The organism is Parvimonas parva (assembly GCF_045866535.1).
In the GTDB taxonomy this organism is placed as follows: domain Bacteria; phylum Bacillota; class Clostridia; order Tissierellales; family Peptoniphilaceae; genus Parvimonas; species Parvimonas parva.
Genome location: NZ_AP038371.1, coordinates 634,385 through 749,727, shown reverse-complemented (window position 1 = coordinate 749,727; position 115,343 = coordinate 634,385). Strand labels below are relative to the sequence as shown.

Below are 115,343 nucleotides of genomic sequence, written 5' to 3'. Positions count from 1 at the left end.
AATGAAAAAAGTAAAAAATGATTTATTTGAAATTTTATCTGATTGCGAATTTAAAGAAAACGAATTAGAAAAAATTGAAAAAATAGAATTTGAAAATGTTAGCTTTGCATATAATGAAAGTAAAAATGTAATTACCCATTTTTCAAATATATTTGAAAAAAATAAAAAGTATTTAATAAAAGGACAAAATGGCTCTGGAAAAAGTACAATTTTAAAATTATTATTTGGAGATTTTGAAAACTATACAGGAAATATAAAAATAAACGGAAAAAATATAAAAGAATATCCGAATATTTCAAAGAACATTGTATATGTTGAGCAAAATTCATTTTTATTTAACGAAAATATCGTTTCAAACATAACATTATTTAAAAAATTTGATGATAGTCAGATTTGCGATATATTAAATAAAGTTAATTTAGATAAAAAACTTATAGAAAATAGAAACGAAAACCTAAACGAATTAAATCTTTCAATATCCAGAGGGGAAAAACAAAAAATCATAATTGCAAGAGCATTGCTAAGAGATAGTAACTTTATTGTATTTGACGAGGCAATGAGTAATGTAGATAAAAATTCTATTTCAATCATTGAAAATATGATTTTAAGCAATAAAAATTTAGGATTTATAAATATTTCCCACAATTATTCAGAAGAAAATTTACAAATGTATGACTATATCCTAGACTTTGAAAACGGAAAAGTAAATATAATGAAAAAATCCAATGTTTAAAATCATTGGATTTTTTTGTTCTCATTCAATGCGAAGTTCTGTGTAATGGTGAGGTTCTTCTTACATAATTTCTATTAATTTTCTATTTAGTTTTGAGATAGGGAGTCCTACTATATTAAAATAATCACCTTTTATGTATTTTATTAGTAGATTTCCTTTGTCTTGTATTCCGTAGCTACCGGCTTTGTCAAATGGGTTTTCTGATTTAATATAATCTTCAATTAATTCTTTTTGTGTAGAATCTAGGTCATAAAAAGTTACAAAACTCTTTTCTGAAAATGTATGAAATTGTCCTTTAAAATATATTGTAACAGATGTTTGTACGAGATGTTCTTTTCCAGATAAATATTCCAAAATAGATTTTGCATCATTATAGTCAAGCGGTTTTCCAAATAGTTTTTTATCGTCATAAACAATTGTATCTGCCGATATAATTAATGAATCTTTATGTTTTAGACTTATATCTTTACATTTTTCAAAGGATAAAATATCACATAGATTACTAAATTTTTCTAAATTATTTTTATAAGTTTTACTTAAAATTTCTTTTTCTAATTTTCTTTCATCGATATTGGAAGGAATTATCTTAAAATCTTCAAATATATATTTTAGAAGTTCTTTTCTTCTTTGTGAGTTGCTGGCTAGTATAATATCATAATTTTTCATAAAAATCTCCTAATGTTATTTGCTTGAATTATATCAAAATTATAAAATTTAGGCAATGGGTCAAATTTGTGGCTAAAGGGTAATAAAGTACCATGTATGAAGATACTTCGACTACGCTAACGCTACGATAAGTATGACGTATTAGGAGCTTTAAATGTCAAATTACTATTACGTTAATATTTCCTATCTACATCATTTCGACTGAAACGAACAAAGTGAGTGAAATGGAGAAATCTTCGAACATGGATTATTACTTAACGTTAGTTACTTTCTTGTCCAAATCATAGATTTGTATAATCTTTGCATCATACCTACTTTTATTCACAAGCGAATAAAGTTAGGGCTAGATTGACAAAATTAGAAATAACAATAAAAAAACATCTCAACATTTCTTAATGTCAAGATGTATTTTTTAATCCAATATTGCTCAACTGCCTTTGTAAAATAAGTTTTAAATTATATTAAATCAACTTTCCAGTTACTCCATACATTATCATAAAAAAGCATGATAATGTAAAAGTTGTGAAAGTTAATAGTAATTTTAATATTTCTAGTGTTTCTATTTCTGGATTTTTATTTTTTCTTTTTTGCATAATAATTACCTCCAATTTAAAATAACTTTTTAAGTTACTAATATTATACAACTAAAAAAATAACTTGTCAAGATACTTTTTAAAGAAATTTGAAAAATTTTTTAAATAAATTGCTTTTTAAGTTATTTTGTTATATAATATATTTAGAATAGTAGAGGTGATAGTATGACTACTGGTGATAGATTAAAAGAACTTAGACAAAAAGCTAATCTTACTTTATTGGAGGCAGGTGAGCTTATTGGTACAAGTAAACAAAATTTATTCAAGTATGAGAATGATATAATAACAAATATTCCGATAGATAGATTGGTGAAGTTGGCTGAGATTTATAATTCAACGCCTATTGAAATTTTGGGTTGGGAAAATTATACAAATACTCCTAATTCAACTAAGGCATCTTTATATAATTATTTGCCTTATGGGGTTTCTGCGGGTGCTCCTGATGGTCCGAATTACGAAGTTGAACTTGAAAAAATAGAAATAAGTGATTCTGTTATGGGTCCTTATGCAAATGATGATGATATTTTAATAATGCATGTAAATGGGGAAAGTATGAATAAGGTAATTCCAAATGGAAGTTATATTGCTGTTAAATTGAACTATCCTATTTATAATTTAGAAGATGAAGATATTGTTGTATTTTCTAATAATGGAGAATATAGTTTGAAATTATTTTTTAGAGATGGGGAAGATATTATTTTTAGACCTTCTTCAACTTATCATTCATTTACGGATTTTAAATTTTCAAAAGATGAAGAATTTTCTATTTTAGGAAAAGTGGTTATGTATTGTGTTAATTTGTAATAAATTTAATTAAAAATCTAGTGCGTTTTTGCACTAGATTTTTTAAATTTTTAGTATTGCTATTGCTAAGATAAAATATATTATTAAACTTGTTGCATCTACAATAGTTGTTATGAGTGGAGCTGCAGCACTTGCAGGGTCCATTTTTAATTTTTTTGCAATTAATGGAAGTATTCCTCCAGCAATATTTGCAGAAATTAAAGATATTGTTATTGTAAGACTAACTACAAAACTTATAGCAAAGGTTATATTTTTTGAGCCAAAAATATATAATCTGACAAAATTTGTAACAAATAATATCGCTCCACAAATCAAGCCTACTGCTAATTCTTTTTTAAAAACTATAAAAATATCTTTTATATTCAAATCATCAACTGCAATTCCACGAATAACCATAGTTGAACTTTGTCCACCGGCGTTACCTGCTGTTGACATTATGATTGGAATTGATGCAGAAAGTATTGCAACAGCGCTAAGTTTATCTTCAAAGTATTGTAAAATATATCCTGTAAATGTTGCTGAAATCATTAAGATTAAGAGCCAAGATATTCTTGATTTTACCATTTCTTTTGTATCTGTTTTTAAGTATGAACCGTCAGTTGGTGTGATACCACTCATTTTATGAATATCTTCTGTTGCCTCTTCGTTCAAAATATCCAAAACGTCATCGGCAGTAACAATACCTATTAAACTGTTATGGTCATTTAAAACACAAATAGTCGTTAAGTCGTATTTACTTAGTATAGATGCAACCTCTTCTTGGTCGGTGTTTGTATGGACATAGTGAATATTTTTATCCATTATATCCGAAATCAATTTATCATTTTTAGAAACAATTATATCTCTTAAATTTACAATTCCAACTAAAACTCTTTTTTTATCTATTACAAAACATACGTTTACAGTTTCGGCAATTTTGGCTTGTTTTTTTATTTTTGTAATAGCCTCTGCAACAGTATCTTCTTCTAAAAGTTCTACAAAGTCGGTACTCATAACAGAGCCGGCAGTATTTTCTTCATAACTTAAAAGATGATTTATTTCTTTTCTATGTTCAGGAGAAACATTATCCAAAATATGTTTAATTACATTTGATGGCATTTCTTCAAGGAAATCTATAATATCATCACTAAACATATTATCAAAAATACTTTTTAATTCAACAGAAGATAGAGCTGACGCTAAACTTTCTTGATATTCAGGCTCTAAGTAGCTGAATAATTCTGCTGAAATATCTTTTGGCAATATTTTAAAAACGAATAACGCTTGGTCCAATTCTAATTCAATAAATATTTCACTTAAGTCAACAATATTGTATTCATCAAAAATTTCTCTTATTAATAATACCTTTTTTTCTTTTATAAGTTCAGGAAGTAGGGAAGATAATTGCTCTTTACTGTATTCTAAAAAATTATACTCCATAGATTCCACCTCCTAAAAACATTGATGCTAACGCAAAATAAATTGTTAATGAAATTGCATCACAAACAGTTGTTAAAATCGGTCCACTCATTGATGCAGGGTCTTGCTTTAATGTACTTGCAAATAAAGGTAAAATACCACCGATTAAATTTGCAATGGTTATAATTATATAAATAGTTGCAGAAATTAAAATTGCGATAGAGAGGGATATTTTAGGCATAAATATTAAAATTCTTAAAATATTTACCGTAAATAATATTGCTCCTAAAATTAGGGAATTTAAAAGTTCTGTTTTTATTACATATTTAAAATCACTTATACTTAAATTATCTATTGCTATTCCTCTTACTACCATTGCACTTGATTGGCTTCCAGCATTTCCGGCTGTATCCATTAGCATTGGAATGAATATAACAAGTGATGGAATTTTTAAAGTTAAATCACTATTTTTTGTTAAAATCATTCCGGAAACAGTAGCAGAAACCATCAAAATTAAAAGCCAAGTTATTCTACTTTTTACCATTTCAATTATTGGCATATTTATATAAGAACCTTCTATTGGAGTGATACCACCCATTTTTTGTAAGTCCTCAGTAACTTCGTCTTGAATGATATCATAAACATCATCGATTGTTATAATACCGATAAGACGGTGTTGGTCATTTACAACAGGAAGTACAATTAAATCGTATTTTGTAAATATTTTTGAAACTTCTTCTTGGTCTTCATCACATTCAACAGAAATAACATCGGTTTCCATAATATCAGAAATTAATGTATTTGCAGGGGATAATAATATACTTCTCATCGAAACAAATCCTAAAAGAATGTGTTGGTCATTAGTTATATAGCAGTAAGAAATGGTTTCAGCAAGTCTTTCCTTATCTTTAATCATTTCTAAAGCCTCATCAGTTGTTAGTTCGGGGTCTAACTCAACGTAGTCGGTACTCATAACAGAACCGGCGCTATTTTCTTTAAAGTTTAAAATCATATTGATTTCACTTCTTCTTTGATTAGATGCAGAATTTAAAACCCTTTTTACAATATTTGCAGGAAGTTCTTCTAAAAATTCACTAATATCATCTGTAAACATATAGTCCAACATTATTTTTATTTCATGGTCTTGTAGTCCATTTATTACTTCTTGTTTCATATTTTGAGGTAAATAAGCAAAAATTTCAGCAGTTTTTTCTTTTTTAATAACTTTAAACATGAATAAAATTTCTTTTATTTCAAAATATTCTTCAAATATATTTGCAAGAGTTACTTCGTTTGTATCGTAAATTATATCTCTTAAATGAAAAATATTTTTTTCTTCTAAAGAAACTTTTAATTCGTTAGCAATGATTTTACTTTTTTCTAAAGAATTTTCTTTTAAATCCATAAAACACCTCCTATAAAAATTTTTAGAAATATATATTAATATTATATCATATTTCCATTTTAATAAATTTAAAAAGGTAAATATGATGAAATAAATATTCTTTTACACAAGAATCGTAAATTCATATTTATTATAACATATTTCCAATTTAGATAATCTTTAAATGGTAAATATGATGAAATAAATATTCTTTTACATAAGAATCGTAAATTCATATTTATTATATCATATTTTTTGATTTGGATAAATTTATTTTGATTTAAAAAATATTTAAATAAAATTTATAAAAATTATATTATCAAATTTTAATGTTTTTATAAATTTTTTGCTTGAAAAATTTTTACTAAAATGTTGAAAATTTAATCTTTTTGTGTTATAATTCAATGTGAATATATTTGTTTAAATCAAAATTTTACTTTTGTTTAGTTACAAAAATAAAATATATTGAAATTAAGGTGAGAAGATGAGAATAATATCTGGAAAAAAAAGGGGATTGAGTTTATTATCTCCTACAGATTATAATGTTAGACCTACTACCGATAAGGTAAAAGAATCTATTTTTAATATTCTATTTGATATAGATTCAAAATCAATTGTGTTAGACCTGTTTTGTGGTAGTGGTGCTATGGGTATTGAATTTTTAAGTAGAGGAGCTGAGAGGGTTTATTTTTGTGATTTATCTACGGATAGTTTAAAAATCACAAAACAAAATCTTGAAAAAGCTAATTTTTTAGAAAATTCAATAATTATAAATAAAGATTATATGGATTCTTTAAATTATTTTTATGATAATAATTTAAAGTTCGATTATATATTTTTAGATCCACCGTACAAAGAAGAATATATTAAAAAATCATTAGATTTTATTTGGAATAACAATATTTTAAATGATGATGCTGTAATTATTGTTGAAACGGATAAAGATATTGTTATAGAAAATTTTGAAATTATAAAAGAAAAAAAATATTCTAAAACTAAGGTAATATTTTTAGAAAGGAAAATCTAAATATGAAAGTAGTTTTTCCAGGAAGTTTTGACCCTATAACCATTGGTCATAAGAGTATTATTTTGAAAATACTAGATATTTTTAAATCAGTAGATGTCGTTGTTTTAAATAATATAAATAAAAATCATCTTTTTTCTATTGAAGAAAGAAAAGATATTATTTTAAATATATTTAAAAATTATGAAAATGTTAGAGTAAATACTTATAACGGACTTTTAGCTAATTATGTTAAAGAAAATGATGTTAATCTTTTAGTTAGAGGTGTTAGAAATTCTTTAGATTTTGAATCTGAAAAGATTAATGCTAAAGTTAATAAAGAACTTTGTGGAGTAGAAACATTATTATTGTTTTCAGAGAGTTCTGATGAGTGTATTAGTTCTAGTGTTGTTAAAGATGTATTTTTAAATGGTGGCAATGTTGATTTATATGTAGATAAAATTGTTTTAGATATGTTATATAGAAAATTTAGGAGGAATGGATAATGGAAATTTTAGAATTAATTGACCGTATTGAAGATTTAGTAGAAGAAAGCTCAAGTTTACCTTTTTCAAAGAAAGTTATGGTAGATTCTGAGGCGTTATTTTTTATTTTAAAAGAAATGAGAGAAAGTATTCCGGAAGAAATTAAACAAGCTGAATGGATTCAAGAAGAAAAAGATAGAATATTAAACGATGCATCTAAAGATGCTAACCAAATTTTAGAACAAGCAAATAATGAATCTTATAGAATTAAAGCTGATGCTGAAGCTAGATATGAAAAGATGATTAACGAAAGTGATGTTGTTGTTGCTGCCGAAAGTAAAGCAAATGAAATTTTATTAAAGGCTGAACAAAATGCCAAAACTATCAGAATACAAACTAATACTTATGTAGATGATGTTTTATCAAAAACTCAAGAAAAATTAAGAGATTTAATTACTGTTTTAGATACTAACAGAAGTGAATTGAGAAAATAATCGGAGATAGAATGAATAAAGTTACTGAAAATTTAACTTTAGAAATTGATGATATTAAAAATTTATTTGGAAACTTAGATTCTAATATTGATTTAATTTCTAAAGAATTTGATGTATTTATAAAAAATAATGATATTGGTTTATCTATTACCGGAGATGAAAAAATGGTTTTATTATGTATAAAAACCATTGAGTTTTTAGTTAAAGATGGTATGTCTGAAAGTATAGATAAACAAAAAATTTCTTATGTAATTGAGAAAGTAAAGGAAGAAAACAAAGAAATATTAAATGATTGGTTAGACTATACTATTTGTTTAAATTCAAAATTAAAACCTATAAAACCAAAAACATTAGGTCAAAGAAAATATATTTCTGCAATAGAGGATAATGTAATTACTTTTGGTATTGGTCCGGCAGGAACCGGAAAAACTTTTTTGGCTATTGCTATGGCTGCAAAAGCATTAAAAAATAATTCGGTATCAAAGATAATTTTGACTAGACCAGCAGTTGAGGCAGGAGAAAATTTAGGATTTTTACCTGGAGATTTACAAGAAAAGATAGACCCTTATTTAAGACCTTTATATGATGCTTTATATAATATATTGGGATATGATAATTTTCTTAGATTAAAAGAAAAGGGGATTATTGAAGTTGCTCCTTTAGCATATATGAGAGGAAGAACTCTGGATAATGCTTTTATAATTCTTGATGAGGCACAAAATGCTACTAATGAACAAATGAAGATGTTTTTAACAAGAATAGGATTTGAATCTAAAGCTGTTATAACCGGAGATATTACTCAAATAGATTTAGGAAAGAGAAAAAGTTCCGGTCTTGTTTCAGTTAGTAAAATTTTGAAAAATATAAAGGGTATTAACTTTAATTATTTTGATAGCTCTGATGTTGTAAGACATAGTATAGTTATGAAAATAATAGAAGCATATACTAAATATGAAGATAGTCTAATGGAGAAAAAATAACTATGAATATTCTTTTTGATAATAGACAAGATTTTTTTGTTATCTCAGAAGAACTTAAAGAAAAAATTGAAAAATGTATTAAAACAGCTTTAAATATTGAAAATCACATAATAGATAATGTTGAAGTATCTGTTTCTTTTGTTACCAATGAGGAAATAAAGAATATAAATTCTGAATTCAGAAATATTGACAGGGAAACAGATGTTTTGTCTTTTCCTATGGATTTTGAATTTTTTGAAGAAGGAATGCCTTTTATTTTAGGTGATATTATAATTTCAACAGAAAAGGCTGTTGAACAGGCAAAAGAATTTGGACATAGTATTGATAGAGAAATTTTATATTTAGTTTGTCATTCTGTATTTCATTTGTTAGGATATGACCATATGGAAGAAAATGAAAAAATAATTATGAGAAGTAAAGAAAAAGAAACCATGAAGTTAATGGAAGTTTTTAAAGATGAAGAAAAATTCTAATTTTTTAGAAAGTTTTGTTTGCGCTTTCAAAGGGATAGTTTATGTATTTAAAAATGAGAGAAATTTTAAATTTCATATATTATTTTCCGCTTTAGTATTACTTTGTTCTTTATTTTTTAAATTATCTTATATAGAATTGTCTATAATATTAATTATGATAGCTATTGTTTTAACTTTAGAAATTATTAATACTATTATTGAAAATATTATGGATTTTTTATGTAAAGATTATAATGTAAATATAAAAATAATTAAAGATATGGCATCTGGTGCAGTCTTGGTTTCAGCTTTTATATCAATAATTGTTGGACTTTTGATATTTGTACCAAAGATAATCATTATGTTGGGTGATTAAATGAATATTTATGAAAAATTGGTAGAATGTGCTTTAGATAGTCAAAAAATGGCATATACTCCTTATTCTAATTTTAAAGTAGGAGCATCTGTGTTGACAGACTCAGATAAAATATATGGAGGCTGTAACATAGAAAATGCATCATATACTCCGACTGTTTGCGCAGAACGTGTAGCTATATTTAAAGCTATATATGATGGAGAAAAGAAAATAAAAAAAATTGCAGTTGTTGGAAAAGAAAATTCTTTTACTTATCCTTGTGGTGTTTGCAGACAAGTTATAAGAGAATTTTGTACAAATGATTGTGAAATTATTATAGTTAAAAATAGAGAAGAATATAAGGTAATAAAATTTTCTGAACTTTTACCTTATAGTTTTGGACCAGAGGATTTATAATATGGAAAGTATAAAGTCAGGATTTGTTAGTATTATTGGCAGGTCAAATGTTGGAAAATCAACTTTATTAAATAGAATTATTGGTGAAAAAATCTCAATTATTTCAAATAAACCCCAAACTACAAGAACAAATTTAAAATTGATATATAATTCCTTGGATTCTCAAATAATATTTGTTGATACTCCGGGGGTACAAAATCCAAAAAATAAATTAGGAGAGTTTATGTTAAAAGAGGCAAGAACCTCTCTTAAAGATGTTGATTTGATTTTGTATATGGTAGATGCTAATTTTGAAATTGGAGAATTAGATAGTTCTATAATTGAAATGCTTAAGAAAATAAATCTTCCAAAACTTTGTATTGTAAATAAAATAGATACATTAAACGCCGAAGAATTATCTAAACTTATTACAAAATATAAGGATATGAAATTATTTGATAATATTGTCCCTATATCAGCATCTGAAGGAACAAATGTTTATAACTTAATAAATGAAATAAAATCTTTTTTACCTTATGGTCCTAAATATTATTCTGATGATATGATTACAGACCAAACTGAAAGAGAAATTGTTGGAGAAATAATTAGGGAAAAGACACTTAATTTATTGAGAGATGAAATTCCTCACGGTATAAATATTTTAATTGAAAAATTTTCTATTAGAAAAAATAAACCTATTATAGATATTGACGCAACAATTTGTGTCGAAAAAAAATCACATAAAGGAATGGTAATAGGTAAAAATGGAGCTATGATTTTAAAAATTGGAAAATCTGCTAGAATAGATATTGAAAAATTTTTAGATTCAAAAGTTAATTTAAAATTATTTGTTAAAATAGACGACGACTGGAGAAATAAGTCATTCAAGGTGAAAGAATTTGGATATTTTAAAAAATAATATTTATAATAATGTAAATGGTTTTATTATTTCAGAAAATACTTATTTAAATAAAGGAAAAATATTTAGAGTTTATACAGATAAATTTGGACTTATTTCTATTTATAGTAAAAATACTGAAATGTATTTATCTATGTATTCTAATTACAATTTCAATTTAACATATGGAAATGAATTTTTTTACTGTAATGAATATGAAATGGTAGAATTTGTATCTTTTAAATCGAAAGAACATATTTTATTTTTGAATATTCTTACAGAAATAATTTTAAAAACTAATGTTCAAGAATTAAAAAATTTAGAAGTTTATAATTTAATTAAGGATATACTGAATGTAGAAAAAGTAGATTACAAAATAATTTTAACATATTTTTCAATTAAGTATTTAGCATTTAATGGTTATCATATATTATTTGAAAATATAAAAAATTTTGAAAAATTTAATTTTGATATATCTGAATTGGTTATAAATTCTAACTCAATTTTTAATTATAAATACAATTACATAATAAATAAATATGAGTATAATTATATTTATTTTCTATATAATTTAGAATCCTTTGAAAATTTTGATTCAATCAATTTTGAAGTTAATTATTCTAGGATTCTCGGCATAATGCTTAACGCTTTATGTTTAAATTTTAATATTTATAAATTAAATAGTTTTAACTTAAGGTGATTGATATGGCTTATATAAAGAAAGAAAAAATTGAAGAAATTAAAGAAAAATCAGATATTGTTTCTGTTGTAAGTGATTATTTGCCTGTTAAAAAAAGTGGAAGATATTATATGGGAAATTGTCCTTTTCATCATGAAAAGACTCCTTCTTTTTTTCTTTATCCGGAAACTAATACATTTCATTGTTTTGGTTGTGGTAAACATGGAGATAGTATTTCATTTTTAATGGAATTAGAATCTTTAGATTATGTTACTACATTAAAAAAATTAGCCGAAAAATTTGGCATAGAATTAGAGTATGAAAATAATTTTGATTCATTTAATAAAAAAAACTTTGATAAGTATTATGAGATTAATGCATTTGTTGCAAAATTTTATTATAGAAAAATGTTAGAAAATTCTGTTCCAAAACAATATTTAGCTAAAAGAGGAATTAATCCTAAATCAATTAATATTTTTTTGATTGGTTATGCTGATGAAAATTGGAAATCTCTATATAATGAATTAAAAGCAAAAAACTTTGATATAAAAATTGCCGAAGAACTTGGACTTATAATAAAAATTAAAACCGGCGATTATATTGATAGATTTAGAAATAGAATTATGTTTCCTATTTTAAATAAGGATAAAAAAATAATAGGTTTTGGTGGAAGAACTATTGTAAATGACAATGCAAAATATCTTAATTCACCAGAAAGTGTTATTTTTAAAAAAGGAGATAATGTCTATGCTATTGATAAAATTGTAGAAAATAATATTAGAGATAAAATATTGATTGTTGAAGGATATATGGACGTTATTTCTTTATATCAAAGTGGAATAAATTATGTTGTTGCAGGACTTGGAACTGCATTTACCGAAAATCAAGCAAGGTTAGTAAAAAGATATTCAAGAGAGAATGTATATTTGTGTTATGATGGAGATAATGCAGGAATAAACGCAACTAATAAAACTAATTCTGTTTTTAATGAAATTTCAATTAAACCAAATATTATAGTTCTTCCGGATAAATTAGACCCGGATGATTATATAAAAAAATATGGACTCGATGGATTTAATAAACTTTTAGAAAGTCCATATGATATTAATGGTTTTAATTATGAAAATTTGAAAAAAAACAAAAAAAATACCAATTCTATAACAGAAAATACAATTTTTTATGAAAGTGTTTTAAGTTTTTTAACTAAAATAGATACAAATATATTAAGAGATTTATATATAAATAAAATTTCAAGTGATTTTGGTTTAGATGTAAACTCATTAAAAGAAGATTTTAATAAATTTGATAAAAAAGAAGAAAATTATAAAGAAACTGAAGAGAATAAAGAGTTTCAAATAGATTATAAAAGTGAAAATTTGTTATTGAACTCTGACAAAAAAGTTTTAATAATGGGTATTATATTATTAATGAAGTGTGAAGAGAATATTTCAGATATTCTTCCTAAATTAGGAGAAATGTCTAAATATTCCGGTTTATATGATATTTTTTCTTATGTTGAAAATAATGTGAAAAATAATACTATAACTATTCCGTCCATGCTAATTGATAAATTTAAAAATAGTGTAGAAAAGTTAAAGATTGTAGATTATATAATAAAATGTTATAAAGAAAAAATTAATCTATCAACTTTAGATTATGTTAAATTATTAGATATATCTATTATAAATTTTGAAATTAGAAGAGTTACCAAAAATATTGAGAAACTAAGAGAAATGGACAAAAATAATGATGACGTAGTTTCCAATTTGAATTTCAACATTGAAAAATTAATGGAATTAAATAGGAATCTTAAGAGTATGGAGAAAGGGGCTCATCGTGGATAATAAATTGAATGATATTGAATATGATGAAGTAAAAATTTTAATTATAGAAGAACTTACAAAATATGCTAATGAACATAATGGTTTTGTTAATAATAAGTATCTTGAATCTTTAGATTTATTTAATTTGGTAGATATTGATGATATTGAAGAGATAAAATCTAAATTAGCTGAAAATCAAATTGAATTTATTGATGAATCTGAAAATTTAGAAGATATTGAAATTGATGATGATTTAATAGATTTAGAAGATGAAAAAGAAGATAATGAAGATGAAGAAATAAAATTAGAGGATTTTTCTGATTTAAAAGGTTTTAACATTGATGACCCCGTAAAAATGTATTTAAAAGAAATAGGAAAAATTCCACTACTTAGTGCTGATGAAGAAAGAATTTTGGCTGAAGATATGGAATCTGGAAGTGTTGAGGCTAAGAAAAAACTTGCTGAAACGAATTTAAGACTTGTAGTTAGTATAGCTAAAAGATATGTTGGTAGAGGAATGCAATTTTTGGACTTAATACAAGAAGGTAATATGGGTCTTATGAAAGCTGTTGAAAAATTTGATTTCAGAAGAGGCTTTAAGTTTAGTACTTATGCTACTTGGTGGATAAGACAAGCTATTACTAGGTCAATAGCAGACCAAGCTAGAACTATAAGAATTCCTGTTCATATGGTTGAAACTATAAACAAATTAGTTAGAATTGAAAGACAATTAGTTCAAGAGTTAGGTAGGGAACCAACTAATGAAGAAATTTCTGAACATATGGGAATTGAAGTTGATAAAGTAAATGAAATTAGGAAAATTGCTCAAGAACCTGTAAGTTTAGAAACTCCTATCGGTGAAGAAGATGATAGCCATTTAGGAGATTTCATTGAAGATGAAACAGCTATAGCTCCAGATGAAGCGGCTAATTTTTCAATGTTAAAGGAACAATTAAATCAAGTTTTAAGTACGCTTTCAGAAAGAGAAAAGAAAGTTTTAGAACTTAGATTTGGTCTTAATGATGGAACTCCTAGAACTTTAGAAGAAGTAGGTAAAGAATTTGAAGTTACTAGAGAAAGAATTAGACAAATCGAAGCTAAAGCTCTTAGAAAATTAAAACACCCTAGTAGAAGTCAAAAATTAAAAGACTTTTTGGAATAGAATTATGATTAGTTTAAGGTTAAATGAGATTTGCAATTTAGTTGATAAAAATTCAATTGTTGCAGATATAGGGACTGACCACGGTATAATTCCTATGATGCTATCAAAAAATTGCATATCAAAAAAAATAATCGCAACAGATATTAGTAAAAATTCTTTAGAAAAATTAGAAAAGAAATTGATATTAAATGATAATATAACAAATATTGAAACCAGAGTATCAGACGGCTTAGACTGTTTAGATGAATTTGAAGTTGATACTATAATTATATCAGGTATGGGTGGAATTCTAATTAAAGAAATTTTAGAAAGAAACTTAAATATTGCTAAAAGTGCCAACTATTTAATTTTATCTCCAAATAATTCTTTAGATGTTTTAAGAAAATTTTTATATGAAAATAATTTTTTTATAGAAAAAGAAAAAGATGTTTTTGAAAATCAAAAATATTACCAAATTTTGAAGGTAAAAAGAGGTAAAGATTTCTATAAAAATGAATACGAATATTTATATGGAAAATTACTTATAAAGAATAAATCTGAAAATTTGAAATTATTTTTAGAAAATGAAATAAAAAAATATGAAAGCATTTTAGAAAAAATAAATATTGAAAGCAAAGATAATGAGAGAATATTAGAATTAAATGGTTTAATTGATGAAATTAGAGGTATCTTAAGTGAATTTTAAAATAAAAGATTTGATTGAATTATTGGACAGAGAATATTCATTTGATTTACAAGAAGATTGGGACAACTCTGGTTTTCAAATTGGAAATTTAGAAGATGAACTGACAGGGATATTATTAGCTATGGATATTTCAGTAAATTCCATTAATTATGCAATAGAAAATAATATAAATTGTATTTTAACTCATCATCCATTATTTTTTGAAAAAATCAAAAATTTAGAGGCGAAATCCGGTAGTTACAAAAAATTAGAATTATTGATAAAAAATAGTATCAATGTAATATCTATACATACTCCTTTAGATTTACACCAAAATGGAATTAGTAAATTTTTAGCAGATAAATGTTTTTTAAATAATCAAGAAATTTTTATTAATTATAAAAACTCGGCAGGTTATGGTATAGTAGGGATTATTGAAAATCAAAAGTTTATAGATTATATTTCTAAGTTGAAAAATAATTTTGAAAATCCTATAATATATTTTGGAGATATCGACAAACACATTTCTAAAATTGCAGTATTAGGTGGTTCAGGAGCTTTTTCAATAAAAGATGCTATTAATAAAAATATTGATTTATTAATAAGTGCTGATTTTAAATATCACGATATCCAATTTGCATTGGAGAATAATCTTAATATAATTGATTTAGGACACTATGAATCAGAGATTTTTGGATTATTTTCATTAAAAAATTTCTTAATGAAAGAAAATTGTGATTTTAAAATATTAATTTATGAAAATAATATATTTAAAAGAAATATATTTTAATTTAATTAAGTAAGACAGACAATCGCGTGAATTTTCACGAGGAAAGTCCGTGCACCACAGAGCAGGATGCTGGATAACGTCCAGTGGGGGCGACCCTAAGGCTAGTGCAACAGAGATATACCGCCATTTTTATGGTAAGGGTGGAAAGGTGAGGTAAGAGCTTACCAGCATATAGGAGACTATGTGGCTATGTAAACCCCATTCGGTGCAAGATCAAGATTGGACTTTTGTAGTTGCTCGCTACGTCCATAGGTAGATTGCTTGAACAAATTGGTAACAATTTGTCTAGATAGATGATTGTCAAATACAGAACACGGCTTATAGTTTTGCTTAATATTTATAATAATTAAATATAAGGTATTGCCTTATATTTTTTTATTATGAAATAACAAGGTTCTCAGATATACATAGAATGTAGAGCATCGTTGAAAGATGAGGGGCTTATTATATAACAAATTTCAAAAAAATTTACAAGATATTTATATCTTGTGATTATAGATTATACTTTTATATAGGAGGAAGTTTTAATGAATTTTAAAAGAAAAATATTAAATTTTATAAAAAAAGAAAATTATATTCCATTAACAAATAAAGAACTAGCAGTTGCTTTAGATATTCCGTTTAATGATTTAAAGAAATTTTTCAAAATATTAGATTCTCTTGTTGAAAGTAAAATCTTATCAATAAATGATAATAAATACAATATTTATGAAAAAATGAAAACTTTAAAAGGTAAAGTAACTTTTACTCCAAAAGGTAATGCCTTTTTTATTTCAGAAGGTATGGAGGATATTTTTATTCCTAAAAATGAATTAAATAATGCTAACCATAATGATGAAGTTGAAATAGAAATTATAAAAGAAAAAAGTTTGAAATCAAAAGCTGAAGGTAGAGTTGTTAATGTATTAAATAGAAATTCAAATTTAATTGTTGGTACTTTTACTGAAAATAAAAATTTTGGATTTGTAGTTCCTGATGATAATAAATGTAATTATGATGTTTTTATCAAAAAAGGTGATAAAAATGGTGCTAAAACTAATGATAAAGTTGTTTGTAAATTAATTGAATTTCCAGATAAAAGAAGAAATCCTGAAGGAGTTATAATTGAAGTTCTTGGAAACAAAGAAGATAAGAATGTTCAAATAATATCTTTGCTTAAAGATATGGAAATTCCTTATAAATTTTCAAATAAAATAAATAAAGAGCTTGAAGAAATTTCACAGCTTGATATAAAAAAGGAAATAAAAAACAGAGTTGATTTTAGAGATTTATTTACTGTAACCATTGATGGAGCAGATTCCAAAGATTTTGATGATGCAATTTCTATTGATAAAAAAGGAAATGATTATATACTATATGTTCACATAGCAGATGTATCTTATTATGTAAAAAAAGATAGTAAAATAGATAAAGAGGCGTACAAGAGGGGAAATAGTGTATATTTATTTGATTTTGTTGTGCCTATGTTACCCGAAATATTATCAAATGGATTATGCTCATTAAATCCTAATACTGATAGATTAGCTATGACTGTAAAAATGGTTATAGCTAAAAATGGAAATGTTAAAGAATATAAATTTTATGAATCCGTTATAAACAGTAATTATAGATTAGTTTATGATGATGTAACTAATTTTTTAGAAGGTAAAAAGCATTTTTATTCCGATGAAATATTAAAAGAAAAATTGTTAATTATGCAAGAATTAGATGATATCTTAACAACTAAGAGAAAAAATAGAGGAACGATAGACTTTAATTTCCCGGAAGTTGCGATAACTTTTAATAAAGATGGAAGTGTTAAAAATATATCTAAAAAAGAACTAGGTATAGCAAATAGAATAATAGAATCATTTATGATATGTACAAATGAAGTAGTTGGAAAGCATTTCGCAGATTTTGATATTCCTATAATATATAGAATTCATTCAAAGCCGACTGAAGAAAAATTAGAAACATTAAGAAATTATTTTAAACGTTTAAATATAGAAATGAAACCTATAGATATGATTTCTTCTAAATATTTAAGTGAATTAGTTGAACAATTTAAAGATACTAATAAATCAAGTTTTGTAAATTATTCTATTTTGAGGTCTATGAGTAAAGCACAATATTCTTCAAATATTGATATACATTTTGGTTTATCAACATTTTTATATTGTCATTTTACTTCTCCTATAAGAAGATATGCTGATTTAACTGTTCATAGAAGTTTAAAAAATTATTTACATTCCAATAATGATTTACCTAAAAATTATTTGAGCTACTTAAATATAACAGCAAATCATATAAATGATACTGAAGTATTATCTGTTGATGCTGAAAGAAAACTTGAAGATATTAAAAAAGTTGAATTTATGAAAAACAAAGTAGGAAAAGTATTTGAAGGTATTATTGTTTCTGTTACTTCTTTTGGACTTTTTGTTCAATTAGAAAATACAGTAGAAGGACTTATTAGATATGAAGATATGACTGATGATTATTATATATTTGATGAAGAAAGTTTGACTGCTGTTGGCAAAAGAGGAAATAATATTTTTGATATAGGTATGAATGTAGAAGTTGTTGTTGCAAAAGTTAACGAATTAACTAATGAAATAGACTTTTATTTGAATAGGTGATATTATGAGAGATAAAACTAGTATAAAAATAATAGCAAATAATAAAAAAGCAAGACATGATTATTTTATAGAAAATACTTATGAAGTCGGAATTTCTCTTGCAGGAACTGAAGTTAAAAGTATTAGGCAAGGAAAAGTTTCAATTAAAGAAAGCTATTGTCAAATAAAAAATGGAGAAATTTTTATTATGGGTATGAATATCACTCCTTATGACCATGGAAATATATTTAATTTAGAACCTACAAGAGAAAGAAAACTACTTTTAAATAAAAAAGAAATAAATAAACTTATTGGGCAAACAAAAGAAAAGGGATATGCATTAATTCCTTTAAATATTCATCTAAAAAACGGATGGATAAAATTGGATATAGCACTTGCTCGTGGTAAGAAAAATTATGATAAAAGAGATAGTATGCTCGAAAAAGAACACGAAAGAAAAATCCAATATGCCTTAAAAAATAAATATAAATAGAGGTGAAATTTTTGAATAAAAAATATACAATTATAACTTATGGTTGTCAAATGAATCATCACGATTCAGAAAAAATAGCTTATCTGTTAGAATCTTTAGGTTATACAAAAGAAAATGATATTGAAAAATCAGATTTTATAATTTATAATACATGTTTAGTTAGAGAAAATGCAGAACTTAAAGTTTACGGACAACTAGGAGCATTGAAAAATTTAAAAAGAAAGAAACCAGAAATGATTATAGCTGTTTGTGGTTGTATGATGCAAACAGGAGATGCAAGAGCAACTATAATTTCAAAATATAAACATGTTGATATAATTTTTGGAACTAAGAACATTTCAAGGCTACCATCCCTTGTTGCAAGACACAGAAGTACTGGAGAAGTTATTGTTGACATAGAGGAAGAAGATATTATAGATGATGAAACTCCAATAAACAGAGAGCATCCATTTATTGCTTATGTAAATATAATGACCGGTTGTAATAACTATTGTACTTTCTGCATAGTTCCTTATGCCAGAGGAAAAGAAATTAGTAGAACTCCGGAAAGTATAATTAATGAAATAAAAGAATTGGCAAAAAAAGGATATAAAGAAATAACTTTATTAGGACAAAATGTTAACTCTTATGGAAAAACTTTAAGACCAAGAGTTACTTTCCCAGAATTGTTAAAGATGGTTAATGAAATTGAAGGGATAGAAAGAATAAGATTTTTAACAAGTCATCCTAAAGATTGTTCAGATGAGCTAATCGATGCAATAGCAAATTTAGATAAAGTATGCGAAAATATTCATCTACCTTTCCAATCAGGTAGTAATAGAATATTAAAAAATATGCATAGAATTTATACAAGAGAACATTATCTAGAACTTATTAGAAAACTTAAAGAAAAAGTACCAAATATTACACTTTCAACAGATATAATTGTTGGATTCCCAGGAGAAACAGAAGAAGATTTTCAAGATACTTTAAGTTTAGTTGAAGAAGTTGGATATGACCAAGGTTTTACTTTCTTATATTCTATAAGAAAAGGTACAAAAGCTGCTGAAATGCAAGACCAAATACCTCATGATGTAAAACAAGAAAGATTCCAAAGATTAGTTGACTCAATGTATAAAATATTTTATGAAAAAAATAAAGAGTGCTTAGGACAAACTCTCGAAGTGCTTGTTGAAGGTCCTAGTAAAAATAATCCTGAAATTTTAACAGGAAGAACTAGAGGATATAAATTAGTACATTTTAAAGGTGGTTCAAGAAATATTGGACAGCTGGTAAATGTTAAAATAACTGGACATAATTCATTTGCACTTGAAGGAGAAATGCTTTAATAAGGAGTTAATATGAGTAATTTTACACCAATGATGAAACAATATTTAGAAGTTAAGTCTAATTATAGTGATTGTATTATTTTTTATAGATTAGGTGATTTTTATGAAATGTTTTTTGATGATGCGAAAATTGTTTCAAAAATATTAGATTTAGCACTAACAAAAAGAGATTGTGGTGGTGGAGAAAGAGCACCAATGTGTGGAATTCCACATCATGTAGTAAATCAATATTTATATAAATTAGTTTCTCAAGGTTTTAAAGTTGCTATATGTGAACAAGTTCAAGACCCTAAACTTGCAAAAGGAATTGTAAAAAGAGAAGTTATTAAATTAGTTACTCCGGGAACTATTGATGAATTTGATGAATTAGCTACTAATAAAAATAATTATATTATGAGTGTGTATATGGATTCTACGAATTTAAGTATTACATATTCTGATATTTCTACAAGTGAAATATTTTGCACTAATATTTTTGAAATGAATAGAGATAATTTAATTAGTGTATTAGAAGAAGAAGTAATTCGTACAAATCCTTCTGAAATTATAATAAATTCAAATATATTAAAATCTTTAGAAAAAAGTGTTATTAAATTATTTAAAAATTTGAGAATTATTTATACTAAAGTAGATATTGACCATAATTTTAAATCTTTGAAGGAAAATAATGAACAATTTTACTTAGATAATCTAAATAATAAGATATTACTCTTTTCAATAGATAATTTTTATAGTTATGTATGTAGATTCAATGTAAAATTAAATGATTTCAAAAATGTAAACATATATGAATTAAGTGATTATTTAAGAATAGATGCAAATTCAAGGATTAATTTAGAATTAAAGAAAAATAATTTCAGTAATGATATTAAAGGTTCTTTACTTTCTGTTATAAACTATACAAAAACTCCTATGGGATTTAGATTATTAAATAAGTGGTTAGACCAACCTCTTCTTGAAATTGATAAAATAGTTAGAAGACAATCTTTAGTTGAAGAATTGGTTTTAAATTCTAATTTTAGAAATGAATTAGAAGAATTGTTGAGTAATATTTCAGATATTGAAAGAATTAATTCAAAAATTTCTTTTGGAAATTGTAATGGTAGAGATTTAATTCATCTAAAAAATTCTTTATCTAGTATTCCAAAAATGAAAAATTTATTTTTAAATAGTAATACTTTATTTTCAAATATTGTTTCAAATATTCCGGAAACTAAAGATATTTATAATCTCATAGATTCATCAATACTTGAAGATGTTGGAATGCTAATAAAAGATGGTAATCTTATTAAAGTAGGATATGATGAAGAATTAGATTTAATTAGAAATAATAAGATTGTTGGAAAAGAAAGATTAATTCAATATGAAGTAGAACAAAGAAATATTACTGGTATAAAAAATTTAAGACTAGTATTTAATAAAAAAACAGGTTATTTTTTTGAAGTTACTAAATCTTATCAAAATCTAGTTCCAGATTATTTTGAATTAAAGCAAACTTTAACTAATGCAAATAGATATAAAACAAATGAACTTACTATTATAGAAAATATGATTTTCGGTTCAGAAGGCGATGTTGTAGAAAAGGAATATGAATTATTTGTCGCTATAAGAAATACTATAAAATTGAATATAAAAAGGCTACAAAAATTATCGGATATGATTTCTTTTATAGATTCTATTTTTTCTTTATCTGTTGTTGCATTTAAAAATAATTATTGCAAACCAACATTGAACAACGAAGGAATATTAGATATAAAAGATGGAAGACACCCTGTTATAGAAAGCTTTTTAAGTTCGATAAATGAATTTATTCCAAATGATACGAATATAGGACAAAAAGATAATTTGATTCAAATTATAACAGGTCCAAATATGAGTGGCAAATCTACTTATATTAGACAAGTCGCTCTCATAGTTATACTTGCTCAGATAGGTTCATTCGTGCCTGCAAGTAGTGCAAATATTTCTATTGTAGATAAAATATTTACTCGTATAGGGGCATCAGATAATCTATATAAAGGTGAAAGTACATTTATGGTAGAAATGAAAGAAGTTAATAATATTTTAAGATATGCAACTAAAAATAGCTTACTTATCCTTGATGAAGTTGGTAGGGGAACTTCTACTTTTGATGGATTGAGTTTAGCTTGGGCTATTGTTGAATACATTTCAAAAAATATAAAATCTAAAACATTATTTGCTACGCATTATCACGAATTAATTGACTTAGAAAATATTTTTCCGAATATAAAAAATAAGCATATAGAAGTTATTGAAGATAAAGAAAATGATGATATAGTCTTTTTAAGAAAAATAATGAATGGGGGAGCGAATAAAAGCTATGGTATTGAAGTTGCAAAACTTGCAGGACTACCTATTGATGTTATAAATCGTTCAAAAAATATTTTAGATAGTATTGAAAAGAAAGAAGTTGAAATAGAAAAAGATATTCTTAAATCATCAAATGAAACGACTTCTAAAGTAAATAATACTATAATTACTAATTTGAGTAATATAAATATAGAAAAGATAAGCCCGATAGAAGCTTTTGGAATATTAAATGATTTAATAAATATGGCTAAAAAAGATGAAAATTAGTTAGGAGATTTATATGTCTATAAAATTATTATCAGAAGATACAATTCAAAAAATTGCAGCCGGTGAGGTTGTAGAAAATCCATACTCTGTAATAAAAGAGTTAGTTGAAAATTCAATAGATTCCGGAGCTACTTTCATTAAAGTTGAAATTAAAAATGCTGGAAAAAAAGAAATTATGATTTCTGATAATGGCTGTGGCATAGAGGAAGATGATATAGAACTTGCTTTTACAAAACACGCAACTTCTAAATTGAATAATTTTGAAGATATATATTCAATTCTTTCTTATGGTTTTAGAGGAGAAGCGTTAGCCAGTATTTCTGCTGTTTCTAAGGTAGATATAAATACTAGAACAAAAAATAGTGAATTTGGAATACATTGTTATCTTGAAAATAATAAAATCATTAGAAAAAATAAAATTGGAATGAATCTAGGAACGACAATTTATATTAGAGATTTATTTTATAATGTTCCAATTAGAAAAAAGTTTTTAAAATCTGATGCTTATGAAAATTCAATAATAACAACTTTAATGTATTCTTTTGCGCTTGCAAATCAAAAAATATCTTTTAAATATATTAAAGATTCTAAAGTTGTTTTTGAAACCAATGAAAAAAACACATTAAAAGACAATATAAAGTATATCTTTAAAGATGAACTTTATAAAAATTTGATTCCTATTGATATTAATGATTCAGATTACAAAATTTATGGATATATTTCAAATAATCATTTTTATAAAGGTACTAGAAGTTCACAATTTTTATTTGTAAATGGAAGATATATTTTTGATGAAAAAATAAGAAATATAATTGAAAAATCTATTTCTTCTTTAATACCGAAGGGAAAATTTCCAGCATTTATAATATTTATTGAAGTCAATCCAAATTTAATAGATATAAATGTTCACCCTAATAAACGAAAAATAAAATTTGTTTTTGAAGATAAATTATTGAATTTATTAAATAATAATATTACTGATATAGTGATAGAAAATACTACAAGTGATTTTATTTCTTCTAAGGAAGAACAAAAGGAAAAAATTTTATATAATGAAGAAAAAAATACTAAAAATGATAATTCAACAGATGAAGATATTGTTGAAACGATAATTTACGATGAGGATTATAGTGTAAAAAATATTATAAATAAATTTTCTTACGATGATTTGTTCAAAGTTAATCAAGATGACATACAAACTATAAATGAAGATGATAATATAGAAAATTATATCATAGAAGAAGAAAAAGTAGAAATAGATCCTATTTTAACTCAAATACAGTTAGACCAAAAAGAAAATATATCAAAAAATATTCTAGATTATAATTTATTAGGAATGATTTTTTCAAAATATATTTTATTATCAGATAAAGATGAATTAATAATTTTGGATATTTTAAATGCAAAATACAGGATATTATATGAAAATTTATTGAATGAATACAATAACCATACTGTAACAAAACAAATACTTCTATTTCCTATAATTTTAGAATTAAATGAGTATGAAATGAATGTGTTTAATGATATAAAGACTAATTTAGATGATTTAGGTATAGAGGCTGATATTTTTGATGAAGATTCTATTGCAATAAGAACAATGCCTAATTTGTTAAATAATAATTTAGATAAAGAAGATATAAGAGCAATGTTTAATGAAATATTGTTAAAAAATAACGATACTTTTGAAAATTCTTTGTATAAAATGATTTGTAAAAAAAGAATAAATGTTAATTTAACAGATTTTGAAATAAATGAGTTACTAGTACAACTTTCTAAAATTAATTTAGATATAAATTTCTATGATAAAAAAATATTAAGAAAAATATCTAAAGAAGATTTTGAAAAGTTATTTTTTAAGGATTAAATATGAAAAAGAAATTAATATTTATTGTTGGGCCAACATCTGTTGGAAAAACAAAATTAGGTGTAGATATAGCTAAAGAGTTTTCAGGAGAAATTATTTCTTGTGATTCTATGCAAATATATAAAGAATTTAATATTGGAACAGCAAAAGTTACTAATGAAGAAACTGATGGAATTAATCATTATATGATTGATATTTTAGATGGAAATCAAAATTTTAATGTTTCTGAATATAAAAATATGGCTGAAGAATGTATTGGAAAAATATATTCAAATAAAAATATTCCAATATTTGTTGGTGGAACAGGACTTTATGTAAATTCTATTATATATGATTTAAAATTTACAGATTCCGAACAATCAACTGAACTAAGAGATAAAATAGTTGAATTTTACGAAAAAAACGGTAAAGATTTGCTTTATGATTTGTTGTTATACTTAGACTATTCTTGTAAAGAAAAAATTCATAAAAACAATGTAAAAAGAGTAATTAGGGCAATAGAAGTCTGCTTGAATACAAAAAAAGAATTTTCTAAACAATGTAATGACTACGAAAATAATACCAAAAAATATGATTCATTAGTAATTGGTTTAACTTTAGACAGAAAAATATTATATGATAGAATAAATTCTCGTGTTGATATAATGATTGATAATGGTTTAGTAGAAGAAGTTACAGAATTATATAAAAAATATGGAGAAAATTCTCAACCATTTACTGCAATAGGATATAAAGAGTTTATTCCTTACTTAAAAAATGAAATCACCATTGAAGAATGTATTGAAAATATAAAACAAAATTCCAGAAAATATGCAAAAAGGCAATTCACTTGGTTTAATAAAAATGAAAATATAAATTGGATTGATGTAGAAAATGGATATGATTATGTTTTAAGTAATTCAAAAGAATTGATAAGTAAGTTTTTATCAGAAGGAGATTTATAAATTGGAAAAATATTTAGATACTGATTTTAGCTTTAACTCTAAAATCATTGAATTTGTAAATAATTGTGTTAAAGATATAGAAAAAGATTTTGAAAATTTAAAAGAGATTGAAGAATATAATCAGCTAAAAGTTTTAAATGCTTTTAAAAAACAAAAATTATCTGCTACTGATTTTTCGTGGACAACAGGATATGGTTACGGTGATTTTGGCAGAGAAAAACTAGAAAGAATTTATTGCGATATTTTTAAAGCTAAAGATGCCATTGTTAGACAAGAAATCACTTGTGGCACTCATGCAATAGCTTTAGCTTTGCAAGGTACTTTATTACCTAATGATGAGTTTATTTATATAACCGGAACTCCTTATGATACACTTCTAAAAGTTATAGGTATTTCTGGAGAAGAAAAAGGAACGCTTTTAGACTATGGAATAAAATATAATAAAGTTGATTTGGTAGATAATAAAATTGATATAGAAACTGTATTATCAAAAATAAATGAAAATACTAAATTATTGGCTATTCAAAGGTCTGCCGGATATAGTAGTAGAAGATGTATTTCTATTAGTGAATTAGAGTTTGCAATAAAAAAAATAAAAGAAAAATATCCAAATATATTAATAATGATAGATAATTGTTACTGCGAATTCGTTGAAAAGAAAGAACCAATAGAAGTTGGGGCAGATATAGTTGTTGGCTCATTGTTAAAAAATTTAGGAGCAGGAATTACTTTAAATGGGGGATATGTTGTATCAAATTCAACAGAAATTATAGATTCTATTTCAAATAGACTAACTTCTCCAGGTCTTGGAAAGCATGTAGGTGTTAGTTTTGGAACTACTAGAGCCATTGTTCAAGGCTTATACTTTGCTCCTCATATAGTTTTAGAGGCAGTAAAAAGTGCTAAACTCTTAGCCTATGTTTTTGAAAAATCAGGATATGAAACAATACCTAAATTTAATGAAGATAGAAGTGATATTATCCAAGTAATAACTTTAAAAGACAAAAATAAAGTTATAGACTTTTGTAGAGCAATACAAGAGTTTTGTTGTGTAGATAGTCATGTTATACCTTATCCTTGGGATATGCCGGGTTATTCTGATAAAATTATTATGGCTTCAGGTAGCTTTATAGATGGTTCAAGTATAGAATTAAGTGCTGATGGCCCACTAAGAGAACCTTTTAATGTATATTATCAAGGTGGGCTTAGTTTTTATCAAACAAAAATAGCTCTAATGAATGTATTAAATATTTTTTATGATAAAAAATATTTAGATATATAAAATCAATTTAAAAAATTTTTACTTTTTTTATTAAAAATTTTTTAAAATATGATATAATAAAACAAAGCAGGTGATTATTTGAAATCTTTATCAAAAGATAAGATAAATATTGTAATGAAAAAACTTGAAACATTGTATCCGGATGCAAAACCGGAACTTAATTTTTCTAATAGTTTTGAACTGTTAATAGCAACCATACTATCAGCTCAATGTACTGATGTTAGAGTAAATAAAGTTACTGAAAAATTATTTAAAGATTTTAAAACTCCTAAGGAATTTTTAACTCTAGATATAGACGGTTTATCAAAATATATACACAGTTGTGGTTTTTATAATTCAAAAAGTAAAAATATTTTAGAAACTTGTAAAATCTTGGTGGAAAAATATAACTCAGAAGTTCCAACGAATATGGAAGATTTAACAACTTTACCAGGTGTTGGAAGAAAAACAGCAAATGTTGTTAGGTCTTGTGCTTTTAATATTCCATCTCTTGCAGTTGATACACATGTTTTTAGAGTAACTAATAGGATTGGGATAGTAAATGAAGATAATGTTTTAGATACTGAATTATCACTTATGAAAAAATTAAAAAAATCTACTTGGAATAAGGCGCATCATTTATTTATTTTTCATGGCAGAAGATTATGTAAATCTAGAAAGCCAGATTGTGAAAATTGTATGATAAATTCTGAATGCTTATATTTCAAAAATTTATAGGCCGGGAGGTTTTATGAAAAAATATTTAAAAATATTTATTATATTCGGAATATTGCTTATTGTGGCAGGAGTATCTATTTACTTTTACATAAATAGACATCCTTTAAGAAATGCTAGTGGAAATACAAAATCATTAACAAAAGAAGAGATTTTATCTTATGATAAGTTTTATGAAGGTATTTCAATTAATAATATCGATTTAAAAGATTTAACAAAAGAAGAAGCTATAAACAAAATTAAAGAGAATTTACAAGTAGAAGATAAATTTACATTTAAGTATAATGATTATGTAAAAAATTTTATCCCTAAAGATATAGAATTTTCATACGATTATGAAAATTTAGTAAATGAAGCATTCAAGCTGGGAAGAAGTGGTAATGCTGAAGAAAGAATAGAAACTTTAAAAAATTTATTAGCTAATCCTAAAAATTTTGAAGTAAAATCTAGTTATAATCTTGAAAAATTAAATGAAATAATAAAAGAAGTTTCTGAAAAATTAAATTCAGAACCCGTTGATGAAAAGATTGATTTTTCAAAAGAAAAAGCATCAGTAATTGATGGAAAATTAGGAATTAAAGTTGAAACAGAAAAAATAATAAATAATTTTAAAGCTATTCCTGTAAAATTTAATTTAGAAATACCTGTTTCCGTTACTGAATATAAAAAACTTGATAGAAATTTAGTATCTTCTATAAAAGGAGTTATTGGTGAAGCTACTACAAAATTTGATTACCAACCTAATAGAAATACAAATATAAAAATTGCAGCAAATAAAATGAACGAGTTTGTAGTAAATCCTGGAGAGACCTTTTCATTCACAAATGTTTTAGGAGAAGTTTCTAGTAGTACTGGATATAAACCTGCAGGTACCTTTGTTAATGATAAGGTAGTAGATTCAATAGGTGGAGGTATTTGTCAGGTTAGTTCTACATTATATCAAGCTTTAGTAAAATCAGATTTAAAAATAGTAGAAAGAAATCAACACTCTATGAGAGTTGCTTACTGTACTATTGGATTGGACGCGATGTATTATGCCGGTTCTAGTGATTTAAAATTTAAAAATAATTTTGATTTTCCCATAATTATAAAAAGTTATGTTTCAAACGGGAGTTTAACTTTTAAAATTTTTGGAGATACAGATAAGAAAAATTATAAAATTTCATTATTTACATCTGGAGTATCAACAATTCCAATGCCAATAGAAGAAATTGAAGATCCGGAACTTCCCGAAGGAGAAAAAGTAATCGTTGAAAAAGGATTTAATGGATATAGAGGGTCATCATATATAAAAAGAGGAAACGGAGAGGCTGTTTTACTAAATAGCGATTACTATAAACCTAAAAAACAAGTTGTTAAAGTAGGTACTAAAAAGGAACCTACTGAAGAAAAAGAAAAAGAAAATGATTAAAAAATAAATTTAAATATGGATATTTATCAAATAATATGTTATAATTATTGATAGATTATTTATAAAATTAGGAGGAAATTAATGATATCAGCAGGAGATTTTAGAAAAGGGACAACATTTGAAATGGATGGAGATGTATATCAAATTATAGATTTTCAACATGTTAAACCTGGAAAAGGAGCTGCGTTTGTAAGAACAAAAATAAAGTCAGTTAAAAGTGGTGGTTCAAGAGAAATGACTTTCAACCCAAATGACAAATATGAAATCGCTAAGATTGAAACAAAAGAAATGCAATATTTATATTCAGATGGTGAATTATATTATTTTATGGATACTGAAACTTATGAACAATTACCATTAAACTTTGATGTAGTTGAAGATGCTCTTCTATATTTAAGAGAAAATGATAATGCAACAATAAGATTCCATGATGGAAAGGCATTTCAAGTTAATGCACCAAACTTTGTTGAATTAGAAGTTGTTGAAACTGAACCTGGTGTTAAGGGAGATTCAGCTACCGGAGCAAATAAACCGGCTAAAGTTGAAACAGGAGCAGTTGTTACAGTTCCTTTATTCATAAACAATGGAGATAAAATTAAAATTGATACAAGAACTAATGAATATCTTTCAAGAGTTTAATAATTAAAATATTAAAGACAAGTTTTTAAAACTTGTCTTTTTTGTACTTATATTTTCAATTTTGAAATCGGATTTTTTGAAATTCCTTTTTTAATATCATCATCATCTAAATGGGTGTATATTTGTGTTGTAGCGACACTTGTATGACCAAGAATGCTTTGAATTGTTCTTATATCAACATCTCCATATTTATACATAAGTGTAGCGGCTGTGTGTCTAAGTTTATGTGGAGTATATATTTTAGGGTCTAATCCTGATAATAATATATATTTTTTCAACCTTAATTGAATTGAACGATTAGAAATCCTTTTATTATGTGAACTTATGAATAGGGCAGTTGTATCTTTTGTTACAGGTCTAAGTTGTAAATAACTTTTTATTGCATAAATACAATTTTCGTTTAGAAAAACAATTCTTTCTTTATTTCCTTTTCCTATAACACTTAATTTATCTTCTTTTATAGATTCGATATTAATACCTGTAAGCTCAGAAATTCTAAGTCCACAAGTTAAAAATATTAAAATTATACATAAATCTCTAGCTCTGTTAAATTCATTTTTTTCTTCTTTTATGGCGTTTATAAGTTTTTCAGATTCAGATAAAGTGAGATATATAGGATTTCTTTTTTGTAATTTCGGTAATTCCAGCTTTTCTGAAGGATTTTTATCAATTAATTCAACTGTATTATGTAGATATTTAAACCATGATTTTATAGCTGAAATTTTTCTCGCTTTAGTTTTTGTTGAATCATTATAATTAGAATCACAAAAAGATATATAGGCGTGCAAATCTGTAATATCTATATCAGAAATATCTCGTTTATTAATTGATAAAATAGGTACAGAATTTATATCTGATTCTAAATTATATCCAAATAATTTTTTTCGCATTATAATAAATTTTAAAAATCTTTTTAAATCATAATAATATTCTTTAACCGTTAAATTTGAACGACCTTTAATAGTCAATAAATAATTTAAATAGTCATCTAAAATCGTTGGACAATCATCAAAATGTATCATACAATCTCCTCTAATATTTTTTACATTATTTTCGCAAAACTATAATTTTGCGAAAATAAATTTAATTAAAATAAAGAAGAGATTTTTTTCGACCTCTACTCTATTTACATTTCAATTATATTATATTTTAAAAGTTAAGTCAAGTTTTTTTATTCTAACTCCAACTCTTCTTTATACAATTCTTTTAAGTACAATATATCGTTCATTATAGAATTATCTAAATCTTCATACAATAACAATTTATCTATATCATCCTTAGCTTTTTGGTATTTTTTTAGTTTTAATTCCAATACTATCTTATTAAATAGCAATTTTTCATCATCAATATATATAGATAGTCCTCTTTCGAAAATTTTTAGTGATTTTTCGACTTTTTCTGTTTTGTAATATAATAACCCCAATTCTATAAAAATATTCAAAAAATCGGCGTTTAAATCCAATGATTTTTCATAATACTCAATAGATTTTTCAATTTCATTCAATTTGTTATATATATAAGCAATCCAATAAGAATCTTCTTTATCTAACGAAGTTTTGTCTATATTTTCTAAAAGCTCATAACATTCTTCATATCTAAATTTATCAACAAGTTGTAAAATTTCTTCAATTTTTACTTTTGTATCAATTTCCGATATTTTTTTCTTGATAATGTTATCAATGGAAAAATTAGAATTTGTAATAGCCTTTTTATAAAATAAATTTGCTTTTATATAAAATTTTTCTTTTACAAATAAATCACCATAAAGCATATTTAGTAAATAATCTTCTGAATCCTTTTTTTCTAAATCTGATAATAAAACCTTTATTTCATTCAAAAAAATATTATAATAGTTGTTATCAATATAATCTAATATCATTAGAAGATATTTAATATAGATTTTTAAAATAAAATCATCATAAATTTCTAAATTAAATAAACCTCTAACAATTAATAAATTGTAAATTATGTTTTCAAACTTTTCATCATTAAAACGAATTTTAGATTTTGTAAAATCTATCAGATTAATTTTTTTAGATTTAATAAAATCATTTAAAAGTTCTATATTATCAAAATTTGAATTTATACCATTTAATAATAAAATTCCTTCAAAAAAATATTCTAAATTGATATTTTCGTTGAATTTATTATTTTTTATATTTTCTAAAAGTACATCTGAATTAATTGGAAAATCTATATTTTTATATAGATTTCCATTAATTTCAATTTCTTTTATAGTAAGAAAATATATTTTTTCAGAAAATTTTTCAAAATAATTATACAAATTATCCATATTCACCTACATTTTTTTAGGAGTATCCATACCTAAAAGCCCTAAGCCGATTTCTATAAGCAATCTTGTACAATAAGTTAAAATTAATCTAAATTCTTTAATATATTCTTCTTGATTATTTATTGGACATGAATTATAAAATTTATTGAATAATTTTGCTATTTCAGTTATATATCTAGCTAGTATTGAAGGTTCATATTTTTTAGCAGATTCTTGCAAAATATCTTCAAATTTATAAATAGCTTTAACTAAAGTTAATTCATCAATATTCATTTCATAATTTTCAAATTTTGAAATATCAACAGAATCTAACTTTGAATAAAAATTATTTTTTTCTAATATACTATTAGCTCTCGCTGCAGAATATTGAACATAAGGTCCAGTTTCTCCATCAAAATTTAATACATTATTCCAATCAAAAGCGTAATCTTTAATTCTAGTATTAAACAGTTCTTGGAATATAATCGCTCCGATACCTACCTCTTTTGCAATTTCTTCTTTATTTTCAAGAGAACTATTTCTCTCATTTATAATTTCTAAAGTTTTTTCGACACTTTTTTCAAGAACATCATTTAAAAATATAACATTTCCGTCTCTTGTACTAAGTTTTGCAGAAGTACCTAAAAGGTCATCTTTAACACTAACCATACCAAAAGAAACGTGAATACAGTCTTTAGCCCATTCATATCCCATTTCTTCAAGAACAGCTTTTAATTGTTGAAAATGTAATTTTTGTTGAGTGGCTACAACATAAATATTTTTATCAAATTCATAATCTTTCTTCCTAGTTAAGGCAGTTGCAATGTCTCTAGTTATATATGTACTAGAAGAATTACTCTTTAATATTAGCGCTGGAGGTAGATTATATTTATCTAAATTTACGATTTTACAGCCTTCACTTTCAACCAATAAATCCTTATCTTCCAATTCCTTAACTACATCATCAATAAATTGTGAATGATATGCCTCACCTCTATATGAATCAAATTCAACTTTTAGTTTATCATAAACCTTTTGAAATTCTAATAAACTTATTTCTTTAAACCAATTCCAAAGTCTTACAGATTCTTCATCACCATTTTCTAATTTATTGAAATAATCTCTAGCCGTTTCAAGCATTTCTTCATCAGTTTTACAAAGATTGTTAAAGTCAACATATAATTTCAAAAGTTGATTTATAGGATCTGCATTTATCTCATCATCATTACCCCATATTTTATAAGCGGCAATTATTTTACCGAATTGTGTGCCATAATCTCCAAGATGATTTACTCCAACTGTGTTATAACCCAAAAATTTATATATGTTCTTTATTACATTACCAATTAAAGTGCTCCTAATATGACCGATATGGAACGGTTTAGCAATATTAGTAGAAGAATAATCAATTACTATTGTTTTATCTAAATTATCATTTGACGAACCATAATTTTCTTTTTTTTCAAAGATTTCATTTATAACATTTTTAGAAAACTCTGAAGGTTTAATAAAGAAATTTATATAAGGTCCAACATTTTTTACATCTAAAAATATAGTATTTTCTAATTTAATTTTACCAACCAATTCTTCAGAAATCATATTTGGAGCTTTTCTTAAAATTTTTGATAACTTAAAACAAGGAAACGAAAAATCTCCCATTTCAGCATTAGGTGGAATTTCTATTAATTCTTTAATTTCTTCTTTACTTAAATTTATATCTAAGTCAAAGATAGTATTTACAACTATGTCTTTAAAATTTATCATAATATACTCCTATTTTAATTTTACAACGGTAGCACCATCGCCACCTTCATTAATTTTCCCAAAGCTAAAAGACTTAACTAATTTATGTCTTTTTAGAAAATCAGATATGTTATTTCTTAAAATTCCAGTACCTTTCCCATGTATAATAGTAACTTCATTCAAATTCGCTATAAAAGAGTCATCTAAAAACTTATCTATTTCATAAATAGCATCTTCAGTATTAAAACCCCTTACATCAATTTTATTATCATACATTTTATCACTCTTAATAAAAGTAGTCTTTGAATAAGACGTTTTTTCTTTAGAATCATCTATTATTTTTTCAATTCTAATTATATCGCTAATATTAGCATTTACCTTTAAAATACCAATTTTAACCTGTAAATTACCATTTTTATCAGGCAATGTTTGAACATATCCATTTTCATTTAAACTAAGAACTTTAATTTCTTCTCCTAACATTAAAGGCTCATTCAATATGTTTACATTATTTTTGCTTTTTAACATTCTGGAATGATTAATTTTATCTGTCTTTTTAAATATTTCTTCAGAAATTTTTCTTAATTTTACAGACTCTTGCTTTGATTTAGCCTTGTTTATATCTTTGATAGTTTCTTTACAAAACTTATCTGTTTCATATATTGAATTTTCAATATATTCTTCTAATTTTTTTATTTTTTTCTCTTTTTGTATATTAAATTTTTCTAATTTTTCTTCATACTCTTCTTTAATTTTTTTATTATAATCTAATATTTCTCTTTGCTCGATAATAAGATTTTCATATTCCTTACGTCTATTATCTACATTACTAACAAGTTTATCAAAAGAGATTTCGTTGTTAGATATAAATTTTTTAGCATTTATAATAAAACTTTCATCAAGTCCTAATTTTTTAGAAATTTCAAATGCATTTGATTTTCCTGAAACTCCAATTATTAACTTATAAGTTGGTTCTAATTTTTCAACATCAAACTCCATAGCTGCATTTTGGACGTTTTCAGTTGACATCGCATACATTTTTAATTGACTATAATGAGTTGTTGCAATAGTCCTAATGTTTTTTTCTAAAAAATAATTCAAAATAGAAATAGAAAGTCCTGAACCTTCTTCCGGATCTGTACCTGAACCTAATTCATCAAATAAAACCAAACAATTTTCTTTAGCATTATCTATTATTTCTATTATATTTTTCATATGTGAAGAAAAAGTACTTAAAGATTGTTCTATACTCTGTTCATCACCAATATCGGCAAATAATTCAGTAAATATAGCAACTTCTGAATTATCAAAACAAGGTATCATAAGTCCAAATTGAGTCATTAAGGTTAATAAACCAACAGTTTTTAAAGTAACAGTTTTACCACCTGTGTTAGGCCCTGTTATTACCAAAGTATTAAAATTACCACCAAGAGAAATATCAATCGGTACAACTTTATCCTTGTCTATTAACGGGTGCCTTGCTAATTTCAAATTAATAATACCTTTATCATTAATTAATGGCTTACTAGCCTCCATATTATATGCAAGTTTTCCTCTTGCAAATATAAAGTCTATATTAGCGATTATGTCTAAATTTGATAATAATTCCGGTAAAATTTCTAAAATACGATTAGAAAATTCAATCAATATTCTTTCAATTTCTTTTTCTTCATCGATTTCTAATTTTTTTAAATCATTATTCAAATCAACAACAAACATCGGTTCAATAAAAACAGTTTGTCCTGATGCGGATTGGTCGTGAACAATACCTTTAAATGAATTTTTAAACTCACTTCTTACGGGAACAACATATCTACCATCTCTTAAAGTATAAATATTATCCATCAATTTATCTGATGTAGAAATAAGTTGATTAAGTCTATCTCTAATTAAATCATTTTTAGACTTAATCATTCTTCTTATCCTTTTAAGTTCAGGACTTGCATCATCAGAAATTTCTTCTTCTGATATTATTGAAACTTCTAAATCTCTTTCAAGTTGAGTATTAACATTTAAGGAATTTAAAAGTCCAAAAATATTTTCATACTCAACTTCATCATCACTAGAAATTAAATTTTTTAAAAATCTTGATGTATTCAAAAGTTTCCAAACTTCTAGAAGTTTTCTAATTGTAAAAAAACGTCCAACTTCTAAAAGTTTAAAATCTTCTTCTAAATCATTAATGTTAGAAATAGCAGGAGTCTTATGTTTCATTATAAATCTATAAGCCTCATCTGTTTCATCTAATAATTTTTTAATTTTTATAATATCAGTAGAAATTTCAGCATTTTTTATTAACTTTTTTCCTATTATACTCTGAGAACAATCTAATAACATATTTATAATTTTATAAAATTCTAAAGTTTTTAACACTTTATTTTTCATTATTATTTATTTCTCCATTTTTTATAATTTTTTTAATATATTCATCTTTTATTTTTGAAATTTCATTTTGTAATTCAATAATTTTTTCATCTTTTTGTTTTATTTCATAAAAATTATCGTAAGAAATTTTTTCAAGATTTTCATATCTTTTCTCAAGTGTACTAATAGTATGAATTAAAATATTATTTTTATCAGTTAACTCTTTCAAGCTTTCTTTTAATTCTTCTTTTTCCTTTTCGATTTTTTCAGTATTCTTTATGAATTCTTCTTGCTTTTTAATAGGAAAATCACTATCTTCACTCATTAAATTTAATTCTTTTTTTAAGTCAAAATAATCACTAGAAATATTTAACGCTACCAAAGTTGCTGCCATAGTTGGATTTAACAAATAATTTTGTGAAGTTATTTTTTTTATTTCTTCATCAACAAAATTTGCTATTTCTTCAACTTCAGATTTATCTTTTTCTCCAATAATTGTATAAATACTTCCTGCAATATTAACTTTAATTTTATTATTCATAATATTCTCCTAATTATGACCTTAAACTTGCTCCTAATTTTTCATTTAAATCAGATAGCATATCATCGATTATAGAATTTATATCTTCATCAACTAAAGTCTTATCTTTAGATTGGAAAGTTAATTTATAAGCCATTGATTTCTTTCCTTCACTCACTTGATTTCCGATATAAACATCAAAAAGTTCAACATTTTTAAGTAAATTATTTGAATGCTCTTTAAATATTTTTTCTATTTCCCCACTATCTATATTTTTATCTACAACCAAAGCTAAATCTCTCTTTACAGCCGGATATTTTATAAGTGGTTCATAAATTTTTACAAGACTTGATTTATCTCTTATCTTTTCAATATCAATTTCACATACAAATATATTTTTCTTAATTGAGAAATTTTTACATACTTCATAAGAAATTTGACCAATTTCCCCTATCTTTTCGCCATTTGCTAATACATCAGCACATACTCCTGAGTGAAAATATTCAATATTATTATTTTTTACAAATTCAACATTTTCAATGTTTAATATATTTAACAAATTAAATATTATATCTTTCAAATAATAAAATTCATATTTCCCATAAGCTCCAATAGCAAGTTTTTTCTTTTCAAGAGGTATTTTTTCTCCTTCAACTGAATGAAAAGTATTTCCAAGCTCATATACTAACAAGTCATCATTTTTATAATTTAAATTTTTAGCTAAAACATCAATAATATTTGGAATTAAAGATTTTCTCATAATACTAAATTCTTCACCTAACGGATTTAAAATCTTAACAGTATTTAAATCATTCATCTTTGTCTTTCCGATTATATTTCCTCCAATGAAAGAATAAGTTGTAATTTCATATAAACCTAAATTTAATAAAATGTTTTTTATCTTATCTTCAAAAACTCTTTTACTACTCTTTTTACCTATCGTATTTGGAGCTAAAATAGGTGTAGGATTAAGATTAGAGAATCCATATATTCTACCTATTTCTTCAACAATATCCTCTTGAATAGATAAATCTGTTCTAAAATAAGGTATAGTACAAATTATAACATCATCTTTAACTTCTGTTTTGATTTCCAATAAATTTAAATATCTAACTATCTTTGAATTTTCAATTTCAACTCCTAATAGTCTTTTTACTAAATTTGTATTAAATTCTATTTTAGTTGGAACAAAATTTGCATTATCAACATCAAATACTGAATCAATTTCACATTTTACATTTTTTTCTAACAAATATAAAAATCTAGATAAAACATTTATAGTATGTTCTGAAGTCAATCCTTTTTCATATCTTATAGACGCCTCAGATTTTAATCCCAATCTTTTTGAAGTAGATTTGATTGATTTTTTAGTAAAGTATGCAGATTCAACTAAAATATTTTTAGTATTTTCATCAATTTCTGAATTTTTAAGTCCCATAACTCCAGCAATAGCTATAGGTTTTACAGAATCGCAAATCAACATATCTTCTGATGAAAGAGTTCTTTCAACCTCATCTAAAGTTACAACTTTTTCTCCTTCAAATGCATTTCTAACAGTTATATCTCCTTCTAACTTATCTAAATCAAAAGCATGAAGAGGTTGTCCAAATTCTAACATTAAAAAGTTAGTTAAATCCACTATATTATTTATAGGTCTTATTCCGGCATTTAAAAGATAATTTTGAATTTTTCTATTTGATTCTTCTATCTTAATATTTTTTATTATACTAGCAGAATATCTTTTACAATTTTCTGCTGAAATATTTATATTTAACGAACTTTTATTTTCAATTTCTTTTAAATTTTTTAAATTAATTTTATTTAATTCTTTATCAAAACTTGCAGAAATTTCTCTTGCCATTCCAACAATAGATAAGCAATCCGGTCTATTAGGTGTAATTTCAAATTCTACAACAATATCATTCAAATCTAAAATTTCTCTAATATCTGTACCTAAAACAATATTTTCATCAAAAATTCTTAAAACTCCATCTTTATATTCTTTTGGAATAACCGAATCAGCATAACCTAATTCTTTATAACTACAAAACATTCCTTGTGAAATTTCTCCACCTAATTTTGCTTCCATAATTTTTGTTCCATCAGCAAGTGTCGAATTAACTTTTGCAACCGGAACATAATCAAATTGCTTTAAATTTTGAGCAGCAGTAACAATTTGAACTACTTCATTTCCCAAATCAACTTTTGTAATCCAAAGTTTTTTAGAATTTTCATGTCTATAAATTTCTAAAATTTTACCTATTACAATATTTTCTAATTCAGTTCCTAATTTTTCAATGGATTCAACATGAGAACCTGTAAGAGTTACTTTATCACAAATTTCCATTATATCATTATCTATATTAATATATTCTTTTGCCCATTTTATCGGTAATAACATATAATCCTCCTTAAAATTGTTCTAAAAATCTTTTATCATTATCATATAATAATCTAATATTATTTATCTTATGCTTAACCATAGTAATTCTATCAATTCCCATACCAAACGCAAAACCAGAATATTTTTTAGAATCAATTCCACAAGCTTCTAATACATTAGGGTGAACCATGCCACAACCTAACAATTCCATACTCCAACCTGTTCCATTACAAACTTTACAACCTTTACCTTTACAATTAAAGCAAGAAACGTCAACTTCAGCACTTGGTTCAGTAAATGGAAAATAATGAGGTCTGTATCTTGTTTGCATATCTTCTCCAAAAAACTCCTTGATAAAAGTATTAAGTGTTTCAATTAAGTTGCTCATATTAATATTTTCATCTACAACAAGACCTTCGATTTGATGAAACATTGGTGAATGAGTATCATCAACTTCATCAAATCTAAATGTTCTACCAGCAGAAACCATTTTAATTGGAGGCTTTGTAGTCATCATAGTTCTAATTTGAACTGGAGATGTATGAGTTCTTAACAACAATTCCTTATCAATATAAAATGTATCAGACATATCTCTTGAAGGGTGATCCATAGGAGAATTTAATTTATTAAAATTATTTTCTACTGTTTCGATTTCCGGACCATCAATTACAGAAAATCCCATTGAAATAAAGAAATTTTCCAATTCTTCCATAGTTTGATTTAAAGGATGTCTATGTCCAACATTTATAAATTTTTTATTGATAGTAACATCAACTGTTTCTTCCTTTATTCTCTTTTCAAGTTCAATTTTATTAAACATTTCAACTTTTTCATTTATGATATTTTCAATTTCCTGCTTAGTTAAATTTATAAGCTCACCAATTTTAGGTCTTTCTTCCTTAGAAACATTGGCCATATTTCTTAAAATACTAGTAAATTCCCCTTTTTTGCCTAAATATTTTACCCTAATTTCTTCTAAATCATTTTTATCAGTTGAATCTTTAATTTCATTTATAATTTTATCTTTTAAATTATTAATTAAGTCTTTCATATTTTTCTCCTACTATCCTTGTATTTTTTTATAATAATATCCTTCTCCCCATTTAGTTTGAATATAGGTAATATCTCCGATATTTATTTTTTCTCTTAACCTTCTTATATGAACATCTATTTTTCTATAATCACTTACATGTTCTTCTTTCCATACACTTTTAGCAATATCTTCCCTACTAAAGACTTTTTCAGAATTAATAGCCATAATATATAAAATATCAAATTCTTTTCCGGTTAAATCGACTTCTTCTCCTTTTAATTTTACAGTCCTACCTACTATATTAAACTCTAAATCATCTGCAAATATTAAATTATCTATATCTGCTCTCCTCTGTCCAAATCTTCTCATGATAGCACGAATTCTCGCCTTTAATTCAAGTATATTGAAAGGATAAATTAAATAATCATCAGCACCATACTCAAAAATTAAAATTTTTTGCATATCGTCTTTCAAAGTAGTTGTAATAATAGTTGGAACATCACAAAATTCATTTAATTTCTTTTTCAAATCTAAACCAGAACCATCTTTGAAATACATATCCATAATTATCATATCAAATTTTTTTTGGTCAGCTAAAATAATAGTGTCTTCAATATTATCTGAAATAGTAATTTCATAATTTTCATCTTCTAACATAGAATACATCAAATCATTTATTTGTGAATCAGTGGGTAAAGCCATTAATATTTTTAATTTCATAATTCTACTCCTATTTCACTAATATTCTCTCATTTTCTCTTCTTAAAGTTATTTTTTCTTTATCTAAAAATTCAAGCAATTCCATAGTCGATTTTCTATTAGAACCAAGTAAATCTCTTGCATCAGAAACAGAAATAGCTCCATTTTTAACTATAAAATCCTTAATCATATTTACAGCTGAATCATAATTTTCTTTAAGCATATAACCTGAATCTAATTTTATAACTCCTTTATTACTTATCAAATATAAAATAAGTTCTCTAAAATGCTCTACACTCATATTTAAATTAAAATCTTCAAAATTCATAATTGAAAATTTATCAGAATTGAATTTATTTTTTATAATTTCAATATTTTTAAAGTCTGTATCATCTAAAGAAACTTTAAAATCTAAAAGAGAAATGTATTCATCAGAAACAAAAAATCTATCTGAAATTAAATAATTCATAAATTCATTCTTTATCTTTCCACCTAGAGAATCAAAGAATTTTGATTTAATAGTTTCTTTAGAAATTCCAATTCTTTTTGGATATTTCTTGTGAAAATCTCCTATAAATTCACTTATCTGTTCAATTAACTTTTCAACAAATTTATCCGATAAAATTAATCTGTCCGAATTAATACCAAAAGAAATAATTTTATTTTCTTCAATTAATTCATCAATTAATTTTGAAATATTTTTATTTGAATCTGATAAAAAGTTATAATAATTTTTTTCTAAATAAAATTTATCACTAAATCTATTAATATAATTATAAATATATTCTTTAAAATCACAACCATCAAGTCTTTTTATATTTTTTATATCATATTCATTAAATCTTTTCTTTTTTGTAGCATTAGAATCAATTATATATCCTCCACCTATAGTGTAAAGTGGTGAGAATAATCTAAGTATAAATTTATCATTTCTTTTACTAATAATCGGTTCTTCAAGTCTTAATTGAACGATATATTCCTTATTTGATTCTAAAACTTCATCTTCTAACAAAATTGCTCTACACAAAACTTCACTAGAACCTAAATATAAATGAAATCTAGTTCTATTTGTTATTTCAAAAGGTAAATTAACCGTTTTAAGTTTAACATCGATAATACTACTTTCAGTAAAAGTATTGTTAGGTACAAGAACAGAGCCTTTTGGTACATCTTCTTTTTTTACATTTGCAAGATTTATCGCAACACGTTGCCCAGCATAAGCAGTTGGAACATTACTATCATGCACTTGTAAATTTCTAATTTTAGTTATTTTATTTGATGGATATATTAAAATTTCATCATCAAGGTTAAATGTTCCGGAAATTAAAGTTCCTGTTACAACAGTTCCAAAGCCCGTTATAGAAAAAGACCTATCAACATATAACCTAGGATTAGAGCTTAAATCTTTATCCGGTAACGCATCTACAATTCTCTTTATCTCTTCTTTCAATTCATCAATACCAGTATTTTCAGTTGAAGACACCTCTATTATCTTGGCATTCTCTAAAAAAGTGCCTTCCATTTCATCAGCAATATCAAGTTTAACAAGTTCAATCCAATCCCTATCGACTAAATCACATTTTGTTAATGCAATTATACCATTTTTAATTCCTATTAAATTTAGAATATCTAAATGCTCTTTAGTTTGTGCCATAATACCTTCGTCAGCAGCAACAACTAAAACAATCATATCCATTCCACAAACACCCGAAAGCATATTTTTTATAAACTTTTCATGTCCAGGAACATCAATAATACCAACTCTAAGTTCATCTGTTAAATCAAAATGAGTAAATCCTAATTCAATAGAAATACCTCTATTCTGCTCTTCTTTTAATCTATCTGTATTTCTTCCTGTTAAAGCTCTTATCAAAGTTGTTTTTCCATGGTCAATATGACCGGCAGTTCCAACAATAATATTCTTTTTATTTTTCATATTATTCTCCTATTAATGAATCCAAAGCATCTTTAATTATACTAAATTCATTTTCAAAAATAGTTCTTACATCAAAAATTAAATTTCCCTTATAAATTCTAGCAACAATTGGAATATTATGATTTCTTAATTTTTCTTCCAGTTCGTTTTCTGTATATGAATTAGAAATAACTTTAACAGCTTTTGATGGTAATTTTTGAGTTGGAAGGGAACCAGCTCCTACTTCTGAATCAATATCTATAATTTCATAAGAAAATTCTTTATTTTCTCCTAAATAATCTATAAATCTTTCTGCCTTATTATAAAGTTCTTCAATTTTTATAGTTAGCATATTTAATGTTGGTATCTTTGAAATTGCTAATTCTTCATCGATATAATATGAAAATACAACTTCTAAAGCAGATAAAGTAAATTTATCAACTCTTAAAGCTCTAGTTAATTGATTTTTTTTCATCTTTTCAATAAATTCTTTTTTACCGACTATAATACCAGCTTGTACTCCACCTAATAGCTTATCTCCACTAAAACTTACAACATCTACTCCATTAGCTATACATTCTTGAACAGTTGGTTCATGTCCTAATCCATATTTAGATAAATCTATAAGCACACCTGAGCCTAAATCTTCAATAATTGGAATATTATATTTTTCTTTTAAATCTTTTAATTCTGTTGAAGTTACGGATTCTGTAAAACCTAGAATTTTAAAATTACTTTGATGTACTTTGAAAAGTGCTGCTGTATTTTCATCTATTGCATTTTCATAATCGCTAAGATGAGTTTTATTTGTTGTACCAACTTCTTTAAGTTCTGCACCACTTTCTCTACAAACATCAGGAATTCTAAAAGAACCACCTATTTCAACCAACTCACTTCTACTTGTAATTACATTTCTGCCCTTTGCCATAGTTGACAAAATAAGCATAACTGCAGCTGCATTGTTATTTACAACCATACAATCTTCAGCTCCAGTTATCTTTTTAATAATCTCAGTTAAATGAGAATATCTTGAACCACGTTCCCCTTTTTGTAAATCATATTCAAGATTTGAATATCCAACAGAAACATCTTTAATGTTTTCTAAAATTTCATTTGTTAAAACTGACCTTCCAAGATTTGTATGAATTACAACTCCAGATGCATTTATAACCTTTCTTAAATTTAAACGCTTTTTATTTAGTAAATTTTTTTCTATATTTTTAGCTAAATTTTCAATATAATTTAATATTACTTTTTCATCACAGCCATTTGAAATATTATTTCTAATAGAATTAAGCTCTTCGTGAATCGATTCCATTATTAAATTTTTAGAATTTTCCTCTAAAAGTTTTTTTATTATTTCATTATCTAAAATTTGGTCAACTTTAGGTATCATTTTATATAAATTCATAAATTTCTCCATTATTCAACTATTAAATATTTTTCTTTTTTCTCAATAACTTTTCCTATTACTGCAAATCTAGTAGGAATATCTTTTAGTTTTTCTAAAATATCATCTACTTCATTTTCAGGAACAGTAATCAAAAGACCTCCTGATGTTTCAGGATTAAACATAACATTAAGTAGAGCCTCATCTACTTCATTTTCAAGTTTATAATTATTTCCAACAAATTTTTTATTATCATAACAGCCCTTAGGGATAAGACCCATATTTGCATAGTCAATAGCACCTTTTAAAATTGGCATACTTGCACTATCAAGTACAAATGTAGTATTAGAACCTTTAGCCATTTCATAGCAATGCCCCATAAGTCCAAATCCTGTAATATCCGTACAAGAGTTAATCGTATTATTTTCTACTGCTCTCTTTGCATATTTATTAAGAGTTCCCATAGTATGAACTGCATCATTTATCTCTTCTTCACTTGTAACTCCACCCTTTATAGCAGTATTTATAACTCCAAGTCCAATTGGTTTTGTAAGAATTAAAACATCGCCTACTTTTGCAGAGGAGTTCTTCCAAACTTTATTAGGATGAACAAAACCCGAAACACTTAATCCATATTTTGGTTCATCATCTTGAACTGTATGTCCTCCTATAAGTAAGCATTCTGCTTCTTTCATTTTTTCTAACCCACCTCTCAAAATTTCAGTTAAAATTTTTGGAGGTAAACAATTTGGAAAACAAACTATATTCATTGCCATAGTAGGCTCTCCACCCATTGCATAAACATCAGAAAGAGAATTAGTAGCTGCTATTTTACCAAAAGTAAATGGGTCATCAACAATTGGGGTAAAAAAATCCAAAGTTTCTATTAAAGCCAATTCATCATTTATTTTATAAACAGCAGCATCATCTGAAGTTTCAATTCCTACAAGTAAATCTTTACTTATAGACGTTTTATTATCCAAACCGGATAAAACCTCGTCCAGAATATCTGGACCAACTTTTGCGGCTCACCCTGAAGTTTTTGCATAAGAAGTTAACTTTACATCTTTTATATCAATATTTTTCATGCATTTTCTCCTAATCTACACTTATATTATTTTTTATTTTCTCAAAAGTTTTCTTTCCAATACCAGAAACTTTTGTTATATCCTCAATTTTATTAAATTTATTTTTTTCTCTATATTCGATAATAAGTTTAGCTTTAGTTTCTCCAATACCTGTTAATTTGCAAAGCTCTTCTTTGCTCGCAGTATTAATATTTACTAAATTATTAGAATTAGAATTCTGAGAATTACTAGATGATTCAGCATTTGAATTGTTTTGTGTTTCTCCAATTTTATAAATATGTATTTTCATTTCATCTTTTAACTTTACAGCTAAATTCAAACTATTCTTTTCTGCATTATCCGTTAAACCACCTGCAACTTTAATTGCATCATCAACTCTATCACCTAGTTTCATTTTATATACACCAGGTTTATTTATTTCACCATCAATATGTATATAAATTTCAGAATCTTTTTTATTACTTTCAGCTAAATCTTCATCTTTGATTTTTTCGTTTTGTTTAACAACATTTTCTATTTTCTTTTCATTTTTGTTTGAAATAAAAAATTTATATCCAAAACCAAGAAAAGTTAATCCTAAAAACATAGAAATAATTAAAATAATATCTTTTTTATTTTTTAACATATTACACCTCAATTATTGCATTTACGAAATAAAAATATATAATAATTATACCATATTATTACAAAAAAATCTAATTTGTTAATTATAAAATATAATTTATTAAAATTATTTAATATATTTTATTACTTAATATAAAAAAATGAGATGCTAATAAACATCTCATTTAAATATTTTTATTAAATTAAAATTCACATAGACCAACAGTTCTTGGGAAAGGTAATACATCTCTTATATTTTGCATTCCTGTTAAGTACATTAACATTCTTTCAAATCCTAATCCATATCCACCATGTTTAGTTCCACCAAATCTTCTTAAATCTAAATACCAAGAATAATCTTCTATATTCATATTAGAATCTTTCATTTTTTGCTCTAAAATTTCAAGCCTTTCTTCTCTTTGACTTCCTCCGATTAATTCCCCAATTCCTGGGACTAACATATCTGTTGCAGCAACAGTTTTATTATCATCATTAAGTCTCATATAAAATGCTTTTATCTCTTTTGGATAATCAGTTAAGAATACAGGACCTTTTACAACTTTTTCACAGATATATCTTTCATGTTCTGTTTTTAAATCCATTCCCCATTCAACAGGGTATTTGAATTTTTCTTTTGAAGATTTTAAAATTTCAACAGCTTCAGTATAAGTCATAACCTTAAATTCAGAATTTACAACAGCATTTAATCTTTCAAGTAATTCTTTATCAATAAAGTCATTGAAAAATTTCATTTCATCTGGTGCATTTTCTAAAACAAATTTTATTATATATTTTACCATATCTTCTGATAATTTTATTACATCATTCAAATCAGCAAATGCAATTTCAGGTTCAATCATCCAAAATTCAGCAGCATGTCTAGTAGTGTTTGAATTTTCAGCTCTAAAAGTTGGACCAAAAGTATAAATATTTCTATATGCCATAGCAAATGCTTCGCCTTGTAATTGACCACTAACTGTTAAATTAGTAGGTTTAGAGAAAAAGTCTTCTGTAAAGTCAATTTCTCCACTTTCAGTTCTTGGAATATTGTTTATATCTAAAGTTGTAACTCTAAACATTTCTCCAGCGCCTTCTGCATCACTTGAAGTTATGATTGGAGTATGAGCATAAACAAATCCTCTTTCATAGAAAAATTTATGAATTGCATAACTAAGCACTGACCTAACTCTATAAACAGCATTAAATGTATTCGTTCTTGGTCTTAAATGTTGAATCGTTCTTAAGAATTCAAATGTATGTCTTTTCTTTTGAAGAGGATATTTTTCATTAGATTCTCCCTCAACAACTATTTCAGATGCATTTATTTCAAAACTTTGTTTTGCTCCTGTACTTTCAACCACTTTTCCTCTAACAATTATTGCTGACGGCAATAGCAATTTTGAAACATTTTGAAAATTATCTAATTTTGACTCAACTACAATTTGAACACTTTTAAATGTAGTTCCATCATTAAGTTCAATAAAACCTATATTATTATTGAAACGACTATTCTTAATCCAACCTGCCACTTCAACTTCTTTGTTAATAAAATCTTTTTCATTTGCAAAAATATCTTTTAATAAAAACATACTATTCCTCCTTTAATTTATCAATAAAATTTTTTTCATATCCAATATTTTTAGGATTATAAAATTTTAAATTTTTAACTTTTTCAGGTAAATATTCTTGACCTGTATGCATATTTTCGTAATCATGAGGATATTTATATTCCTCATTTTTCTTTGAAATAGTTCTACCACTTTTTAAAAAATCAGGAACTTCTTCAAGTCCATTTTCTCTAATATATTTTAACGCCTCATTTATAGCAATATATGACCTATTACTTTTTTCACTACAAGCAAGATATATTGCGCATTGCGATAAGATTATCCTAGCCTCAGGCATACCAATTTTTCTAACAGATTCAGCACAAGCATTAGCTAAAACAAGTGCATCTGGATTTGCATTTCCTATATCTTCTGATGCAAAAATAATCATTCTTCTTGCAATAAAATTTATATCTTCTCCAGCAATTAACATAGATGCCAAATAATAAACAACGGCATCAGCATCACCAACTCTCATAGACTTTATAAATGCAGATATAAAATTATAATGTTTATCCGAATTTTTATCATAATAAACTTTGACTTTATCAAATATAGTTTTTATTACATCTTCAGAAATAACTTTTTTATTTTCTTCAATATTGTCAACAATGAGCTCTAAATAATTCAAAGCAGTCCTTGCATCTCCATTTGACATTTTTATTAAATAATTAATACCATCTTCTGTATAAGATATTGTTTTATTTTTTAATAATTCATCATTTAAAATAGCATTATCAATTATATTTTTTAATTCATCAAATGCGAGAGTTTTTAGTTCAAAAACTATAACCCTTGATAATAAAGCACTATTAACTTCATAAGCAGGATTTTCCGTAGTAGCCCCTATGAAAATTATATCTCCATTTTCAACATATTCAAGTAAAAAATCTTGTTGCATTTTATTAAATCTATGTATCTCATCTATAAATAATATAGTCTTTTTATTATACATTGATAAGTTATCTTTTGCAAGCTCAACAATATCTTTTACTTCTTTAGTTCCAGAAGTAACTGCAGAAATCTTAACAAAAAAATTATCAGTACTATGAGAAATAATATTTGCAAGAGAAGTTTTACCACTTCCAGGTGGTCCATAAAATATAATTGATGCAAATTTATTATTTTTAATCATATTTTTTAGCACAGAATTATTTTTTATTATATTATCTTGTCCAACAAAGCTAGATAAATTTTCAGGCCTCATTCTTTCAGCTAATGGCTTTGATGATTTAGAAAATAAATTGTAATTCATTTTAAATAAATCCATATTTTCCTCATTTCTATAAAATTAGTACCTCGAAAAAATCGAGGTACTTAAATTTTAGTATTTCTTTAATTCTTTAACTTTAGCAGCTTTACCCACTCTATCTCTTAAGTAGTATAATTTCGCACGTCTTACTTTACCACGTCTAACTACCTTTAAGCTTTCAATTCTTGGTGAATGAATTGGGAAAGTTCTTTCAACTCCAACTCCTTGTAATACTCTTCTTACTGTAAAAGTTGCTCTTGAACCTTTACCTTGAATCTTAATTACTGTTCCTTCAAAAGCTTGAACTCTTTCTCTATTACCTTCTTTGATTTTATATCCGATAACAACAGTATCACCAACATTGAAATCAAATTTTTCTTGTCTTAATTGTTCGTTTTCAATTTGTTTTATTATATCCACAACGATTCCTCCTAATATCAATGCTCTTAAATTTCTATCTAAAATCAGAGGAGCACCCTATTCTTTCTTCAAAATATATTTTTCATATAAGTCAGGTCTTTTTTTCTTAGTATTTTCTAATGAAGACTTTTCTCTCCATTTTTCAATTTCTTTATGATTCCCACTAAGCAAAACTTCTGGAACTTTTAATCCATTGAAATCTCTAGGCCTTGTAAAAACATCATATTGTAATAATGAATTATAATGAGAGTCAGTAGGTGCACTTTCAGAATTTCCCAATACTCCACTAACCATTCTACAAACAGCATCCATAAGTAACATAGCAGGAATTTCACCACCAGTTACAACATAATCCCCCACAGAAATTTCTTCATCCACAAAATTGTTTATAATTCTAGAGTCAATGCCTTCATAATGTCCACATAAAAATATTAAATGTTCATTTTTAGATAATTCTTTACATTTATTTTGTGTTAAAACTTCTCCTTGTGGAGAAAGAAACAAAACTTTTGAATTATCTTTTTTACTGAAATTTATAGCATCAAAAACCGGTTGAACAGCCATAAGCATGCCAGCACCACCACCATAAATTTCATCATCAACTTTATTATGTTTATCTTTAGAAAAATCTCTTATATTTAAAACTTCAAGTTCAATAATACCTTTTTCAATGGCTTTTCCTAAAACACCATAATTTCTAATTGAATCAATAAATTCTGGAAATAAAGTTAAAATTGTAATTTTAATCATCTAACATACCATCTATTGTATTTACTTTTATTATAGAGTTTTCCATATCAACTTTTTTTACAAATTCTTTAACAGCTGGAATATAAACACTTTTTCCATTATAATCAACATCATACACATCATTAGCTAATGTAGTTAAGACATCTTTTATTTTGCCAATAAACTTATCATCTTGATTGTAAACATCCATTCCTATGAGTTTATATATATAAAACTCATTGTCTGGAAGTTCTAATAAATCACTTTCTTCAACGAAAAGTCCTTTATTTTTGAATTCTAAAACTTGATTAATATTGTCATACTCATTAAAAGTTAATAAAGCCAGTTCAGAACTTAATTCTCTAACAGATTTTATAGTAACTGCTATTTTCTTATCAATATAAAATTTACAATCAGCTTTAAATCTTTCTATATTGGAAGTTAATGAATATATTTTTACAGTCCCTTTTATTCCGTGAACATTTATAATTTTAGCTACTTCTATAAATTCCATAATACTAATTTATTTCTACTATTACCTTTTTACCTAACTTCATAGCAGAAGACCTAACTATTGTTCTTATAGCCTTAGCAATTTTTCCTTGCTTTCCTATAATTTTACCAATATCATTTTCGTCTGCTTTAATAAAAATCTTTACTAAATCTCCTTCTTGCTCAGTTGTAATAACTAAATTATCAGGATTATCAACTAAAGACTTTACTATAAATTCAACTAATTCTTTCATAGATATAATCCTTATTTATTTTCAGAATATATGTTATTGTTTTTAAACAATCTATTTACAGTATCAGTTGGTTTTGCTCCGTTTTTAATCCAAGCATTTACCTTTTCAGCATCAACCTTAATTTCTTTTGATTCTGTTAATGGATTATAATATCCAATTTCTTCGATAAATTTACCATCTCTTGGTGCTCTTGAATCGGCAACAACTATTCTATAAAATGGTTTTTTCTTTGAACCCATTCTTTTTAATCTAATTTTAACTGCCATATTGTCCTCCTTAAAATTTATTTAAAAAAAGGTAAACCAAATTTCCCTTTTTTCTTAGCTCCTTTAGTCATTTCTTGCATTTTTTTCATCATCTTTTTACTATCTTTAAATTGCTTAATCAATTTATTAAGATTTGTAATACTTGTACCAGAACCTTTAACAATTCTTTGCTTTCTTGAATTATCAAGGATATCTGGATTTTCTCTTTCTTTTTTTGTCATTGATAAAATCATAGCTTCAATTTTATCAAGTTCTTTTTCATCAACATTTACATCTTTTAACATTTTAGAATTAACACCCGGCATCATCGCAAGTAAATCTTGTAATGGACCCATATTTCTAACTTGCCTCATCTGAGTTAAAAAGTCATCTAATGTAAAACTTTGTTTTCTAATTTTTTCTTCAAGCTCTTTAGTTTGCTTTAAATCAAATTGCTTTTGAACTTTATCTATCATAGATAAAATATCGCCCATTCCTAAAATTCTTGATGCCATTCTATCAGGATAAAATTGTTCTAAATCATCCAACTTTTCTCCAACACCAATAAATTTAATAGGTTTGTTAGTAATTGCTTTTATAGATAAAGCAGCTCCACCTCTAGCATCACCATCTAACTTAGTCATTATTACACCGGTGATATCTAATTCGTTGTTAAAACTTTCTGCAACATTAACTGCATCTTGTCCTGTCATAGAATCTACTACCAACAGAATTTCAATAGGTTTAACTGAATCCTTTATAGCCTTCAATTCATCCATTAAAACGTCATCTATGTGCAATCTACCAGCTGTGTCTAATATAACTATATCTTTAGAATTAGAATTTGCAAATTTTATAGATTCATTAGCTATTTTAGTAACATCTTTGCAATCATCAATAGTAAATACGGGAACATCAACTGATTTCCCAACTACCTGTAATTGCTTTATAGCCGCAGGTCTGTAAACATCACATGCTACTAGTAACGGTCTTTTATTTTGCTTTAAAAAATACTTAGCAAGTTTTCCTGCATGTGTAGTTTTACCAGCACCTTGTAATCCACAAAGCATAATAATAGTTGGAGGATTAGAATCAATTTGAATTTTTTCTTCCTTTTTCCCCATAAGAGCAGTAAGTTCTTCATTTACTATCTTAATAACTTGTTGTGCCGGAGTCAAACTCTCCATTACTTCCTTACCAATAGCTCTTTCTTTTACATTATTTATGAATTGTTTTACAACCTTAAAATTTACATCTGATTCTAAAAGTGCAAGTTTAACTTCTCTCATAGCAAGATCTACATCTTTTTCGGATAATTTCCCCTTGCCTCTTAACTTATTTAAAGCTCCTTGAAGTTTTTCAGATAAATTCTCAAATATCATTCCTATCACTTCCTATAAATCATTTTCGATAATTTCATTATTTTTCTTTTGAATAATATCAAGAATATTAGACAAATCAGAATTTTTATTTTTAGAATCCTCAATTAACTTATTAATTTCTCTTAAATTAGAATTTATTTTTTCAAATTTAGAAATTAATTTTAACTCATCTTCATAAAACTTTAATTTTTTTTCTGCTCTGCTTAAAATATCTGATATACCTTGTTTAGAAATTCCATTTAACTCAGCAATTTCTCTAAGAGATAAATCTTCATTACAATATTGGTCAACAACATTATATTGCTTATCGCTAAGAAGTTTACCATAATAATCAAATAGAACTGCTATCTCAACTATTTTTTCCATAATCACCTCTTAAATGGGTCAAGTTTTTTTCTTGACCTTATTATTATACCATTAAATACATATTTGTCAATAGTTTTTTAAAATTTTTTATCCTATAATTTACATATTTAATCTTTCAAAACATTTAGTACATAAACTTTTTATCCACTCTTTTCTAGCAATATTATTTACCCATTCTTTTGGAATTCCATTTTCACTATTTCTTCCGTAATATATTCCTGCTAATCCTCCAACAATAGCAGAAATAGTATCAGTATCTTCTCCTAAATTAACAGCTGTTAAGACACATTCTTTATAGCTTGTAGTATTAATTAAACACCAAATCACAGCTTCTAAAGTGTTTATTACATACCCACTACTTTTTATATCATTAAGTTTTAAATCTTCAATATTTTTTAACCTTTCAAGTTCAGGAATATTTATATATTCAAAAGAATCTTTTATTGATGTAATAATATCGAAACCATTTATTAGATTTTTTGCAATATTTATGTAAACTATACAAGCATTACAAGAAATTTTATTTGCATGAGTTATACTGGAAACAGAAATAATATCTTCAGTTTTACATTCTAAAAATGCTAAAGGTAATATGCGCATTAGTGAACCATTACCATTAGAATAAAAATCATCAAGCCCACATTTTTTAATAGATATTTTTTCTTTATAATATCTATCTAATGCAATTTTAGTTGTACTTCCAACATCAAAAACTTCTCCATAGGGTGTAAATTCTCCATAGTATAACCATTTGATAAAATTATTGGCTATATCTTCTATATCAACTTTCCCTAATCTCGATATACTTTCAATCGTAGCTAAAGTCATAGAGCTATCATCAGACCAAGTTCCTTTAGGTTGATTATATGTACCATATCCAACCATATCTGTACATTCAAAACTATTTCTATCTTTAAATTCATAAGGAACACCTAATGCATCTCCTATAACAAGCCCTATTATTGCATCATATATTTTATTCATATTATTTCCTCCAAAGCACAAAATTATACTACAATTCTATCACTATATTTATAAATAGACAACAAAATTTTTCAAAAAAAATTAACGTATATTTCAACGTTAATTTTAAAAACTATCTAAAAATTGCATTTACAAAATCTTCATCATTATAATCTTGTAAATCATCTATTTGTTCACCGATACCAATTTGTTTTACAGGGATTCCCATTTCAAGTTGAATTGTAAAAACAACTCCACCCTTTGCTGTCCCATCTAATTTAGTAAGTATTACACCGTCAATATTTGCCGTATCTCTAAATTCTTTCGCTTGAACAATGGCATTTTGTCCAGTTGTAGCATCGAGAACAAGAATGACTTCTTTATTAGCATTAGAAAATTCTCTATCTATTACTCTAGTAATTTTATTTAATTCATTCATCAAATTCTTTTTGTTATGAAGTCTGCCTGCAGTATCACAAATCAACACGTCTATATTTTTACTTTTTGCACTTTGAATTCCGTCAAAAACCACTGATGCAGGGTCAGCACCTTCTTCATTTGAAACAATAGGAACTCCTGCTCTATTTGCCCATTCAGTTAGTTGTTCAGTAGCAGCAGCCCTAAAAGTATCCGCTGCAACCAGCATAACATTTTTTCCTTTTGATTTGAATTTATTTGCAAGTTTTCCAATGGAAGTTGTTTTCCCAACTCCATTAACTCCAACTACAAGTATAATTGTAGGCATACCTTCTACTATATTGAAATTATGATTTAATTCCTTTTCTGATAATTTTTTATTCATCAGTTCAATTAATTTTTCCTTTATTTGAACTGGCTCAGTCATTCTTTCACTTCTTACAATATCTTTTAAATCATCAATTAGTTCCATAGTTACATTAGCACCAATGTCTGCTGAAACTAAAATATATTCTAATTCTTCAAATAAATCCTCGTCAATTTTAGTTGACATAGATAGTAACTTATCAATTTTACTAGACAAATTATTTCTAGTATTAGTCAATCCGTTTTTTAATCTTTCAAAGAAACCTTGTTTTTTTTCAACAATTTCTTCATTTGTATTTTCTTCTTTTTTACTTCCAAAAAAATTAAACATACTATTCTCCCTCATTAAATGTCATAGAAACAATTTTACTAATACCTTTTTGCTCCATAGTTACCCCATAAATCATATCTGCCATTTCCATAGTAGGCTTTCTATGAGTTATCATTATAAATTGAGTTTCAGTTAAGAAGTTTTTCAAATATTCAACATATCTTAAAATATTTGAATCATCTAGTGCAGCATCAACTTCGTCTAGAATACAGAAAGGAGATGGCCTTGTTTCAAAGATTGCAAATAATAATGCTACTGCTGTCAATGATTTTTCTCCACCGGACATTAAAGATAATGTCTGCATTTTTTTACCAACCGGTTTTGCAATAATATCTATTCCACAATTTAAAATATCATCACTATCAAGCTCAAGTCTTGCCTCTCCTCCGTTGAAAAGAATTTTAAAAATATTAGAAAACTTTTCATTAATATTTTTAAATTCATCAACGAAAGTTTTTTTCATTGTATTTTCTAATTTTAATATAATTTTATTTATATCTTCAATAGAATTTTGCAAATCAATTTCTTGACTCTTTTGAAATTCCAACTCAGTTTTAACTTTTTCAAATTCTTCTATTGAATCGTAACTAAAAGAGCCGAGTTCTCTTAAATTTTCTTTTAATTTCTTCAATTCATCTTTAGAAAAACACTCTTCTTTGTATAATTCCATCTTTTTCTCACATTCTTCTAAAGTTAAAGAATATTCCTCACAAAGTCTATTTATCAAAGAAGAAAATTGTTCCTTCAAATTAGAAATTCTTAATTCATTTTTTTCAATATCTTTTTCTAGAGTTAAAGATTTTTCATTTAATTCATTATATTTTTTTGAAACTTCTTCATTATCTGATACTAATTTTTTCTTTAAATCAGTATTATATGCTATTGATTTTCTCAATTCATCAATACTGAAATCTAAATCTATAACTAATTTTTCTATATTGTCTATTTCAATTAAATTGTTTTTGAATTGAGTTTCTAAATCTAATAACTCATTTTCTTTTAATTTTAATTTATCTTCAGTAGAAATCTTATTTTCTAATAAAATATTCTTTGAATTTAACAAAAGATTTATATCTCTTTCAACTGAATCTAAATTATTTATAACGACAATTTCTTCTTTTTCTAATTTTGAAATAGAATCTTTAATTTCATTAATTTCTGAATTTATTTTATTTATTTCATTAGCTATAAAAATATTTTTTTCAACAAATGAATCCAATTCTTTTTCTTTATCTAAATTAAATTCCTTATGATTTTCCTTATAATTATTTATTTCATCAATTTTATCTAAAATATTTTTTATATCAAACTCATTTTTATAAATTAATTTTTGCAAGGAATCAATTTTTAAGTTAGTATCATCTTTTTCGTTTTTTAAATTAATCAACTTTTCTTTACTTGAATTAGCGTTTAACTTTATCTTAGAAATTTTATTTGAGTTTTCACTTAAAATATTTTCTAAATTTTTAATTTCAGATAAAGTCTGTTCTAATTGTTTTTTTCTTCCAATTACAGAAAAAGAATTTTTATTTGACTTATATCCACCGGAAATAGAACCCCAACTATTTATAACATCACCATCTAATGTAACAATTCTAAATTTATTTTTATATTTATTGGATAATTTTAATGCAATATCCAAATTTTCACATATAACAGTGTTAGACAAAAAATAATTGATAATATTTCTATATTCATCATCACAAGTTATTATTTCATTTGCAAAAGATAATATATAGTCATCAGTTATATTTCCATATTCTCTTTTAGAAAATATTTTTGAAATTGGGAAAAAATTAAGTCTGCCAATCTTATTAAGCTTTATTTTTTCTATTATTTTTTTTGCTTCTAAATCATCATGAACCACAATTCCCTGAAGATTTGAAGATAGAACTGTATCTATTGCTTTTTTATACTTTTCATCAACAGAAATAAGCTCTCCAAGAGTTCCACAAATCATTTGCTTTAATTCAATTTCTTTATCACAAAGTTTAAATAAATCTTGAACAGATTTACCATATCCCTCATAATTTCTAATATAATTTTTTAACATAGCAACTTCTTTACTTTTATAAGAAATTTCATTGTTTGCATTAGAATTTTGACTGTTTAAAAAATTATATTCTGTTTCTAAATCATTCAAAAAAGATTCAGTTTTTGAAATATCTAAAGTTATATTTTCAACTTTTTGAATATTAGATTCCAAAAGAAATTTATTTTCAGATAATATTTTTTCAAATTCTTCTTTTTCTGTATTAAGTTTAAAAACTTCTTCGATATTTTCTTCTATTTTCTTTTGTATATTATCTTTTATAATTTCATTTGCTCTTTTTTCAGTTTCTAAATCATTTATATTATTTTCAATTTCAGATTTTTCTAAAGACAATTTATCCAAAACTTCATTTTTGGAGCTCAATAACTCTCTATTTTTAGTAAGTTCATCTTTAACTTTATTTTTATCAAAAATATATCGCTTTAAAATTAATTCTTTTCCTGAAATATCTTTTTCTTTTTCTGAAATTTCAGAATTTATTTTTTCTAAACTTTCAGTATATTCTTTTTTAAAATTTAATGACTGCTCATTATTTAATTTTATAAATTTATTTCTTTCAAGCAAAATATCTTTTTTACTCTTGATTTCATTTTTTTTATTTGAAATTTTATTTAAATCAGTAGAATTTATTTCAACTAAATCTGTAATCTTATCAAGTTCTTCCTTAAGTGGAGCAATTTTTAATTTTACGGTTTCAAATTCTTTATTTATATCAAATAATTCTTCCTTGTTTATTTCTAAAGTTTCTGAAATTTTATTAAAATTCACACTTAAATTATTATAATCTTTATATGAATTTGAAAATTCTGCCTTTTCAATATTTTCTAAAAGAGCAATACCTCTTTTAGCCTTATCTGATTGTCCCTTTAAAAAGTCAAATCTCTGCTCATTTTGTATAATTATATCTCTAAGCCTAGTTAAATTATCTTTTGCTTTAAATAATTTTTTTTGAGATTCATTTTTTTGATATTTAATTTTAGAAATACCTGATGCTTCTTCAAAAATAACACGTCTATCTTCTGACTTTCCGTTAATAATTTCTTCAATTCTACCTTGTCCGATTATAGAATATCCCTCTCTACCTATCCCTGTATCTAAAAACAATTCCTTAACTTCTTTTAATCTTACGGTAGATTTATTTATAAAATATTCACTTTCACCAGTTCTATATAATTTTCTAGAAATAGTTACCTCTTTAAAATCAATAGGTATCATATTATCTGAATTATCAAAAGTTATACTTACAGTTGAATAATTTTTTCTAACCTTATTATCTGTACCAGAAAAAATAACATCTTCCATCTTACTACCTCTAAGAGTTTTAGCGCTCTGTTCTCCCAAAACCCATCTAACAGCATCTGCAACATTGCTTTTTCCACTACCATTAGGCCCTATTATAGCTGTAATATTTGTTTCAAAATCTAACTTTATTTTATCAGCAAATGATTTAAAACCATTTATTTCAATACTTTTAAGTCTCATTAACTCTCCTCAAAATATCTTTTTCAAAAATATAATTAACAAAATCATTCATATATATTATATTTCCATTTAATTTTAAAATATTTTTATCTAAAATATGTGTTTTTGTTTTTATATTCATATTATACTTTTCTTTAAAATATTTTAAATTTAATTTTTTGTTTCCCACAATCTTTGAAACTTCAGAATTATTACATTCAATAATTAAGTCATTTTTTATATTTAAAATATTCATATAATATTCTATAAAATCTTTATAAATAGAACTTTCAACAAGTTCCCTAAAAGCTGAATGATAAGGTCCGGCAACAACATCTCCATCTTCTGAAATATTATCACTACTTTGTAACCCTAATCTTATTACAGGAATGTTATAATATTCAAATAATATATAAACATATTTACATAAATAAATAGAATCTTCAAGACTCATAGGTATATATTTTTTCATATAATAAAGTCTTTCCAATTCTGTATCTTTTATGGTTAATGTAGGATATACTCTTACAAAGTCAGGATTTATTTTAGATAATTTAAAAGCAGTATTCAATACAGTTTCAAAAGTATCACCATAAAGTCCTACCATCATTTGTAATCCTAAATTAATACCATATTCTTTTATTAATGAAGATGCCTCATATACACAATCTACATTATGTCCCCTATTATTTAAATCTAAAGTGCTTTGAGTCATAGACTGAATTCCAAGCTCAATAGTTTTCACATTGTATTTTACCAAAACTTCCAAAATTTCTTTGTTTATATAATCAGGTCTAGTTGATAATCTTATAGAATCGACAAGTCCCTTATCTATATAATCTTTTGCTATGGATAAATAACTAATCATTAAATTTCTATCCAACCCGGTAAAACTTCCACCATAAAAAGCAATCTCAATTGGAATATTTTTATTTTTAAAATAAGAAATATATTTTTCTATATTTTTACGCATATCTATTTCATCAAGAGCATCAATAAAATTTGTTATTTTTCTTTGATTACAAAAAATACAATCATGAGGGCAACCTAAATGTGGAACAAAAATTGGAATTATATTACATTTATTCACTTATCGCTCCCGATTTTACAAGTGCATCTCTAGCAGCATTTTGTTCTGCCTGTTTTTTATTTTTACCAGTACCATAACCCATTACTTTATCATCAATATTTACACACATATCAAATTCCTTATTATGGTCAGGGCCTCTTTCTGCTACAAGATTATAAACTATTTTAGTTGTTGAATTTTTATGAAAATATTCTTGTAAATAACTTTTATAATCTTTTATAAAAATATTTTTATTTATCTTATAAACTACTGTATCAAAAAAATGTTTATTAGCTATTTCAGTAACTATGTCCATTCCTCCATCAAGATACAAAGCGCCAAAAAGCGCCTCAAAAGTATCAGCTAAGATACTATTTCTATCTCTACCACCAAAATTATCTTCTCCTTTTCCTAACAGAAGATATTTTCCTAAATCAAATGTTCTAGCAGCATAAGAAAAAGATTCTTCACAAACAATCTTACTTCTAATTTTTGTTAAATATCCCTCATCTGAATCCGAAAACTGACTATATAGTTCAACACTAACTACAAAACCTAATATAACATCTCCCAAAAATTCTAATCTTTCATTAGAAATCTTAGCCTCTTTACATTCATTCAAGTATGACCTATGAACAAATGCTAAATTTAACAATTCTAAATCCTTAAATTTATAGCCAAGAGTTTGCATTAATTCGTTTAATAACTCTTCTCTTTCTTTAGTAATCATAAAATTACCTCTTAAATATTTTTTTCTATATATTCTACTAAATCTCTTACAGTTACCATTGAGCGAATAGTTTCTTCATCTAATTCAAGATTATATTCATCTTCAATATCCATAACAACACTTAAAATTTTTATAGAATCAGCTTGTAAATCTTCTATAAATTTAGTATCTAATTCTATTTCTTTTCCTTTAAACGAATTTTGTAAAAATTCTTTAACTTTTTCAAAAACCATTAGTTTTCTCCTTTCTCAATTTGTTTTTCAATCTTAGAATTTATATCTTTATTTATATAATCACACATAGAAATAATCCCTGAAACAACAGCTTTTTCATCACTACTTCCATGGCCTTTAAATACTACCTTTTTTAATCCTAACATAGGGCAAGCTCCATACTCTTTATAATCAAGAGATTTTTTTAATTTTCTCATTGGTGATTTAATTAAAAGTGCTCCTACTTTCGCAGATAATGAAGACATTAAAGATTTCTTCATATTAGACATTATGAATTTTACAGAACCTTCAATAGTTTTTAAAAGTATGTTCCCATGAAAACCATCACAAACTAAAACATCTATATTGCCATCAAAAATATCTCTTGATTCAATATTTCCAACAAAATTTATATTTTCATTTTCTAAAATAGAATAAGTTTCTTTTAAAATTTTTGTTCCCTTTCCATCTTCACTTCCAATATTCAATAAAGCTATTTTTGGATTTTCTTTATTCAAAGTTTCTTTAGCATAAATATTACCCATTATAGCAAATTGTTTTAAAATATCACTTGTACATTCAATATTAGCTCCGATATCAAGTAAAATCATCTTATCTTTATTTGTTAGTAATGTTATTGTTAATGCTGCTCTTTCTACATTTTCCATTCTTTTAACAATTAACAAACCGGAAACAAGCACAGCTCCTGTACTCCCAAAAGAAATTAATCCATCTGCATTTTCTTTATCTAAATATTTCATTGCCAAAACTATAGATGAATCTTTTTTTCTTCTAACTGCAAAAGTAGGTTCCTCTGTATTTAAAATATATTCTTCAGTATCTATAATTTCTAATCTATCTTCTAAATCTTCATCTATTTCAATTTTTTCTATTACTGATTTAGGTCCAACAACTACAAAAGATAAATCTTTAAGTAATTTACTTGTTTCTACTACACCTCTAAATATAGTTTCTGCACCTCTATCAGAGCCTAATAAATCCACTACTATTTTCATAATTTCCTCCAATATTAACACATTTCAGTATATCACATTTATATCTTTTATACAAATTTTTTCTTTTCATCTATATATACTTTATAGAAAAATGGAACTAATGGAATCAACGCAAAGACCCAAGCTAATGAGTCTGAAAAACAAACTCCATAATATCCATAACTACTTGCTATCAATAATATAACTCCTACTCTTGCAAACAATTCAAAAAGTCCACCCAGCATAGATAAACCGGAGCGTCCAAATCCTTGTAATCCATTTCTATAAATAAATAATAAAGCTAAGCAAGGATAAAAATACATAACACAATTAAAATATATTGAAGATGATTTTTTCATCGTATTTGATGCTGTCGGAACAAAAACTTCTACAAAAAAATCTCCTAAAAAACTAATCAAAAATATTGCAAAAATACTAAATGCTATAGAAATAATTACAGAATAATTTATTCCTTTTCTTATTCTTTCGAAATCTTTAGCTCCAAAATTTTGTCCAACAAAATTAGCAACTGCAACACCCAATGCTATAAAAAGTTGCAAAACTATGCCTTGTATTTTCCCTGCAACTCCAAACCCTGCAATATACTCCGTACCATATTTATTTAACTCCATTTGTACAAACATTGTTCCAAAAGCAGTAATTGAGAATTGAAGTCCCATCGGAACACCTTGTTTTAACAATTCCAAAATTATTTTTTTATTTAGTTTAAAATCTTCTTTTGAAATTCTAAAAAATTCATATTTTTTTAATATATATAAAAATGAAATAATAACCGAAAATACTTGAGAAATTACAGTAGCAATAGCCGCTCCTTTTATATTAAGTTTCAAAAAATATACAAAAAGAATATCTAATACAATATTTAATATTGATGAAATCATTAAAAATACAAGTGGTGTTCTACTATTTCCAATAGCTCTTAATGTACTAGAACATAAATTATAAAACATTGTTGGTAAAATTCCAATATAAATAATGGATACATATACATAAGTTGAATTATATATGTTTTTTGGAGTGTTTATTAAACTTAATATTAAATTATTTGCTAATAGTAATATAACAATCATACACACAGCCAAAATCGAAGAAATCATTATTGACATTGCATAATATTTTTTTAATAATTCATATTTTTTTGCTCCAAAAACATGAGCAATTTTTATTCCAAAACCACTTGAAATTCCAACTAATAACCCTATAAACATAAATACTATTGGAGTGGTTACACTAATCGATGCAAGTGCATTTTCTCCATTTACATTTCCGACAATAAGTGAATCAATAATATTATAAAGTTGTTGAAATAAATTTCCTAAAAATATAAAGATAGTAAAACTTAAAATGGCTTTAAATATACTACCTTGAGTCATATCATTTTTCATACTTCTCCTATTAAAATATTAAAACACGCTATTCAAACGTGTTTTAATATTTTTTTACTGTATTTTATAATTATAATTTTTGAAAATAATCTTTCACTGCAAAAATAAAACTTTCATTATCTTCAATATTTCTTACAGCAACTCTTATAAATTCCCTATTTTCTAAATTAATTTTTGAAGTTAAGTCTTTAACAAAAATATTATAATCTTCTAACATTTTTGAACATAAATTTTTAGAAGTTCCTTTTTTCAATTCAATAGTAAAATAATTCGCTTGAGATGGAATAACTCTAAATTCTTCAATTTCATTTAATTCTTTTAAGAATATTCTTCTAGCATTTTTTATTTCTACTAAAGCATTAGCATAAACTTTTTTATATTTATCATATATTTGCAAATAATATTCTCCAAATGAGTTTATATTCCAAATAGAAACATCTTTTTTTATCATTGAAACTAACTCAGAATTTGAAGTTGCAACTACTCCAAGACGAATTCCAGGAACTCCATAAGATTTTGAAATACTTTTTACAACGATAAAATCTTTATATAACGCTAAAAATTCATCATTTAAGAAAGTTGGATTTTCTTCTTCAGCAAAATCAACAAAACTTTCATCTAAAATAAATTTTATACCATTACATTTAGCCCAATCAATTAAAGTGAAAATATCCTTTTTACATATATAATTTCCGGTTGGATTATCAGGATTTATAAGAACTAAAGCCTCAATATCTTTATCAGAATAAAATTCAATTATATCCTTAGCTGTATATGAAAAATTATCATGGTTTGGAACAAATACTATTGACTTTTCAGAGTTATGTCTATTAGGATATTCTTCAAAAGTCGGTCTGATAAATCCAATATTCCCTTCAATTTTTTCTATAACAGACTTTATGAGCTCAGCTGCCCCATTACCAACAACTATATTTTCTTTTTTTATATCAAAAATTTTAGCTACAAGTCTAGAATTAACATCAAGTCCTGAAGGATACTGTTCCAATAGAACTTTAAAATTATATTTTAATTCGTCTATCATTTTCTTAGGTGGAAAATATGGATTTACTAAATAACAAAAATCTAACAATTTAGGATATCTCCAATAACCTCCATATCTAACTTGATACTTAGAAAGTTTTTCATCTCCACTAGAAAAAATAGAAGAGGCAATATCTAAATCTTGCTCATCATCAATTTCATACCACTTAATATCATCTGAAATTACTTTTGCAAAAATATGGTTTTTACCTAAATCAATAATTGTCTTTAAAACAGCCTCATAATAATCATTTTTACCATTTGCACTCATATATGCTTCTAAAAACGGAAAATAAATATTTTTAGAAAATTCTTTAGAAAATTTATAAATATTTATAGTTTTAAAATATTTGTCAGCATCACCAAAATTAAATTCCTTACCCGGAATAAAATTTAAAATTTCTTCATTTTCATTTATTTTTAGACAAGTTCCATCCATCCAACGTTCGTATTTTGCTACTAAAGCCAAATTTTCACGATTATCTTCTAGAAGTTCACTAATCATTTTATCATCAAAAATTAAATCGGATTCAAGTAAAATACTATCTTCTTTTATCATCTCATCTTTTGCAAGATACATTGAGTAAATATTATTTGTTTTATCATAAATTTCATTATTTATAAAAGTTAATTTAGTATTTATGTTTAAAGATTTTATATAATTAATAAAAAATTCACTCTTATATCCGGTAACAACAACGATATTTGAAAGAGATTTTGTATCTAAAATTCTAAGCATTCTTTCCATTAGAGAAATACCATTTACCTCTACCATAGATTTTGTATTGTTTTCCGTTAATTTTTTTAACCTACTGCCAAGACCGGCTGCTAATATAACTGCTTGCATTTTACACCTCTATCTATATTTTTTAAAAACTAAAAATGATGGAAATTTTGGAATAAAGAAAGTGGATTTTGGTGGTAAAACACAAACTTCATTAGCTAATTCCATAAATTCATCAGATTCTAGTGGACAAAGTTCAATTAAAACATCATTTTTTCCAAGATTTTTTTTAGCAAAATCTATATCAGTATCTCCAATATAATCAACATTAGAAAAATTTAAAATTCTAAACGCTGTTGAAATAATTTGAGTATTCATTCTAAAAACATCATTATTCCAGAACAAATCATTTTCTGTATCTTTTAATTTTACAATAAAAGAATCTCCTTGATAAGTTATTCTAACAAATCCTTTTTTAAGCTCAGCATCGTCAAAAACTTCTAAAAAACTATCCATAAATAACTTTGCTTTTTCAAAAGAAGTTGCATCAATATTTTTAATTACTCTATGAATTGGAGAAATTGTAACTTGTGAAAAACTTAAAAAACAAGAAAATACTGTTTTTTTATTCTTCAACATTGAAGATGTATATAATCTATGATGTCCATCTGCTACATACATTCTTTCAACATCAGAAAATTTATCTAAAATTTTCTTCGCTTCATCTCCGGAATAAACATATAAATCAATATTTTTAAAATGATATTCTTTTATATATTTCTTTTCTTCAATAATTTTTTTGTAATCAATTTCTTCCTTATGTGCAATAAAAACTGGTGCCGTTTCAGAATTATATATATGATAATTAGCAATCATGCCTTGAATAACATCAGGTAAAACAAGTTCGTGACACTTAATTTTCTCTGAAACATATTCTTCTATTGCTAAATCTGCAAGAATTCCATAAGAATCAAAATATTTAAAAACATAAATACAATTATTATTACTTTCTAACGGCTGAGCATTTAATTTTTGCTTACTGTTCTTTGAAAGAAATAAAGTGTCATTATCAAAACATATCTTTCCATCATTAATTTTTGCAAGATTAATGAAATCAGAATCATATAGATTTTGAGATATATTTATAAAACTATTTTTTAACGAATTTATTTTCATAAAACCTCCAAAACAAATTGAATTATAAATTAACAATAAAATATAATTCTTTTACAAAATTAATTTATAATTCAATTTTTCAAAAAAATTCCAACATAAGTATATCACAAATTACATTTTATATCTAGACAACAAAAAAAGATATTGACACATCATCAATATCTAATTAATTTCTTCTATTTAATTTTAAAGTTATATTCTAACTTTACTTACTTGCTTTTTCTTTGTCTTTTTTAATCAAATTTCTAAGAGCATCTATCGCTGTTCTTATGGCTCTATCTGTATCTTCTATTACATTATTTGAAAGATTTTGTTTAACTCTTTCTTGATTGTTTACAACTAAAAATATTGAACCAGCTCTTGTGTTTAGATAACTTGAAACAACAAAAAGTGTTGATGATTCCATTTCACTTGCTTTTGTATGAAGTCTTTTCCACGCTTCCCACTTATTCAAAAGCTCATAGCTAACCGGTTTATTTTCCGGTTGATGTTGTCCATAAAAAGCATCTTTACATTGAACAACTCCAACATGGTAATTGTATCCTGTTTTTGCACAAGCGTTTGAAAGTTCATTTACAATTTCATAGTCTGCAACTGCAGGAAATTCTATTGGCGCATATTCTTTTGAAGTTCCTTCCATTCTAATCGCTCCAGTTGCAACAACTAAATCTCCAGCTTCCACTTCTAAGTCTATTCCGCCACAAGTTCCAACTCTAATAAATGTATCTGCTCCAATTTTGTGTAATTCTTCAACTGCAATTGATGTACTCGCTCCACCTATTCCTGTACTTGTTACAGAAACTTTTTCGCCTTCTAAATATCCTGTATATGTTACATACTCTCTGTTGTCTGCAACTAAAACTGCATCATCAAAATATTTTGCGATTAATTTACATCTTTTTGGGTCTCCGGGTAAGATTACATATCTTCCTACATCTCCACTTTTCATATCAATATGGTATTGTTTTTCTTTTAATAATTGTTGTGACACTTATATTTCCCCCTTATTTTCAAAATTTAACACTAATTCATAGGCCTCATTTTTTGATATATTAAAATTATTTTTTAACATTTTTACAATATCTTTATTGCTATAACCTTCTTCTTTAAAATTTAATATTTCTTTTTCAAAATCAATCTCTTTTTCATCTTCAGAAATTTTTTCAATTACAAGGACTATTTCTCCCTTTACACCCTTTTCTTTGTAATAAGAAATAACTTCTTCTAAACTCCCTCTTTTATATTCTTCAAAAAGTTTTGTAAGCTCTCTACACACACAAACATTTATATTTCCAAATAATTTATATAAAAATTCTAAAGTTTTTAAAAGTCTGTGAGGCGTTTCATAACAAATACCTGTAACATTCATCTTTTTAAAGTTTAAAAAGAATTTTTCTCTTTCTGAATTTGTCTTTGGAACAAAACCCAAATAAACAAAATTTGTTGTATCAAAACCACTTCCACAAATTCCATTTACCAACGCACAAGCTCCAGGCAAAATTTCATAAGCAATCCCCTCTTTTATAACCTCTTGTAAAATCACAAAACCGGGGTCATTTATTATCGGCATTCCTGCATCTGAAATAATCGAAACTATTTTGCCATTTTTTATATTGTTTATTATCTCTGCAACGCGTTCACTCTCATTGAATTTATGATATGATATTAGTTTAGTATCTATATTATGAAATTTTAATAGATTTGAACTATTTCTAGTGTCTTCACAATAAATTATATCACTTTTTTCCAAAACTTCCAAGGCTCTAAGGGTAATATCTTTCATATTTCCTATTGGAGTCGGAACAAAATAAATATTAGAAATTCTTTCCATAATATATCTCCTTAATTTTATCGGTATAATCTCCATTTTTTTCATAAATATAAAGATTATCCTCAACAAATAAATTGCTATTTCCATTTTTTACCAATTCAATTATAAATAAATGTGGCTTTTTATCTACATTTGTAGAAATGAATTGAATTCTCTTAGGTTCTAACTTAAATTTCCTTGACTCACTCAAAACATCAACCAAACGCTCCATACTGTAAATCAAAAAAACTTTCCCGTTATATTTTAACTTTTTATAAGAAAAATCTAAAATATTCTCTAATTTCAAACAATATTCATATCTTGAAATCAAAAAATTTTCATCTTCATTTAATATTCCCGTATTTATTTTCTTATAAGGAGGATTTGAAACGATATAGTCAACAGAGGAATTTTCAAAATCTTCATAGCATAATTTTAAATCTTTATGTAAAAGATTAACATTTTTTAAATTATTTTCAGAAATACTACAATCAATAAGTTTTGCATTTTCGTCTTGAATTTCAATCAAATATACCTCTTTTAAACTATTTAAAAAATTAATTCTAAGACCTATTATTCCGGTACCTGCGCCAATGTCTATTAAAATTTTATCTTTTTTTACATTTGCAAAATGCGACAACAAAATTGAATCAATGCTAAAAGAAAATTTATTTTTATTTGCAAATATGACTCCATTAGTGTTAGGAATAAAATGTTTCTCCATATCTCAACCTCCGACTTATATTTTACCATAAATACGCTTTAAAAGGAATTATTTTTATGATAGAATATATTAAGGTGATTATATGAATTTTACAAATCAACAAGTCGATGCTATTAACCATTTTGAAGGACCTGCTTTAATTTTAGCAGTTCCCGGCTCAGGCAAGACGACTGTATTATTAAATAGAATTTTAAATTTAGTTGAAAATTACAATGTAAAACCAAGTGAAATACTTTCTATAACTTTTAGTAAAGCTCAAGGTATTGATATGGAAAGAAGATTTTTGACCAAAAACCCTGATTTTAAAGGAAAAATAACTTTTAAAACAATTCATGCTTTTTGTTATGAGATTGTTAGAAATTATATGAAAGTTAGAAATATTAAAAAGACTTTAATTGAAGGAAATAACGAGTTTAATAGAAATTTAATTTTAAAAAGAGCATATTTTCAAACTAATTATAAAAAATTAACTGATGAAGAAATAAATGACTTTTTCTCAATTTATGATTTTGTAAAAAATAAAATGTTTGACTTTGAAGGATATATCAAGAAAAATCATTTTATTTCAAATCGAAGTTTAATGTTAAAGCTTTATAATTTGTATGATGAAATGAAAATTCAAAATAATTTTATGGATTTCAACGATTTACTCATACTTGCAAATGAATATATTTCAATGGATAAAAAACTTTTAAAGGCAATTAAAAATAGATATAAATTTTTTCAAGTTGACGAAGGACAAGATACCTCTACTCTCCAATTTGAAATTATAAAAAAAATTGTATTTCCTGAAAATAATATATTTGTAGTTGCAGATGACGACCAATCAATTTACAGTTTCAGAGGTGCAAGTCCTGAAAATCTTTTGAATTTTAAAAACATTTATCCAACTTCAAAAATATTTTTTATGGATAAAAATTTTCGCTCTACAAAAAACATAATAAAAATTAGCAATAAAATTATTCAAGGAAATAAAATTAGATACGAAAAATTTTCAAAACATACAACTGAAGAAAGTTCACAGATAATGCTTTTTAAGGTAAAAAACGCAAAAATACAAGCAAGAGAGTTATTAAACAAAATTTCTGAAATCAACCCGAATGAAACTATTGGAATTTTATATAGAAATAATATCTCATCTTTATACATTGCAGATATGTTTAGAAAGGAAAATATTGACTTTTTCATAAAGGAAAATAGATTCGATTTTTATTCAAATAGAATTTTAAATGATGTAAAAAATATTTTACTATTTTCCGAAGACACAACTGATTTAGAAGTTTTTAAGCGAATTTATTTTAAATTGAACGCTTATATAAAAAAAGATTTTATTTCAAAATTAGAATATAAACCTTATAACCAATGCGTTTTGGAAAGTTTACTTGACTTGGAAGAATTAAATGATTTTTATTTGAGAAAATTCAGCGATTTAAGAAATAATTTCAAAAGAATAAAACGTATGAAAATGGAAGATAAAATTGATTGTATTTTATATGAAATTGGATATGGCGATTATTTAGATAATTTCAATGATTTTTCAAATCTAAATTATAATTTAATTTTCGATTTAATAAAATATTTATCAAAAGATTTAAAAACCTTTGACGAATTCATAGAAAAGTTGAACAATTTAAAAGAATTACTTAAAAATGCATCAAATTCAAATTCAAATATATCCATTTCAACAATACATTCATCAAAAGGCTTAGAATACGACAATGTATTTATCATTGACCTTATAGACGGAGAATTCCCACAAAAAAGCGTATTGAATTCATTTGATGAAAAGTTATTAGAAGAAGAAAGGCGACTATTTTACGTTGCAATGACAAGAGCAAAGAAAAGACTATATTTATTCACAATCAAGGAAAGGAATAATCTACCTGTAGAACCGTCAATTTTTTACAACGAACTAAAAAAGAACAATTAAAAAGGAGCTGACGCTCCTTTTTGTGCTTTATTATTTATTATTTCCTGCATTTGTTCCTGCGATTATTCCAAAAACTGTTATATCCGCAATTGAAACTGAACCTAATCTATTCTTACCATGAATACCTCCAGTCGTTTCCCCTGCTGAGTATAATCCTTTTATAACTTCACCATTTTTATTTAGAACTTGTGCATTTTTATTTATCTTAAGTCCACCCATTGTATGATGAACTGCAGGAACTGCTTTTAGACAATAAAATGGTGCTTTTTCCACTTTAAAACCTAATCTTCTAAGATTAAATAAAGTATCTTTTCCTTTTTCGGAATCTTCGTTGAATTGCTTAATTGTTTCTTTTAAATTCTCTTTATCTATTCCAAAAAATTCTGCCATTTCTTCTATTGAATTTACTTTACAAAGTTTTTTACCTTCAATTAAATTTTTATATTCAATTTCATGAGTAGGTAAGATTTTTGATTTTTGCATAGAATCTTCATCCCAAATTTGATAAGCAATGCTATCTGTTTGAGCTTTAATTCCCATTGAAATTTCTCTTCTTGTTCCTAATTCTTCAACAAATCTCTTGCCCTCTTTATTTACAATTATAGCACCACCTGCAAGTCTTGTATCTCCAGTATATAAAAGTTTTCCAGTTTCAACATCACATACCGGATATAATTGAATTTGATTCATATCAACAACATCAGCTCCAATGGCTTGTGCCATTTTTATACCATCACCCGTTGAGCCCGGAGAATTTGTTGAAAGAATTTTATCATCAACCTCTTTATCATTATCATAAAGCATTTTTTTATTTGCACCAAAGCCTCCTGTTGTTAAAACTACAGACTTTGCATTTATTATTAATTCCCCGGTTTTTATTTTTGCCTTAACGCCTGTAACTACATTGTCCTTTGTCAAAAGTTCAAAAGCATTTGTTTCTGTTAAAATTTCTATTCCTAATTCTTCAGCTTTTGCATGTAATTTATTTATTAATTCTTTTCCAGACTGTCCTTTTGGAATTAAAGACCTTTTAACTGAATGACCTCCAAAGAACATAAGTTCATCTGTCCATTCAACCTTAACATCATCTCTGAGCCATTTTGCACCGTCAAGAGCATTATTAGCCAAGACATCTATAAGTTCCTTATCCCCTCCGGCTTTTTCTACGTCTTTTTTAAATAAATCAACACTGTCTTTTATATTTTCTTTTTCTTGTAGCCAATTATTTGGAGCTGAATATTCCGCACCGGAAATCAGAGTATTTCCTCCAATTAAAGGTAATTTTTCTATGATTACAACATTTGCTCCTGCTTGTTTAGATTTTATTGCTGAAATTAATCCTGCACCACCTGAGCCGACTACAACAACATCTGTATTCATTTCTTTTACTTCAAATTTTTCATTCATTACAGGATTATTTTTTAAGATTTTTTTATAATCTAATCCTGACTTTTTAATTGCATCTGCAAGCGCATTTACAAATGCCTTTGATGAATAAGTTGCTCCGGTAATTTCGTCTAAATTAAAATCTCCCGAATTAACCTTTTGAATTAATTTTTCAATGGCAAGTTTTCCAACATCTTCAGTTTCTACACTTTCCTTCAATGATACATTTTTTATTTTACTATTTTCAAAACTTACATTAAGCACAACATCTCCATTATGTCCTCTTGCTTTTCCCTCATAAGTTCCATTAACAGCTGACTTACAAGAAGTTAAAAATAGTACAAAAACAAGTAAAAATGATAAACTTCTAAATAATTTTTTCATAATATCCTCCAAATCTTACAAAACACAATTATTTTTATATTCGTTTAATACATCAAAAATCTCGTCAATATCGTTCAAAGTATTTATTGTATTTTTTACTTTGTTTGAACCTTTAAACCCCTTTAAATACCACAAAATATTTTTTCTCATTTCTCTTATGGCTATTCTTTCAGGCTTAAATTCAAGTTCTAATTTATAATGTCTTTTTATCGTATCAATCACTTCTTCGAGGGTTGGAGAAGAATATTTTTTTGATAGATTATAATCTTTGATTTGTTTAAAAATAAATGGATTACCAAGAGCGTGACGTCCTATTGCAACAGCATCAACTCCGGTTTCTTCTTTCATTCTTACATAATCTTCAACACTACAAACATCACCATTTCCAACAACTTTTATTGGAACATGATTCTTTAAAACTTTTATATCATTCCAATCGGCATTTCCAGAATAAAACATTTCTCTTGTTCTGGCATGTAGAGTTATCATATATGCACCGGCTTCAACAATAGCATCTGCAACTTCCAAGAAATTTTTATTTTTATCATCAAATCCTAAACGTATTTTAACACTTACTGGAACTTTTGAATTTTTAACCATAGTTGAAACAATATTTTTAACCTTTTTAGGCTCTTTCATCAAATAGCTACCCTCATGATTTTTTACAATTTTCGGAGCAGGACAACCTAAATTCAAATCAAGCTGATAAATATCATCTCTATTATTAAATTTAGTTTGTATTACTTCTTCCATAATCTTTTCATCACTACCAAAAACTTGTAATCCGACAGGACCCTCTCTTTTATCAATATATGTTATGATTGAAGTGTTATCATTATTATAATATAAACCTTTTATAGAAACCATTTCTGTAAAAGTCAAACTTGCACCCATTTCACTTGCCAAAATTCTAAAAGCAACATCGCTAACTCCGGCAAGTGGAGCTAAAAAAATATCTCCATTAAGCATATTATGTCCTCTTCTTCATTTTGTATATTTCCAACATACCGTCAAGCGTAAGTTTCTTATCTATAATATCAATTCTATCTATACCTTTGGTAATTAAAGTTGAATAGCCACCGGTTGCAACAACTTTTAACTTAGAAACATCAAAATTCATCTCTTTTACCGTTTCATCAAGTAACTTTTCAATAAGTCCGATATAACCAATTACCATTCCAACTCTTATATTATCCATAGTATTTTTTGCGACAACTTTTTCCGGTTTGTAGAGTTCAACTCTTGGCAATTTTGCAGTCTTTAAAAATAGTGCCTCTGATGAAATTCCAATTCCAGGAATAATAGCTCCCCCTTGGTAAACTGAATTTTCGTCAACTACATCAAAAGTAATCGCCGTTCCTATATCAATAATTATCAAAGGAACTCCATATTTTTTTATCCCTGCAATAGAATTTACAATTCTATCAGCACCAATCGTTCTTGGATTGTCATGATTTATTTCAAGTCCCAAATCACAATTATCATCTATAATCATAGGCTTTAAATTAAAATATTTCTTTATAGCATTCTCTATTGAATGCATAACATCAGGAACAACCGATGCTACAACAACATCATCTATCTCAGATTTTTTTATATTATTAGCATGAAGTATCTCTGTAATAGACAAAGCATATTCATCACTGGTTTTATTTTTTATTGTATTAAGTCTGAAATCACAAATAAGAGAATCTTCTTGATAGACACCCAAAACAATATTTGTATTTCCTACATCTATAACTAGTAACATTAAGTCCTCCAAAAATTAAACTTATATACTATATAATAGCATTTTTTTAAAATTTATACAATAATAAAAATATCGCCTTTCCATAATATTTGTTATGATACAATATTGATGTGAGACCAAGAGTACAAAAAACTTGACACTACCAAAAATTTTAATAAATAAAAATAATAAATAGAAAAAATTTATTAAAAAAACAGACATTAAAGTTTCCTATAATATCTGCTTTTTATCTTTAAAATCTAATTATAAAACAAAAAAGTTACCATGTATCCACCTGATACAAAGAATCGTGGAATATTACTTATTTTTATTGTTTATTGATGCTTGAATAAATCCGTCAAATAAAGGATGAACTTTATTTGGTCTTGACTTAAATTCAGGGTGGAATTGACAAGCAACAAAATAATTACTACCAGTGTATTCAATAATTTCAACAAGGTCAAGTTCAGGATTTATTCCAGAGAAAATAACTCCAGCTTTTTCAAGTTCTTCTCTAAATTTATTGTTGACTTCATATCTATGTCTATGTCTTTCTTGAATAATTTCTGCATTGTATAATTTTCTAGCTTTACTATCCTTTAAAAGTTTACAGTCATAATTTCCAAGTCTTAAAGTTCCACCAATATTTTCAACATCAAATTGACTTTCCATTAAATCAATTACAGGATATTTTGTAGTATCGTCTTTCTCCGTTGAATCTGCTCCTTCAAGTCCTGCAACATTTCTAGCAATATCAATGATTGCGATTTGCATTCCAAGACAAATTCCAAAATAAGGAATATTCTTTTCTCTTGCGTATCTACTTGTAGCAATCATTCCTTCAATGCCTCTACCACCAAATCCACCTGGAACAATAATTCCGTCAAGTCCTTTAAATATTTCATTAACATTTTCTTCTGTAACTTCTTCAGAATTTATCCAATGAATATTAATTTTGTGAGCATTTTTATAACCTGCATCTATTAATGCTTGTGAAACTGAAAGGTATGCATCATGTAATTGAACATATTTTCCAACAAGTCCAATTTCTAATTCTGATTTTACATTTTTATATGAATCAATCATTTCTTTCCAATTACTCTTAATTGATTTTCCTTCTAAACAAAGTTTATGTAAAACATAATCATCTAAACCTTGTTCATGTAATTTAACTGGTACTTCGTAAATAAAGTCAACATTTTCAGATTGAACGATAGCACTTTTTGGAACATCACAGAAAAGACTAATCTTATTTTTAATTTCATCAGAAATTTTTTCAGGACTTCTAACTACAATAATATTAGTTTTAATTCCTTGACTCATAAGCTCCTTAAAAGAATGTTGAGTAGGTTTTGTCTTTAATTCATCAGAACCAGGAATTGTAGGAACTAAAGTAGTATGAATGAATAATACATCTTCTTTTTTATTTTCAGCATGAATTTGTCTAATCGCCTCGATAAAAGGTAAAGATTCAATATCTCCAACAGTACCGCCAATTTCAGTTATAATTATATCAGCTTTGCTTTCTTCAGCTGCCTTATAAACATATCCTTTTATCCTATCCGTAATATGTGGAATTACTTGAACAGTTGAACCATTGTAATCTCCTCTACGTTCTTTTTGAATTACTTCGCTGTAAATTCTTCCTGTAGTTACATTACTTCTTTGAGTTAATTCTTCATCTATAAATCTTTCATAATGTCCTAAATCTAAATCAGTTTCAGCGCCGTCTTTTGTTACAAAAACTTCCCCATGTTGATAAGGACTCATTGTACCTGGGTCAACATTTATATATGGGTCAAATTTTTGCATAAAAACACTAAAACCTCTATCCTTTAAAAGTCTTCCTAAACTCGCTCCACATATTCCTTTACCAATTCCTGAAACAACTCCTCCAGTAATAAAAATAAATTTGCTCATCATATCCTCCTAATTTAATGCTCTAAAAATTTCTTCATAAGTTGGTATATTCCAATTTTCTCTTGAAATATTTGATTCAATTTCATCACTAATCATTCTAATTTCTTCCAAATTTTTAGGAATAAATTTGTGTAAACTTATTACTTTTTCAATTTCATTTTCTCCATGATTTTCTTTTTCGAAATCACTAAATTCATCAAGTTTTATAAACAGTCCCTCAAGTAAATTATTAAGTTTATTTACTCTCTCATTAAGTTTAACATTTTTTATTCTATCATTCAAATTTATTTCAAAATTAAGCTCTTTTATACAAGATGGAATAACATCTTTGTTAATCATATTAACCAATGTTTTCATCTCTAACATATAAGTATTTTTTACATCTTCAATGCAAACATCATAAACAGCACTTAATTCCAAATCATTCAAAATATTATTTTCCAAAAGAACTTCAAACTCCTTAGATTCTTTTGCATACAATAAAGCATCTAAATATGTTCTATTATTTTTAAGACCTCTTCTTTCAGCCTCTTCAACCCATTCTTTTGAATAACTATCTCCAGAAAACAAGACCCTTTCACTTTCAATTAAAATTTCTTTTAAAAGATTTTTACAAGCAGAAACTCTTTCAGCCTTATCTTCAACATTTTGAACTTTTTCTAAAACATTCTTAAGCTCAGCACCCACAATTGTATTTAAAACTATATTACAATCTGATGCACTTTGCATAGAGCCTAACATTCTAAACTCAAACTTTCCACCTGTATATGCAAAAGGTGAAGTTCTATTTCTATCATCAGTATCTCTTGGAGTAAATCCTAAATTACTGATATTAAAATCATTTTGTTTTACAGAATTTTTAACTTCCATATCCAAAATATCATATAAAATATTTTCAATTTCATTTCCTAGATAAACAGAAATAATTGAAGGTGGCGCCTCATCTCCACCAAGTCTTAAATCATTTCTAACACTTGAAGATGAAACTCTAAGTAATGAAGAATATTTGTTTACAGCTGAAATTGTAGAAACCATAAAAATTGCAAAAAGTAATCTATCAATTTCATTATCATTTTTTGGTAATTTAAACAAATTTTTACCATAGTTTGTAACTAAAGACCAGTTATTATGCTTTCCACTTCCATTTACATTTTTAAATGGTTTTTCATGCAATAAACAAACAAGATTATGCTCATAAGCAGTATTTCTTAAAACTTCCATAACAATTTGGTTATTATCAACCGAAACATTTACAGTATCATATAGAATTGCAACTTCAAATTGTCCCGGAGCAACCTCATTATGTTCAGTTTTAGAGTTAATTCCTAATTCTTCCAATTTTTTATTTATACTATTGTAATATTCCATAACTCTTTTTGGAATTGAACCAAAATAATGTTGTAACAATTCTTGGTCTTTCGGTGGCATTTCTCCAATTAAAGTTCTTCCTGTATTTATAAGGTCAACTCTCTTTTCATAAAGTTCTCTATCAACTAAGAAAAATTCTTGCTCTAAACCAACTTTAATTTTAACCCTAAATATTTTATCATCTGAAAATAAATTATATAAATCAGTTGCTTGTTTTGATAAAAAATCCATACTCTTTAAAAGAGGTGCTTTTTTATCCAAACTAATTCCATCAAAAGAAACAAAAATTGAAGGAATATACAAAATATTATCCATTATAAAAGCATTCGCAGTACAATCCCAATATGTATAACCTCTAGCCTCAAATGTTGACCTCATTCCCCCGTTTGGAAATGATGATGCATCAGGCTCACTCTTTAAAAGTTCTTCTCCTGAAAATCTAACTATCGGTAAATTTTCGTAAGACTTATCTATAAAACTTTCGTGTTTTTTTGCAGTATTCCCATTTAACGGTTGAAACCAATGGCAATAATGTGTTGCACCATTTTCTATAGCCCATTCTTTCATAGCATGTGCAATTATATCTGCACTATCTTTATCTAATAATTCCTCTTTTCGAATCGCATTTTTCCATTTTAAATAAATCGGATAAGGCAACTTTTTTTTCATTGCATTTTTATCAAAAGTAAACTTTCCAAAATTTTCAATTCTGCCCATATATTCCTCCTAAAAAAAAATTGGTCTTCTTTTTACCTCTAAATAGAGAAAAAAAAAACCAAATTTCTAAAATGTTTTATTTGTTTTATTTATACTAATATAATAAAATATTTTTACGATTATGTCAAGAGGTTAAATAAATTTTTTATTTAGAACTTCTAGAAAATATATCAGCAAAAACTTGACATTGTATATATATATATATATAATATCTATGTAAATTAAGTGTGTAAAATTTTTTTGGAGGTTTATTATGAAAAATAAAAAAACTATGGTTTTAATTCCTGCTTTAAATCCGCCTGAAAATTTAATTGATTATATTTATGAATTGAAACATTATGGACTAAATGATATTTTAGTTGTAAATGATGGTAGTAGTGAAAGATTTAAAAAATTTTTTGAAGATTTAAAACAAATTGACGGTGTAACAATATTAACTCATGCAAAAAATTTAGGTAAGGGAAGAGCTTTAAAAAACGCTTTTAATTTTTTTCTGACATTACCCAATATTGATGATTTTAATGGAATTGTAACTTGTGATTCTGATGGGCAACATAGGGCAAAAGATGTACTGAATATTGCAAATAATTTAGAAGTTTATCTAAATTCTTTAATCATAGGTTGTAGAGATTTTGATAGTAAAAATGTCCCTCCAAAAAGTAAATTTGGAAACAAGGTAACAGTAAATGTTTTTAAATTGTTATATAGAAAAAAAATAACTGATACTCAAACAGGGCTTCGTGGTTTCCCTAAAAGTATTATTTCCGAAATGTTAGATATTTTTGGAGAAAAATTTGAATATGAAACAAAAATGTTAATAACTTGCTTTGAAAAAAATTTAAATATAGTCGAAATACCAATAGAAACAGTATATTATAACAATAATGCAGAAACACATTTTAACGCTATCAAAGATTCTGTAAAAATATACAAAGTAATTTTTACATCTTTTTTTAATTATATATTAACCTCACTCTCTTCATTTTTAATAGACATAGGATTATTTAAAGTATTCGTATATATTTTTTCATCATCATTAGTTAAAAATTCATATTCAATATTTTTTTCAAGTGTTATTGCAAGAATATTTTCTTCTCTTTTTAATTTTTTTGTAAATAAGAATTTTGTTTTTAATGGAGAAAAAAGTTTCAAAAAAACAATATACAAGTATTATAGTTTATGTATTTTTCAAATGCTATTATCTTCATTTAGTGTTTCTTTACTTTGGAAAATAACAAATGTTAATGAAACAATAATAAAAATCATTGTAGATACAATACTATTTTTAATAAGTTATAGGGTTCAAAGAACTTGGGTCTTTAAGAAAACGAGGAAAAAAAATTATGAAAAATAAAATTTTAGATAAATTAACACACAAAAAATCTATAATTACTTTCTTTTTATCCTATATAATTACATTACTATTAACTTTAAACAAAAATTTTAAAATTGAGAAAGAAACTTTTTTTCACATTTTTATAAATAATGATAGTTTGATTTGTTTAATGTTATTTATCCTTTTATTTATATTAATAAAAGATTTGGATTTAAAAACTTTAATAGATTTTGAAAAAAGAGAAAATAAGATAATAAATATATTTTCTCTTATCTTTTCAATAATAAGTACAATAGGTATTGAATCATTTAGAAATAATGTTAATAAATATTATATTATTTTATTTTTTTTAATAATGTTTATTTCATTTATAGTTTTTAATTTTTTTATTAGAATTTTATACCTTAAAACAAAAAATATAACTTTTAAACAACCTACATTTACTAACAAAAAATTTATTTTAAAAAAATTTTTTAAAATACTAATACCAATATTTATAATAAGAATAATATTTTTTGTAATATTTTTCCCTGGGAATTTCACGTGGGATAGTATGTACTGTATAAAAGAAGGAATAGGAGTTCTTCAATTATCTAATTCTCACCCATATCTTTATATCTATACAGTAGGATTATTTGGAAAACTCGGTTTAAAATATTTTTCATCAGTTGGTATAGGAATTGGAATTTTTAATTTTATAAATTTAATTTTTACAAGCATTGTATATTCTCTTTTACTATACAAATTATTTGAATTTAAATTTAATAAAAAATTAAAAATAGCTTTGTATTTTTATTTTTGTGTAAATCCATATTTTATAGTTTATAGTTTTACACTGTATAAAGACGTTATATTAGGTAATTTTTTGCTTCTTTTTGTTTTATTGATGATTGAAATGATTTACAATCCTAAAATATTCTTTAGTAAAAATATTTCAATAATATATTTTCTAATTTCTGTTTTTGGAGTGTTTATGTTACACCGAAAAGCAATAATTTATGTTATTGTAGGTTTGGTATTCTTATTATTTGGTACTCAAAAAAAATATAGAATAAATACTTTGACATTAATTTTTTTATCTATAATATTTTGTTTTTCAGCAAATAAAATCACAAAAAGCATTTTAAAACCTTTAGAAAGTTCAATGAAATATGATTATTTATCTACAAGATTTCAACAATTAGCAAGTGTTGCTAAATATCATCCGGAATCATTTTCTGAAAACGAGCTAAAATTATGTGATAAAATTTTTGGACTAGAAAAAATAAAAAATGATTTCGACCCATATTGTGCAGACCCAATTAAAAACCATATAAGGGAAGATAATTTTAAAGATTTAAAAAATGATTTCTTTAAACTATGGTTTAAAATGTATTTAAAACATCCTAAAACAAATATTGATGCTATTTTAAATTTATCTTTATCTTACTTTTATCCCTATAAATTTAGAGAAGGTATGTGGATTGGAGATTATTATGAACATATGTATGAAACAAAAACAGATTGGTTCACTTTTAAAACTTTTGATAAAACATCTAACTTACAATTAAAAGAAAAATATGGATATTTTGATAAAGGATGGAATCAAAACACAGATTTTAAAGAAATACATAAATTAAAGAAAACAACAACAAATATAATTTATTCTATAGCCTCATATCCTGTAATTTCTTCATTTTTAAAAGCAGGATTTGCTACTTGGTTGCTTATCTTATCAATAGGATATTCAATTTTGAAAAGAAACAAAAAAATTAGACCTTTAATATATTTATGTCTTTCCATTGTACTTACTTGTATTTATTCGCCTATAGTAAATTATTACAGGTATTCATATTTAATATTTATAACTGTTCCAATACTTATTCCGCTTTTATTTGTAAATAGTTATAAAAAAGAGTAGTAAGGATAATTTTCTTACTACTCTTTTATTATTAAACATTTTTCTAAATTCTTGATCTTAGTTTTAATATTTTATATAGTCTTAATACTGAATAAATGTAAGATGCAAGTCTTGTCGTTACGTCATACTCTTGTTGAATTTTTAATATTTCATTATATGCAAGTAACATTTTATATTCTACTTTATTCAAAACATCATCTTCAGTCATATCAATACCTGAAATATTTTGCACCCATTCAAAATATGAAGCTATAACTCCTCCGGAATTTGCCAATATATCCGGAATGACTACAACATTTTTTTGTTTCAAAATTCTATCGGCAAGATAATCAACGGGTCCATTTGCTCCCTCAACTATCAGTTTAGCTCTTATTTTATTTGCCTCTTCTTCTGTAATAGAATTTTCCAACGCACATGGAATTATTACATCAACATCTAATGAATAAAATTGGTCGATTGAAATAAGTCTTGCTCCTTCAAAGTTGATTAATGTTTTATGTTTCTCAAAATGAGAAATTAATTTTGAAATATCAAATCCTTTTTCATTATAAATTGTATAAACACCTTTTTCATTATCATACTCTGAAATAGATAAAATATTTCCACCCATTCTTTCTAAATGTTTAGCAGTATTTGAGCCGACATTTCCAAAGCCTTGAATAGCAATTCGCGAATTTCTTATATCTATTCCTAACTTATTTAGAGCCTCTCTTGTCATAACTGCAACTCCAACTCCTGTTGCCTCTTTTCTTCCATAAGAACCTCCAAATCCAAGTGCTTTTCCGGTAAATGTTGCAAGAGTATTATTTCCGGTTAGATTTATGTATTCGTCCAACATCCAAGCCATAATTTTTTCATTTGTATTTACATCCGGAGCCGGAATATCGAATCTATCTCCAATATATTTATACAATTCTTTTACATATCCTCTTGAGAGTCTTTCAAGTTCATTTTCGGATAATTCATTTACATCTACAATTATTCCTCCTTTTCCTCCACCAAAAGGAAGATGAGTAGCAGAACATTTTAAACTCATCCAAATAGATAGAGCTTTAACTTCATCAACATTTACATTTTGATGAAATCTAATCCCACCTTTATATGGACCCATAACATCACAATGTTGTGAACGATAGCCTTTAAATACTCTAACTTTTCCATTATCCATTTTAACCGGAATATTTATTTCTATCGTTCTTTCAGGCTCTTTTAAAAGTTCATACAAACTATCATCTAAATTTAAGATTTCACATGATTTTTTCAAAATCTTTTGAACATTTTCTAACGAATTAACATTATGCATACAATTCTCCTATAAATAATTTTCCCATTCTAAATATAAATTTTCCTTTTCTTTTATCAACTTAGATAAATCTTCGCTAATTTTTAAAAATTTATCTTTATCATTAAAAATTTCAGGATTTTGAATATCTTTATTTAAACTTTCAATTTTATCTTCAATTTCAAAAATTTTATTTTCAATATCCTTTAATTTTTGCTTATTTGCTCTTTCTTCTTTTTCTTTTTCTCTTTTTTTCTTCTTTTCTTTTTCAAGCTCCGTTTTAGAAATTATTTTTTCTTCAGGCTCATCTTTTTCATTTAGCTTTTCTAAAAAATAATCATAATTTCCGTAAAACTCTGTAATTTTATTATCTTCCAAATACCAAATTTTATTTACAACCTTATTCAAAAAATATCTATCGTGAGAAATTGTAAGAACGGTACCTGAATAATCAGAAATTGCTTTTTCTAAAACTTCTTTACTTTCAATATCTAAATGGTTTGTAGGCTCATCTAAAAGTAAAAAATTGGATTTAGACAACATAAGTTTTAAAAGCTCAAGCCTTGCTCTTTCTCCACCACTTAATTCTCCAACATTTTTAAAAATATCTTCGCCTACAAAATTAAATTTTGCAAGATAACTTCTAACATCAAAATTATTCATCTTCGGGTATGAATCCCAAAATTCGTCCATAATAGAATTTTGATTATTCAAAGTCTTTTGCTCTTGGTCATAATAGCCTAAAGAAACTCTTGCACCAAGATTGCAACTTCCTTTAATTCCCTCTAATTTTTGACAAATTATTTTAAATAGAGTTGTCTTTCCAACTCCATTTTTGCCAACAAGTCCAATCTTATCTCCTTTATAGACATTTAAGTTTATATCTTCAAACAAAATCTTTTCGTTAAATCCCATTGATAAATCAGAAATTGTCAAAACATCTTTTCCGGATTCAACCTCAGGAACAAGTTTTAATTTCATTGAATTTTTATAAATTTCAGGATTTTCAATCAAATCCATTTTTTCAAGCATTTTTCTTCTTGAACTGGCTTGTTTTATAAATCTATTATTTCCATAATTTTCAAATCTTTGAATAATTTCTTTTTGTCTTGAAATTTCTTTTTGTTGTTTTTCATAAAGATGCTTATTTACTTCAAGTTCTCTTTCTCGTCTATAAATAAACTCATCATATCCACAGTCAAAAGTTTTTAATTTCTTATTTTCTATTGAAAAAATCCTATTACAAACAGAATTTAAAAAGTATCTGTCATGAGAAATAACAAGACAGCTCCCCTTATAATCTCGAAGATAACTTTCTAAGAATTGAATTGACTCCATATCTAAATGGTTGGTCGGCTCATCAAGTAAAATTAAATTTGACGATTTTAGTAAAATTTTTGCTAAATGTAATCTACTTTTCTGCCCACCACTTAAATTATTAACGGATTTTGAAAATTCTGTTTCTAAAAAACCAAGACCGAGTAAAACGCCTCTAACTTTTGAATTATATGAGTATCCATCATTTTCTTCAAAATAACGTCTTTTATTTTCATATATATCAAAAAGTTTGTGCATTTCATCATCACTTAAATTTTTATTTCCCATTTCAATTTCTAATTCTCTAAGCTCGTTTTCGAGTGAAATAATATCTTCAAAAACTTCTAAACATTCATCATACACATTATTTTCACTAGTATATGAAACATTTTGATGCAAAATAGAAAAATTTACATTTTTTGAAAAATTTATTTCTCCACTATCAAAAGATAATTCTTTTGTTAAAAGATTAAATAAAGTAGTCTTTCCACTTCCGTTATCTCCAACAATTCCAACCTTATCTCTATCCGAGATAGAAAAAGTTAAATTTTCTAATATATTTTCATCTATAAATGACTTAGTCAAGCCATTAACACTTAAAATAATCATAATACACCCTTTTAGAAAATGAATTTAGACTCAAAAGTGCCAACCTTTCCAGCTGCAAGTAAAACACTAAAATATATATATGCAGTTTGATGCCAAAGAATTGTTACATCTAACATTCCATGTAAAATAACTACACAAGTTAAGGAAATTATAAGTCTAAATAAATTTCTTCTTCTTATACTGTAAACTTTTTTACATAATCCAAAGAAAAATGGAAATATTATAGCTATCCCTACAATACCAAAATTTATAAGCAAATCGAGGACAATATTATGTGCATGATTTGCAGGGTGAGTTACCCACATTGCATTTTGATAAGCCATAGGACCACTACCAAATAAAAAAGTTTGTTTAAATAATTCAATTGCATTTTCCCATATTTCTTTTCTTGTTCCAAGTGAATTACCTATAAATTCATATCTTGGAAATACCCTATTTGAGAAAATCATTAGAATAACTATAACTACTGTAAAAACACCAAGAAAAGCAAATACTTTCTTATTGTTTTTAGTCAAAGAAAGCACCAACGTAGCTATAAGTATAGTTGGTAGTGCTGTTCTATTTTCAGTTAAAAATAAAACTATAAAAGCAAGTGTACTTACACACAAAAAGTATAATCTACTCTTTTTATTTTTATTCGATAAAAAGTAGTACATAGCTATTATAATTATAAATTCACATATTGTTGCATAGTAATTTGTATTGAAAAAAGATGATATAGGTCTATGTAAAGACATATATTCAATAAATTCATACATTTTTAAATGCATACTGAACTTATTATACAAAACAGAAAAAATCGTCAAGATAAAACAAAAAATCGATACAATCATATATAAATTTATAATCCTTGAAAATAATTTTCTGTTTATAATCATTCTATAATACATAAAAAACATAGAAAATTCAAACAAAATAATTGAAACGCCTATGCCATATAAATTGTGTTTTAATATTGATATAAATATTGTAAGACTCAAAAATGCTAAAATATTTTTAACATAAGGAGTTTCTTTTATAACAGGAATAATTTTCCCACTAACTAACAAATAGAAAAATAAAGCGTTAAATGAAAAAACTAAAAAATAAAAAGGTAAAAAAACCGTAAATGAAACAATTAAAATTAAAAGTTCATCAATATTTAACTCATATTTTTCTAAAATTTCATTAATATAATTCATATATTTAAAGCCTTTCATAAGACATTTTTTGATAAAACTTATTTCAATTATAGCATAAAAACAAAAAAAATAAAACTCTTAAAAAAGAGTTTTATCAAATAATTATCTAACACCAGGATAATCTTTTAAACTATTCATATAATAAGTTAGAGTCAATAAACTTCCATCTAAATGAACATTTTCAAGAACAACGCTCTTTGGTAATTTTAAGTCAATAGGTGCAAAATTCCAAATGCCCTTTATACCACATGCAACTAATTTATCTGTAATTTCTTGAGCAGGTCTTGCAGGTATAGCTAGAATTGCAATATCTACTTTTTCTCTAGTAACAACTTCTTCCATTTCAGAAATATCTTTTACAACTACATCATTATGTTTACTTCCAATGATTTCAGGAGAATTATCAAAAATTCCTACAACCTTAAATCCTTTTTTTCTAAATCCACTATAATTTAATAATGCACTACCTATATTTCCAAAACCAATAATAACTACATTGTATGGTTTATCAACACCCATAATTTTTTCCAATTCAATTTTTAGCTCTTCAACATTATAACCATAACCTTGTTGTCCAAAAGCACCAAAATGATTTAAATCTTGTCTTATTTGTGATGCAGTCAAACCAGTTATTTTACTTAGTTCTTGAGAAGACACTCTTATAATACCTTTATCCCCTATCAATTCAAGATATCTGTAATACTTAGGCAAACGTTTTATAACCGCAACAGAAACTTTCTCGTCTAACATAATAACCCTCCTACCACTGTGTTTTTAATTAATCCTTAAATATGTAATCTTAAAAACAACTATCTGTTTTAAGTATTATAACACTAATCTAATTTTATTGCAATATTTTTTACAATGTTTTTTACAATGTATCACTAATTTCATTAAAGTTTATCACTCTATACTAATCATAATAAATACTTTTTAACTAAATTTAAACAAAATATCTTGAAAAATGTAAAAAAAAGTTCTAAAATATAGTTAATAAAATTTAGGAGGAAATCACTTTGAATAATTTTGAAGTAATAAAAGACAATCCAATATTTAAAGATTTTTCAATAGATGAAATAATAGAAACTTTTTCTGTAATATCATTTTACGAAAAAGAATACAAAAAAAATGATTTAATATTAAATGAAAATATAAAATTAGAATATTTTGGAATAATTGCTGAAGGAAAAATAGCTATTTCAAATTTTGACCATTTTGGAAATAGAAATATACTAAATGTTTTTGAAAAAGGAGAAACATTTGCAGAGGCTTTAGTTGCATTAGAAATAAACATTCCCCACGAAGTAATTTCACTTACAAATTCTTCCATTTTATGGATTGAATATAAAAGTCTATCAAAATCAAATCAATATTCTAAAATTTTAAATAATTTACTAAATATAATAGCGACAAAAAATTTAATCTTAAATAAAAAATTACAAATATTATCAAAAAGAACAACTAGAGAAAAAATTTTAGAGTATCTTTCAAATCAAAAAAAAATATTATCACCAGATAATAAAATCGAAATAAATTTAAATCGAAATGAGATGGCAGACTATCTTGCACTCGATAGAAGTAATCTATCCAGAGAGCTTAGCAAATTAAAAAAAGAAGGCATAATTGACTTTGAAAAAAATAAATTTAAATTACTATAAATAATTCTTGATATACGAAAAAAGGAGGTTAACGCCTCCTTTTAAAATTATTTCAATGATTTTGGTTTACCAATAATTTCCGAATAAACCACTGCTCTTAAAAGATTTTCTCTATCCTTTAAGCCTAATTTGTCATTTTTTTTCTTAATTAATTTTTCTAAATTATGATTTTCTTTTATTGAATTAGTATTCTCCATTTTATGAGAACTATACATTTGACTTTGTCCTTCAATAGACTCTGTCATCATGCTATTTCCTTCAATAGAATAACCTTCTAAGCCCTGACCCTCCATAGAAGAAGTCATAATACTCTTACCTTCAGAACTTTCAAAACTTCCATAAGATTTTTGTTTAGAATTATTTTTTTTACTCTTATTTTGATTTTTTTTATTCTTAGATTTAGTTGATGCCTTTAAAACATTTCCGTTATAACTTTCATGTTCTTCATTCAACTGTGCTTTTATATCATTAAGCTCAGACTTTAATTCATCAATAAAAGATAAAAAACCTGAATTTTTACTCATAGGAAACACCCCTATTCTGCTAATGATTCTCTCATTTTAGTATCAGATTTTAAATTTTTTAATTTTTCATAATCCAGTACAGAAATATTTCCATCTTCAAATGCTTTTGCAATAGCAAGAGGAATCTTACTTTCTGATTCAACAACTTTAGCTTTCATTTCTTCAATCTTAGCTTTGTTTTCTTGTTCAACAGCAACAGCCATTGCACGTCTTTCTTCTGCCTTAGCTTGTGCTATCTTCTTATCAGCTTCGGCTTGGTCAGCTTGTAATTGTGCTCCAATATTTCTACCAATATCTACATCGGCAATATCAATAGATAAAATTTCAAAAGCAGTTCCTAAATCTAGACCTTTTTTCAAAACAGTTTCTGAAATAGCATCCGGATTTTCAAGAACTAAGCTATGTCTTTCAGCACTACCTACAGTAGTAACAATACCTTCTCCAACTCTCGCTATAATAGTTTCTTCTCCAGCACCACCAATAAGTCTTGAAATATCAGCTCTAACAGTAACTTTTGCCATAACTATTACTTCAATACCATTCATAGCAACTGCAGCAATCTTTGGAGTATTAATAACTTTAGGATTTACGCTGACTTGAACAGCTTCTAACACATCACGTCCAGCAAGGTCAATAGCTGTTGCCATTTCAAAAGTCAATTCTATATTTGCCTTTTGAGCAGCAATCAAAGCATCAACAACATTATTTACATTACCTCCTGCTAGATAATGTGCTTCTAATTCTGAAATGTTAATATTAACATTAGCCTTTGTAGCTTTAATTAATGGGTAAATAATTTTTGATGCTCTAACCCTCCTAAGTTTCATTCCAATAAGGTTTGAAATTTTTACTTTAACCCCACTGAATAAAGCAGTAATCCAAAGTCCTACGGGAACAAAATAAAAGAACCCGAACACCAAAACCACTACTAAAAGTACAACTAAGCTATTAGTTCTTGGTAACATTCTCATAACTAAAACCTCCCTTTTTTATTTACACTATCGTGTATAATTACATTATATCACTTTTTTTAAAAAGTGCAATAGCAAAAAAAGAAATCAATTTCATAAATTAATTTCTTTTTAATCTAAATTATCACATTTTATTTTTGCACTAACTTCATTGTTATTTATTTCTAATTCATCAACTAAATGTTTAACAATTCTAAGACCACGACCTGACGTAGTCATATTTATATCTCCATTTTCGTTAAATATGTAATTTATTCCGTCTCCCTCATCTTTAACATTTATATGTATGCAATCTGTATTTACACAAACTTTTAAATTTATTCCCTTTTCTCTATTACATTTATTTCCATGTTCGTAACTATTTATAACTATTTCATTTATAACAATTCTAATATTAAACATAAGCTCTTCATCTCTAACAACAGATGACAATTTATTCAAAACAAAAGAAACTGCATCATCAATATCATTTAAATCACTTTTAATAATTTTAGCATATTCAAAATCCATATTTTGCTCCTAACTTTATAATATAATTTATATACCCAATTAAAAATTATTATTAACAAATTTTTAAAAAATTTTTATTTGCATATTTAGAATTTTTTTAATATAATATACACTATGAGGTGATTTATATGTTTTTTAAAAATAAAAATTTAGCTAAAATAGATTTATTTATACTTATTTCGCTAGTTTTAATCATATTAATAGGATTAGTTAATTTATATAGTGCAACAATAAGTTTAAAAAGGAATTTTATGATTTCTCAAATTGTTGCAACCGCTTTAGGTTTTATCTTAATGTTTATACTTATTGCAATTGATATAAAATTTTTAAAGAGATTATACTTACCAATTTATATAGGTTCAATTTTTCTTTTAATTTTAGTCCTTATAATTGGTACAGGTGATTCAGTTGGAGCAAGAAGTTGGATTAGATTCGGTCCAATATCTTTTCAACCGTCTGAATTTGTAAAACTTGGTATGATTATTTGTTTAGCCACAGTTATAGAAAAAAATAGTGCAAAAATAAATGAGCCAAAAACTTTATTAAAAATTTTAGTGTTTGCTTTTTTACCTGTTGCACTTGTTCTTAAACAACCTGATTTCGGAACAGCATTTGTGTTTGTGTTAGTAATAGGCTCAATGCTATTTGTTGCAGGGATTAGCTTAAGACTTGTAGTTTATACATTATTTGCTACAATAGCAAGTCTTCCAATTTTTTATATAAGCCTATCTCCATATCAAAAAAACAGAATTTTAAATTTCTTACACCCTGAACGTGACGTTACAGGTACGGGTTATCAAGCTGTTCAAGGAAAAATTGCAGCGGGCTCCGGAAAATTTATCGGTAGAGGTCTCTTTAAAGGCCCTCAAAATCAATTTAACTTTATTCCTGAAAAACAAACAGATTATATATTTCCTGTTTTCGTTGAAGAAATGGGATTTGTAGGTGGAACAATTTTAATTGGACTTTATACTGTTATGCTTTATAGATTTGTTAAACTTTCTAAAAAAACAGTAAATAAATTCAATCAACTTTTAATCGTAGGAATATGTGCAATGTTTTTAGCTCATATTTTTGAAAATATTGGAATGACAATCGGGCTTATGCCTATAACCGGTATTCCACTTCCATTTTTAAGTTATGGTGGAACATTTCAATTAATAAATTTAATTGCAATGGGAATTGTATTATCAATTTCTTGTGAAAAAACTCCATTAGACTTTATGTAATAAATGTTTATATTGAAAAAGCTCGGTCAAACCGAGCTTTCCTTATAATTCATAGTAATTTTTTTCTGTTGATAGATAATCTACAACTCTTACAACTTTTTCGTCTTCAATATATACTCTAGGTATTCTCATATTTATTCTACAAATCAAATCATATACATTTGTATTTGCCATATTTGCAATTTCAAATATATCTAATTTCATATCTTTATATTCTCCATAAAGTAAAACTGTATCTCCAATTTTTATATCATCAATATGAGAAACATCTATCATAGTTTGATCCATACAAACTTTTCCTAAAATCTTTGCTTTTTGATTATTTATCATAACATATCCTTTATTACTTAACTCATAAGGATAACCATCTGCATAACCTACAGAAATTGTCGCAACTTTAATAGTCTTATCTGCACAGAAAGTTCTTCCGTATCCAACCGTATCGCCTTTTTTAATGTACTTTATATTACTTACAGTACTTACAAAACTGACAACAGTATCCATTTTTATCTTTGAATTGTCTTTTACATATTCTGAAGGATAATGTCCATAAATTCCAATTCCAACTCTTACCATATCATAATAATAATTATGAAGTAAAACTCCTCCGTCATTTCCTATATGTAACATTGGCATTTTTAAATTTTCTTCTTCTAAAATTGACTTAACCTTTTCAAATCTTTCTACTTGCAATTTTGTAAATGAAAAATCATCAATATCAGAAACGCATAAATGTGAAAACATTCCTTTAACTATAATATGTTTCATAGAATAAATTTCTTTTAAATATTCTCTTAACTTATCATCAATTAAAAATCCTAATCTATTCATTCCGGTGTCTATTTTAATATGAATTTTACATTTTTTTCTACATTTTGCTGCTATTTCATTTAGTTCTCTAACCATTCCTATATTATAAACAGTTAAATCCACATTATTTTTTATCAATTTTTCAAATAAAGCATTAGGAACATAACCTAAAATTAAAATAGGTAATTTAATTTTCTTTTTCCTAAGTTCCATAGCCTCTGAAAAGTTTGCTACACAAAAATAATCTGCACCTTGTTTTTGTAAAAATTCTGCAACAGTACAAGCTCCAAGTCCATAAGCATTTGCCTTTAAAACTATTCCAACTTTAGCTCCATTGCATTTTTCTTTTATTTTCAAAAAATTATTTTTTAATTTATCTAAATCGACAAAAATCAAAGATTGATTTTCATACATAATATTACCCCCTAATATATTTAATAGCCTTTGGTAAAAATTTAATAATATCTGATGCTATTAAAGAATCTTCTCCTAATTCATCTTTAGCAAAATCTCCTGCCAAGCCATGAAGAAAAACTCCAAGCTTTGCAGAATTAAAAGTTTCTAAGCCTTGACCAATCAAAGATAAAATAATTCCGGTTAAGCAATCTCCACTTCCTGCAGTTGCCATTCCACAATTTCCCGTATTATTTATAATACAATTTTCTTTTGACTTCATTATTGTATTTTTACCCTTTAAAACTAAAGTATATTTTAAATCTTGTTCATAAAAATTAATTAAAGATTCTAATCTATTATCCTTAATATAACTTAAATCATAACCTGAAAATCTTGAAAATTCAGCCTCGTGTGGTGTTATTATAACATTTTCTCTATTTAAAATTTCTTTTTCAATATCATTTAAGAAAAAAATAGCATCAGCATCTATAACTATCGGTTTTTGAAAATTTTTTATAATTGTTTCTAAAATCTTTATATTTTCAATACTTCTTCCCAGCCCACAACCAATAGCTATTGCATCTAAGTTTTCTATTTTTTCAATTATTTCATTTACATTTTCAAAAATAAAATGTCCTTCATTATTATCATTTATAGGAAAAATAATATTTTCAACAGCTTTTATTTGTAAAATATTTGAAATAGAATTAGGACAGATATTGTAAACAAGTCCGCTTCCCGTTCTAAGTGCAGATTTAGCACACAAATCAACACTTCCACACATTCCGATACTTCCACCAACTATTCCAACTTTTCCAAAAGTACCTTTATGTCCATTTTCATCTCTATTTATCATAAGATTTTTATATTCTAAAAATTTTTCAGAAGCTATACTATCTTTAAAAAGTTTTATATCAACGACAGCAATAGCAAAATCCCCATCATGTGAAACAGAACAAGAAATTTCATCTATTTTGCTTTCAATGGTATTAAAAACATTTAATTCAGGTTTTCCAGAAAAGTTATGTATAACCTCCACATCAATTGGTAAAATTGTACCAAAACCCGTACCTATTGCCTTTACAAATGCCTCTTTTAACGAAAAAATACCGGCGATTGTTTCATCTCTATATCCTGTATTAGAAATGTACTCAATTTCTCTTATTGTAAAATATTTTTCTAAAAATTTATCTAAATTTTTCATATTTGAAAATCTGGAAATACTACAAATATCTATACCTATCATTATTCAAACTCATCCATTTCTTTATTCACAAAATTGCTCTCTAAAGAATTATATAATTCCTCATAATTTAAAGAAAACAATTCTTCAGGTTGCTCAACATTTTTCAAGAAATTTCTAATTTTATTTTCAACTTCTTTCATACTCTTAAAAGTAATTAAACTTGGAGAATAAGAATTACAAATAAATTCCATAACTATATAAGCAATATCCCACTTCAATTTTGACTTGTCTTCTGAAGAAATATTTAAATCATCTACTGCACGTCTTACTCTTTTTACAACAGCAAATACAATAAATTCAGAAAAAGAAATAAATTCTTCACAAAAATCATCTTCATCTATATCTTGAATAACAGAAAAAATTAAATTCCACTTAAAATCTTTATTTACTAACTCTAAAAGACCTGTACCGAATTTTTTACATAAATCATTTTTAAATTCAATTTTGTCTGAAAATTCAAAAGTTTCTCCAATTACAATAGTTCTGCTATTAGCACTACTAAGTCTATTTAAAAATCTAACAAAATAATCTTCATATCGCATAGAATTTTGAAATTTATTCTTTGAAAAAATATAATCGACAATAATATTTGCACAGTCTTTAAAATCTACAACAAAGCCTGTAGTTTCCTTTATTTTTACAGAATATAAATCATGCACCATTTTTGATACAATCGTCTTTAAATGTATTTTTGATGAGTCATAATTACTCTTATTTTCTACATTTTTCAAATGATTATAAACGCTTTGTAATTGATTGTCTATCATAGTTAAATTAGCCTTAATAGAAAACATTATTGAGCGAATAAAGTCCTCTGTTACCATATAACTAAAATTTTTATATAAAACACTATGGTCTATTTCTCCCCAGAATATATTTACAAGAGATTTTATCTGCAACTCAAAATTAACAAAATAATCTCCCTCTACTACATATCTTCCATCGATTTTATAAATTTCAAATCCATTTTTTTGAATTGTAGGTTGTTTTTCACTAAGTTTTAATTCTATATTAGAATTTAACTCACTTCTATAAAACCCATCTTCTAATTCAATAGTAAAATTTTTAGAAATAACGTCAAAAATCTTTTTTTCATCATCAATAAATCGACATTCAACTCTAATACCGATTAAATCAGGAAGATTTTCTATCGCAACTTTATAATTAGAAAATCTATAATAATAGTTATTTCTTAACAATTTTTCCCTAATACTATCTTCAGTTTTTATTCTAGCTGTTGTATTTATAAAAAAATCACAATTCAAAAAAATATCATTAAAAAATTTTTTCAAAGATTCAGATGAATTAGAAATAAAATCCATATTATTATCCATATGTTCTATTGATTTTTCTAAAAATTCAAAAATTTCAAGTTTCAAAAAAACACCTCCAATTACAAAAATATTTTACCATAGATTAAAAAGATTTACAATCAAAAAAATTTATCCAAAAGAAAAAAGACTGCATTGGCAGTCTTCAAACTTTAATTATATTACAAGCTGTCTATAACTTTTTTAAGTCTATTTAATCCATCAGTAAGCATATCTCTGTTACAAGCTATATTCATTCTAAAGAATAACTTTCCATTTTCTCCATAAGTCATTCCGGAATTTAATAACAATTTACCTTCATTGATAAGTTTTTGGTGTAACTGTTCATGTTCAATATCAAAAGCTCTAAGGTCTAACCATAATAAGAAACTAGCTTGTGGTCTTTTTACTTTAACCTTTGGTATTTCTCTATTTATAAAATCTATTGCAAAATCAATATTTGATTCAATATATTCCATACATTCTTCAAACCATTCTTTACCATACATATATGCAGCGGTAAAACCAACAGCAGCAAAACTTGCCATATGGAAAATACCATATCCAACTAAACCTGTTATAAATTTAGTTCTAAGTTCTTCATTAGGAATTATAGCAACAGATTGTACAAGACCGGCAACATTAAAAGTTTTACTTGGTGCAGTCAACGTAACTGTGTTATATAAAAAATCTTCATTCATTGATGCAATTGGAGTATGTTTATAATCTTTTAATATTAAATCTCCATGAATCTCATCAGAAATCATTAATACATTATGCTTTCTACAAATTTCTCCATATCTTTGTAGTTCTTCTCTTGTCCATACTCTTCCAACAGGATTATGCGGACTACATAATATACTTAATTTAACATTATTTTCTACAATTTTCTTTTCAAAATCTTCAAAGTCAATAATGTATTTATCTTCTAATTCAATTAATTTGTTTTCAACAACAATTCTGTTATTTAAATGTATAGCATTAAAGAAAGGAGGATATACAGGAGTATTTATAATAATAGCATCTCCTTCTTTTGTATTGCGCAAAATAGTATTAGCTATTCCGGGAACAACTCCGGGAACAGGTACTATCCATTCTTTTTTTATATCCCAATTATTTTTTTCTTTTTGCCATTTAATAAATGATTCAAAAAACTTTTCACAAGGACAATCATATCCTATTACTCCATTTGAAATAGGTTCTTTTAAAGCATTTAAAATTTCATCACAACATTTAAACTCCATATCAGCAATAGACATAGATAAAACTGAATGGTCATTTTTTGGTGCTCCAGCAGAAACCATATTATTCCATTTTTCAGCATGTGAATGTTTTCTATCTACATACTCATTAAAATCATAACATCTACCCATAATAACATCTCCTAAAAATTTTTTATATTTTATTATTTTAATAATAACCTAAATTAAATTTTTAATTTCCTCAATCTTGTCTAACTTTTCCCATGGTAAATCTAATTCATTTCTTCCAAAATGTCCATAAGCAGCAATTTGACGATATATAGGTCTTCTCAAATCTAAAATATCAATAATTGCAGCAGGTCTTAAATCGAATACCTTATTTACAATTTCAATTATTTTATCATCTGAAACTTTGCCTGTACCAAAAGTATCAACATAAATAGAAAGTGGCTTAGCTACCCCAATAGCATAAGAAATACCTATTTCTAATTTATCACAAAGTCCACTTGCAACAATATTCTTAGCAATATATCTTGCCATATATGCACCGGATCTATCTACTTTAGTAGGGTCCTTTCCTGAAAAAGCTCCTCCTCCATGTCTTCCAAATCCACCATAAGTATCAACAATAATCTTTCTTCCAGTTAAACCAGAATCTCCCATAGGTCCACCAATTTCAAATCTTCCTGTAGGATTTACATAAATCTTTGTATTTTCATCAATTAATTCTTCAGGAATTACTTCATCAATAACAAATTTTTTAATATCTTCTTCTATTTGTTCTGATTTAACAGATGGACTATGTTGAGTAGAAACTACAATAGCCTCTATTCTTGAAGGAACTCCGTCAATATATTCAACAGTAACTTGACTCTTTCCATCAGGTCTTAAATAACCCAATATATCATTTTTTCTAACATAAGATAATCTCTTTGTCAACTTATGAGCTAAAGTAATAGTTAAAGGCATAAACTCATCTGTTTCAGTACAAGCATATCCAAACATCATACCTTGGTCTCCTGCACCAACAGAATTATACTTATCTTCATTTCCTTTTTTATATTCCAAAGCACTATCAACACCTAAAGCAATATCTTTAGATTGTTCATTAATACTTGTTAAAACTGAACAAGTTGATGCATCAAAACCAAATTTTGCTCTAGTATAACCAATATCTTTTAAAACATTTCTTACTGTACTTTGTATATCAACATATTGCGAAGTTGTTATTTCCCCAACAACCATAACAACCCCAGTTGTTGTTAAAGTTTCACAAGCAACTCTCGCTACTGGGTCAACTTTTAATATCTCATCTAAAATCGCATCTGAAATTTGGTCACAAATCTTATCAGGATGACCTTCAGTTACAGATTCAGAAGTAAATAAAACTTTTTTCATCTTTTCCTCCTTAAATTTTTTCAAGCAATACAACTGCGTGAGAAGAAATTCCCTCTTCTCTACCTTCAAAACCTAAATGTTCTGTTGTAGTAGCCTTTATGCTTACATTTTCAATATCTGTTTCTAAAACAGTTGAAATTTTTTCTCTCATTTGTAAAATAAAACCGGCAAGTTTAGGTCTTTGTGCACAAATAACGCTATCAACATTACCAATTTTATATCCTTTTTCTTTCATCAACCTAACAACTTCTTTAGTCATTATTAATGAATCTATATCTTTATATTTAGGGTCGTTATCCGGAAATAACTTTCCAATATCTCCTAAACATAAAGCACCAATAATTGCGTCATTTATGGCATGAACTAAAACATCAGCATCACTATGACCTAAAAGACCTTTTTCATGTTCTATTTTAACTCCACCAATTATCAAATCTCTTCCGGTAACCAATTCATGAACATCAAAACCAAGTCCAATTCTCATACTAAATACCTCTTTCTAACAATTCTCTTGCATAAAAAACATCTTCCATAGTTGTAATCTTTATATTAGAATATTCACCTTCTACAAGTTTTACTTTAATACCTAAGTTTTCAACTATTGAGGAATCATCTGTAACAAAAAAATTTTCACTAAAAAACTCTTTATATCCATCTAAAATAATATTTTTTCTAAAAGCCTGTGGCGTTTGAATATTAAACAAAGAACGTCTATCCGGAGTAGAAATAACTTCTAACTCATAAGAAACGAATTTCATAGTATCCTTAGACCTAACACCAGTTATAACTGCATCGTAACCATTCAGCTCATTTATAACATTTAAAATAACACTCTTACTAATAAGAGGTCTAGCCCCATCATGACACAATACAAAATCTGAAAAATTAGACACATTTAAAAGTCCGTTAAAAGTAGATTCTTCTCTTGAAGAACCTCCCTCAACCAATTTTATATCTAAAGAAATTTTATTAATAATTTTTTCAAAATCTTTAAAAAATTCTTTTTTAGTTACCAAAATAATCTCAACCACTTCAGGTATATCGACAAAAGCATTAATAGTTCTTTCAATAACAGAAATTCCACATAAATCTAAAAAAATTTTATTTGTAGAAATCCCCATTCTACTAGAAGAACCAGCAGCAGTAATTATAACAGAAATTCGTTTTGCCATAATTTCACCTCGACCTATATTGTACCACATTTGCAATTTATTTTCTATATTTTATGTAAAAATTTGTCAATTAATTAAAATCCCATATTGTAACCCATATTGTAAAATTAAACTTTATTTTATTAAATATTACTTATAAAATAAGAATTATAGCTTTACATGATAATTTATTCCTCTAAACCTTTTTATTTTACAGTAAACAAAAAAGTGATGTCTTAACACCACTTTTCTACTAAATAAAATATTCAATAAACTATTTTACAAGGTCATATTTATATTGTTTAACACCTTGTGCATTGCTTACGTTAGTGTAACCCATTTTTTTCAATTTTTCGAATGCTTGTCCACTTTGTTTACCAGTATTGCAGTATAAGAAGATTTTTGTATCTTTCTTAGGTGCTTTAGCTTCAATATCTTTTTCGATTGATGCTAAAGGAATGTTTATAGCGTTTTTGATATGTCCTTCGTTATATTGTTCAGGTTTTCTAACGTCAATAACTGTAGCACCTTTCTTTTGTTCTTCTAAAAGAACATCACCTTTAACTAAATCGCTTTTTGTTTCTGATTGTTTTTTATCAGTAGTTTTAGTGTCATTCTTTGCTCCACAACCTACTAAAGTAGTTGCAGTAACTAATGATAAAAGTAAAATTTTTGATAATTTTTTCATCAATTTACCTCCTAATTTTTAATCAATAAGATAATATCATAAATTTAGAATAAAGTAAAATTAATTTTCCTTATTTATAATATTTATTGATAAAAATTTTTTATATTATAACATTTTTTATGTTATTACATATATTTTCCCAACTAAATTGCATGATTTTAGATGAAAAATCTTTTTCAAAATTATTTTTATATAGATTATTTATTTGATTTTCTAAAGCCTTACTTAATCTTTCTATATAATCTTCAACTTCACTTTCGATAATTTTATCTGTATCATATAAGCTTGGCATTTTTACAAATTCAATATTTTTAGACTTAACTATATTTTCTCCAACAAAAGTTATAAAATTTTCAAGTTCGTTCATAACAACATTTAATCCACAAGCCATTGCCTCTATTGTTACAAGTGAAAGACCTTCATAAAATGAAGGCATTACAAATATATCACATACTCTAAATAAATCAGATATTTCTTGCATAGTCATATAACCATAAAGTTTTACATAATCAGACAATTTATTTGAGTAGGAAATAATTTCTTCATATTCTTCACCGGTTCCACTTCCAGCTAAAATCAATTCTATATTATATTTATCTTTTATTTTTTCGAATGCTTTTAATAAATATATTACACCTTTAGCTCTACTAAATTTCCCTGCATAAATTAATTTTAATTTAGAATTTTCATCATATTTTTTATTTTCTTTTTCATAATAGTATTCTAGGTCGTATCCTCCACCTATAACATAAATTTTATCTTTATCATATCCAAAAATCTCAATTATTTCTTCTTTTTGTTTTTCGGATAAACAAAAAATACCACTAAGTTTTGAAATATTTTCACAAATAAAACTTTTATGAATATCATTTTTATATAATTGCCTTAGACAAGTCCCATGACAAAATCCAAAAATTTTAAAGTTAAGTTTTAAACTAGCAACTATTGATGACATAATATATAGATGATTTGTAAAAATTATATCAGGATTAAATTCATTTACAACTTCTTTTATTTTATTTTTAAAAACCTCGATATAGCTTTCTAATTTTTCATCAATCAAATTAGAAAAAAGAAAACTCTCATAAGGCATTACATCACTCATTCCAACAACAGGAAACGGTAATTTCTCATTTTTAAATTTTATTACTTCATAATCATCAAAATTAACCTTTATAATGTCATCTTCATTCATGCAACATAAAACTTTTTGTGTAAAACCCATAGCTTTAAAATTTTTATAAACTTGTGTCAAATATATTCCACTGCCAGTTTTTGAAGGATACTGACTAATTAAATGTAAAATTTTCAATTAAGCACCTCTCTATAACTAAAATACTATTTGTCTAAAATTATATCATACTCATATAAAAAAGTAAAAAAAAAGCTCCACACGGAGCAAATATAATGTGTTGGATCCATACACACTATATTTACGCTTGTGTTGAAGCTTGGTGTAATTTCTTGCTTAATTTACTAACTTGTCTTGAAGCAGCATTTTTATGAAAAACACTATTAACTGTAGCTTGTTTAAGTCTCTTATCAATAGTTTTTAATAATTCATTAGCAGTTTCTAAATTACTTTCTTCTAAAGCTACATTGAATTTCTTAATGTAAGTCTTTATTTCAGATTTTCTACTTTTATTTTTAAGAGTTTGTTTCTTAGTAACATCTATTCTCTTAAGTGCTGATTTAATATTTGCCATTCTTTTCACCTCCTCAAAAATAACATTAATATTATACTACAAACATATAAACTTTTCAAGTCTTTTTTTCATAATTTAATAAAGAAAAAGAACCAAAATTTAAAAAATTTCAGTTCTTTATATCTACATTAAATCAAATAAACTAACTTGATTAGTTTGTTGTAATTTATTTAATACTCCATGTTCTTTTAATGATTCTAATGCATTTTTATTTATCTTTGTTCTCTCTTGAAAATCTTCAATAGAAATAAAAGGTAACTTTCTAACTTCTTCATAAATAGAGTTAGAGTTTACATCACTTACAAAGTCCAAAGCTCTAAATGGTGGTAAAATTTTTCCTTTACCATCGATTAAAAATTTTGAATAATGTGATTTTTCTAAGTCAACTTTACTCGCAACTATTCCGCGAAGATACATTTCTTCGGCAACTTCAAGAATATCATAAACGTCCTGCTCCTTTTTAGATGCAGACTTTCCAAGTTCAGAAATTTCTTTCATCTTTGCTTGTATAGCAGAAAGTCCTTTATAAATTAAATTACCCGGATAATTTTCTATCTTAGTTGTAAAGTATGTTGCATAAAAAGCCTCAGGATAATGAACTTTAAAATATGCAATTCTATAACTCATCATTACATAAGCAACAGCATGTGCTTTAGGAAAAAGATACTTTATTTTTTTACAAGATTCGATATACCACTCAGGTATTCCATTTTCTCTCATATAACTTTCAGTTTCTTCGTCAAGATTTTTTCCCTTTCTTACTGTTTCCATTATCTTAAATGAACGTTTATTTTCAAGTCCTTTAAAAATCAAAAATGTCATTATATCATCTCTTGTACATATTGTTTCATTTAAAGGTATTCCTTGTTTTATAAGCTCTTGTGCGTTTCCAAGCCATACATCCGTTCCATGTGATAAACCGGAAATTCTTATAAGCTCTGTCAAAGTTTTCGGTCTTGTATCAAGTAACATCTGTCTTACAAAATTTGTACCATATTCAGGTATCCCAAGTGTTCCTACTCCGTCCTTATATTTATCATCAATAAATTTCAAACTTTCTGTAGAATAGAAAATATTTAAAGTTTCTTTGTCGTCCATTGGAATATTTAAAGGGTCAACTCCCGTTAAATCTCCTAAATGTTTTATGATTGTTGGAACATCGTGTCCAAGTAAGTCAAGTTTTAGAATTCTACCACTTATAGATTTATAACTGAAGTGAGTTGTCTTTGTTTCAGAAGTTGGATCATCGGCCGGATATTGTATTGGAGTAAAATCATAGATTTCCTTATTATGTGGAACAATCATTACCCCACCGGGATGTTGTCCACTCGTTCTTTTAACCCCTACTAATTTTCTTACATATCTTTTCATATTTCCTGAAGTCAAAGATAATTCTTTTTCTTCTACAAATTTTTTAACATATCCAAAAGCAGTTTTATCAGAAATTGTACCAATAGTTCCTGCTCTATAAACTTTATCTGAACCAAATAATTCTTCTGTATATTTATGGCAAGTCGGTTGATATTCTCCAGCAAAGTTTAAGTCTATATCAGGTTCTTTATCTCCGTCGAAACCTAAGAAAACTTCAAAAGGAATATCATGCCCTTCCTTAATCATATTTGTTTTACAATGTGGACATTCTTTATCCGGCATATCAACTCCAGATTGTCCACTATATTCATCATGAAATTCTGAATGTTTACAATTAGGACAAATATAATGTGGTATAAGAGGATTTACTTCTGTTATACCTGACATAGTAGCGGCAAAAGAAGAACCAACAGAACCTCTTGATCCTACCAAATATCCGTCATCATTCGAACGCCAAACAAGTTTTTGTGCAATGATATATAAAACGGCATAGCCATTCTTTATTATAGAGCCTAGCTCTCTTTCAAGCCTATCCTCAACAATTTTAGGTAAATTTTCTCCATAAATTGATTTAGCTTTGTCATAACAAATTTTTCTAAGTTCTTCATCTGCTCCTTCAATGAATGGAGGGAATGTTCCATTTGGTATTGGTAAAATATCCTCTAACATATCTTTAAAAAGATTTGTATTTTTTACTACAACTTCATAAGCTGTCTCTTTACCAAGATAAGAAAATTCTTCAAGCATTTCATTCGTAGTTCTAAAATAAAAAGCTCCTTCTCTTTCAAGATTTCTATTTCCTTGTCCATATAAAATTACATTTCTAAAAAGATAATCTTCTTTATCTAAATATTTTACATTTCCAGTTGCAACAACTAATTTATCTAACTTTTTACCGAGTTCAAAAATTTTTTTATTTATTTCTTTTAAATCATTTAGTTCTAAAACTTTTCCTCTGTTATATAAATGTTTTAGATTTGATATTGGTTGAATTTCAAAAAAATCATAAAATTTTGCAATTTCTAAAATTTCTTCTTCACTTTTTCCTTCAATAAAAGCATTAAAAAGTTCTCCGTTCCAATTTCCTGAACCAATTAAAAGGCCATCTCTATATTCTTCTAATCTTGATTTTGGAAAACCTGCAACCTTTCTAAAATATTTCATCAAACCTTCAGAAACCATTTTGTAAAAACCACTTAAAGCTTTCATCTCTTTTACATAAATTATTGAATTATATGAAATATTTTTTGCAACAGGCCATTTAGTTTCAATATTATTTATATTTTCATCAAAAACTTTTCCTTGTTTTTCAATTATTTTTATAAGCTCTAAAAGAATACCTGCACAAGCCTCAGCATCAAAACTTGCCCTATGGTGATTCAATAATTTTACTCCAAGCTCTTTACATAATGTATTAAGTTTATGATTCTTTAATTGTGGTAAAACAGCTCTTGCAAAGCCCATTGTATCAATAAAAGTCGGGTCAAAATCAAGAGAAAGTCTTTTACAATTAGTTTTTATAAATGAAATATCAAACTCTGCGTTATGTGCGACAAAAACAGCATCTTTAGAAAATTCTAAAAACTTAGGCATAATTTCATTTATTAAAGGTTTGTCTGCTACCATTTCATTTGTAATGCCAGTAATATCTGTAATTTCTTGAGATATTTCTTGCTGTGGATTTACAAGTTCATTAAAAACTTCAACAATTTTCCCGTTCTCAACACGAACTGCCCCAATTTCTGTAATATTATTTTTCAGATGTGAAAGTCCTGTTGTTTCAATGTCAAAAACTACAAACGTATCAAAACTTATTCCATCTTTATAATTATATAAAATTCTAGGATTATCTTCTAATAAGTTTAATTCAAGACCATAAAGAGCCTTTATATCATCTTTTCCAAATAAATCCATCATTTGCGGATAGGCTTGAACAACTCCTATATCTGTAACACCAATAGCAGTATGTCCCATTTGTGATAATCTTGATTTTAAAACTTGTAAATCAACACAACCGTCAAGACCACTCATCTGTGAATTTAAATGAAGTTCAACCCTTTTTTCAGGAGCCTTATCTACATAAACCTTATTAGGAGCAATTTCCATACTATTAATCATCATAGAAATTCCTCTAGCATATTGGTCGTATTCAACTCTACCGGTAGCAAGTACACAAATTCCCTTTTCAATAGACTTAGAATTTATTTTGTCATTAAACATAGAAAATATTTTATCATCTAAAAATAATTTACAATTCATAGCAGAAGTATCATCTTCAATATCAAATAAAGCTAATTTTTTACCACTTTTAAGCTCTCTAATCTCCAAATCATATACTCTACCTTGAATTTTACAAAAACCACTATTTTGGTCTAAATCTATAATTTGTAAAATTGGGTCCTTATCAGAAATTTTTCTACCAATTTTAAATTCTTTATTTTCTTCAATAACTTCTTTATTAATTTTTGCCTTTTCAACTTTTATTTCATTTTCTTTTTGAATTTCTTTTAACTTGTTTTCTAATTTATCTTCAAATTTTACAGCAGATTTTTCTTCATGAATATCCAAAGAATTAAGCATAAAAATTTCTACATTTTCAGTAAATTTTTTTGAAATAAAGTCTTTTAAGTCATTTACAAAAGAATTAGAAACAAGTTTAAATCTATAAATTGAATTTGAAATAAAAATTTCAATATAATCTTCTAAAAAATTTATTCTATCATTATTAGTAAGAGAAAAACCATGATTTTTTAATAATCTTTGAGTTTCATTTACGAACTCATCGTAATTTATATAGTAAAAATATTCATAAGGATATTCAGCATTAGAAAAAGTCTGAACTGAAAATTCAACTTCTTTACCATTGAATAATTCATGAAGTTCTTCATCTAAAACCACAAGTTCTTCTATACCAATATCATCAGAGTTTGTAAGTAATTTAAAACTTATTTTTTCATCACCAAAAACAAACTCATCAATTATAAAATCTTCTGATAAGCTGTAATTTTTTCGACGTGAAAAATAAAAACTTTTTAAACTCCTATACATATTATTCCTCCGTATAATTATTTATTTCATTAATAAGCTCAGATAATAAATCTTTTTCTTCAACTTTTTTAATAATCTGACCTTTTTTGAAAATAAGTCCTTTACCATTTCCTCCTGCTATTCCTAAATCAGCCTCCCTAGCCTCTCCAGGTCCATTTACAGGACAACCCATTATGGCAATTTTCAAATTTTTCTTTACATGTTTTAATTCTTTTTCTGCCTGTTCAACAATATTTATTAAATCTATTTTAGTTCTTGAACAAGTAGGACAAGAAATTAAATCTATTCCATCTCTTAAAAGTCCAAGTGAACGCAAAATTTCTTTACCTACTTTAACTTCTTCAACAGGATTTCCAGTTAAAGACACTCTAATTGTATCTCCTATCCCTTTTGCTAAAATTATTCCAAGACCAACAGAGGATTTTATACTGCCTCTAAAACTTGGCCCTGCCTCAGTAATTCCTAAATGTAATGGATAATCACATAAACTACTTAGTAATTCATAAGACTCTACACAAATAGGTACATTACTTGATTTTATAGAAATTTTTATTTGGTCAAAATTTAATGACTCTAAAAATTCAACTTGGTCCAATGCGCTATAAACGATAGATTCTTTATTAACTCCACCAAATTTATCTATAAATTTTTGATTTACAGAGCCGGAATTAACTCCAACTCTTATTGGAATGTTGTGATATTTACAACACTCAACTACTTCTTTGACTTTTTTTCTTCCTCCGATATTTCCCGGATTAATTCTTAAACAGTCAGCACCGTTTTCAGCAGCCATTATTGCAAGTTTATAATCATATTGAATATCTGCAATAAATGGTATTGTAGTCAAAGACTTTATCTTTTTAATAGCTAAAGCATCATCTAAATCATTAACAGCAGAACGGCTAATATTACAGCCCTCTTTTGTAAATTCATTAATTTGTCTAGCTGTAGCAAATACATCTTTAGTGATTGTATTTGTCATTGATTGTATAGAAATAGGAGAACCACCTCCAATAGGCACGTTCCCCACAAAAATTTTCTTTGTTATTTTTCTTTCCATTAATTTGCTCCAAATAAAACTCCAAGTCTTAATACATCCTTAAAAGAAACGAATAATATAAGACCCATTAAAAATATAAAACCTATTGTATGAACAAGACCTTCTTTTGACCTTGAAATAGGTCTGCCTAAAATTAGCTCTATAAATAAGAAAACTAATCTACCACCATCTAAAGCAGGTATAGGTAATAAGTTTATAAATCCTAAGTTTACACTTAAAAAAGCTGTAATGTATAGTAATGAATACAAACCATTACTTGCAGCGCTACTTATTGCTCCTACAACTCCAATAGGACCTGAAAGCTGTCCAACTCCTACTTTTCCTGTAAATAATTGTCTTAAAATATCAAACATAGAATTTATAAAATAAAAGAATGTATTAAAACTTTCTTTTACAGAAACTAATAAATTTCTTTCAAGTTTTGAACTAACTCCTAAAACTTTTTCATTTTTATTCTCAAACTTTAAAGAAATTTCTTTTTCTTCATTATTTCTAAGCACTTTAACCGTAGTTTCTTCTTTATCTAATTTTGATAAGCTTGTTTGAATATCTTTCCAAGAATTTATTTTATTTTCGCCGATACTTAAAATCTTATCTCCTGCTTGTATTCCATATTTTTGTGCTACAGAATTATTCATAATACTTTCTATTGTAGTTGTTTGATGCCCTCTAATAGCAAACAAAGTAAAAAGTATTACAAAAGCTAAAATAAAATTAAATAAAGGTCCTGCAAAAATAGTTAAAATTCTCCCTCCAAGAGTCGCTCCGTTGAAATGCCCTCTTTCTGAAAAATCTAATTCTGTATCTTCTTCTCCTTCATCTTCACCCTCCATAGCACAAAAACCACCAAGCGGTAAAGCTCTAAGAGAATATAGAGTATCACCTTTTTGTTTTCCAAAAATTTTAGGACCCATTCCAACTGCAAACTCATTAACCTTTATCTTTGCTCTTTTAGCAAAAATAAAATGACCAAATTCATGAACAACAACTACGACCATAAACACCAACAGTGCTACTATTATCTTTATAATCATTAAATATTACCTCCAAATATATAAAACACAATGTAAACTAAAGGAGTTACAAAAACAATACTGTCGAATCTATCTAAAAATCCACCATGTCCTTTAATAATATTGCTAAAATCTTTTATACCCATTTCTCGCTTTATTTTTGATGCAAATAAATCTCCGATTTGTGCAACTATTGAAAGAATTATTCCTGATAGAGTTACAAAAACAATATTATTTTTTAACACAAAGTAATTAAATAAATTTAACAATATTAGTAAACCGAAAATTCCACCTAAAGCACCTTCAATAGTTTTTTTAGGACTTATACTTGGACATAATTTGCGTTTGCCAAAAATCATTCCAAATAAATATGCGAATGTATCAGTTCCCCAAGAAATTAAAAATACTATCCATAAAAGATTAGTATAACCTAACTTCAAAAAAACTCCCATAGGTACTGAAATATAGATAAAAGAAAATAATAATCTACCTAAGTTTTCAATACTCATTTTATTAAAAAATAAGTAATATATGGAAATAATAAGAAAATATGATGCAAAAAAAGTTAAAACTAAATTTTCATTTGAAATACTTATAGAATACAACATTCCCATAGAAAATATTAAGCTAAAACCAATCATAAACACATCGTTTAACTTAAAAGCCCTAAATAATTCAATTAAACATAAAATAGTAATAGCCATAGAGTATCCAACTAATGCATACCCTTTAAGATAAATACAAATAAAAGATATTATTAACATCAAAGCACCACTTATAGTTCTATTAATAAAACTATTCATTAAATTCCCCCAAATCTTCTATTCCTATTTTGAAAATCATATATAGCATCATACAAATCTTCAGCATAAAACTCCGGCCATAAAATATCTGTAAAATAAAATTCAGAATAAGCCATTTGATAAATCAAAAAATTACTTATTCTTTTTTCATTTCCGGTTCTTATAATTAAGTCAACATCAGAATTTTCTTTAGTATATAAATAATTTTTAAAAGTTTCTTCATTTAAATCATCAACAGAAAATTTACCATCAGAAATATCTTCGTATAATTTCTTTATAGAAGAAATTATTTCGGCTCTTCCACCATAATTAAGAGCAATATTTAACACCATTCCTGTATTATCCTTTGATTTTTCTATGCTATCATCTAACAATTTGACAATAGAGCTTGGTAATTTACTGTAATCTCCAACTACTCTAAAAATTATATTATTTTCTAAAATTCTTTTTAACTGAGAGTTTATATAGATAACTAAAATATTCATAAGACCCTTTACTTCTTCTTCAGGTCTTTTCCAATTTTCAGTTGAAAAAGCATATAAAGTTAAAGTCTTTATCCCTATCTTACAACATTCTTCAACTATATCTACAACTCTATTCATTCCTTCTTTATGTCCGGCAATTCTGGGCAAAAATCTGTTTTTTGCCCAACGTCCGTTCCCATCCATAATTATACCAATATGTCTTGGTATATTTTCAAAATCTATATCTTTCATTAAATTTCCATTAATTCTTTTTCTTTTGATTTTGTAATATCATCTACTTCTTTAGTAAACTTATCTGTAACTTTTTGAACTTGTTCTTCAGCTTGTCTTAATTCGTCTTCGCTGATTTCTTTATCCTTTTCCATTTTCTTTAATTTATCAATTCCATCACGTCTTAAGTTTCTAATAGCAATTTTTGCATTTTCACTATATCCCTTAACAACCTTAACCAACTCTTTTCTTCTATCTTCAGTTAATGCAGGGAAAGGTAATCTTATAACTTTTCCGTCATTAGAAGGCGTAATTCCTAAATTTGATGCTAAAAGAACTTTTTCTATTGGAGTTATTAAAGATGCATCCCAAGGTTGAATTACTAATAATCTAGCCTCCGGAACTGAAATTGATGCAACTTGTTTAATCGGTGTTTCTGTTCCATAATAATCAACAGTAAATTGATCTAAAATAGCAGGATTTGCTCTTCCAGCTCTAACAGTTGTCAATTCTGTTTCATAAGCCTCTATTGATTTTGACATTTTTCTTTCTAATTCATTAATTACTTCTTTATACATATTTATTTCCCCCTTACAATTGTTCCTACTTTTTCTCCCTTTGCAACCCTAACCAAGTTTTCAGGGTCATCAATTCCAAATACAACAAGTGGAATATTATTATCCATACAAAGAGAAGTCGCAGTAGCGTCCATTATACCTAAACCTCTATTTAAAATTTCAATATATGTTAGTTCATCAAATTTCTTTGCATTGTCAAATTTATTTGGATCACAATCATAAACACCATCTGTTCCTGTTTTACCAAGTAAAATAACATCTGCATTCATTTCAGCAGCTCTTAAAGCTGCAGTTGTATCTGTTGAAAAATATGGCATACCTGTACCAGCACCAAAAATAACTATTCTGCCTTTTTCAAGATGTCTTTCCGCCTTTCTTTTTATAAAAGGCTCAGCAACTTCGTGAACATTAATTGCTGTTTGAACTCTTGTCGGTATTCCTAAATTCTCCAATGTAGCTTGTAATCTTAGAGAATTTATTATTGTTGCAAGCATACCCATGTGGTCTGAAGTTGAACGTTCTATATTTTCACTTGAACGACCTCTCCAAAAATTACCACCACCAACTACAATACAAATTTGAATTCCTAAATCATATACATCTTTTACTGATTTACAAATTTTTTCGATTGTTTCATCATGAAGTCCATGTCCTATTCCACCGGACAAAGCCTCTCCACTAAGTTTAATAACTACTCTTTTAAAATCTAAATCCATAAAGTTTATCTCCTTTAAATTCTTACTTTAAGTTTACCATTTTTTCAAAATTTTTTCAATATTTAAAGCAAGTTTTTAAATGCAACAAAAAAGATTGAAATATTATTCCAATCTTTTTATAAAATATTTTAATCTCTATCTATTTCCATTTCACGTTCTATTTCAGCTTTAATTTTTGAAGGTAATTCATTCTTACTATCTTCTATGTCTTTAACTATTTCTTTATAATTTTTAGCTAATTGTTTTGCTTCTTTGTATTCAGTTAAATACTCATTGTTATCGTATTCTATTCCATATTTATTTACAATATCAACATATTCTATTCCTAAAAGAGTATCTAAAATCGTAAATTCATCTTTAAGTTCAAATCTATCATTAGGATAAAACTTACTATCTGCATTTATATATTTTTTACCATTTTTAACTTCTATCTTTGGATTAAAAGCTTCAAAAAAAGCCTCATCTTTACTTGGTTTTTTAAAAACCTTTCCATTTTTATCAACTATAACTCCGGAATATTTGTTCCAACAATAATCCGGATACTTTATATTAACTTTATCCATGGGAAATCCAATACTTCCATTATCGTTTGCTGAAAACACTTTATTTTTTAATTTTTCAACTCCAACATTAGAAGAACTTTTACAAGATGAAAAAATAAACAAAGTACACAAACAAAAACTTAAAATTTTAAAAAATTTTTTCATTATTATCTAACCTCCACATATAATTTTCTTTATTATATCACCTAGTAAAACTGAAATCAATAATAAATATTATAAAAAAGTGTTAAAAAAAAGACAAATAAAACATTTGTCTAATTCATAATAATATTGTTATTTAAGTTTTCGATAAATTCATTTACATTTTCTCTTAAAATTTGATTTTCTTCCTTTTCAAATTCAAAGTCATCTTTTAAAATATCATCAACATACTTTATAGCTAGTTTTAAAAGTTCATAATCTTTTTGAATATCAATCATTTTAAATCTTGCTTCACCCGATTGTCGATATCCTAGAATATCTCCATAACCTCTAAGTAAAAAATCCTGCTCGGAAATATAAAATCCGTCTGTTGATGAACACATAATTTCCATTCGTTTTTTCAAATTTTCACTTCTCTTATTACTAACTAAGATACAAAAACTTTCATAACTTCCACGTCCGATTCTTCCTCTAAGTTGGTGTAATTGACTAAGTCCAAATCTTTCTGCATTATAAATTACCATTATATTTGCATTTGGAACATTTATACCAACCTCAATTACAGTTGTGGCTACCAAAACTTTTATCTTTCCGCTTTCAAAATTTTTCATAATTTCATCTTTATCCACAGGTTTCATTTTTCCATGAATAAATTCAATTTCTATATTTTGAAAGTATTTTTGTTTCAGTCTTTCATACAAGTTTATAACCGATTGCAATTCCATTGTATCACTTTCATCAACAAGTGGACAAACTATATATACTTGACGACCTTCTTCAATATGTTTTTTTATAAAATTAATATATCTTTGTTCATAACTTTCATTTACAAAGTAGGTGTTAATCTTTCCACGTCCACTTGGTAATTCATCTATTGTCGAGATATCCAAATCACAAAACATAACAAGTCCAACAGTTCTTGGAATAGGCGTTGCACTCATTACTAAAATATCAGGGTTTTGAGATTTTTTAGAAAGTAAAAGTCTTTGTTTAACTCCAAATCTATGTTGCTCATCTGTAATTACAAGTCCTAAATTATTGTAAATAACTTTTTCTTGAAATACTGCATGAGTTCCTATTACAATATCAACTTCCCCACTTTCAACTTTTTCATAAATTTTCTTTTTTTCACTTTCTTTCAAACTTCCGACAAGTAATTCAAATTTTATATTATATTTTTCAAAAAGTTCCTTAGCATTTTCAAAATGTTGCCTTGCTAAAATTTCAGTTGGAGCCATTAAAACTGATTGAAATCCATTTTTTACAACATTAAACATAGCAATGAATGATACTATTGTCTTCCCACAACCAACATCTCCTTGAATTAATCTATTCATCTGTTTATCACTTGACATATCTCTAAAAATATCATCTAAAACTTTATTTTGTGATTTTGTAAGTTTAAATTTTAATGAATTGATAAATTCAAAAGTTTCTTTTTTTATTGCAAAATTAATTGCATTGACTTTATTTCTTTTTAGTTTTTTCATAGCTAGTTGAAAATAAAAAATTTCATCAAAAGAAAGTCTTTTTTTAGCTTTTAAAAAACTTTGATTATCTTTTGGAAAATGTATATTCCTAATTGCATTATCATAACTTTCTAAATTTAATTCTTTTAAAATATTTTCAGGTAATTTTTCTTTAAAATAAGATTTACTTTTTAATAAATTTTTTATAATTTTTACAATATCTAAATTGGAAATACCCTTACAAAGATGATATTGTGGAATAACACTTCCAACAATATTAGCTTTATTTTGCATTGTCGGAGCTTGAATTTCTACATTTTTACCAAGTAATTTTGCTCTACCGTACATTTCATATACATTATTTATTTTTAAATTTTTCGAAATAAAATTATTATTAAAATAAACTATCGTACAATAATTCATTTCTTCATCCATCGCTAAAAACTTTGTAACTTTAATATTTCTCTTTTTTCTATTTTCCATTAAAGAAATAATTTTAAGTCGATATGAATAGTTTCCCTCTTCTGTAATCTCAGAAATCTTTTTAAATCTAGTCATATCAATATACGAATAAGGATAATATTCCAACAAATTATTTACATTAAAAATTCCAAGTTTATTTAAAAGAGCTAATTTTTTCTCTCCTATTCCCTTTATATCTTTTAATTGCATAACTTTCCTTACAAAAAAAGTCCTTACGGACTTTTTAAATTTTTATTTTTATTCAACTGAAATTAAATAATAGTACAATGGTTGTCCACCATAAACTAATTCAACTTCTATATCTTCATATTTTTCTTCAACAAGTTTTGCCAACTTTTCAGCATCTTTTTCTTTAACATCTTCTCCATAATAAATACTGATTATAGATGAATCTTCATCGATAAGCTCATCAACAAGTTTTTTGAAAGTATCTTCTATTTTCTTTTCAGAAATAGTAATCTTACCTTCATTTAATCCCATTAAATCATCTTTTTTAATCTTAACTCCATCAATTTCAGTATCTCTAAGAGCATAAGTTATTTGTCCAACTTTAACATTTGAAATTGCCTCAGTCATAACTTCCATATTTTCTTCAACAGATAAAGACTCATCAAAATTAAATAATGAACTAAATGCTTGTGGAATTTGTTTTGTCTTTATAACATGAAGTCTTTTTTCTGAAATTTTTGCAGCTTGCTCTGAAACAAGAATAATATTACTATTATTTGGGAAAACAAAAATATCATCTGCATTAATCTTTTCAACTGCTTTTAAAATATCTTCAGTTGACGGATTCATTGTTTGTCCACCTGTGATTATTTCATCAACTCCCATACTCTTGAAGATTTCATCAATACCTTCTCCTGTTGAAATTGAAATAAAACCATATTTTTTATTTTCTTTAACTTTTTCAGAACGTTTTGCCTCTGCAACTTCCTTGTCTGTATGGTGTAAATGATTATGTTGTCTTCTCATATTGTCAATTTTTAAATCATGTAATGGTCCAAACTCTAATGCCCATTCAATAGCTTGTCCAGGGTGATTTGTATGAACATGAACTTTTATAATATTGTCGCCCTTAACGACAATTAAAGAATCTCCAATACCTGAAAGCTTATCTCTTAAAATTCCATATTCTTCTGAATTACTTGTAACCATAAATTCAGTACAATATCCAAATTTAATGTCCTCATCTTGTTGCGCAGCTAAATGTTCAATTCTTGCAGGTTTATTAAATTCATAATTATTTTTTATTTCAACAATTTCATCTCCTAATGCACCTTCTAAAAGATACATTAAACCACGTCCACCTGCGTCCACTACTTCTGCTTCCTTTAAAATAGGTAAAATTTCTGGAGTTTTTTCCAAACTTCTAAAACCTTCTTTTAAAATTTCTTTACAGAATTCAATTTCATCATCAAAATTTGCATAATTAGCCTCAGCAAACTCTCCCATTTCTCTAATAACAGTAAGAATTGTTCCTTCAGTTGGTTTTATAACTGATTTATATGCAACTTTATAAGCATTTACAAAACAATTTTTTAATGTTTCAACATCAAGAGTAACACTTTCTTTACTTCCCAAGTGAAAACCTCTTAAAATTTGAGATAAAATTACACCTGAATTTCCTCTTGCCCCCATTAATGCACCGTCACTAATAGCCTTAGTAACATCTGCACAAGTATTAACTTTTGAATTTTCTAAATTTTTAATTGCTGATTTAATAGTCAAAGACATATTTGTACCTGTATCTCCATCTGGAACCGGAAATACATTTAGGCTATTAACTATCTCTTTATTTGTTTCAAGATAATTACGAGCTCTTACAAATGCCATTTGTAACTGTTCACTATTTATCATAAAAACTTCCTCCTAATTACCTTCTACTTTTATTCCTTGCACATTAACATTAACTGATTTAACTTTTAAACCAGTTAAGTTTTCAACATTGTATTTTACATTTTCTATTACATTCTCACAAACTGTTGAAATTTTAATTCCATATTGAACGACAATATGTAAATCTATAAAAATATTATTATCTTTAAGTGCAACATGAACACCTTTGCTAGAATTATCCCAACCTAAAAGTTGATAAATTCCATCTTTAGGAGAAACATTAGCCAATCCGCTAACACCATAACTTTCTCTTAATACATTAGCTACGATTGTTTTAACCACAACTGGATTAATAGAAACTTTACCTAATTCATTATTAAATTCCATAAAATACCTCCTAATTATATATAAATATATAAATTACTATATCAAATTTTAACAAAAAAATCAACTTTTTTTACAAATCTTTAATTGCAGACTTCCATTTCACTTTTAAAACAAAGAAAAAGAATATGAACGCTGCCATGCAATTTGAAAATAAATTTCCCCAAAAAATTGAATAAACTCCTAAATATTTTTCTGTAAAAATTATAAAAATATATCTAAGTAACCACACTCTCATTATTCCGGTTAATAATGGCATTTTTGTTCTTCCAAGTCCAATAAAAACTCCTTGTTCAACTGTAAATATACCAAAGCCTATTACCGAATACATATAAATTGTAAGCGCTTTATTTGTTATCTTAGTAATTTCAGGATTTTTTTGGAACATTTCAACAATATATGGATTTAAAGGTGTAAAAATAATTATAATTGAAAAAACTATAAGCAAAGATAGTAAAATTCCATAATAAAAAACTTTTTTAGCATTTTTTGTATTTCCATTACCAATATTCATACTAACCATAGTCGTAACAGTTGTTCCTATACTTGTTGGCAAAACAAAATAAATTGAATTTATATTTGACGCAATTGTTGAGGCGTTAAGGGCAATAGAGCCATACTTAACAACTTCTTTATTTATTAAAAAGAATCCGATATAAACTAAAATATAGGATAAAATACTAGGAATTGCCAAAGCCATAGTCTTTTTAACAAATTCAAAATCAAACCTAAATCCTTTTAAAGAAAGCATAAAATCCGATTTTTTTACAAATAAATCATAGTACATCCAAATACCTATTAAAAAGTAAGACACAAATGATGCAGATACTGCTCCAATAACTCCTAAATTCAAAATTGATAAAAATAATGTATTAAATATAATTTTTAAAATTAATAAAATTATCATTCTTAAAAAAGGTGCCTCAGGATGTCCCGTTCCGTTTTTTATTGAATTAAAAATTGATGCCATAAATAAAAATGGTAAAACAAAAGAATATAACCCAAGATATTGAAAAACATGAACTGAAAGCTCACTACTTACACCTCTTGAAATTATATAAGATAAAATAACACATAAAGGAGATAACAATAATCCAATTACAAAAGATAAAACTAAAATTTGTACTGCACTATGTTTAGTTTTCTCTATATCTCCCTTTCCATAAAGTTGTCCTATAAGTGCTGAGGCTGCAACACTAAGTCCTTGTGAAAAAGCATTTAAAATACCAATTACCGATTGAGAAAATCCTATCGCTCCTGCAATTATATAACCGGAGTTATTATTTAAAAACAATCCGTCTGTGATTGGAATTAAAGCCTGAACAATTCCCATCATAAACATAGGTATTGTTAAAATAATCATTGTTTTTAAAACTTTTTCACTTAAAATCATATTACGTCGCTCTTGTGAGCTTTTATTTAAAAATTTTATATTCATATCAATCACTCCGCTTT

At 25.9% G+C, this 115,343-nt stretch carries 102 protein-coding genes and 1 other RNA gene (1 of these 103 cut by a window edge); 31 read left to right on the top strand and 72 right to left on the bottom strand.

The genetic code is table 11. The features are described 5' to 3' along the window. Positions 1 to 733, top strand: the 3' end of a protein-coding gene (locus tag ACKTSI_RS03830) for an ATP-binding cassette domain-containing protein (protein ID WP_407862539.1). 872 nt of this gene lie to the left of the window's left edge; only the last 733 of its 1,605 coding nucleotides appear in the window; the start codon falls outside the window, past its left edge; it ends in the stop codon at positions 731 to 733. Positions 734 to 793: 60 nt separating this feature from the next. Here ACKTSI_RS03830 and ACKTSI_RS03825 read toward each other — a convergent pair whose 3' ends face one another. Both ACKTSI_RS03825 and ACKTSI_RS03820 read right to left on the bottom strand, forming a co-directional pair. Beyond that, positions 794 to 1,399, bottom strand: a complete 606-nt coding sequence (locus ACKTSI_RS03825; RefSeq protein WP_407862538.1) for a Maf family protein — start codon at positions 1,397 to 1,399, stop codon at positions 794 to 796. Between the two features lie 461 nt (positions 1,400 to 1,860). Then, positions 1,861 to 1,992, bottom strand: a complete 132-nt coding sequence (locus ACKTSI_RS03820; RefSeq protein WP_288868886.1) for a hypothetical protein — start codon at positions 1,990 to 1,992, stop codon at positions 1,861 to 1,863. 165 nt (positions 1,993 to 2,157) lie between these two features. Between ACKTSI_RS03820 and ACKTSI_RS03815 the strand changes: the two genes are divergently transcribed. Then, positions 2,158 to 2,796, top strand: coding sequence for an XRE family transcriptional regulator (locus tag ACKTSI_RS03815; RefSeq protein WP_288868887.1), 639 nt, complete (start codon positions 2,158 to 2,160; stop codon positions 2,794 to 2,796). A 42-nt stretch (positions 2,797 to 2,838) separates the two neighbouring features. Here ACKTSI_RS03815 and mgtE (ACKTSI_RS03810) read toward each other — a convergent pair whose 3' ends face one another. Together mgtE (ACKTSI_RS03810) and mgtE (ACKTSI_RS03805) are read right to left on the bottom strand one after the other, a co-directional pair. Beyond that, the gene (mgtE, locus tag ACKTSI_RS03810) at positions 2,839 to 4,215 is read right to left on the bottom strand and encodes a magnesium transporter (protein WP_288868888.1); all 1,377 of its coding nucleotides are present in this window, start codon (positions 4,213 to 4,215) and stop codon (positions 2,839 to 2,841) included. Further along, the gene (gene mgtE, locus ACKTSI_RS03805) at positions 4,205 to 5,599 is read right to left on the bottom strand and encodes a magnesium transporter (protein ID WP_288868889.1); all 1,395 of its coding nucleotides are present in this window, start codon (positions 5,597 to 5,599) and stop codon (positions 4,205 to 4,207) included. The genes mgtE (ACKTSI_RS03810) and mgtE (ACKTSI_RS03805) overlap by 11 nt, the downstream gene beginning before the upstream one ends. A 463-nt stretch (positions 5,600 to 6,062) precedes the next feature. Here mgtE (ACKTSI_RS03805) and rsmD point away from each other — a divergent pair, with 463 nt between their 5' ends. The 24 genes from rsmD to efp all read left to right on the top strand — a co-directional run bounded on the left by rsmD (position 6,063) and on the right by efp (position 29,632). Continuing rightward, positions 6,063 to 6,605: a 16S rRNA (guanine(966)-N(2))-methyltransferase RsmD gene (gene rsmD, locus ACKTSI_RS03800; RefSeq protein ID WP_407862537.1), complete on the top strand. Its 543-nt coding sequence runs from the start codon at positions 6,063 to 6,065 to the stop codon at positions 6,603 to 6,605. A 2-nt stretch (positions 6,606 to 6,607) separates the two neighbouring features. Then, positions 6,608 to 7,087, top strand: a complete 480-nt coding sequence (gene coaD / locus ACKTSI_RS03795; RefSeq protein WP_407862536.1) for a pantetheine-phosphate adenylyltransferase — start codon at positions 6,608 to 6,610, stop codon at positions 7,085 to 7,087. After that, complete coding sequence (locus tag ACKTSI_RS03790; protein ID WP_068472328.1) at positions 7,087 to 7,560, top strand: ATPase; 474 nt, start codon at positions 7,087 to 7,089, stop codon at positions 7,558 to 7,560. Before coaD ends, ACKTSI_RS03790 begins: the two co-directional genes overlap by 1 nt. An 11-nt stretch (positions 7,561 to 7,571) precedes the next feature. Next, the gene (locus ACKTSI_RS03785) at positions 7,572 to 8,540 is read left to right on the top strand and encodes a PhoH family protein (protein WP_407862535.1); all 969 of its coding nucleotides are present in this window, start codon (positions 7,572 to 7,574) and stop codon (positions 8,538 to 8,540) included. Between the two features lie 2 nt (positions 8,541 to 8,542). After that, positions 8,543 to 9,013 carry an rRNA maturation RNase YbeY gene (ybeY, locus tag ACKTSI_RS03780; RefSeq protein ID WP_068472333.1) on the top strand — a complete coding sequence of 157 codons (471 nt, stop codon included), beginning with the start codon at positions 8,543 to 8,545 and terminating at the stop codon, positions 9,011 to 9,013. Further along, positions 8,997 to 9,368, top strand: coding sequence for a diacylglycerol kinase family protein (locus ACKTSI_RS03775; RefSeq protein ID WP_407862534.1), 372 nt, complete (start codon positions 8,997 to 8,999; stop codon positions 9,366 to 9,368). The genes ybeY and ACKTSI_RS03775 overlap by 17 nt, the downstream gene beginning before the upstream one ends. Then, the gene (cdd, locus tag ACKTSI_RS03770) at positions 9,369 to 9,764 is read left to right on the top strand and encodes a cytidine deaminase (protein WP_068472337.1); all 396 of its coding nucleotides are present in this window, start codon (positions 9,369 to 9,371) and stop codon (positions 9,762 to 9,764) included. It begins immediately after the preceding gene. A gap of 1 nt (position 9,765) precedes the next feature. Further along, the gene (gene era / locus ACKTSI_RS03765) at positions 9,766 to 10,662 is read left to right on the top strand and encodes a GTPase Era (RefSeq protein WP_407862533.1); all 897 of its coding nucleotides are present in this window, start codon (positions 9,766 to 9,768) and stop codon (positions 10,660 to 10,662) included. Then, entirely contained in the window at positions 10,643 to 11,341 is a 699-nt protein-coding gene (locus tag ACKTSI_RS03760) for a DNA recombination protein RecO (protein WP_407862532.1), read from the top strand. Before era ends, ACKTSI_RS03760 begins: the two co-directional genes overlap by 20 nt. A gap of 5 nt (positions 11,342 to 11,346) precedes the next feature. Next, positions 11,347 to 13,164 carry a DNA primase gene (gene dnaG / locus ACKTSI_RS03755; RefSeq protein WP_407862531.1) on the top strand — a complete coding sequence of 606 codons (1,818 nt, stop codon included), beginning with the start codon at positions 11,347 to 11,349 and terminating at the stop codon, positions 13,162 to 13,164. After that, a complete protein-coding gene (rpoD, locus tag ACKTSI_RS03750) occupies positions 13,157 to 14,305 on the top strand; it encodes an RNA polymerase sigma factor RpoD (protein ID WP_068472345.1) in 1,149 nt (382 codons plus the stop codon). The genes dnaG and rpoD overlap by 8 nt, the downstream gene beginning before the upstream one ends. Before the next feature lie 4 nt (positions 14,306 to 14,309). Next, positions 14,310 to 14,990, top strand: coding sequence for a class I SAM-dependent methyltransferase (locus ACKTSI_RS03745; RefSeq protein WP_288867686.1), 681 nt, complete (start codon positions 14,310 to 14,312; stop codon positions 14,988 to 14,990). After that, the gene (locus ACKTSI_RS03740) at positions 14,980 to 15,759 is read left to right on the top strand and encodes a Nif3-like dinuclear metal center hexameric protein (protein WP_068472349.1); all 780 of its coding nucleotides are present in this window, start codon (positions 14,980 to 14,982) and stop codon (positions 15,757 to 15,759) included. The genes ACKTSI_RS03745 and ACKTSI_RS03740 overlap by 11 nt, the downstream gene beginning before the upstream one ends. Before the next feature lie 6 nt (positions 15,760 to 15,765). Next, an RNA gene (gene rnpB / locus ACKTSI_RS03735) (RNase P RNA component class A) lies at positions 15,766 to 16,096 on the top strand. 190 nt (positions 16,097 to 16,286) lie between these two features. Further along, the gene (gene rnr, locus ACKTSI_RS03730) at positions 16,287 to 18,377 is read left to right on the top strand and encodes a ribonuclease R (RefSeq protein WP_288979483.1); all 2,091 of its coding nucleotides are present in this window, start codon (positions 16,287 to 16,289) and stop codon (positions 18,375 to 18,377) included. Between the two features lie 4 nt (positions 18,378 to 18,381). After that, positions 18,382 to 18,849, top strand: a complete 468-nt coding sequence (gene smpB / locus ACKTSI_RS03725; protein ID WP_201275929.1) for an SsrA-binding protein SmpB — start codon at positions 18,382 to 18,384, stop codon at positions 18,847 to 18,849. 11 nt (positions 18,850 to 18,860) lie between these two features. After that, a complete protein-coding gene (gene miaB, locus ACKTSI_RS03720) occupies positions 18,861 to 20,177 on the top strand; it encodes a tRNA (N6-isopentenyl adenosine(37)-C2)-methylthiotransferase MiaB (RefSeq protein WP_288979480.1) in 1,317 nt (438 codons plus the stop codon). 12 nt (positions 20,178 to 20,189) lie between these two features. Next, positions 20,190 to 22,775 (top strand): DNA mismatch repair protein MutS, encoded by a 2,586-nt coding sequence (gene mutS, locus ACKTSI_RS03715; protein WP_407862530.1) that lies wholly within the window; start codon positions 20,190 to 20,192, stop codon positions 22,773 to 22,775. A gap of 13 nt (positions 22,776 to 22,788) precedes the next feature. Then, positions 22,789 to 24,642 carry a DNA mismatch repair endonuclease MutL gene (gene mutL / locus ACKTSI_RS03710; RefSeq protein ID WP_407862529.1) on the top strand — a complete coding sequence of 618 codons (1,854 nt, stop codon included), beginning with the start codon at positions 22,789 to 22,791 and terminating at the stop codon, positions 24,640 to 24,642. Positions 24,643 to 24,644: 2 nt separating this feature from the next. Further along, positions 24,645 to 25,586 (top strand): tRNA (adenosine(37)-N6)-dimethylallyltransferase MiaA, encoded by a 942-nt coding sequence (gene miaA, locus ACKTSI_RS03705; protein WP_407862528.1) that lies wholly within the window; start codon positions 24,645 to 24,647, stop codon positions 25,584 to 25,586. A gap of 1 nt (position 25,587) precedes the next feature. After that, positions 25,588 to 26,868 (top strand): methionine gamma-lyase family protein, encoded by a 1,281-nt coding sequence (locus ACKTSI_RS03700; protein ID WP_311526284.1) that lies wholly within the window; start codon positions 25,588 to 25,590, stop codon positions 26,866 to 26,868. Positions 26,869 to 26,982: 114 nt separating this feature from the next. Beyond that, on the top strand, positions 26,983 to 27,585 hold the full coding sequence (nth, locus tag ACKTSI_RS03695; RefSeq protein ID WP_068472497.1) for an endonuclease III: 603 nt from the start codon (positions 26,983 to 26,985) through the stop codon (positions 27,583 to 27,585). Positions 27,586 to 27,598: 13 nt separating this feature from the next. Beyond that, on the top strand, positions 27,599 to 28,993 hold the full coding sequence (locus tag ACKTSI_RS03690) for a VanW family protein (protein ID WP_407863113.1): 1,395 nt from the start codon (positions 27,599 to 27,601) through the stop codon (positions 28,991 to 28,993). 81 nt (positions 28,994 to 29,074) lie between these two features. Then, a complete protein-coding gene (gene efp, locus ACKTSI_RS03685) occupies positions 29,075 to 29,632 on the top strand; it encodes an elongation factor P (protein ID WP_201276005.1) in 558 nt (185 codons plus the stop codon). Positions 29,633 to 29,679: 47 nt separating this feature from the next. On the opposite strand, the gene ACKTSI_RS03680 is transcribed toward efp, so the two are convergent. From ACKTSI_RS03680 to ACKTSI_RS03515, 34 genes are all read right to left on the bottom strand, one after another. Continuing rightward, positions 29,680 to 30,654, bottom strand: coding sequence for a tyrosine recombinase XerC (locus tag ACKTSI_RS03680; RefSeq protein WP_068472364.1), 975 nt, complete (start codon positions 30,652 to 30,654; stop codon positions 29,680 to 29,682). 149 nt (positions 30,655 to 30,803) lie between these two features. Next, entirely contained in the window at positions 30,804 to 31,925 is a 1,122-nt protein-coding gene (locus ACKTSI_RS03675; RefSeq protein ID WP_308577237.1) for a tetratricopeptide repeat protein, read from the bottom strand. Positions 31,926 to 31,931: 6 nt separating this feature from the next. Continuing rightward, on the bottom strand, positions 31,932 to 33,668 hold the full coding sequence (gene argS, locus ACKTSI_RS03670; RefSeq protein ID WP_201276006.1) for an arginine--tRNA ligase: 1,737 nt from the start codon (positions 33,666 to 33,668) through the stop codon (positions 31,932 to 31,934). 9 nt (positions 33,669 to 33,677) lie between these two features. Next, the gene (locus ACKTSI_RS03665; RefSeq protein ID WP_407863112.1) at positions 33,678 to 36,032 is read right to left on the bottom strand and encodes an endonuclease MutS2; all 2,355 of its coding nucleotides are present in this window, start codon (positions 36,030 to 36,032) and stop codon (positions 33,678 to 33,680) included. Further along, positions 36,022 to 36,552, bottom strand: coding sequence for a cell division protein ZapA (gene zapA, locus ACKTSI_RS03660; protein ID WP_288979204.1), 531 nt, complete (start codon positions 36,550 to 36,552; stop codon positions 36,022 to 36,024). Before zapA ends, ACKTSI_RS03665 begins: the two co-directional genes overlap by 11 nt. A 13-nt stretch (positions 36,553 to 36,565) precedes the next feature. Next, complete coding sequence (gene pheT / locus ACKTSI_RS03655) at positions 36,566 to 38,932, bottom strand: phenylalanine--tRNA ligase subunit beta (RefSeq protein WP_407863111.1); 2,367 nt, start codon at positions 38,930 to 38,932, stop codon at positions 36,566 to 36,568. A gap of 10 nt (positions 38,933 to 38,942) precedes the next feature. After that, positions 38,943 to 39,965 (bottom strand): phenylalanine--tRNA ligase subunit alpha, encoded by a 1,023-nt coding sequence (pheS, locus tag ACKTSI_RS03650; RefSeq protein WP_068472377.1) that lies wholly within the window; start codon positions 39,963 to 39,965, stop codon positions 38,943 to 38,945. A 12-nt stretch (positions 39,966 to 39,977) separates the two neighbouring features. Further along, complete coding sequence (locus ACKTSI_RS03645) at positions 39,978 to 40,667, bottom strand: response regulator transcription factor (RefSeq protein ID WP_068472379.1); 690 nt, start codon at positions 40,665 to 40,667, stop codon at positions 39,978 to 39,980. Between the two features lie 10 nt (positions 40,668 to 40,677). Then, a complete protein-coding gene (selB, locus tag ACKTSI_RS03640; protein WP_068472381.1) occupies positions 40,678 to 42,582 on the bottom strand; it encodes a selenocysteine-specific translation elongation factor in 1,905 nt (634 codons plus the stop codon). A gap of 1 nt (position 42,583) precedes the next feature. Beyond that, entirely contained in the window at positions 42,584 to 43,972 is a 1,389-nt protein-coding gene (gene selA, locus ACKTSI_RS03635) for an L-seryl-tRNA(Sec) selenium transferase (RefSeq protein WP_288867699.1), read from the bottom strand. Between the two features lie 11 nt (positions 43,973 to 43,983). Then, a complete protein-coding gene (selD, locus tag ACKTSI_RS03630) occupies positions 43,984 to 45,039 on the bottom strand; it encodes a selenide, water dikinase SelD (RefSeq protein WP_407863110.1) in 1,056 nt (351 codons plus the stop codon). A 10-nt stretch (positions 45,040 to 45,049) separates the two neighbouring features. After that, positions 45,050 to 45,664 carry a helix-hairpin-helix domain-containing protein gene (locus tag ACKTSI_RS03625; RefSeq protein ID WP_068472388.1) on the bottom strand — a complete coding sequence of 205 codons (615 nt, stop codon included), beginning with the start codon at positions 45,662 to 45,664 and terminating at the stop codon, positions 45,050 to 45,052. A 181-nt stretch (positions 45,665 to 45,845) separates the two neighbouring features. Continuing rightward, positions 45,846 to 47,231 carry an asparagine--tRNA ligase gene (gene asnS, locus ACKTSI_RS03620; protein ID WP_201275983.1) on the bottom strand — a complete coding sequence of 462 codons (1,386 nt, stop codon included), beginning with the start codon at positions 47,229 to 47,231 and terminating at the stop codon, positions 45,846 to 45,848. A 1-nt stretch (position 47,232) separates the two neighbouring features. After that, the gene (locus ACKTSI_RS03615) at positions 47,233 to 48,519 is read right to left on the bottom strand and encodes a replication-associated recombination protein A (protein WP_407863109.1); all 1,287 of its coding nucleotides are present in this window, start codon (positions 48,517 to 48,519) and stop codon (positions 47,233 to 47,235) included. 54 nt (positions 48,520 to 48,573) lie between these two features. Beyond that, positions 48,574 to 48,921 (bottom strand): 50S ribosomal protein L19, encoded by a 348-nt coding sequence (gene rplS, locus ACKTSI_RS03610; protein ID WP_068472394.1) that lies wholly within the window; start codon positions 48,919 to 48,921, stop codon positions 48,574 to 48,576. A gap of 57 nt (positions 48,922 to 48,978) precedes the next feature. Then, the gene (gene trmD / locus ACKTSI_RS03605; RefSeq protein WP_407863108.1) at positions 48,979 to 49,671 is read right to left on the bottom strand and encodes a tRNA (guanosine(37)-N1)-methyltransferase TrmD; all 693 of its coding nucleotides are present in this window, start codon (positions 49,669 to 49,671) and stop codon (positions 48,979 to 48,981) included. Continuing rightward, positions 49,664 to 50,164, bottom strand: a complete 501-nt coding sequence (gene rimM, locus ACKTSI_RS03600) for a ribosome maturation factor RimM (protein WP_068472395.1) — start codon at positions 50,162 to 50,164, stop codon at positions 49,664 to 49,666. The genes trmD and rimM overlap by 8 nt, the downstream gene beginning before the upstream one ends. A gap of 4 nt (positions 50,165 to 50,168) precedes the next feature. Then, positions 50,169 to 50,396 carry a KH domain-containing protein gene (locus ACKTSI_RS03595; RefSeq protein WP_288981497.1) on the bottom strand — a complete coding sequence of 76 codons (228 nt, stop codon included), beginning with the start codon at positions 50,394 to 50,396 and terminating at the stop codon, positions 50,169 to 50,171. 11 nt (positions 50,397 to 50,407) lie between these two features. After that, complete coding sequence (gene rpsP, locus ACKTSI_RS03590; protein ID WP_004833375.1) at positions 50,408 to 50,662, bottom strand: 30S ribosomal protein S16; 255 nt, start codon at positions 50,660 to 50,662, stop codon at positions 50,408 to 50,410. A 17-nt stretch (positions 50,663 to 50,679) separates the two neighbouring features. Further along, positions 50,680 to 52,023: a signal recognition particle protein gene (ffh, locus tag ACKTSI_RS03585; protein ID WP_288981495.1), complete on the bottom strand. Its 1,344-nt coding sequence runs from the start codon at positions 52,021 to 52,023 to the stop codon at positions 50,680 to 50,682. A gap of 12 nt (positions 52,024 to 52,035) precedes the next feature. Beyond that, the gene (ylxM, locus tag ACKTSI_RS03580) at positions 52,036 to 52,389 is read right to left on the bottom strand and encodes a YlxM family DNA-binding protein (protein ID WP_068472401.1); all 354 of its coding nucleotides are present in this window, start codon (positions 52,387 to 52,389) and stop codon (positions 52,036 to 52,038) included. A gap of 99 nt (positions 52,390 to 52,488) precedes the next feature. Continuing rightward, complete coding sequence (locus tag ACKTSI_RS03575) at positions 52,489 to 53,373, bottom strand: ADP-ribosylglycohydrolase family protein (protein WP_407863107.1); 885 nt, start codon at positions 53,371 to 53,373, stop codon at positions 52,489 to 52,491. A gap of 112 nt (positions 53,374 to 53,485) precedes the next feature. Further along, on the bottom strand, positions 53,486 to 54,466 hold the full coding sequence (gene ftsY, locus ACKTSI_RS03570; protein WP_407863106.1) for a signal recognition particle-docking protein FtsY: 981 nt from the start codon (positions 54,464 to 54,466) through the stop codon (positions 53,486 to 53,488). A 1-nt stretch (position 54,467) separates the two neighbouring features. After that, positions 54,468 to 58,001, bottom strand: coding sequence for a chromosome segregation protein SMC (gene smc / locus ACKTSI_RS03565; RefSeq protein ID WP_288867710.1), 3,534 nt, complete (start codon positions 57,999 to 58,001; stop codon positions 54,468 to 54,470). Then, the gene (locus ACKTSI_RS03560; protein ID WP_407863105.1) at positions 57,991 to 59,070 is read right to left on the bottom strand and encodes an elongator complex protein 3; all 1,080 of its coding nucleotides are present in this window, start codon (positions 59,068 to 59,070) and stop codon (positions 57,991 to 57,993) included. The genes smc and ACKTSI_RS03560 overlap by 11 nt, the downstream gene beginning before the upstream one ends. After that, positions 59,063 to 59,779 carry a ribonuclease III gene (gene rnc / locus ACKTSI_RS03555; protein ID WP_068472417.1) on the bottom strand — a complete coding sequence of 239 codons (717 nt, stop codon included), beginning with the start codon at positions 59,777 to 59,779 and terminating at the stop codon, positions 59,063 to 59,065. The genes ACKTSI_RS03560 and rnc overlap by 8 nt, the downstream gene beginning before the upstream one ends. An 11-nt stretch (positions 59,780 to 59,790) precedes the next feature. Further along, a complete protein-coding gene (locus ACKTSI_RS03550) occupies positions 59,791 to 60,012 on the bottom strand; it encodes an acyl carrier protein (RefSeq protein WP_068472419.1) in 222 nt (73 codons plus the stop codon). Then, entirely contained in the window at positions 60,012 to 61,007 is a 996-nt protein-coding gene (gene plsX / locus ACKTSI_RS03545; RefSeq protein ID WP_407863104.1) for a phosphate acyltransferase PlsX, read from the bottom strand. The genes ACKTSI_RS03550 and plsX overlap by 1 nt, the downstream gene beginning before the upstream one ends. Before the next feature lie 47 nt (positions 61,008 to 61,054). Then, on the bottom strand, positions 61,055 to 62,392 hold the full coding sequence (locus ACKTSI_RS03540) for an MATE family efflux transporter (RefSeq protein WP_407863103.1): 1,338 nt from the start codon (positions 62,390 to 62,392) through the stop codon (positions 61,055 to 61,057). Between the two features lie 70 nt (positions 62,393 to 62,462). Continuing rightward, on the bottom strand, positions 62,463 to 64,280 hold the full coding sequence (locus ACKTSI_RS03535) for an aminotransferase class I/II-fold pyridoxal phosphate-dependent enzyme (RefSeq protein WP_407863102.1): 1,818 nt from the start codon (positions 64,278 to 64,280) through the stop codon (positions 62,463 to 62,465). 9 nt (positions 64,281 to 64,289) lie between these two features. After that, on the bottom strand, positions 64,290 to 65,333 hold the full coding sequence (locus tag ACKTSI_RS03530) for a DUF1015 family protein (protein ID WP_407863101.1): 1,044 nt from the start codon (positions 65,331 to 65,333) through the stop codon (positions 64,290 to 64,292). Positions 65,334 to 65,538: 205 nt separating this feature from the next. Beyond that, complete coding sequence (udp, locus tag ACKTSI_RS03525; RefSeq protein WP_201275867.1) at positions 65,539 to 66,324, bottom strand: uridine phosphorylase; 786 nt, start codon at positions 66,322 to 66,324, stop codon at positions 65,539 to 65,541. Beyond that, positions 66,325 to 67,164, bottom strand: a complete 840-nt coding sequence (gene rsmI, locus ACKTSI_RS03520) for a 16S rRNA (cytidine(1402)-2'-O)-methyltransferase (RefSeq protein ID WP_407863100.1) — start codon at positions 67,162 to 67,164, stop codon at positions 66,325 to 66,327. After that, positions 67,148 to 67,867 carry a tRNA1(Val) (adenine(37)-N6)-methyltransferase gene (locus tag ACKTSI_RS03515; RefSeq protein WP_407863099.1) on the bottom strand — a complete coding sequence of 240 codons (720 nt, stop codon included), beginning with the start codon at positions 67,865 to 67,867 and terminating at the stop codon, positions 67,148 to 67,150. Before ACKTSI_RS03515 ends, rsmI begins: the two co-directional genes overlap by 17 nt. An 82-nt stretch (positions 67,868 to 67,949) precedes the next feature. On the opposite strand from ACKTSI_RS03515, the gene ACKTSI_RS03510 reads away from it, so the two are divergent. After that, positions 67,950 to 69,797, top strand: a complete 1,848-nt coding sequence (locus ACKTSI_RS03510; protein WP_407863098.1) for an ATP-dependent helicase — start codon at positions 67,950 to 67,952, stop codon at positions 69,795 to 69,797. A 30-nt stretch (positions 69,798 to 69,827) separates the two neighbouring features. On the opposite strand, the gene ACKTSI_RS03505 is transcribed toward ACKTSI_RS03510, so the two are convergent. The 5 genes from ACKTSI_RS03505 to ACKTSI_RS03485 all read right to left on the bottom strand — a co-directional run bounded on the left by ACKTSI_RS03505 (position 69,828) and on the right by ACKTSI_RS03485 (position 77,301). Further along, positions 69,828 to 71,567, bottom strand: a complete 1,740-nt coding sequence (locus ACKTSI_RS03505) for a flavocytochrome c (RefSeq protein ID WP_407863097.1) — start codon at positions 71,565 to 71,567, stop codon at positions 69,828 to 69,830. Between the two features lie 15 nt (positions 71,568 to 71,582). Next, entirely contained in the window at positions 71,583 to 72,536 is a 954-nt protein-coding gene (gene dusB / locus ACKTSI_RS03500) for a tRNA dihydrouridine synthase DusB (protein ID WP_201275863.1), read from the bottom strand. 1 nt (position 72,537) lies between these two features. Then, a complete protein-coding gene (locus tag ACKTSI_RS03495; protein WP_288980813.1) occupies positions 72,538 to 73,317 on the bottom strand; it encodes a type III pantothenate kinase in 780 nt (259 codons plus the stop codon). A gap of 297 nt (positions 73,318 to 73,614) precedes the next feature. Further along, a complete protein-coding gene (locus ACKTSI_RS03490) occupies positions 73,615 to 75,216 on the bottom strand; it encodes a CTP synthase (RefSeq protein WP_068472441.1) in 1,602 nt (533 codons plus the stop codon). 9 nt (positions 75,217 to 75,225) lie between these two features. Further along, complete coding sequence (locus ACKTSI_RS03485) at positions 75,226 to 77,301, bottom strand: glutamine synthetase III (RefSeq protein WP_311526317.1); 2,076 nt, start codon at positions 77,299 to 77,301, stop codon at positions 75,226 to 75,228. Positions 77,302 to 77,554: 253 nt separating this feature from the next. Here ACKTSI_RS03485 and ACKTSI_RS03480 point away from each other — a divergent pair, with 253 nt between their 5' ends. Together ACKTSI_RS03480 and ACKTSI_RS03475 are read left to right on the top strand one after the other, a co-directional pair. Then, complete coding sequence (locus ACKTSI_RS03480; RefSeq protein WP_407863096.1) at positions 77,555 to 78,655, top strand: glycosyltransferase; 1,101 nt, start codon at positions 77,555 to 77,557, stop codon at positions 78,653 to 78,655. 535 nt (positions 78,656 to 79,190) lie between these two features. After that, the gene (locus ACKTSI_RS03475; RefSeq protein WP_311526102.1) at positions 79,191 to 80,537 is read left to right on the top strand and encodes a DUF6020 family protein; all 1,347 of its coding nucleotides are present in this window, start codon (positions 79,191 to 79,193) and stop codon (positions 80,535 to 80,537) included. 43 nt (positions 80,538 to 80,580) lie between these two features. Here the strand turns inward: ACKTSI_RS03475 and ACKTSI_RS03470 are convergent, their stop codons facing one another. The 4 genes from ACKTSI_RS03470 to ACKTSI_RS03455 form a co-directional block, all read right to left on the bottom strand. Continuing rightward, entirely contained in the window at positions 80,581 to 81,840 is a 1,260-nt protein-coding gene (locus ACKTSI_RS03470; RefSeq protein WP_407863095.1) for a Glu/Leu/Phe/Val family dehydrogenase, read from the bottom strand. Positions 81,841 to 81,849: 9 nt separating this feature from the next. Next, a complete protein-coding gene (locus ACKTSI_RS03465; RefSeq protein WP_308577933.1) occupies positions 81,850 to 83,745 on the bottom strand; it encodes an ABC-F family ATP-binding cassette domain-containing protein in 1,896 nt (631 codons plus the stop codon). Positions 83,746 to 83,756: 11 nt separating this feature from the next. Continuing rightward, positions 83,757 to 84,926, bottom strand: coding sequence for an O-antigen ligase (locus tag ACKTSI_RS03460; protein ID WP_231723244.1), 1,170 nt, complete (start codon positions 84,924 to 84,926; stop codon positions 83,757 to 83,759). 102 nt (positions 84,927 to 85,028) lie between these two features. Next, positions 85,029 to 85,676 (bottom strand): redox-sensing transcriptional repressor Rex, encoded by a 648-nt coding sequence (locus ACKTSI_RS03455; RefSeq protein ID WP_068472455.1) that lies wholly within the window; start codon positions 85,674 to 85,676, stop codon positions 85,029 to 85,031. 266 nt (positions 85,677 to 85,942) lie between these two features. On the opposite strand from ACKTSI_RS03455, the gene ACKTSI_RS03450 reads away from it, so the two are divergent. Continuing rightward, positions 85,943 to 86,584: a Crp/Fnr family transcriptional regulator gene (locus ACKTSI_RS03450; protein ID WP_407863094.1), complete on the top strand. Its 642-nt coding sequence runs from the start codon at positions 85,943 to 85,945 to the stop codon at positions 86,582 to 86,584. Between the two features lie 47 nt (positions 86,585 to 86,631). Here ACKTSI_RS03450 and ACKTSI_RS03445 read toward each other — a convergent pair whose 3' ends face one another. The 3 genes from ACKTSI_RS03445 to ACKTSI_RS03435 form a co-directional block, all read right to left on the bottom strand. Then, positions 86,632 to 87,108 (bottom strand): hypothetical protein, encoded by a 477-nt coding sequence (locus tag ACKTSI_RS03445; protein WP_288868373.1) that lies wholly within the window; start codon positions 87,106 to 87,108, stop codon positions 86,632 to 86,634. Between the two features lie 11 nt (positions 87,109 to 87,119). Continuing rightward, positions 87,120 to 88,073 (bottom strand): flotillin-like protein FloA, encoded by a 954-nt coding sequence (gene floA / locus ACKTSI_RS03440; RefSeq protein WP_156435980.1) that lies wholly within the window; start codon positions 88,071 to 88,073, stop codon positions 87,120 to 87,122. Between the two features lie 117 nt (positions 88,074 to 88,190). Then, a complete protein-coding gene (locus tag ACKTSI_RS03435) occupies positions 88,191 to 88,589 on the bottom strand; it encodes an ATP-binding protein (RefSeq protein ID WP_068472463.1) in 399 nt (132 codons plus the stop codon). A gap of 128 nt (positions 88,590 to 88,717) precedes the next feature. Here ACKTSI_RS03435 and rodA point away from each other — a divergent pair, with 128 nt between their 5' ends. Continuing rightward, the gene (gene rodA, locus ACKTSI_RS03430) at positions 88,718 to 89,818 is read left to right on the top strand and encodes a rod shape-determining protein RodA (protein ID WP_068472465.1); all 1,101 of its coding nucleotides are present in this window, start codon (positions 88,718 to 88,720) and stop codon (positions 89,816 to 89,818) included. A 42-nt stretch (positions 89,819 to 89,860) separates the two neighbouring features. Here the strand turns inward: rodA and alr are convergent, their stop codons facing one another. From alr to ACKTSI_RS03320, 22 genes are all read right to left on the bottom strand, one after another. After that, positions 89,861 to 91,042 (bottom strand): alanine racemase, encoded by a 1,182-nt coding sequence (gene alr, locus ACKTSI_RS03425; protein WP_288868377.1) that lies wholly within the window; start codon positions 91,040 to 91,042, stop codon positions 89,861 to 89,863. Between the two features lie 4 nt (positions 91,043 to 91,046). Next, positions 91,047 to 92,270, bottom strand: coding sequence for an NAD(P)H-hydrate dehydratase (locus tag ACKTSI_RS03420; RefSeq protein WP_407863093.1), 1,224 nt, complete (start codon positions 92,268 to 92,270; stop codon positions 91,047 to 91,049). Further along, positions 92,270 to 93,649 (bottom strand): GTP pyrophosphokinase family protein, encoded by a 1,380-nt coding sequence (locus ACKTSI_RS03415; protein ID WP_068472471.1) that lies wholly within the window; start codon positions 93,647 to 93,649, stop codon positions 92,270 to 92,272. Before ACKTSI_RS03415 ends, ACKTSI_RS03420 begins: the two co-directional genes overlap by 1 nt. A 113-nt stretch (positions 93,650 to 93,762) precedes the next feature. Then, positions 93,763 to 94,953, bottom strand: a complete 1,191-nt coding sequence (locus ACKTSI_RS03410) for a MalY/PatB family protein (RefSeq protein ID WP_068472473.1) — start codon at positions 94,951 to 94,953, stop codon at positions 93,763 to 93,765. A gap of 48 nt (positions 94,954 to 95,001) precedes the next feature. Next, on the bottom strand, positions 95,002 to 96,180 hold the full coding sequence (metK, locus tag ACKTSI_RS03405; protein WP_288979732.1) for a methionine adenosyltransferase: 1,179 nt from the start codon (positions 96,178 to 96,180) through the stop codon (positions 95,002 to 95,004). Between the two features lie 10 nt (positions 96,181 to 96,190). Continuing rightward, positions 96,191 to 96,664, bottom strand: a complete 474-nt coding sequence (gene ispF / locus ACKTSI_RS03400; protein ID WP_068472477.1) for a 2-C-methyl-D-erythritol 2,4-cyclodiphosphate synthase — start codon at positions 96,662 to 96,664, stop codon at positions 96,191 to 96,193. Position 96,665: 1 nt separating this feature from the next. Further along, positions 96,666 to 97,352, bottom strand: a complete 687-nt coding sequence (gene ispD / locus ACKTSI_RS03395; RefSeq protein ID WP_201275850.1) for a 2-C-methyl-D-erythritol 4-phosphate cytidylyltransferase — start codon at positions 97,350 to 97,352, stop codon at positions 96,666 to 96,668. 253 nt (positions 97,353 to 97,605) lie between these two features. Continuing rightward, the gene (locus ACKTSI_RS03390) at positions 97,606 to 98,019 is read right to left on the bottom strand and encodes a rhodanese-like domain-containing protein (RefSeq protein ID WP_407863092.1); all 414 of its coding nucleotides are present in this window, start codon (positions 98,017 to 98,019) and stop codon (positions 97,606 to 97,608) included. Positions 98,020 to 98,119: 100 nt separating this feature from the next. After that, positions 98,120 to 99,331: a glycosyltransferase family 4 protein gene (locus ACKTSI_RS03385; RefSeq protein WP_407863091.1), complete on the bottom strand. Its 1,212-nt coding sequence runs from the start codon at positions 99,329 to 99,331 to the stop codon at positions 98,120 to 98,122. Between the two features lie 121 nt (positions 99,332 to 99,452). After that, positions 99,453 to 99,725, bottom strand: a complete 273-nt coding sequence (gene rpsT, locus ACKTSI_RS03380; RefSeq protein WP_068472506.1) for a 30S ribosomal protein S20 — start codon at positions 99,723 to 99,725, stop codon at positions 99,453 to 99,455. Between the two features lie 123 nt (positions 99,726 to 99,848). After that, positions 99,849 to 104,144, bottom strand: coding sequence for a PolC-type DNA polymerase III (locus tag ACKTSI_RS03375; RefSeq protein ID WP_068472508.1), 4,296 nt, complete (start codon positions 104,142 to 104,144; stop codon positions 99,849 to 99,851). A 1-nt stretch (position 104,145) separates the two neighbouring features. Beyond that, entirely contained in the window at positions 104,146 to 105,204 is a 1,059-nt protein-coding gene (ispG, locus tag ACKTSI_RS03370; protein ID WP_068472510.1) for a flavodoxin-dependent (E)-4-hydroxy-3-methylbut-2-enyl-diphosphate synthase, read from the bottom strand. Continuing rightward, complete coding sequence (rseP, locus tag ACKTSI_RS03365) at positions 105,204 to 106,238, bottom strand: RIP metalloprotease RseP (RefSeq protein ID WP_288979741.1); 1,035 nt, start codon at positions 106,236 to 106,238, stop codon at positions 105,204 to 105,206. The genes ispG and rseP overlap by 1 nt, the downstream gene beginning before the upstream one ends. Continuing rightward, positions 106,238 to 107,020 (bottom strand): phosphatidate cytidylyltransferase, encoded by a 783-nt coding sequence (locus ACKTSI_RS03360; protein WP_407863090.1) that lies wholly within the window; start codon positions 107,018 to 107,020, stop codon positions 106,238 to 106,240. The genes rseP and ACKTSI_RS03360 overlap by 1 nt, the downstream gene beginning before the upstream one ends. Beyond that, positions 107,020 to 107,736, bottom strand: a complete 717-nt coding sequence (locus ACKTSI_RS03355) for an isoprenyl transferase (protein ID WP_288868728.1) — start codon at positions 107,734 to 107,736, stop codon at positions 107,020 to 107,022. The genes ACKTSI_RS03360 and ACKTSI_RS03355 overlap by 1 nt, the downstream gene beginning before the upstream one ends. Next, positions 107,736 to 108,293, bottom strand: a complete 558-nt coding sequence (gene frr / locus ACKTSI_RS03350) for a ribosome recycling factor (protein ID WP_288979746.1) — start codon at positions 108,291 to 108,293, stop codon at positions 107,736 to 107,738. Before frr ends, ACKTSI_RS03355 begins: the two co-directional genes overlap by 1 nt. Before the next feature lie 2 nt (positions 108,294 to 108,295). Then, entirely contained in the window at positions 108,296 to 109,009 is a 714-nt protein-coding gene (gene pyrH / locus ACKTSI_RS03345) for a UMP kinase (protein WP_288979757.1), read from the bottom strand. Positions 109,010 to 109,137: 128 nt separating this feature from the next. Continuing rightward, on the bottom strand, positions 109,138 to 109,716 hold the full coding sequence (locus ACKTSI_RS03340) for a hypothetical protein (RefSeq protein ID WP_288868189.1): 579 nt from the start codon (positions 109,714 to 109,716) through the stop codon (positions 109,138 to 109,140). 110 nt (positions 109,717 to 109,826) lie between these two features. Further along, a complete protein-coding gene (gene recG, locus ACKTSI_RS03335; RefSeq protein ID WP_407863089.1) occupies positions 109,827 to 111,854 on the bottom strand; it encodes an ATP-dependent DNA helicase RecG in 2,028 nt (675 codons plus the stop codon). A gap of 48 nt (positions 111,855 to 111,902) precedes the next feature. Then, the gene (locus ACKTSI_RS03330) at positions 111,903 to 113,525 is read right to left on the bottom strand and encodes a DAK2 domain-containing protein (RefSeq protein ID WP_068471804.1); all 1,623 of its coding nucleotides are present in this window, start codon (positions 113,523 to 113,525) and stop codon (positions 111,903 to 111,905) included. A gap of 12 nt (positions 113,526 to 113,537) precedes the next feature. After that, positions 113,538 to 113,891, bottom strand: coding sequence for an Asp23/Gls24 family envelope stress response protein (locus ACKTSI_RS03325; protein WP_068471807.1), 354 nt, complete (start codon positions 113,889 to 113,891; stop codon positions 113,538 to 113,540). 70 nt (positions 113,892 to 113,961) lie between these two features. Further along, positions 113,962 to 115,326, bottom strand: a complete 1,365-nt coding sequence (locus ACKTSI_RS03320) for an MATE family efflux transporter (RefSeq protein WP_288868194.1) — start codon at positions 115,324 to 115,326, stop codon at positions 113,962 to 113,964. Positions 115,327 to 115,343 lie beyond the last annotated feature (17 nt).

What these genes read in the sequence shown, in the direction of transcription:
- ACKTSI_RS03825 (WP_407862538.1), bottom strand. Translation starts at nt 1,399, where the DNA reads ATGAAAAATTATGATATTATACTAGCCAGCAACTCACAAAGAAGAAAA.
- ACKTSI_RS03820 (WP_288868886.1), bottom strand. Translation starts at nt 1,992, where the DNA reads ATGCAAAAAAGAAAAAATAAAAATCCAGAAATAGAAACACTAGAAATA.
- ACKTSI_RS03815 (WP_288868887.1), top strand. Translation starts at nt 2,158, where the DNA reads ATGACTACTGGTGATAGATTAAAAGAACTTAGACAAAAAGCTAATCTT.
- mgtE (WP_288868888.1), bottom strand. Translation starts at nt 4,215, where the DNA reads ATGGAGTATAATTTTTTAGAATACAGTAAAGAGCAATTATCTTCCCTA.
- mgtE (WP_288868889.1), bottom strand. Translation starts at nt 5,599, where the DNA reads ATGGATTTAAAAGAAAATTCTTTAGAAAAAAGTAAAATCATTGCTAAC.
- rsmD (WP_407862537.1), top strand. Translation starts at nt 6,063, where the DNA reads ATGAGAATAATATCTGGAAAAAAAAGGGGATTGAGTTTATTATCTCCT.
- coaD (WP_407862536.1), top strand. Translation starts at nt 6,608, where the DNA reads ATGAAAGTAGTTTTTCCAGGAAGTTTTGACCCTATAACCATTGGTCAT.
- ACKTSI_RS03790 (WP_068472328.1), top strand. Translation starts at nt 7,087, where the DNA reads ATGGAAATTTTAGAATTAATTGACCGTATTGAAGATTTAGTAGAAGAA.
- ACKTSI_RS03785 (WP_407862535.1), top strand. Translation starts at nt 7,572, where the DNA reads ATGAATAAAGTTACTGAAAATTTAACTTTAGAAATTGATGATATTAAA.
- ybeY (WP_068472333.1), top strand. Translation starts at nt 8,543, where the DNA reads ATGAATATTCTTTTTGATAATAGACAAGATTTTTTTGTTATCTCAGAA.
- ACKTSI_RS03775 (WP_407862534.1), top strand. Translation starts at nt 8,997, where the DNA reads ATGAAGAAAAATTCTAATTTTTTAGAAAGTTTTGTTTGCGCTTTCAAA.
- cdd (WP_068472337.1), top strand. Translation starts at nt 9,369, where the DNA reads ATGAATATTTATGAAAAATTGGTAGAATGTGCTTTAGATAGTCAAAAA.
- era (WP_407862533.1), top strand. Translation starts at nt 9,766, where the DNA reads ATGGAAAGTATAAAGTCAGGATTTGTTAGTATTATTGGCAGGTCAAAT.
- dnaG (WP_407862531.1), top strand. Translation starts at nt 11,347, where the DNA reads ATGGCTTATATAAAGAAAGAAAAAATTGAAGAAATTAAAGAAAAATCA.
- ACKTSI_RS03745 (WP_288867686.1), top strand. Translation starts at nt 14,310, where the DNA reads ATGATTAGTTTAAGGTTAAATGAGATTTGCAATTTAGTTGATAAAAAT.
- rnr (WP_288979483.1), top strand. Translation starts at nt 16,287, where the DNA reads ATGAATTTTAAAAGAAAAATATTAAATTTTATAAAAAAAGAAAATTAT.
- smpB (WP_201275929.1), top strand. Translation starts at nt 18,382, where the DNA reads ATGAGAGATAAAACTAGTATAAAAATAATAGCAAATAATAAAAAAGCA.
- mutS (WP_407862530.1), top strand. Translation starts at nt 20,190, where the DNA reads ATGAGTAATTTTACACCAATGATGAAACAATATTTAGAAGTTAAGTCT.
- mutL (WP_407862529.1), top strand. Translation starts at nt 22,789, where the DNA reads ATGTCTATAAAATTATTATCAGAAGATACAATTCAAAAAATTGCAGCC.
- miaA (WP_407862528.1), top strand. Translation starts at nt 24,645, where the DNA reads ATGAAAAAGAAATTAATATTTATTGTTGGGCCAACATCTGTTGGAAAA.
- nth (WP_068472497.1), top strand. Translation starts at nt 26,983, where the DNA reads ATGAAAAAACTTGAAACATTGTATCCGGATGCAAAACCGGAACTTAAT.
- ACKTSI_RS03690 (WP_407863113.1), top strand. Translation starts at nt 27,599, where the DNA reads ATGAAAAAATATTTAAAAATATTTATTATATTCGGAATATTGCTTATT.
- efp (WP_201276005.1), top strand. Translation starts at nt 29,075, where the DNA reads ATGATATCAGCAGGAGATTTTAGAAAAGGGACAACATTTGAAATGGAT.
- ACKTSI_RS03680 (WP_068472364.1), bottom strand. Translation starts at nt 30,654, where the DNA reads ATGATACATTTTGATGATTGTCCAACGATTTTAGATGACTATTTAAAT.
- ACKTSI_RS03675 (WP_308577237.1), bottom strand. Translation starts at nt 31,925, where the DNA reads ATGGATAATTTGTATAATTATTTTGAAAAATTTTCTGAAAAAATATAT.
- argS (WP_201276006.1), bottom strand. Translation starts at nt 33,668, where the DNA reads ATGATAAATTTTAAAGACATAGTTGTAAATACTATCTTTGACTTAGAT.
- ACKTSI_RS03665 (WP_407863112.1), bottom strand. Translation starts at nt 36,032, where the DNA reads ATGAAAAATAAAGTGTTAAAAACTTTAGAATTTTATAAAATTATAAAT.
- zapA (WP_288979204.1), bottom strand. Translation starts at nt 36,552, where the DNA reads ATGAATAATAAAATTAAAGTTAATATTGCAGGAAGTATTTATACAATT.
- pheT (WP_407863111.1), bottom strand. Translation starts at nt 38,932, where the DNA reads ATGTTATTACCGATAAAATGGGCAAAAGAATATATTAATATAGATAAT.
- pheS (WP_068472377.1), bottom strand. Translation starts at nt 39,965, where the DNA reads ATGAAAGACTTAATTAATAATTTAAAAGATAAAATTATAAATGAAATT.
- ACKTSI_RS03645 (WP_068472379.1), bottom strand. Translation starts at nt 40,667, where the DNA reads ATGAAATTAAAAATATTAATGGCTTTACCCACTGATTCACAAATAAAT.
- selB (WP_068472381.1), bottom strand. Translation starts at nt 42,582, where the DNA reads ATGAAAAATAAAAAGAATATTATTGTTGGAACTGCCGGTCATATTGAC.
- selA (WP_288867699.1), bottom strand. Translation starts at nt 43,972, where the DNA reads ATGAATTTATATAAAATGATACCTAAAGTTGACCAAATTTTAGATAAT.
- ACKTSI_RS03625 (WP_068472388.1), bottom strand. Translation starts at nt 45,664, where the DNA reads ATGTTAAAAAATAAAAAAGATATTATTTTAATTATTTCTATGTTTTTA.
- asnS (WP_201275983.1), bottom strand. Translation starts at nt 47,231, where the DNA reads ATGTTTTTATTAAAAGATATTTTTGCAAATGAAAAAGATTTTATTAAC.
- ACKTSI_RS03615 (WP_407863109.1), bottom strand. Translation starts at nt 48,519, where the DNA reads ATGGATTTATTTAAAATGAATTACAATTTATTTTCTAAATCATCAAAG.
- trmD (WP_407863108.1), bottom strand. Translation starts at nt 49,671, where the DNA reads ATGATTAAAATTACAATTTTAACTTTATTTCCAGAATTTATTGATTCA.
- rimM (WP_068472395.1), bottom strand. Translation starts at nt 50,164, where the DNA reads ATGGAATTTATAGAAGTAGCTAAAATTATAAATGTTCACGGAATAAAA.
- ACKTSI_RS03595 (WP_288981497.1), bottom strand. Translation starts at nt 50,396, where the DNA reads ATGAAAGAATTAGTTGAATTTATAGTAAAGTCTTTAGTTGATAATCCT.
- rpsP (WP_004833375.1), bottom strand. Translation starts at nt 50,662, where the DNA reads ATGGCAGTTAAAATTAGATTAAAAAGAATGGGTTCAAAGAAAAAACCA.
- ffh (WP_288981495.1), bottom strand. Translation starts at nt 52,023, where the DNA reads ATGATATTTGAGAATTTATCTGAAAAACTTCAAGGAGCTTTAAATAAG.
- ylxM (WP_068472401.1), bottom strand. Translation starts at nt 52,389, where the DNA reads ATGGAAAAAATAGTTGAGATAGCAGTTCTATTTGATTATTATGGTAAA.
- ACKTSI_RS03575 (WP_407863107.1), bottom strand. Translation starts at nt 53,373, where the DNA reads ATGAATAAAATATATGATGCAATAATAGGGCTTGTTATAGGAGATGCA.
- ftsY (WP_407863106.1), bottom strand. Translation starts at nt 54,466, where the DNA reads ATGTTTAATTTTTTTGGAAGTAAAAAAGAAGAAAATACAAATGAAGAA.
- smc (WP_288867710.1), bottom strand. Translation starts at nt 58,001, where the DNA reads ATGAGACTTAAAAGTATTGAAATAAATGGTTTTAAATCATTTGCTGAT.
- rnc (WP_068472417.1), bottom strand. Translation starts at nt 59,779, where the DNA reads ATGATTACTAAAGAAAGAGAAGAGTTATTAAACGAATTAATGCAAACT.
- ACKTSI_RS03550 (WP_068472419.1), bottom strand. Translation starts at nt 60,012, where the DNA reads ATGGTTTTTGAAAAAGTTAAAGAATTTTTACAAAATTCGTTTAAAGGA.
- plsX (WP_407863104.1), bottom strand. Translation starts at nt 61,007, where the DNA reads ATGAAAATAGTAGTGGATTTATTAGGCTCTGATAGAGGTGCAGAAACT.
- ACKTSI_RS03540 (WP_407863103.1), bottom strand. Translation starts at nt 62,392, where the DNA reads ATGAAAAATGATATGACTCAAGGTAGTATATTTAAAGCCATTTTAAGT.
- ACKTSI_RS03535 (WP_407863102.1), bottom strand. Translation starts at nt 64,280, where the DNA reads ATGCAAGCAGTTATATTAGCAGCCGGTCTTGGCAGTAGGTTAAAAAAA.
- ACKTSI_RS03530 (WP_407863101.1), bottom strand. Translation starts at nt 65,333, where the DNA reads ATGAAAATAAATTCGTTAAAAAATAGTTTTATAAATATATCTCAAAAT.
- rsmI (WP_407863100.1), bottom strand. Translation starts at nt 67,164, where the DNA reads ATGGAAAGAATTTCTAATATTTATTTTGTTCCGACTCCAATAGGAAAT.
- ACKTSI_RS03515 (WP_407863099.1), bottom strand. Translation starts at nt 67,867, where the DNA reads ATGGAGAAACATTTTATTCCTAACACTAATGGAGTCATATTTGCAAAT.
- ACKTSI_RS03510 (WP_407863098.1), top strand. Translation starts at nt 67,950, where the DNA reads ATGAATTTTACAAATCAACAAGTCGATGCTATTAACCATTTTGAAGGA.
- ACKTSI_RS03505 (WP_407863097.1), bottom strand. Translation starts at nt 71,567, where the DNA reads ATGAAAAAATTATTTAGAAGTTTATCATTTTTACTTGTTTTTGTACTA.
- dusB (WP_201275863.1), bottom strand. Translation starts at nt 72,536, where the DNA reads ATGCTTAATGGAGATATTTTTTTAGCTCCACTTGCCGGAGTTAGCGAT.
- ACKTSI_RS03495 (WP_288980813.1), bottom strand. Translation starts at nt 73,317, where the DNA reads ATGTTACTAGTTATAGATGTAGGAAATACAAATATTGTTTTGGGTGTC.
- ACKTSI_RS03490 (WP_068472441.1), bottom strand. Translation starts at nt 75,216, where the DNA reads ATGAGCAAATTTATTTTTATTACTGGAGGAGTTGTTTCAGGAATTGGT.
- ACKTSI_RS03485 (WP_311526317.1), bottom strand. Translation starts at nt 77,301, where the DNA reads ATGGGCAGAATTGAAAATTTTGGAAAGTTTACTTTTGATAAAAATGCA.
- ACKTSI_RS03480 (WP_407863096.1), top strand. Translation starts at nt 77,555, where the DNA reads ATGAAAAATAAAAAAACTATGGTTTTAATTCCTGCTTTAAATCCGCCT.
- ACKTSI_RS03475 (WP_311526102.1), top strand. Translation starts at nt 79,191, where the DNA reads ATGTACTGTATAAAAGAAGGAATAGGAGTTCTTCAATTATCTAATTCT.
- ACKTSI_RS03470 (WP_407863095.1), bottom strand. Translation starts at nt 81,840, where the DNA reads ATGCATAATGTTAATTCGTTAGAAAATGTTCAAAAGATTTTGAAAAAA.
- ACKTSI_RS03465 (WP_308577933.1), bottom strand. Translation starts at nt 83,745, where the DNA reads ATGATTATTTTAAGTGTTAATGGCTTGACTAAGTCATTTATAGATGAA.
- ACKTSI_RS03460 (WP_231723244.1), bottom strand. Translation starts at nt 84,926, where the DNA reads ATGAATTATATTAATGAAATTTTAGAAAAATATGAGTTAAATATTGAT.
- ACKTSI_RS03455 (WP_068472455.1), bottom strand. Translation starts at nt 85,676, where the DNA reads ATGTTAGACGAGAAAGTTTCTGTTGCGGTTATAAAACGTTTGCCTAAG.
- ACKTSI_RS03445 (WP_288868373.1), bottom strand. Translation starts at nt 87,108, where the DNA reads ATGAGTAAAAATTCAGGTTTTTTATCTTTTATTGATGAATTAAAGTCT.
- floA (WP_156435980.1), bottom strand. Translation starts at nt 88,073, where the DNA reads ATGTTACCAAGAACTAATAGCTTAGTTGTACTTTTAGTAGTGGTTTTG.
- ACKTSI_RS03435 (WP_068472463.1), bottom strand. Translation starts at nt 88,589, where the DNA reads ATGGATTTTGAATATGCTAAAATTATTAAAAGTGATTTAAATGATATT.
- rodA (WP_068472465.1), top strand. Translation starts at nt 88,718, where the DNA reads ATGTTTTTTAAAAATAAAAATTTAGCTAAAATAGATTTATTTATACTT.
- alr (WP_288868377.1), bottom strand. Translation starts at nt 91,042, where the DNA reads ATGTATGAAAATCAATCTTTGATTTTTGTCGATTTAGATAAATTAAAA.
- ACKTSI_RS03420 (WP_407863093.1), bottom strand. Translation starts at nt 92,270, where the DNA reads ATGATAGGTATAGATATTTGTAGTATTTCCAGATTTTCAAATATGAAA.
- ACKTSI_RS03410 (WP_068472473.1), bottom strand. Translation starts at nt 94,953, where the DNA reads ATGGGTAGATGTTATGATTTTAATGAGTATGTAGATAGAAAACATTCA.
- metK (WP_288979732.1), bottom strand. Translation starts at nt 96,180, where the DNA reads ATGAAAAAAGTTTTATTTACTTCTGAATCTGTAACTGAAGGTCATCCT.
- ispF (WP_068472477.1), bottom strand. Translation starts at nt 96,664, where the DNA reads ATGAGAATTGGACTTGGTTTTGATGTTCATGAATTGGTTACCGGAAGA.
- ispD (WP_201275850.1), bottom strand. Translation starts at nt 97,352, where the DNA reads ATGGCAAAACGAATTTCTGTTATAATTACTGCTGCTGGTTCTTCTAGT.
- ACKTSI_RS03390 (WP_407863092.1), bottom strand. Translation starts at nt 98,019, where the DNA reads ATGAAAAAATTATCAAAAATTTTACTTTTATCATTAGTTACTGCAACT.
- rpsT (WP_068472506.1), bottom strand. Translation starts at nt 99,725, where the DNA reads ATGGCAAATATTAAATCAGCACTTAAGAGAATAGATGTTACTAAGAAA.
- ACKTSI_RS03375 (WP_068472508.1), bottom strand. Translation starts at nt 104,144, where the DNA reads ATGTATAGGAGTTTAAAAAGTTTTTATTTTTCACGTCGAAAAAATTAC.
- ispG (WP_068472510.1), bottom strand. Translation starts at nt 105,204, where the DNA reads ATGGAAAGAAAAATAACAAAGAAAATTTTTGTGGGGAACGTGCCTATT.
- rseP (WP_288979741.1), bottom strand. Translation starts at nt 106,238, where the DNA reads ATGATTATAAAGATAATAGTAGCACTGTTGGTGTTTATGGTCGTAGTT.
- ACKTSI_RS03360 (WP_407863090.1), bottom strand. Translation starts at nt 107,020, where the DNA reads ATGAATAGTTTTATTAATAGAACTATAAGTGGTGCTTTGATGTTAATA.
- ACKTSI_RS03355 (WP_288868728.1), bottom strand. Translation starts at nt 107,736, where the DNA reads ATGAAAGATATAGATTTTGAAAATATACCAAGACATATTGGTATAATT.
- frr (WP_288979746.1), bottom strand. Translation starts at nt 108,293, where the DNA reads ATGTATAAAGAAGTAATTAATGAATTAGAAAGAAAAATGTCAAAATCA.
- pyrH (WP_288979757.1), bottom strand. Translation starts at nt 109,009, where the DNA reads ATGGATTTAGATTTTAAAAGAGTAGTTATTAAACTTAGTGGAGAGGCT.
- ACKTSI_RS03340 (WP_288868189.1), bottom strand. Translation starts at nt 109,716, where the DNA reads ATGAAAAAATTTTTTAAAATTTTAAGTTTTTGTTTGTGTACTTTGTTT.
- recG (WP_407863089.1), bottom strand. Translation starts at nt 111,854, where the DNA reads ATGCAATTAAAAGATATAAAGGGAATAGGAGAGAAAAAATTAGCTCTT.
- ACKTSI_RS03330 (WP_068471804.1), bottom strand. Translation starts at nt 113,525, where the DNA reads ATGATAAATAGTGAACAGTTACAAATGGCATTTGTAAGAGCTCGTAAT.
- ACKTSI_RS03325 (WP_068471807.1), bottom strand. Translation starts at nt 113,891, where the DNA reads ATGGAATTTAATAATGAATTAGGTAAAGTTTCTATTAATCCAGTTGTG.
- ACKTSI_RS03320 (WP_288868194.1), bottom strand. Translation starts at nt 115,326, where the DNA reads ATGAATATAAAATTTTTAAATAAAAGCTCACAAGAGCGACGTAATATG.